Here is a 115,343-nt window from a genome sequence, read left to right as displayed (position 1 = left end):
CCTCGATGAAGGGTTTGCCCTGGGTCCAGAGGATGCCTTTTAGCGTTGCGCCCCACATGAGCGGGATGGTATAGAAGAGCAGGCCGAGGAGGGCGAGCCAGAAATGGGTGCCGATGGCGATCTGTGGGGCTTCCCGGCCGGTGAGGCGCGGGACGAGGGCATAGGTGGAGGCCCAGAGGAAGAACGTGATGATCCCGTACATCGTGAGGTGCGAGTGGGCGACGGTGAAGTCGGTGAAGTGCCAGATGAGGTTGGTGGATCGGAATGCTTCGGCGGTGCCCTGCATGGAGCCGGTGAAATAGAAAATGATGCCGACGAGGAAGAAGGGGAGCGTATAGCTGTTCCCGACACTGGACCACGAGCCATTGATGGTGAGCAGGAAGTTGGTGGCGCCGGCGGTGACGGGGATGATCATTCCCACACTGCCAATGATGGCGACGGTCTGGAGCCACCAGGGGATGGAGGAGAAGATGAAGTGGTGAGAGCCGATCACGGTATAGAATAATATCTGGGACCAGAAGGCGAGTATGCCGAGGCTGTAGGAGTAGATTGGCTTGTTGAGCTGTTGGGGGAGGAAGTAATAGACGATGCCGAGGGTGAAGAACATGAACCACATGCCGACGCCCATGTGCATATAATAGCCCTGGACGATAGTTTCGCCGAGGCCGTCCTGCCACCAGGGGAGGTAGGCGATGAAGACGATGACCAGGACGAAGATGATGGCGGAGATGATATACCAGCTGGAGATATAGATGGCTTCGGTGGTTCTTTTCGCAACGGTATTCAGGAAATTTTGAAGGGTGATGATGAGGCCGATGGCGAAGAGGGCCATGACCGGCCAGGTATATTCGCGGTATTCGCCGCCGGCGTTGTTGATGCCGGCCATGAGGCACAGGGTGCCGAGAAGAACGGATGCATTGATGAGGCCCAGGGTCCACCAGCCTTTTTTGAGGCTGTAAATGGAGGTATTGCTGACCCTTGGGATGATATAATAGCCGAGACCGAGCATACCGAGGGAGGCCCAGCCCCAGAAAACCATATTGGTATGGGCGGGGCGGAGGCGGCCGAAGCTGAGCCAGGAGACATGGTCGGCGTCGGGGGCGACGAATTTTATCCCGATGTATTCGCCGATGGAGGTGCCGAGGAGGAGCCAGCCGGCGGCGCAGGAGAGGTAGGCAAGGATGAGCTTTGCGAGCCTGGGGTCGATGGGGGGGCGTTTTTCGGCGCGCTTTTTTACGGGTGCGACGGCAATGGCGCTTTCGGTGTCGATATTGTGAAGAAGCCCTTTGTTGTCTTCCGGTTTGGCGTCTCCGGAGAGGGAGTTGGGTTGCAGTGTGAAATCGAGGGCGTGGAGTCTTTTTTCGAGGGCATTCTCAGCGGCGTCCGGTTCGAGCGAGCCGAGATAGGAATCGAGCTGCTGTTCGTCGGATTGGTCGCGGGCCTGGCGATATTGCCGGGTGATGCGGGTGATCCTGACGCCCATGAAGAAGATGGTGAAGAGGATGGGCAGGAGGATCAATATGATGAGGATGAGGATGCCGGGTTGGGAGAAGAGGGTTGATCTTGTAACGGGGGCATCGGTTTGTGCGGAGGTGGTTTGTGAGAGGAGGGTGGACAGGAGGATCAATAAGATCGCCGGAATTTTGGGGTTGACGGGCGGCTGAGCGGCGGGATGGCGGCTGTCGATGAGCTCGTGGAGCTTGTTCTCATCGAGGTTGCTGAGGTATTCTTCGAGGCGTTGTTGGTCGAAGGTTTTCTTCTTATTTGCGGTGAGGTGTTTTATCTCTTTGGTTTTGCCCAGGAGGTAAAGGGCTGCGCATAGGAGAATGAGCAGCAGGAGCATCAGGATGAGACTGAGGCCGGGGATGGAGTGGAGTGAGAAGAAGGGCATAATACAATATTTAAGGGTCTTTTTATCTTTTATTGATTGCATTGCGCTTTTGCCTCGGTCGCCTGGTTGCTGTTTTTTACCTGGCTTCGGGTGACGTGGCTTGCGGCGGGAGTACGGCCGTGGTGGCTTTACCGCTTGAGGAAGAGGCGATTCCTGTCGAGCTGGGTGCTGAATTCGCCCACGCTTGTGTGTTGCAACAAGTGGGAAAGATCGTCGCGGATCTTTTTGAATTCATGGTGCAGCGGACAGGGCTTTGCTTCCGAGCACTGCTTGAGACCAAGGGCGCAGCCGGTAAAGATGTCATCCCCGTCGACTATGCGGACGATGTCTGCCAAAGACGCATTCAATGAGCGGTCGTCGAGATAGAAGCCGCCGGAGGGTCCTTTTTGCGATTGGATCACTCCCTTGCGGCTAAGGTCCTGCAGGATCTTGGCGACGAAATGTTCGGGGGAGTCGATGCCTTTGGCGATCTCCCTGATCCCGACCCTGGCGCCGTCCTTCGACTTCTGGGCGACGAACATAACGGCCCGGATGGCGTATTCGCAGGCTTTTGAGAACATAGTTTGCTTTTGCGGTACGAAGGTAGGCCTTTTGCCGAATAAAAGAGATTTTTATCTTTTATTGTGGGGAATACGCGATCGGCTGTTTTGTAGGATAAAGTTACTGTGAGGGGTTGGACGAGGCAATGTCATAGTTCCCGCATTTATGGTGTTTTTTCAGCTTTAATCTGCAGGAAGATCTTTCCGGAGATCAACTCACCTGCAGAACGATCTTTCCGAATTTGCCGGCGGTGAAGGCCATTTCGAAGGCTTTTTTCGCTTGTTCGAGTGGAAGTACGGTGCCGACGACTGCCTTTACATGGCCTTTATCGATCAGCTTGCCGAGTTCGACCAGTTGCCCGCGGTTGGATTTTACGATGAAGAAGACCCCGCGAACGCCGAGTTCGGGAGCGGGTTGTTCGATGGATTCGCCGGCAATGGAGACAAGGACGCCGCCGCGTTTGAGCAGGGGCCAGGAGTGTTGTTGCGTGTCGCCGCCGAGGCTGTCGAGGACGACGTCGAGATCGGCTGCGTGGTCTTCGAAGCGTTGTTTGGTATAGTCGATGACTTCGTCGGCGCCGAGGCTTTTGACGAGTTCGATGTTGCGGGGGTGGGCGGTGGTGATGACGTGGGCGCCGATGAAGCGGGCCAGCTGGATGGCGAAGGTGCCGACGCCGCCGGCGCCACCATGGATGAGTATGCGCTGGCCTTTCTTCAGATGGGCGTGATCGAAGAGGGCCTGCCAGGCGGTGAGGCCGGAGAGCGGGACAGATGCGGCCTGGATCGCGTCCAGGGTTGTTGGTTTTGGCGCGAGGTCGGCGGCGCTGACGGCGATGTATTCGGCGGCGGTGCCGTTGCGGAAGAAGGAGGTGAGGGCGTATACGGGGGCGCCGGGGGTGAGATTGACTACATCGGGGTTTGCGGCGACATCAGGGGCGAAGGCCTCGATGATACCGCAGAGTTCGTGACCGGGGATGCTGGGGGTACGGCTGTTGCCGTGCTCATCGGTATAGGTGGGACCCCAGTCGAGCTCGTTGCGGGTGGTGCCGGAGGCCAGGACGCGGACGAGGGCGTCACCGGGTTGGAGGGTTGGCATTGGGGCGTCTTCGAAGACGACTTGTTCCGGACCGCCGGGTGCGTGGAGGCGAATGGCTTTCATGCGTTGCTTTTTTTGTGTTCTGCAAAAATAGCTCCCGTGGGGGGAATGGAGAATGTCGGGGTTATGGAGGTTATTGCGCGGATGACGGATGGGGGAACCGTAGTTGCGTCGGTCCAGGGGATATAGCCGGCGGCGAGACCGCTGGAATAGTCGGTGAAGCCGTTGTTGTCGATGACGAGGCCGGGGTGGGTCTTAACTATCCAACGGACATAGCCTAAGGCGGGTGCGGACTTTTTAGCGGGTGACGGATTTGCCGGTTCCCAGCCATTCGAGACCGTCTTCAAAGAGCCGGTTCTGGATGGGGGAACTGAGATTTTTGTCGCCGTGTCCCATATTCACGTATAACATCTTGTAACGGGTGTTGGTCCAGCAGACCGGGATGTCCCCGCCGCGGATGGTATCTTTCTTCCCGAGCGGATAGTTGGCAGGGTCGAGGGTGATCAGGACGCGGATGTCCTTATTATCGCGGGGATCGGGTTTCCAGCCATACCACTCGTTCAACGGGGCGACAAAACGGGCAGGCAGGCGATGGGTGGCCGGGTGCCTGTTGTCATCGACGATGAGCTTCACAGGAAGTGGCGGCCAGGCATTGTTATAAAAGACGGCATCGCCGAAGAAATGAACGAACCAGGGCCAGTGGGTTGTGCGGTCATTGTAGCCGGACACATGGAAGCCGAACCAGGCGCCGCCGTGCTCCATGTAGTTTTCGAAGGCTTTGCGTTGCGATTCGGCGTGGGGGAAATCATTCAGCCAAAGGACCACCTGGTAGCTTTTTAGTGCTTCATTGCAATTCTCCCAGTTGGAGGTGGTGTCGAAGGCGAAGTTCTTTTTGGCGGCGAGCTCTGCGTAGAAACGGATGGCGTCATAGGCGAAGTCGACGTGGTCGCTTTCTACCGTATTTGAGTAGAAGGCGAGGACGTGGTAGCGAGGATGTGCAGGCGTGGCGGGCCGGACAGTGGAGTCGGCGGGCTGGAGAGCCGATGCCGGGTAAGGGGGGGTCTGGGCGGCCCAGGAAATCGCATTGGCGAATAGATGTTTGTACACGGTGTCGTCGAACAGGATGGGGTCATGGCCCATGAAGATGTATATGTTCCGGGCTTTGACCTTTTCATTGGACCAAATTACCGGGTGATCCCCCATTTTGATGGTAGTATCGGGGGAATAGGTGGATTCATCGACATTGGCGAGCACATGTACGTTGGGCCGCGGGCTTTTATCATAGGTGTACCATTCCTCCTTTTGCACGACGAAGCTGTCGGGGAGGTCCTGGAAAACGGGGTGTGTACGGTCTTCGATGCGGACGGTGGCTTTTGCGAAGCGGGCGATATAGCTCTTCCAGCGGATGCCGCCCATGAAATCATGGAACCAGGGCCACATCTGTGTATTGTCGAATTCGCCCAGCAGTGTGGCATGGTGGAAGCCGACCCAACCGCCCCTACCCTCTTCGATATATTTTTTGAATGCCGCCTGGGCGGTGGGCTTCCAGCCATAGGGAACGAAGTCGAGCTGGATGATGAGCTGGTAGTTGGCCAGGAGTTGGTCCGTGATGCTGTCGGTGTGAGTGAGACAGTCGATGGCGAAATTGCTGTCGGCGGCTTGTTGCCGGAGCCAGTTGCGGGCGCGCCAGGAATATTTCACATGCCAGCCACCATTCTCATACAAAACCAGGGCGCGAAAACGGGGGCGATGGACCTGGCGGTCAACTTCATCCAGGGTTTGGGTCATGGCGGAGTCGAGACCGGTGAAAAGCCGGCGATCGTCACGATGCCAGGGGTGGCCCTGGCGATAGTCCCACCAGCGGTATTCGATCTTTGTGAATTCAGAACTGGTGCCGATGTTTATGGGTTTCTCATAGTAATGATCGGTGCGAAAGGTGTAACGGCCATCGGTGACGCCGATGTTGAAGTCGTAGCTGATCTGGTAATGATGGCCGGAGTCGTTGGTTGGGATATCGAGCGATCCTTTTCCGAGGATGGTCCCGGTGGCGGGATCGGCCGTGGTGATGGTGAATTGTGGCTTGGTGAGGGCGCGTTTGAGGCGGAGGAATAGTTCGGGTTGCGGGACGACGGGGGTGTTGAGGACGTAGTGGCGATCATAACTGACGCGGCGGTCGCTGAGCGGCAGGGAGACGGTGGCGGGTCCGGAGGAGGCAGCCCAGCGGATGGCATCCCGAAGCATGCTCCCGTAGGCGGGATCATGCAGGAGCTCGGGGGAATGGCCGGGGCTGATATAGATCATCCGGCGAAAGCGTTGGTTGGTCCATATAACGGGATGATCGCCCATCGGTTTGTTCTGATGGTAGGTGGATTCATCGACGGAAGCCAGAACATGGACATCGGGGTTGTCGCGGACGCTTTTGTCCCATTCGTACCATTCATCGGGGATATCGATCCGGGCGGGGAGGTGGCGGGTAACGGGGTGCGACCGGTCGTCCACAATCATCGTTGCATGTTGGTAGGCCGGATGTGGGGAATAAATGACATTACCCATCATGTTCTCGAACCACTGCCAGTACCTGTCTTTGGGATGGAACTGATGGCCGGTGAGGCCGGCGGCATGGATGCCGACGAAGCCGTTGCCTTTTTCCACGAATTCCTGCAGAGCGTCCTGCTGGGCATAGGACATGTCGAAGGGCGCCAGCTGGAGCATGACAAAGACCTGGTAGCGGCTGAGGTTGACCGGGTTGATTTGGCTGGTGTCGTCGGTGAAGTCCAGTTGGAAGGACTCTTCGGCGGCCATTTGTTGAAAAAAAGGCCGGGCGGCGGCCATCATTTTCATGTGGTCACTGGCCCTGGAGGCCACTACCAGGACACGAAAGGATTGGGCGCCCGCGCCGGCTTGACATAGAACTAACAGGATTATTATCGAAAGCTTCTTGAGATGTGTTGTGAACATAGGCTCAGCAGGTTAGTATATAATCAGTGGGGAGTTACCGATCGGTGCAAATATCCGGCTGCGCCGCGGGATGGGCAATTTGTTTGGCCCTACATTAACACTACATCGGGTACTTTTCGATAACTTGTCCCTTCAATGAAGCGAATTTGGTTGCTTGCGGTGTTTGTTACCAGGTTTGTAACGGCGTGGTGTCAATCGGCGATCGGGATACCGTCTATCCGGAGCTTTACGTCTGCGGACTATCACGCCTCGATCGAGGCCTGGGATATCGGGCAGGACCGGCGGGGAATGCTTTATTTCGCGAACAACGATGGACTGCTGACCTTCGACGGCAGCTACTGGAAGACCTATCCCCTACCTAATAAAGTGACGATCAAATCCCTGGCCATCGATGCCAAGGGGTGGGTCTTTGTTGGGGGAACCGATGAGATCGGGTATTTCTCGCCGGGCGACCGGGGTATCCTCACCTACCATTCCTTAAAGGAGCGGTTACCGAAGGTGGCCCGGCAATTTGCGGATGTCTGGGACATCGTGATCGCGGGGGAGGCGATATTCTTCCGGACGAACGAATCGATCATCGAGTGGGCGGATGGCAAGATGCGAAATTTTGACGCACCCCGGGCCTGGCAGACAATGACGCTGGTGGGATCGGAGCTGTATGCGGCGGACAAGGCGAACGGACTATATATTTTTCGTGGGGGAAACTGGGAGCGGCTTTGTGACGGGGCTTCGATGCATATCACCGGCGTCGTTGACTATAAAAAGGATACCCTATTGGTGACCACGCAGAAGAACGGTCTGTTTCTGCTGAGCGGTAAGCATCTTATCCCCAAACGGACTGCGATCGACGGGTTGTTGAAGGACAACCTCCTCAATGGGGGCAGGAAGTTGGGTGAGGACCGGTATGCTTTGGGGACGGTGACCGGTGGGGTGCTGATCGTCGACGGCAACGGGAATATGATCGAGCGGTTCTCTACGGGAGAAGGGTTACCCGATAATAATGTGCAGTCGATGCTCACCGACTCCGAAGGCAATCTCTGGCTGGGTTTGCAGAACGGGATCGCGCTGGTGCATTATGCCACATCGGTGCGGCTGATCAAGCCGGTTCGGGATAACCAGCTGGTGGGCAATACGGTACGGGTGTTCCGGGACCGGCTGTATGTGGGCACATCCAATGGGCTTTATAGTTTGGCGCTGGACCCGGCGGTGGCCGACATGAGCACGCTGAAGGGCCAGTTTACGGAGGTGGAGAATACGAAGGGGCAGGTGTGGGGGTTGCAGGAAGTGGGAGACGATCTGCTGGTGGGGCACCAGGATGGGGTTTCAGTGGTACGGGGGGATAAGGCCACGGCGTTGCCGCCGGGGATGGGAGTTTGGGGTTTTTTACCGGTGGGCGGTGCATCGGGAGCCGGCGTCGCGCGGGACGAGGTGATCGCGGCGACCTATACGGGGCTGGTGCGGATGACCGATAGTGGTGGGCAGTGGGGGGAGCGGGGTAAGATCAACGGGCTCTATGAATCGCTGCCGGTGTTTGCCTATGATGGGCGCGGGACTGTTTGGGCCAGCCATCCTTATCGCGGCGTATTTCGGAATCCGTTGCCGGGGCCGTTCAAACATTATGGTGTGGCGGAGGGTCTGCCTTCGTTGCGTAATAATTATATCGTCGCCTGGCGGGACAAGATCCTTGCGGCGACGGAAAAGGGCGTGTATGAATATGATGCGGCGGCCGACCGGTTTGTAATGTCGGGAGTGCTCCGGCCGATATTCGGGGATACCAGTGTGGAATATCTTCGCCCCGACCGGGAAGGGAACCTTTGGTTTGTGAGCGATCAGCGGGTGGGGGTTGTCGACTTTGGCAAGCCCTCGGCGTCGGCGTCCTATTCGGTGGTTTATTTCCCGGGGCTGAAGGGGCAGACCGTAAAGGGATTCACGATGATATATCCATATGATAAGGCGAATGTATTCATCGGATCGAATAACGGCGTCTTCCATCTCAACTATAGCCGGTATCTGCAATCGGCGGGGAAAGTGCGGGTGTTGCTGGGATCGGTGGAAGCAATTGCGGAACGGGATAGCCTGCTGTTTGGGGGATATGAGAGTGTTGATGTAAAAAGGGTACGGCTGCCCAACCGGTGGAGCTCTTTTCATTTCGAGTATGCTTCACCGATGTTTACGCAGGCCAACGCGATCGAGTACAGCTATCAACTTGAGGGATTCGATCGCGACTGGTCGGACTGGTCATCCAAGCCCGAGAAGGACTATACCAATTTGTCACCCGGGGAATACCGGTTCCGCGTCCGGGCTCGGGATAACCTGGGCAATGTGTCCGAGGCGGCGGTATTTCCTTTTGCAGTGAACCCGGCCTGGTACCAGACCGGTTGGGCGTACCTGGGTTACCTGTTGCTGGCGGTGGGGGTATTCTGGCTGATCCGGCGCCGGCAGGAGCGGAGACTGTTGGTGCATCAAAAGAAATACGAGGAGGAACAGGAACGGCGGAATTACCTGCATAGTCTTGAGCTGGACCGGAAGGAGAAGGGTTTGATCGCCCTGCAGAATGCCAAGCTGGAGGGAGAGTTGCAGTGGAAGAACAAAGAGCTGGCGACGGCGACCATGCATCTTGTCGAACGGGGCGGTATCCTGTCGTCTATCAAGGAAGAGCTGACGGTGGTGATCAAGCGGTTGAACAACCCCGGTCTGACCCATGCCTTCAAGCCGGTGTTCCGGATGATCAGCGATACCGAAAAGAGAGATGAGGACTGGAACCGGTTCTCGGTGCATTTTGACGAGGTGCATAATAACTTCCTGGCTACGTTGAAAACGAAATATCCTCAGTTGAGTTCCACAGATTTGAAACTATGTGCTTACCTGCGATTGAACCTGAGTTCCAAGGAGATCGCGCAACTGCTCAATATCTCGCTGAAGGGCGTCGAGGTGAGCCGGTACCGGCTCAGGAAAAAGCTGGGTCTGGCGACGGAGACGAACCTTAACGATTTTCTAGGAAAAATTTCCTAGAATAATTTTTGATACTAGGAAAAGTTTCCTACCTTAGGATCATGAAAGCCGATAAATCAAGGTCCATGCCTTCTTCTTCGTCTTCGGAGAGACCGGAGCCTACGAGGTCGGAGCTGGAGATCCTGCAGGTGTTGTGGCAGTATGGGCCCAACACGGTGCGTTTTGTCAACGAGCGGTTGAACGAGGACAAGCGGGAGGTGCAGTATGCTTCGACGCTGAAGCTGATGCAGATCATGGTCGAAAAGGGGTTGTTGTTGCGGGATGAGAGCCAGGTGAAACATGTCTACAGCCCTGCTTCCGAGGAGTACAAGACGAAGACTTTGCTGTTGGATCGTTTTGTGGATTCGCTCTTTAACGGCAGTGTGAGCAGTCTCATGCTGCATTTGCTGGACAATAAGAAAACATCGCAATCCGAGCTCGATGCGATCCGCGAGCTGTTGGAAAAGTCGAAGAAGGATAAAAAATAAATCAATTCAATATGGAAAAGACGGTTCTTTCCATTGGTCTGATTGCGCTGGTCGCGGTCGGGCCGAGGGTTCTCGCGCAATCAAGCGGCCATAGCTTCAGCGCGCTTACTATCAATATCCATGATGACGGCCATGGGCGGACGATCAAGGCTGAGGCCACGGATGAGAACGGGAATGTCTATGTTATGAAAGAGGTGGATGACAAGGTTGTCGAGTTCAGCATCAATGGGAAGGCGATTGCGAAGGAGAACTTCAGCAATTATGTCGAGCTTTTTGACCGGATAGACGATTGTGCGGATGCACCTCCGGTGCCGCCGGTCCCGCCGATCCCTCCTATCCCTCCTATTCCTCCTATTCCTGCTATGGCGGCTGTTGCTCCGGTTCCGCCGGTGCCCCCTGTGCCGCCCGTTCCACCTGTCCCACCTGTGCCGCCGATGTCCGACTATTATATCCGGCATATCATCCGCGATCTGCGTCGCGACAATATCATCACGGATACCGATCCGTTGAAGTTTACGCTGAATAACGAGGGATTTAGCGTAAACGGCGAGAAGCAGCCGGAAGTGGTGTTTAAACGCTACAAGGCGAAATATCTCGATCGCCCGACGGATCATTTTATCTATGAGCATCGGGGCGGTTCGACGCATACCGAGATCTCGACGAATAAGAAGGCGCCGGAGGAGATCTGATGTGGATGAAGGTGCTGTAAGGCGGGTAACTATTGTTTAAAGAGACGACCCATATAGGGGCTATCGAAGATGAGCTTACGCAACTGCCCAGGATCGATGGCCCCTTGTTTTGCGTAGATGATCTTCCCACCGGGTTCCACGAGCAGGCTGTAGGGTAAGGCACCCTGCCATTTGGGATCGATGGTCTCCATTAATTTGTATTTATCGTCACCGCTGTAGATATAGTTCGGGGAAGAGCATTCCTGGCCCTGGAGAAATTTCAGTGCTTTGGGACGGGCGGCGCTGTCGTCGGTGCTGATGCTGACGAGTTCGAAGCCGCGGTCGCGGTACATCCGGTTGAGAGTCACCAGCTGCGGGTATTCCTGGACACAGGGCGTGCACCAGGTGGCCCAGAGGTTGATCAGACGAAGCTTTTTGGTGTTGTTGCTTACTAGATTTTTAATTCCTGCGTTGCCGATCGTGTCGAGGTGAACGGGTTCATGTGCCCAGGTGATGGCCGCTTTCTCGGTCCAGTTACTCTTTTCGATCCACTTGATGCTGCAGCCGAAAGTCTTTGTAACGGCGACCGGGGGTTCCTTGCCGGCAAGCAGGGCGTCGATGGCATTGCGGGCGTCGAAGCTGTGCGGTGTCTTTGCGGGGTTCTCCTGGTCGTCGAAGCGGCCGTTGTAGCGCAGACGACGCTGCTGGTCGAAGATGAAAATATGCGGGGTGGAAATGGGACCATATTGTTTGGAGGCCGTTTCGGTCTCGCCATCGTACAGGTAAGGAAAGTTATATGCGGCGTCCTTTGCGCGCTTTTTCATGTCGTCGAAGCCGTCGCCGACATCGCTGTAGCCCAGCTCATCGATGCGCAGCGCAGCGGGGGCGTTGGGGCTGATGGCTACCACGCGGAGGTCTTTTGCGGCGTAGTCATTTACAAGATTGACCAGGCGTCGCTCATAGGCCTGGGAGGTCGGGCAATGATTGCACATGAAAACGACGAGGAGGACTTTTGCGTCATTGAAGTCTTTTAGGGTGTAGTTCTTGCCGTCTGTGGCGGGGAGATTGAAGTCGGGTGCGGGGGCGCCGATGGCGAGTGTCGGGTGATCGTTGATGTGTTCGGCGTCGATGGTGGTTGCAAGCCGTTGCAGCGGCTGGCCTGCGGCGATGGCGAGAAGGTACCAGGCGTCATGGGGGAGCCATTGTTCGGCCCAGCGCCAATCGTTGTCCTTGCCGGTCATTGCATAGGAGAGGTTGAAATCGATATCGTCTTCGTTCCCGAGTCCGCTGGTGATGCCGTTGACGATGCCGCCGGGGGCGTTTGTGTATTCGAAGGTGCCGAAGAATGCGTAGGCTGGGTTGTTATGCCCGGTGCCCTGGAGCATACTGGCGTTATAGGGATTCAGTCCCAATATCCAATTGAGCTGATCGAGGGAAAAGGTTTCCAAAGAGTCGACCAAACGGGGATCGCCGGCGAATAGCGGTATGGCGAGGCGGGCGGCGGCGGCCATGGAGCCGAGGCGGGCGTCTTCGCCCTGCCACCAGGGAGAGGCTTCGCTGCCATGGGGAAAGAAGAAGCTGCTGCGCCGGTGGCCGAGGGTATCCTGTACCAGCTGGCGGCTATAGCCGAAGGGGTTGTTGACCTCGTGAGTGATGGCGAGCTCGTGTTCCAGCGACCGGTGGACGGCGGCTTTGATGGCCGTCTGGGTCGCGCCGGTGGCGTAAGGATAATAATACAGCAGGCTTACCACGGGCAGGCCGGCATCGGATGGATGAAAGAAGGGGCGGTCGACGTTATCGGCGCGCCAGTAGCCGGTGTATTTATTCCAGGAGGTGAGGCGGCTTGTGAGACGGTTGGCGCGTTTTTCGGCGGCCTCGCGGTACTTGTCCGCGCGGGTGGCTTTGTAAAGTTCGGTCGCGGCAGCGAGGGCGCAATAGTCATCGACGATGTTCTCTTTTCCATCGTTGGTCATGGAGGCGTTGTTGCTGTCGAGGAAGGCGAAGGCGTCTTCTGCGGACTTCAGATATCGGGCGTTGGAGAATTCGCCGGGGATCCCGGTCATGGAAGCCATGGCCAGCGCGGCGATGGCCATACCCCCACCCGACCGGAAGCTGGATTGGTAGCTTCGCCAGGTATCGGCGTTATTTTCTCCGCCCCAGGATGAATCCTTTGACACTTTGATGCGATAGCTTTTTTGTTCGGGTGAGATGACGCGGTCCTTCGCTGCCTTGGCGGCTCCGGGGGCGCCGATGGAGCGATAGAAAGATCCGCCTGGCGCCTGGAGGCGGACGAGGTAGTCGGCGCCATAGTTCGCTTCATCCGCGATCCGGCGGAGGAACTGGCGGTAGTCGGTGCCGGTACGGTTGGTTAGCAGCTCCTGCGTTTTCAAAAGGCTGTAGAGTACCATGGGTACTTGTTGCGGATTGAAGTAGGATGAGAAGGAAAGATGTGATAGATGGATGCCATAGTCGCCGGTGGCATCATACCAGCCGCCGTGGAGATCGAGGGTATCTTTTGTGGGGGCTGCGGGGTTGTGGGCGGCGGCGGGCAGCGGCAGGTGGCTGTCGGCCTGGTCGATGAGGCCGGCGGAGCGCTGGCCTTTGAAGTAATAGAGGATATCGGAGAGCGTAAATTTCTCGAGCACGTTCCTACCGATGGCGAACGGGTATGAGGTGACGGCCTGACCGGCGATGGTGGCGGTGACGCGATAGACTCCCGGCTTTTTGATGGTGCTGAAGTCGACGGTGTAGTATTGCCAGTTCTTCCATTTTGCGACCGGGCCGCTGTAGACGGGTTTGCCGGTGTAGACCAGTTTGCCGGTGCTGTCATCGATAAGCTTGAATGAGGCGATCGATTCGCGGGTGTTGGTTTGGATGATGGCGCGTTTTGCTTTGGTTTGTTCGTAGCCGACCTGGTTGACGAGGATGCGAGGCGATTGGGCCCGGAGGAAGCATGGGAAAAACAGGATGATTGTGAGAAGTGATCGCATACCTTATTTTATTGGCAGTTTGTAAAGAGATTGGTGGCCGGTGAGGTAGAGGGTGGTTTTATCGATGGTGAGGCCGGTGGGGCGTTCGGGAGTTTTCAGGGTATTGATCAGCCGGCCTTGAGGGTCGTAAACATAGATTTCTCCATCCCCAATATAGACTTTTCCGGCGGCATCTGTGGCTGAGGCGAACTCGCCGCGTTGGGCGAAGTATTTTAGATTGCTCAGATATCCTTTGCTATCGACGTCCGTTACGACGGTGCGCTTGTCGTATTCGTCGGTGGTATAGACCGGGGCGCCGGGTTTTGCTTCGGTGAGGGCGGTGCTGCGGGCGAGGTCATAGACGACGGGGATGATAGTGACACCGTCGGGAGCGACGAAACATTGTTGTGGTCGCTGGACGGTGATCGTATTGAAGTCGTGGTAGTCGCGCCAGCGATGGGCCGGGTAGAGGGCGTGGTCGACGGGGTCGATGCTGCCCATCGCTTGTGTGGGGAGGAGGTGGATAGTTTCGTCGGGGTTGTCCGGGTCGATGCTATAGGCCCAGGTGGCGAAGCCGGAGTTACCCCAGCCGCTGAAAGAGGTGCCTGCGGCATCGGGTGGGTTGGTGAAGGTTTCGCCGGTGCCTGGTTTCGGGACATATTTAAATACGACGAGGAGGTTGTCTTTTTTGTCGCAGGCGAGGGAGAGCGGTTGCCAGGGATAGTCGGCGAGCAGGGTTGTCTGGCGGGTGGCGGGGGAGTACTTATAGATGCGGCGGAGCCGGGAGTCGCAGAAGTAGATGTTGCCTTTGCTGTCGTGGCAGGGGGATTGGGCGAATTCGAAGCCGGTGGATAATTTTTGATCTTCGACCGGAGTCTTCGACTCCGTTGCTATGAAGAGGCGGGCGAATTCCCAGGGGCGGACGGTGGTGTTGGTGTTGACGTCGTAGAGCGGATCGGTGGTGGTGTAGATGATCTGGCTGTAGTTGTGGACGTTCAGGAATTCGAGGTCGTGGCCGCCCCAGCGGCGAATAGACCAGGGATAGGGTTTGTTGACCCGGATGACGCGGAATAGGTAGAGATTGGCGAAGGTCATGTCGTGGCAGTCCTCAAGCTCCATGGGCTGGCATTCGGTGGATTCGCGGCTTTCTTCTTCCAGTTGCAGCGCATATACTTTCCAGTTGGCGACGTCGTTGAAGCGGACCTCGTTGCGGACATGGTGTTCGACGGAGAGCGCGTAGATACGACCGGGCGTGGCCGTATGAGAGAAATAGGCTCCGGCGGTAGCGTAGGTATTTGCCGTCCAGATGTCTTTAAACGTTCCGCCACCCCCATTTGTCACCCAGAGGCTCCAGTATTGGGTGTCCCAGTCGCGTTCGGATTGCCGGCGGGCCGTGTCGGCGGTGTTGGGACGGGGGATACCGCCGTGACCGCCGATAAATTTTACGTCGTTGATATACGAACGTTCCCCCGACTGCCATTTACAGGCTACCGCGCGGGGGTTGCCGGCGTTGGTGTTGAGACCGATGCCGGTGAGGATATTCGTGCCGCCTTGCGGGGATTCGAGGACGGGTTGTGGCCCGCCGAAACCACTGAAAGCCGCGGTGTTGTCGGCGATGAGGAATTGGGTGGCGAAGGGGTGAAAGCCGATGAGAACGGTTGTGGGTTTGAGGTGGATCGGCTGGGTGAGGCGGTACCAGCCTTGTGGGACGTAGACGACGTCGTGGGTGTCGATCGCATGTTGGATCGCTTTTGTGTCATCGGACACGCCATCCCCCATGGCGCCAAGGGCCCGGAGATTTGCCCAGGAGGCCATGTCGGGGAAGGCGGGGATGTCCGAAGGGGTAACGGTAGGCATGACAGATACGGACCGGAGATCTTTTGTCGTGTTGTAGATTGGATCGGAAGACCAGCCATCGAGCTGGAGTCCGTCGGTAAAGCTTTTGACGATATAGATCAGCGAAGGGGCGGTGGTCCGGCGGTGGGTGAGGCGCCCTTCGGTCAATACGGGGGTGTTGCGGCAGGCGATGTTGCGGAGGTTTACCTGGCTGAAGGCGTTGTCTTCGTTGCTGATACGGATCGCGGTTTCTTTTATGTCCTCGAAGCGCCCGTCTTCCATAAAGAGCTTTTCGTGGTAGTTGGAGTCGATGTCGACCACGACCGGGACCTTTTTGGCCTGCAGGCGGATGAGGACCAGGCCAGCTTCGCGGGTGCGGATGGCGGCGCGGCGCTGTCCTTCGAACCAGGAGTCGACGATGGCGCAGGGCCAGCCGGGACTTGGCTTCGTGGTGAAGATGCCATAGTCGCCGCCGAAGAAGCGGACGTCCTCCATTTCATTGCCTACGTCGAAGAGTCCGGCCCGGCCGTTACCCGCGTCGATGTCGACATGGGAGATATAGCTGTGCTGGGCGAAGTGCGTTCGGAGGGCGATGGCGGCGGGGTTTCCGTCGCCGATCTTCAGGTTGATATTCGACAGGGCGCTGTAGAAGGTGGAGGCCCCGGCGTCACGGACGGGCTGGCCGGGATCGGAGAGGTTGCTGACGAACCAGAAGAGGTACCGACCCTGGCCTTTGTCCCCGGGGTCCGCGGACTGGAAGCCGGGGGAATTGGGGGCGAGGACAATCAGGGGCCGGGTCTTGCCGTAACCGATCAATCGGATCGCGGTGGGAATATATATGGTCTTCGAGAGGCGGTAAGTGCCTTCGGGGATGAAGATGACGCCGAAATTATCGCGGGTCTTGAGCGTGCGGATGGCTTGCTGGAGGGCGTCCGAGATGTCGGTGCGGCCGTCGGCGGTTATCTTATAATTGTCGGGGGTGAAGTAGAGGGCGTGGGGGTCTTCCGGGCGGAGTCGGAAGATGGAGGCGCCGGGGGGCGGGGTAGCGCAAGCGATCGCGGGGGTGATAAGGGTGACCAGGGTGAGCCTGCGGAAGAATTTCATAAAGGTAAGGTACGGGATGTGGCCGTCCAGCGGTGCCGGACGGCCCCTACTTTACCACTACAGCGGAGAAAAACGGGGAAAAGGGAGGGTTTTGAGGCTCAATAGTGGTAAGATTGCAATATGAGAAAGTTCCTGATTGTCAGTCATGGGGAGTTTGCCGGGGGGATGCGGTCGGCGTTGGAGCTGATCACCGGGGCTGTTTCCGGGGTGGTCGTGCTGCAAGCGTATGTGGAAGAGAACCGGTCAGTGGAGTCAGCCCTTGCAAGATTGTTGGGGGCTGGAGAGGAATGGATCGTGTTCACTGACCTGTTGGGGGGAAGCATTACGAATCAAGTGGTGAGGATGGCGGCGGAACTGGGGGTGATGCAGTCGGTTCATATCGTGGCGGGCATGAACCTGCCGCTGGTGATCGAGGTCATTATGGCCGATCCGGAGAGGCCGGCGCAAGAGGTGCTGGCCGAGGCGATCGGGATGGCGCGGGACCAGATAGTCTACGTCAACCAACTTATCCGTAATAATAATGATTAAACTGTTACGTATCGATGACCGCCTTGTCCATGGGCAAGTGGCTTTTACCTGGACGCCGGCGTTGGGAGCAGATTGTCTTTTTGTCGCGAACGACCGGGTGGCCAGGGATGAATTCCTGCGGATGACCCTGGGTCTTGCCAAGCCGGCGGGGGCCAGGCTATTGATCAAATCGATCGCGGATTCGGTTACCTATTTAAACGATCCGAAGAACAAGGGACAGCAACTGTTGGTGTTGGTGGATTCGGTCAAGGATGCGCATGCATTGGCCGTGGGAGTTGAGGAGATCCGGACGATAAATTTTGGCGGTATCCGGTTAAAAGCGGGTGCGAAGGCCGTGTCGAAGGCGATCGCTCTGACAGAACCCGATATCGTGTTGATCCGGGAACTGCTGGCGAAGGGTCTCGAGCTCGAGGCGCGGCAGGTGCCTACGGATAAGAAGCAACCTATAGAAAATCTACTCTGACGTGCTGAGCTATCTACTTATTACCTTGATCATCTTCTTTGGGCATTCGGAGGATCTGTTGGGGACCACCCTCCTCAGCCGGCCATTGGTGTTGGCCCCGCTTGTCGGCTGGGCCCTGGGCGACTGGCAGCAGGGCGTCGTCATCGGCGCTTCGCTGGAGCTGATCTTCATGGGAAATATTAAGGTAGGCGCGGCCATTCCGCCGGACGTCGTTACAGGAGGAGTGCTTGGGACAGCGTTTGCGATGCTGTCCCATAAAGGAGTGGGTATTGCGCTGGCGCTGGCCATTCCCATTTCCATCCTGGCGGAGATGCTGCTGAGTGCGTTGTTTGTGACCCGGAGCGTGTTCAATAAGACTTTTGTGCGGTATGCGGCCGAGGGTAATTGGCGAGGTGTGCAGCGGCTGCATGTCCTTTCCGGCTTTGTCAAGCCGGTGCTGATGGCGCTGGTTGGTTTTCTTGCCTTACGGCTCGGGGCGGGGGTGATGAAGAATTTCCTTGACACGATTCCATCCTGGGTGAATACGGGGCTGCAGGTGGCGGGGAATCTGCTGCCGGCGCTCGGCTTTGCCTTGTTGATGAATTTGTTGTTTCATAAGCGGGTGGCGCCCTACTTCTTTTTGGGATTTTTGCTGGCGGCGTATTTGAAGATGCCGGTGATTGCCATTGGGGGGTTGGGGGTGATCATTGCGTTTTTAGTGACGCAGGATCGGGCGCCTTCGGCTCCGGATGAGGATTCGGAGGAGGAAGAAGCGGATCGGGCGCCGGCTGGGGCTAATGATTTGGCGCCGCCTCAGCCGGCGCTGGCTAAACGGGATCTGCGACGGATCTTCTGGCGGAGCATGCTGTTGGAGGCCAATTTCAATTTCGAGACCTGGCAGAATACGGGCTTTGCCTTTGCTTTGCTGCCGGTGCTGAAGAAGTTCTATTCCACAAAGGAATCGATGGCGGCGGCGTTGCAACGCCATCTGCAATTATTCAATACGAGCACCTATGGGAGTACGCTGATACTTGGCCTGACGGCGGCGATGGAAGAACAGAACAGCCGGGATGCGGAGTTTGATGCGGAATCGATCAATTCGGTGAAGCTTGGGTTGATGGGACCGTTGGCGGGAGTTTTCGACTCGCTGTTCTGGGGAACGTTGAAGGTGATCGCCGCGGGTGTCGGGACCTCGCTGGCGTTGAAAGGGAATGTGATGGGAGTCGTGTTGTTTATTTTACTCTTTAATGTGCCGCATTTGTTGTTGCGGTATCAGTTAACGTTTATAGGTTATAAAACGGGGACGCGTTTCCTTATGCAATTGTCGAAGAACAACGTCATGGACCGGCTCAAGAACGGCGCGGCTATCCTGGGATTGATGGTTGTGGGGGCGATGCCCGCCACGCTGATGAGCATTCATACGCCTTTGTCTTTTGGTGAGGGAGCAGGGTTACAAGGGGTTTTGGACCAGATCGTGCCGGCGTTGTTGCCGTTGGGTCTGACCTTTCTCACCTATTATTTTCTCCGGCGGGGTGTCAAGACGACGGCATTGTTGCTGGGGCTGCTGGTGGTTGGATTTTTGGGAAGTATCTTACATTGGATCATATGACACGAGGCGCAAGCCGACTGCATAACACCATTGAAAATAATTTGCTCGTTATGAACGGGATCGGTGTTTCATCGGGTATTGCGATCGGCAGGGCTTTTTGGCTGCGGCCGCGAACGGCGCGGGTAAGCGGGATCGTGCTTGCCGATGCGGCTACGGTCGAGGCCGAGAGGGGAAAGTATCGGGCCGCGGTGTCTTCTTCGATAGCGGAGTTGGAGGGGATGATGACGAAGGCCAGTTCGGATGAGGCCGCCATCCTGGAGGTGCAGGTGGAGCTATTGCAGGACCCGGCCTGGGAGGAGGAAGTGTTTCGGCGGATCGGCGAGGAGTTGATGCCCGCGCGGGATGCGGTATTGCTGACGATGGAGCAGTTTGCCGGGATGTTCGAGAACATGGATGACGACTATCTGCGGGCGCGGGCCGCGGATGTGAAGGATATGGGTTGGCGGTTGTTTCAGCGGCTGGCCGGATTTCCGGCGGGGCGGCAATTGCCGGATGGGGAAGGTTGGATCGTCCTTGCGGAGGATCTCAGTCCTTCCGATACGATGGGACTGGATGGCTCGCGGGTAGCAGGATTTGTTACGCAGGCCGGTGGAAAGACCTCGCATGCGGCCATCGTCGCCCGGATCCGGAGTCTGCCGGCGGTTGTGGGTGTCGGAAAGGCGCTGGCGTCGATTGTCGATGGGGATGACCTGGTGATGGATGGCGAGACGGGGAGTGTGCTGGTGAATCCTTCGGCGAGCCTTGTTGCGCAGTACCGGCGGAAGCAGGAAAAGCATTGGCAGCGACAGGAACAACTGCGTTTGCTGAAAGATCGTGAGGCGGTGACCCGTGAGGGCGTCAGGGTGCATTTGCAAGCCAATATTGCCACGGCGGAAGATATGGAGCAGGCGATTGATTTTGGCGCGGAGGGGGTAGGGTTGTTGCGGACGGAACTGTTGTTTCTTGACCGGGACGGTCTGCCTACGGAGGAAGAACAATTTCTCTTTTATAAGAATGTGCTGTTGCGCAGCGCCGGCAGGGCGGTGACCATCCGGACCCTGGACATCGGTGGGGACAAGCCCCTGCCCTACCTTGGTCTGCCGAGGGAGGAAAATCCTTTTTTGGGTTACCGGGCGATTCGTATCTGCCTGGACCGGACGGATCTTTTCCTGACGCAGATACGGGCGATCCTGAGGGCGAGCGTCTTTGGCTCTGCCCGGATGATGTTCCCGATGATCGGCAGTGTGGAAGAGTTACGGGCAGCAAAGGCCATTGTGGCTGAAGCGCGTTTGAGTTTGGCGGCGGAGGGGGTTGCGTTTGCTGCGGATCTGCCGGTAGGAGTGATGATCGAGATCCCGTCGGCGGCGTTGACGGCCGATGTGCTGGCACAAGAAGCCGATTTTTTCAGCATCGGGACCAATGATCTTTGTCAATATACCCTTGCCGTAGACCGGATGAATGAAAAGATCGCCTCCCTGTATGATCCTTTTCACCCCGCGGTGTTGCGGCTGATCCGGATGGTAATCGAAGAGGGAGCCCGGGCCGGCATCCCCGTGGGTATGTGCGGGGAGATGGCCGGGGATCTGCGGGCGACCGAGCTGCTGGTTGGCATGGGCTTACGGGAATTTTCGATGGTCGCCTCATCGATACCGGCGGTAAAAGAAATTATCATTCGATTATGATCATAAAAGAATACCTGATTTTAGCGCCGGAGGGCATGCATGCGCGGCCGGCTACGGCAATGGTCAAACTGGCGAAACAATTTCAAACGGTGGTGCAGTTGAAGAAAGGCGAGAAGAAGGTAAAGCTGAACAGCCTGCTGAATATCCTTTCGCTGGGGATCAAGGGTGGCGAGGCTGTGGTGCTTGAATTCGAGGGAGTGGATGAAGCGGCTGCTGCCGGCGCTTTTGATACTTTTTTTGCGAACAATCTAAAAGACTGGTAATATGAAAATCACTATTTGTGACAGTGAACATTCCTTCGATATAGCGGCCGCCTGGCGGATCATCGGGCAGATGCTGGCCAAGCCGGATGCGGTGATCGGGCTGTCGACGGGTCAGACGACGATGAATATGCATGGTGTCGTTGCCGAGATCTATAAGCGGTATCCCTTTGATGTATCGAGGGTGACGTTATTCAATGTCGATGAGTTGACCAACCTGCAACGGGAGTATTCGGGTAGCTGTTATTCGATGATCTATGATCAGCTGGCGGGGCCCTTGGGGATACCTGCTGCCAATTTTATCATGCCGCCGACGCTTTCGGATGATTTTGTACGGGAGGCCCGGTTGTTCGAGGAGCGACTGGCTGCGCGAGGTGGGGCCGATCTACAGATGTTGGGAATCGGTTGGAACGGACATATTGGGATCAATCAGCCGGGGACACCGTTCGAGAGTGAGACCTGGGTATCACCGATGGATCCCGTTTTTGAAGAGAAGGTGCGGCGGGAAACGGGCGTTGCGGCCGATCATGAATTGGGAGGATTGACGCGGGGGATCAAGAATATCATGCAGACCCGGAGGATCGTGCTTATTGCGAAGGGTAAACATAAGGCCTCTATTATTGAGCAGGCTGTTCTCGGGCCGGTGACGACGGATATTCCGGCGTCGGTGGTTCAGCTGCATCCCAACTGCGAGATCCTGTTGGATGCCGCAGCCGGGGAGCTGATCAGGGAAAGGGCCAGGGAGAGGGGTTTTGATTGGTAGGGTTTGGGGGCTATCTAAGAATGTAAAAGGCGAAAGTTACCAACATGCCTAATAGGAAGGCGATGATGACGCCGGGTACGGAGAGATGATTCTCTTTTAGCATCTTTTTCATGGTTATGTAAAGGCAAGGCCTGTGCCATCGCATAATTAATTGATTATCAATTTCGATCTAGACCCCAGGGTTCCCATATTTGGAAGGTTTTTTCCTTTAGCGGGAGGCTGTTGTGGGGGAGGCCATGGCGGTGATGGCCGCGAGGAACCAGGCGGCGTGGGGGAGCCATTGCTCGGTCCATCGCCATTCGTTACCATCATCCTCTTCCCTAAAGTCGATGCCGCTGCCTTCGCCGTGATCTTTACCGCCGGTGATGCCGTTGGAGATGCCGCCGCGCTGGGAGCCGTGGCCATAGTTGGAGTGCATATAGGGGACGTTGTTTTGGCCCCAGCCGTACATGAAACAGATGGAGTAAGGGTTGCAGCCGAGGATCCAGGAGTATTGGCGGGCGGCGAAGGTGATCAATGAATCGTTGTTGTGCAGCTTGTTGCCGAGGAGGGCGGCGGTGGCCAGGGAGCCGAGGCGGGCATTTTCACCCTGCCACCACCAACCGGTCTCGTTGTCGTGGGGGATGAAGAAGCCATCTTTTACTTCATTTTTGTATAGGAAACTCTGGCGCGCGTAACCGAAAGGGTTGGCCGTTTCGTTTGTGACGCGGAGATTATAGGCAAGGGCCTTGTTGATGGTTTTTGTTGCGGCTTCGCGGTTTGCCGTCTCCTGTTCCTTGTCGAGATATCGGATAAGAGCGACGATGGGGAGGCCTGCATCGGCGGCATGCCAGAAAGGGCGGCGATTGTCGTCGGAGATGAAATAGCCGGCATCGGTCATACGGGCGTTGAGCTTACCGGCGCGGAGGCAGGCCTGGTCGCGGTAGTAAGCGCTGTCAGTGGCGATCCAGAGTTCGGTTGCGGCCATGAGGGCGCAGTAGTCATCGATAATATTTTCCTTTCCATCATCATCGTATTTTGTGTTGTTGACCACCAGGTGGGCATAGGCTCTTTTAGCGGCGTCGAGGTATTGTTCCGAGGTGTAGTCGCCGTCTTTGTGCCAGCGGGAGATGCGGGCAAGTGCGGCGATGGCCATGCCGCCGCCTTCGCGGAAGGCGCATTGATATTCGTCCGTCGTGACGCTGTTGGCGCGGAGGCCTACGACGCGGCGGGCTTCGGGGTCCTTTTTGAAATAGGAGAAGATGGTCATGTAAAAATATCCTTCCGGCGAAAGGGAACGCGTGATATAGTCCGCGCCCCAAAGGGCTTCGCTGGTGAGGGAGTCTGTGAGATGCCACTCTTTTAATTGGTCTTTCAGCGTTTCGCCGGTGTTGACGAGGCTCCAGGTGACGAGGGGGATCTGTTGGGGAGACATGAAATTGGCATAGGCCAGATGCGAGAAGTATTTACTGACGTCGCCGGAGGCGTCGCACCATCCGCCGTGGAGGTCGACCCGTTTGTCGCTGCCGAAGAGGAGAAGGTGCTTGTCGGCTTCGAGCTCGGCGGGGGTGTTGGCGCGTTGCTGGTTATAATAATGGATGATGCTGCCGATCAGGGGGCGGGCCCAGTCGGCGCCGCCGATGGTGAATTCGGCGGAGGTGGCGTTATTGGCTTTGAGGCGATAGGCGCCGGGAGTTTTGAATGCGGAGAAGTCGGCGGGGTAGAACTGTTTGGCTTGCGTCCAATCGCTGATGGATTGGGCATCGCCCAGGTTACCGGTGTACACGGTTTTGCCATTGGGGTCGATGAGCGAGAATGTTTTTGCGAGCGGCGCGGCGCTGGTGACTACGGCGATCTTTGGTGCGTTGGGTGGGAAGATGGCCTGGTTGACATCGATCGATGTTGTGGATTGTGATTCGACGGTGGACCTGGGGCGATCTTCCGGCTTTGCACCGAAATTTTTATTGGGGAAATCGCCCATGTAGAGAACGAGTGTGGAACCGGCCTTGATATCCTTGTAATCGATGAAAGAATGGGTGTATGGTTTGCCGTTGAGCGTGGCTTTTTGAATGTAGATGTTCTTTTTGCCGAAGTTGACGGTCTGCATCGTGAAGTGTTTGCCCTGGCCGCCGCTTACTTCGAGCACGGCCTTGCGTACCAGTGGCGTGCCGAAGACGAAGACGCCGTTGGCCGGATTGACGGGATAGAATCCGAGGGCGGACATGACGTACCAGGCGCTCATCTGGCCGGCGTCGTCGTTCCCACAGAGACCATCATTCTTTGCGGTGTAGAACTCATCGGTGATATGTTTGATCTTTTCCGCCGTTTTCCAGGGATACCCGGCGAAATTATACAGATAGGCGATGTGGTGATTGGGTTCATTCCCCTGGGCATACATCCCGATGAGACCGGAAATGTCCGGCGAGGCCTGGCTGCCCATCGACTGGCTGACGACGAAGAGACTGTCCAGCTTGGTGACGAAGGGTTTGTCTCCACCCATCATGCTGATGAGCTTTTCGACGTCCTGGGGTACGAGCCAGGTATATTGCCAGGCATTGCCTTCGGTGTAGTCGCCCCATTCGTGGATCGACTGGAAGGGATTGAAGGGCTCGCGGTAGTTGCCATCGGCGAGCACGGGCCGCATGAATTTCGTGGCCGGGTCGAAATAGCGGGTGAAGTATTCTCCACGTTTCGCATAGTACTGCGCGTCTGCGCTGCGGCCCATCTTTGCGGCCACCTGGGCGATGCACCAGTCGTCGATGGCGTATTCCAGCGCCTTGGAGACGGACTCTCTTTCCTTGTCGGCGGGGATATAGCCTTCTTCCTTGAGATATTTTACCCCGTAGTCATCCCGGGTGGAAGAGGCCTTCATTGCTTCGAGCGCAAGATTGGCGTCGAAGCCGTGATAGCCTTTTAAATAGGCGTCAGCGATGATGGGGACGGCGCTGTAGCCGACCATGCAATCCGTTTCACGACCCTGCAGGTGCCAGATGGGTAATTTACCCTGCTGTACATAGATGGCGAGCATGGTGTTGACGATATCGTTGACGCGCTCGGGATGGATGAGGGTCATCAGGGGATTCAGGGTGCGATAAGTGTCCCAGAGGGAGAAGATCGTATAGTTGTTATAGGGTGCGTGTTCGATGACCTTCCCGTCCGTGCCCCGATAGGTGCTGTCGTGGTCGTTATACAAAGCTGGGGCGATCATCGAGTGATAGAGGGCGGTGTAAAAGACCTTGCGTTGGATGGAGTCGGCTGCCTCGATGTCGATCTTATGGAGAGCCTGTTGCCATTTCTTATTGCCCTGTCGGACGATGGCTTCGAAGTTCCAATTGGGGATCTCGGCGTTGATGTTGGCGAGGGCGTTCTCGCCGCTGACATTGGAGACGCCAACCTTCAGCATGGCGGTACCCGGGTTGTTTTTAAAGGAGATGAGGCCCTTGACGGTATCGGCTTCGAGCGTGAGGTCTTTTATTTCCGTATTACCGTTGATGAGTGTGAAGCTGGTCAGCGGGAAGCTGGTGCGGATGGCGAAGTAGATGCGGCGATCCTTTGCCCATTGTGAGCTGTTGCGCCAGCCGATGAGGGTGCTGTCGTTGAGCTTGAGCAGGTGGGCTTTCACTTTTGGGTGTTGCCAGCCGGCGTCGAAGTTGCCTTGCAGGAGATCGATAATAATATGCGCGGGGCGGCCCTTTGGAAAGCGGTAGCGGTGGAAGGCGACGCGTTCGGTGGCGGTGAGTTCGACGTTGACCTTATGATCCTTCAACCAGAGGGAGTAGTAGGCGGGGCGGGCGATCTCGTTCCTGTGGTCGTAGTGGGAGGCATAGCCTTTTGATGGGTCGTTTTGCGTGCCTACGTCGGTGCGGACGGCGCCGGTGTAGGGCATGATGAGGATGTCACCGAGATCCGGGATGCCGGTGCCGTTGAGATGATTCTGGGCGAAGCCTTTTACGACGCTGTCGCTATAGTGATAGCCGGAGCACCAGTCCCAGCCTTTGTTGATGTTCATAGGTCCGGGTTGAACGGCGCCGAAGGGGACGCTGGCGCCGAGGAAGACGTGACCGTGGCCGCCGGTGCCGATATAAGGATCGACATAGGAGAGTGGGGCGGGTTCTTTGGCGGCTGTGGGTTGGGCGGCTAACGAAGTGCTGATCAGGCAGGCGAGGACTGTGACGGTTAGCCTCGAGAGATGGGTGCTCGGTTTCATATGATAAAGATAGCTTACTTTGCGGGATCAAATTTTTGACAATCTCATGCTAAAACAAGCCATTCTATTTAGCGCTACGCTTGCCGTGCTTGGTGGCGCCCGGGCCCAGTGGGTCGATGCTGTTCATGATCCCGTCGACTTTGTCAACCCTTTGATGGGCACGCAGTCGACCTATGCGATCTCTACTGGGAATACCTACCCATCGATCGCGTTGCCATGGGGAATGAATTTCTGGACGCCGCAGACGGGCAGGAATGGAGATGGCTGGCAATACACTTATACGGCCGATAAGATCAGGGGGTTCAAACAGACGCATCAGCCTTCGCCGTGGATGAATGATTTTGGGGAGTTCAGTCTTATGCCGGTGAACGGCAACGAGTTCAGGGAGGAGAAACGCGCGAGCTGGTTCTCGCATAAGGCGGAAGTGGTGAAGCCTTATTACTACAGCGTCTATCTTGCCGATCATGATGTGACGACGGAGATGACGCCTACCGAACGGGCGGTCCGTTTCCGGTTTACTTTTCCGAAAACAGACAGTGCTCATATCGTGATCGATGCCTATAACAAGGGATCGTATATCAAGATCATCCCGGGTGAAAATAAGATCGTAGGGTACACGACGCGTAACAGCGGGGGCGTGGCGGCGAATTTCCGGAATTATTTCGTCATTGTGTTCGATCAGCCGTTTACTTCGAGGCGGGCGTGGAAAGACAGCACGCTGACCGATTCTTTGGAGCTGACCGATCCGCATGTCGGGGCCTTCGTCGGGTTTGACGCGGCGCGCCGGGGGACGGTGATCAATGCAAAGGTGGCCTCTTCCTTTATCAGCCTGGAACAGGCCGAGCGAAACCTGGCCACCGAGATCGGCAGCGATGATTTTGCAACAGTAGAGGCAAAGGGCCGGGCCGTCTGGAACAAGACGCTCGCCCGGGTTTCGGTCGAAGGCGGCACCATCGACCAGGTCCGGACGTTCTATTCCTGTCTTTACCGGATGCTTTTTTTCCCGATGCGGCTATATGAAAAGGATGCCAGCGGACGAATCGTGCATTATAGCCCGTATAATGGAAAGGTGGAACCGGGGTATATGTTCTCGGGGACGGGTTTCTGGGACACTTTCCGGGCGTTGTATCCTTTCCTGAACCTTATGTACCCGTCGATCAACAAGGAAATGCAGGAAGGACTTGTGAATGATTTTAAAGAGGGTGGCTGGTTGCCGGAGTGGTCCGATCCCGGTTACCGGGACGTGATGATCGGCAACAACTCCGCTTCTGTCGTCGCGGATGCCTATCTCAAGGGGTTACGCGGTTATGATATCAATACTTTGTGGCAGGCGTTAGTGAAGGATGCCAGCGCCGAGGGACCCGATGCGGCCGGCCGGAAGGGTGTCGGCTACTATAACAGTCTTGGATATGTGCCTTACGATGTGCATATCAACGAGAATGCGGCCCGGACGCTGGAATATGCCTATGACGATTTTTGTATCTACCGTCTCGGCAAGGCGCTTGGCCGTCCCGCTTCGGAACTGGAACCGTATGCCCGGCGATCGCAGAATTACAGGAATCTTTTTGATCCCTCGCACAAGCTGATGCGGGGAAGGAACCAGGATGGAAGCTTTGCCACGCCTTTTAGTCCGTTCAAGTGGGGGGATGCCTTTACGGAAGGCAACAGTTGGCATTACAGCTGGAGCGTTTTTCACGATGTGCAGGGGCTGATTGACCTGATGGGCGGGAAGAAAGAGTTTGTGAAGATGCTGGACAGTGTGTTTGTGATGCCGCCCGTTTTCGATGACAGTTATTATGGAGAGGTGATCCACGAGATCCGGGAGATGCAGATCGCGGGCATGGGGCAGTATGCGCATGGGAACCAGCCCATCCAGCATATGTTGTATTTGTATGACTATGCCGGTGAACCCTGGAAGGGGCAGTATTGGATCCGCGAGGCTATGCGCAAGCTGTACCAGGCTACGCCGGATGGGTACTGCGGTGATGAGGATAACGGTCAAACCTCGGCCTGGTATGTGTTCTCGGCGTTGGGATTTTATTCCGTCTGTCCGGGGACCGATCAGTATGTGCTCGGGACTCCGCTTTTCCGAAAGGCGGTGCTGCACCTGGAGAATGGGAAGGACTTTGTCATCAGTGCACCGAATAACAGTGCGGCGAACTTGTATGTGCAGTCGGCCCTGTTGAATGGGCAGGCTTATACGCGAAATTTTCTTTTGCATTCGGAGATGATGAAGGGTGGGCAGTTTACGCTGAATATGGGGGCGTCGCCGAATACCACGAAGGGGGTGAATGCGGCGGATGCGCCGTATTCTTTTTCGACGGATAAGATGAAGTAGGTGAGCGGCGATCACTTGTTGCGCGGGACCCGGACGGGGCGGCTGCATGAGATGGAGGGATTTTCGAAATAGCGGCTACAGGCCATGCCGAAGGCGGTGGTGCCGGGCCTGTTCCAGTTCCCGTTGTTTTTCCACTACGGCATCGTGTTGATTCGAAAGTCGGAGCAGGAGATCGCGGGTTGCGGTGTGATCCGGGTTGGGATTTTCGAGGAGCGCCTTTTCGCCCGGTTTCAGTTCCCACCGTTGTTGCCGGGCCATTTCGGGGATGGATTTGTCGAGACCGCAACGCCGGATGATGGATTCTGCGGTGTAATCTTTGCCCAGCTCGGTATCCCGGTAAATATTCATCGTGTTGAAATCTGCAAAGAACATCCCGGGACAGTCCGTCGGAGCTGCGTGACGGGTGGGTCGTCGGGTGAAGGCGGGGATAATAACGGATGTTCGATGGTTGCGGGCCATCTCCTGCCGGAATTTTCCCAGGTTGCGGGCATTTATGAGATCGTAGTCGATGCTGGTGCGCATCGAGTCGCGGTCCGATTCTCTTATAAGGGTCCGGTTAAGCCGGTATTTTTCTTCGAGGGCGTCCAAGGTTGCGAATATATAAAAGTCGCTGGCTTTTATCGGGGCGCCGAGCTTTTTACCTTCTTCGTCGATCATTCGGTAATACAGTCCCCGATTCCGGTACATTATTCCATCGGTGCTGCCGCGATCGGCACGGACGTTGTAGAGGCTAAGGATGGCGTTGTAGGTTTCAAATGAGGTGAACCGATAGTTGTCCAATACGTATGTGATTACCATCTCGATACCGGTACGGGTGGGAATTTCGCCATACTTCAGGCTTGGCACGTAGTCACGGCGGGAAAGGTACATCCGCCCGGTGGGCGCCATTACGGGCCTCAGGCGATGTGCCCTCTCGATGACGCTGCATATCTTCATCAGGCTTCGTGGGGCCCGAAGGTCGTTGGAGATGCGGCTGCCGTCGGGGCGGATGTTGGTCGAAATGATATGCATATGTGGGTGTCCTGCGTCTTTATGGCGGTAGACCAGCCAGGGCTGGTCGCCGAAGCCGATCGCCTTCATGAAGTCTTTGGCGATGGCGGTCATCTGTTTGTCGCTGAGGTTATCGTCCGGGTGGAAGTTGACGGAGGCATGCAGGATCTTTTTCGCCGATCGTTCGTTGAGCACGGTGAGGCGGCTGAACCGCTGTTGTTTGTCGCGCAGGGTCAGGTCCTCCTTCTCCTGCCAGAAATTACGGGCATCGAGAAGGTCGGCTTGTTTGGCCTCAACCTTTTGCTCGTTGTAGACGAGTGGGGACCGAATACTCCTTGCGCTGTTTACTTCTGCGTACATGCGTCTGCTATCTTGCGGATCGATGACTTAATGTCTTCGATCTCCCCAAGAAGCGTGCCGTTGACAGCCGGTTCGGCCCTCTCTGCCAATTCGTCGAGCCTGTTCTTGATCCCAATTAATTGCTGGAGGGTATCTTCCTTTGCCTCGTCACGGACTTTGACCGTTACGGGCTTAGCGGTCAGCACTTTTTTTACATACTCGGTCAGGCTCCGGCACGTGGACTGATGCTGATGGTTGTAGACCTCCTGAAGTTCTTCTGCGGACAGGCGGATAGAGAGAAAGCGCTTTGCTTCTTTATTCGACATAGGTCGTGGATTTGGTTCAATGACTAATATTTCAGACAATCGGGCTTTGTTTATTAATAGACAATAAAATTAAGTTTGTGTTGTAGAAGAAACTGTTAAAACCGCGCTCGAAGAGATTAAAATTGGATGAAAAAGACAGACCCCTATGTTGCGAGGAATTTTTGACTGTTGGAAATGGGCTATCGACGACGGGGTTGGGTGCGTCGAAAAATGCTGTTTTTTAAATATTTATGATTATTTTGAGGCATGATTGGGACCATCCGTCATCGGGTTCACCAACTAAAGACTAACCTTCGTCTGATGAGGACAATTCGCCTCATCTGGTCGATCTCGAAGAAATGGACTACGCTTACCCTGGTGTCGATCGTTGCGGAGAGCGGACTCTACCTTCTATTACTTTATATTTTCAAGCGACTTATCAATGAAGTGACCAAGGCCACCCCTTTTGACGATGAGAAAGTCCGGCGGGTGGTGTGGTATCTTGTCGTCATCACGGCGGGGACTGTGATCTATGTCACTGTAAAGGCGTTGGCGACCCTTGCTATCGAGAACCAGGCGCAGCGGGTAAAGGAAAGCATTGATGAGAAGATCCATGAATGTGCGGTGAACCTCGACCTGGCCTTTTATGAGAGCCCGGCTTATTTCGACACGATGAAACGGGCCAAGGATGCGGGTCCGGAGGCTCCTAACAATGTGGTCCTCAATCTCGCCGACATCGCCAAGAATTGCCTGACCTTGTTGGCGATCGGCTCCATTCTCATTTCGATCAGCTGGTTGTTACTGCCGTTGCTGGCGTTGTTCGTAGCGCCGACCCTGTTGGTGCGTATCCGTTATGCCGAGCAAATGTATGAGTGGCGGAGAAAGCAGACGCCGGTGGAGCGGCAGGCAGCCTATCTGAGCAGTCTTATAACCGAGGACGGTCCAGCCAAAGAGATACGTGGATATGGGCTCGGAACCCATATCCGTGCAATTTATAGCCAAATCCGTGTCAAATTGATGGGTGAACGTTTACAGATGACCCGTCGCAATACGTTCAAGGAGCTTCTGACGAACATCATGGCGACGCTTGGATTGTTTGCCTGTATCGCGTATTTGTGCTTCAGCATGATCAAAGGGCGAATGAGCGTGGGGGATATGTCGCTGTTCTTAATTGTGTTCCCGCAATCCTTTGGGGTCCTGCAGCTGATGTCGACGGGGATCTCGGGTCTCTATCAGAACAACATATTCATCAACAATCTTTTCGAGATGTTCGACCTGCGGGCGACACTGAAGGAGCCGGAGAATCCATTGCCGGTGCCTAAGTCCGAGTCGGTCGACCTGGTGGTAGAGAACGTGAGCTTTACCTATCCGCATTCACGCGAGCCGGCGCTGCGGAATGTCTCGCTTCGGGTTCCGCCGGGCAAGATCATTGCGATAGTTGGGTTGAACGGCGCGGGTAAGACAACGTTGATCAAGCTGTTATGCCGGCTTTACGATCCAACGGAGGGGTGTATCCGCATGGGCGGGACGGATATCCGCCGGTTCCGCAGCGCCGAATACCGGAAGCATATCAGCGCGGTATTCCAGGATTTTGGACGGTTCAACGTCACTGCGGCGGAGAACATTCGCTGGGGGGACATTGACGGTGCGGACCGGGCCGTTTCCGACATCGAGGAGGCGGCGCGGAAGTCGGGAGCCCATGATTATATCCGAAAATTCCCCGAGGGTTACGAGACGATGATGGGCCGGATCTTCGAAAATGGCCGGGAGGTGAGTATCGGCCAATGGCAGAAGCTGGCGATTGCCAGGGCTTTTTATAGCAACAGCCGGTTCGTCATCTTTGACGAAGCAACGAGCGCACTCGATGCGGTGTCGGAAGAGGAGTTGTTCCAGTCGTTCCGGCAGCGGATCGGCAGCCGGGCTGCGCTGATAATCAGTCACAGGCTGACGGCGGTTCGGCATGCGGATGATATATACGTGATGGGTGATGGGCGGGTTCAGCAGCATGGGACGCATGAAGAGCTTGTGGCAATGGGTGGTACGTATTCGAAATTATTTTTAAAGAAACCATTTGTTTCGGATGGCTCCTAGTATTGCGATAATATCGACCTGTATCGAGGAATGGGGCGGCAGTGAAGAGCTATGGGGAAGGAGCATACCGATCCTGCAGGCCGCGGGTCTTGGGATCGTGGTGTATAAGGATCGGATCAACCGCCAGCATCCGCGGTGGGCGGCGCTTGCCCGATCGGGCGTGAGGATGTTCGATCTGCAGACTCCCAAGTGGAAGTTCTTTGCCCGGAAGGCGTTGCTGCGGATGCGGAAACGATATTGGTACGAGAGCAGTGAACTGCGGCGGGCTTTTACTCATCGTTTGTCAGCTGATCGCCCAGCACTCGTGGTGATTGCCCAGGGCATCAATTTCGACGGCCTCAACTATGCGCAGGATTGCATCGCCGCGGGAATCCCCTTTGTCGTGATCTGTCAGAAGGCGGTCGACTTTTATTGGCCGCAGCCGGACCAGCGGCCGGGGATGATCAAGGCGCTTACGGAGGCTCGGAAATGTTTTTTTGTATCGCGGCATAACCAGGCGCTTACGGAGGAACAATTCGGCATCCGACTAAGGAATGCCCAGGTGGTGTTCAACCCGGTGGACCGGGGTGTGGGACCTGTCCCCTATCCGGCCGATCGCAGTGCTTACCGGCTGGCCTGTATCGGGAGATTGTTTGTGCTTGACAAGGGGCAGGATATCCTTATCCGGCTGCTGGCGCGGCCCAAATGGCGGGACCGGCCCGTGGAGCTTACCTTTATCGGCACCGGTGTGGATCGGGAAGGATTGGCAGCGATGGCGCGCATGTATGGACTGACAAATGTGCATTTTGCCGGTCAGCTTGCCGATGTGCGGGCGAGCTGGCGGAACTTTCATGCGTTGGCTTTGCCTTCGCGTAGCGAGGGTTTGCCCCTGGTGGTATTGGAAGCCATGGCGGCGGGTCGCGTGGTGATCACGACGACGGCGGGGGGAAGTCAGGAGGTGATTGTCGACGGCGTGACCGGGTTTATTGGAGATACCGGTACCGAGTCGTTCGACGGGGCGCTGGAGCGGGCCTGGCAGCGACGGGATGAATGGGAGGCGATGGGATTGGCCGCCTGCCGGGATCTGCCGAACCGGCTGCCGGATGTGGCAGCGGAGGCTGAGTTCGCGAAGGTTTTAATCTCGATAGTACATGAGTGATCCTGAATATACGGTAAGCGTGATCATTCCCACCTACAACCGGGCGAAGCTGGTCGGCAGGGCGATCGAAAGTGCGTTGGGGCAGACCTATCCTTATAAGCAGATCATCGTTGTCGACGATGGCTCTACGGATGACACCGCCGACGTGGTAAAAGGCTATCCGGGGGTGGAATATGTCTACCGGCCCAACGGCGGGCAGGCCGCGGCCCGAACCACGGGTCTTGGGTTTGCGAAGGGGAGTGTCATCGCATCGCTGGACAGCGATGATGTATGGGATCCGGTCTTTCTTGAAAGAGCTGTCGATGCGATAGCAACGTTTGGGCTGGATTTTGTGTTTATCAATTGGTATCAGGAGATGCCCGATGGGAGGATGATTGATTATTTTGCGGAATTCAAGTATTTGCGATGGTATTGGGCCAGCAGGACCGGGTCGCCGGTGCTGTTCTCGTATCCCGAGTTGCGAAGGTTGTACCTGGAATGTTGTCCTTCCCCCTCCTCTTCGGTTGTGATCCGGCGGGAATCCTTTGTAGGAGTCTGGAATGACCGGGTCCATGTCGCCGATGACTGGTGCCTGCTGTTGGATATTGTACTTTCAAAGGAGGCGAGAGGGGCGATGATCCGGGAGAAGCTGTGGACAAAGACGATCAACCAGGACAACATTTATGACGGCCGGGATCAATATGAGGTGCTGACGTTGATGTATGTGGAGGACACGCGGGAGATGCTGCGACGATATTCGCGGCGATTGACCGCGGAGGAAGTCGGTGTGCTGCAGGACCGGTGCATCGATCATTCGTTCCAGTTGATGAAGCTGAGCTTTATGATGAAGGCGCATTACGGACGTAGTGTATTGAAACTGGCGCAGGCTTTTTGGTTGAACCCGTTGCTTTTCGCTAAAATCGGCTGGAAGAAGCTTTTGAAATGAAAGCCATTAAGACAATAAGGGCCTCGGAGTGGTGGGGCTACAAGGTAGCTCCGCTGCTGGCGATCGGCTATGCCACGGCTATGAAGTCGGGGAAGAGTCTCGTGGAAGCGAGCCCTTACCTCCTTTATATTATGCTGGCGATGGCGCTTGGGGCTGCCTATGTGAGTGTGATCAATGACATTACGGATATGGAGGATGACCTGGCCATCGGGAAGAAGAACCGGATGGCGGGAGTGCGGCCATCGCGGCGATGGATCTTCCCGGCGGTGGCGTTGTTTTTGGGCGCGGCGTATACTGCCAGCTTTTTCCCGCATGTACTGATCATGGCGCTGGCGGTGATGCCGTGGATCGCGTTCAGCTGTTATTCGATCCCGCCGATCCGGCTGAAGAAAAGGGGCATCTGGGGCGTTCTTGCGGATGCATCGGGGGCCCATTTGTTCACCAGCCTGTTCGTGGTTGCCAGCGTGAGCCACTATATGGGGCAACCGATGGACTGGATCTGGTTTTCTGCGGTGGGTCTCTGGGCCTTGCTTTATGGGATGCGGGGGATCCTTTGGCATATGTTCTTCGACCGGGAGAATGATATTGCTTCGGGGACGCCGACCTATGCGACCGGGGTGGCCCCATCCCTGTTCCGCACGCGGGAGTGGGCGATCCTGGGGGTCGAGATGATCGCGTTGGGGGTCATGCTCTGGCGGATCGGCAAGCCCCTTCCGGTGGTATCTCTTATCTTCTATCTTTTGTTTGTGGCGGCGAGCTGGCGGAAGCTGGAGTTCCGCATCGTCGTGATCCTGATGCCGCCGGGATATCCCTATCCTTATCTTATCTTCCTGGCGGATTTTTACCAGGTGTTCCTTCCCCTTTCCTTATTGATGTGGGGGTCGTTGGCGTTTCGCAATGACTGGATCGTGTTGTTTGCGCACGTTGCGCTGTTCTGGTTTTCCATTTACCGGGTTTTGCGATTTGCATGGCATATCGCGAAGGCGCCGGGGCCGGAGGCGAGTCGCTCGTAGGGGCTTCGCGTGGGGTGGAGAATTGGAGGGGTTTGCCCTTGGCAGGGAGCTTGAGGCGGTGTGTCCTGTGGCGGGGAGCTGCTTTGCGGCACGTTCTGGTCGGTGGGCTTCCTTGGGGGTGGGCTTCCTGGCGGCACGTTCTGGTCGGCGGGCTTCCTTGCGGGTGGGCTTCCTGGCGGCTGAATGAGTGGCGGATGGGGTTTGTGTGACGGGTGGTTTGTGTGGCGGGTGGGATTTGTGCGACAGATGGAGGTTTTGCGACGGATGAGGTTTGTGTGGCGATTACTGCAGGAGATAGCCGACGAGTTCGAGGTTGGCTTTTGCTTCTCCATTGACCATATCCTGGTATTTAAGGCGAAGAAAGACCTTGCGACGGTTGGTTTCCGCTTCTGGCGGGGTCAGGCCCAGGTTGACCTCGACGACGCGGGCGGTGACGTGGCCGGTGGCGAGGCTTTGGGCGGCATCGGCTTTTTGGAGGCGCCAGGTATAGCCTTCCCATTGGCCATAGGGGCTAAGAGCTGTCGTGACGGTGCGGCCGGCGAGCGGGATCGTGTCGGCGGCGAACATGACGAAATTATTCTGAAGGTCGATCTGAAAATAATCCAGAAGGCGGATGTCGCCGTCGGTAGTGAATCGAAGGTAGCCGGCTTCGCGGGTGACGGTGACTTTTTGGGTGTCGATCGGGACGAGTTGCGGCGGAGCCTGCTCGAGGTTTTGAAGTCTTTTGTATTCCTCGGGGTTGATACCGAAGCGTTGGTTATAGGGAAGCGGTTTGCCGGCATAGGCGGCGCGGTATTGCTGGAACCAATCCCGGTTGGCGACGAGGGCATTGTTAAAGCGGACCAGGATGGATTGGATATCGGCGGGGATATCAGGTTGGACTATTTGATAGAGGAGGGAGGGATTGTGGAAGATGCTGTCGGCGAAGTGGATGGCCGAATCGGCGGCGGTGATCGGGTAAGGCTTTGATTGTGTGGGGGTTTGGTTTTGTGTGGTTTTTGCGGGGGTTGGTTTTGGGGTTGCGGCGGGCTTTGCGGTGGGTGTCTGTGCCGCGGCGGGCTTCTGCGCTGCGACGGTTCCGGGCAGGAGGGAGATGCCGAGGAGGGTGGCGACCAGGAGAAATAGCTTTGCCATATTTGGCAAAATAAGGTCAAAATTCCCTAATTTTGCCCTCCCATTGCCCAATAGTATAATGGTAGTACAGAAGATTCTGGATCTTTTAGTCTTGGTTCGAATCCAGGTTGGGCAACAAGTGACCCGCAACAAAGTTGCGGGTTTTGTTTTTCCGGGAGCGAGCCGAGCTTGCTCAGGTGGGCGGACGGGAAAAGGGAAAACCAGAGATCAATCATGGGTACCACCCTCAAATCGACACGAAGCAATCGGCAGTCCCAATAGGCTAACCATTCCAGGAACGTAATATTTTTCCCTTCTCGTCATCAATAGTAAGACACAAGATCAAGTGATTTCCAAAGAAAATCTTTGCCGTAGCAGGTTAAAACAATTCTCCAGGATTTAATTTTAGGAAATCCTGCCAGGGAATTCCGCTTTTCCCTACCAGCAACACTTTATCGGGGTTGAACGCCTTCTTAAACGCTGAAATTCCCGATGAAGATTGCGTCGTACCGCTTTTGATCTCAAGTCCAATAACCTTTCCTTTTTTTTCCAGGACGAAATCAACCTCTTCGTTTCTTTCGCGCCAATAAGAAACTACAAATCCTTCAACCAGCGAGTAATTTATCAAATGAGCTCCTATAGAGGATTCAACCAACCTGCCCCATTCTTCTGGCCTTATTTGTATTTCTTCGAACAGTTCTCCCCGTTGGGCACTGATCAATGCTGTATTGTGTACCTGAAATTTAGGGCTTGAAGATCTTTTATAAATTAAGTTACCGGAAAATTTCTCGATCCCTGCCAATAAGCCTGCCGTATTCAGCAAGTCAAGATAATGCGATAAAGTAGTCGTATTGCCGGCATCCTGCAACTGTCCGATCATCTTTGTATAAGAAAGTATTTGGCCGGAATAAAGACATCCCAATTCGAAAAGACGCTTCATCAAAGCAGGCTTGTCAATCCTGGTGAGCATGAGTATGTCTTTTGATATACTCGTTTCGATAAGGGCCTGCTGGACATATGCCTTCCATCGTTGTTCTTCAGCGATCAGCGGCGCTGATCCCGGATAGCCACCGAACCAGACATATTGATCGCTGGTCCAACCAAAAGCCTGCTCCATTTCCGATAGCGACCAATGTCCCATATAAGTTGTCTCAAACCTTCCTGCCAAAGATTCGGTAAGCCCTTGCTGCAATAATAAACGAGATGATCCCAGCAGGATTACCTTCAGTGTTCTTTTTGTGTGAGTATCGGTATCCCATAGTAGCTTTACAATTTCACTCCAATCCTTTATTTTCTGAATTTCATCGATCACCAATAGGAACTCTGAGGCCTTTTCCTGGTCCATTTTCAAGCGTGCTGTTTCCCATTGCTGCTCAAGCCAGCTTACGTTAGAAGCGGCGACAGCATCCGCGGAGGCAAAATAGCTAGGTAATTTGCATTTTTCTATTAGTTGATATACTAAGGTTGTTTTCCCAACCTGGCGTGGACCAACTAATACTTGAATAAATCTTCTTGGTTCAATAATTCTCTTCGTAAGAAGTTGCAAATGAGGGCGTTCAAACATATTCTACAAATTACTCAATACAATGAGTAAAAATACTCAAAATAGCGAACAATCTCAAATCTAACTAATTAATAGCTGACAAGACAAACCCACCAATAGAATATCAGTTGTCCTCCTCGCCGGCAATGGCTTCTTAGATGACCGTGTCGAAGTAGCAGTGGCCGTGCAGGTTAGATCGCCTACCTTTAATATCGATGAAACCATCTTCCTGTTGCCAGTTTGCCGGGTTCCATACAAAATGATGACCTACCATCAGGGCAATACCGGCCAGCCTGCGTATCAAAAGCGGACAATTTCATTATCACTCTTTTACACAAATGTCTGATAAGCAGTGGCCTGATAAACCGGCATTCTTTTAGCGATCCGAAGGACCAATAAGCCGGTTATGTTCAAAAACTATATCAAGATCGCATGGCGTAATCTCGTCAAAGACAGCCAGTTTACCTTTCTCAATGTAGTGGGCCTGTCGACAGGTCTGGCCTGTACTCTGCTGATCTATTTATGGGTGAGCGATGAATGGAAAATGGACCGTGGCAATAAAAAGGACGGCCAGCTTTACCAGGTCATGGAAAATCGCAAGCAGGCTTCGGGCATCTGGACCGCGCAAACCACTTCAGGACTGATGGCCGATGCCCTGGCCAATGATATGCCGGAAGTACAATACGCAGTCAATACCGCCAGCGAGAATAATGTAATATTATCTGCCAATAATGAAAAAAATATCCGTGCCGATGGCCTGTATGCCGGCAAGGATCTTTTCAAGGTCTTTTCTTACGACCTGCTTCAGGGAGACTCGAACCAAGTCTTGATGGGGAGAAATTCCATTGCCCTTTCGGATGACATGGCCATCCGTCTGTTCGGTAGCACGGTGGATGTGATCGGCAAGTCCGTTGAATTACAGCACGAACCGCATCCCTATACCGTAACCGGGATCTTTCGAAAACCGGACAACCATTCTTCCGAACAATTCGATTTCCTGCTGACTGATGATCTATTGAAGGATAAGGAACCTGGATTCCAGGATTGGGGTTCGACATTCCCCCATACCTATGTGATCCTACGACCAGGCGTTTCCGTAACAGCCTTTAATCAAAAGCTCGCAAACTATCTCAAAAGGAAGACCAACAACGAGATCCTTTACCGTACCCCGTTCATTGCCAAGTTCTCGGAAGCTTATCTCTACGGTCGCTATGAAGATGGCAAACAGGTCGGCGGTCGAATCGAGTATGTCCGCTTGTTTTCTATTATTGCCGGGGTCATCCTGCTGATCGCCTGTATCAATTTTATGAACCTTTCCACCGCTAAAGCGGCGGGCAGGGCCAAGGAAGTTGGCATCAAGAAAGTGGTCGGCGCCGGTAGGTTTACGCTGGTGTTGCAATATTTCGGCGAATCGCTGCTCATGGCTTTTGCTTCGTTGCTGGTTGCCATTTTGCTCGTTGCGCTTGTATTGCCGGCTTTCAACGGGATCACTGACAAACAATTGACACTGAATCATCCGGGTTTGGGTTTGATCTTGTGGACAGTGGTGATCCTGCTTGTTACGGGACTACTGGCCGGGAGTTATCCTGCCTTGTATCTGTCCGGCTTCAGGCCCGCCATGGTCCTCAAGGGCAAGGTCAAGACCGCTACCAGCGAACTTTTTGTGCGCAAGGGTTTGGTGGTATTTCAATTCTCCCTTTCGGTGATCCTCATTATATCCGTGATGGTGGTGTACCGGCAGATCCATTTTATTCAAACCAGGAAGCTGGGTTATGATCGTGACAATGTCCTTGCTTTTTATAAGGAAGGAAAATTATCGGACCCGCTACAACAGGAAAGCTTTTTGAATGCCGTCCGGAATATCCCGGGTGTCGCGCAGGCTTCCTGCATCGGGCATTCCCTGACCGGGCATAGCGGTGGAACACATGGCGTGGTATGGGCCGGGAAAGACCCCAACGACAGGACAGAATTCGAGATCATGAACGTCGATTACAATTTCCAGGATGTGCTCAATATTGCCATGAAGGAAGGACGCCCCTATTCCCAGGAGTATTTGGCAGACACCAATAAGATCATTTTCAATGAAGCCGCCGTCAAATTCATGGGTATGACCAGGCCTATCGGTCAAAAAGTTACCATCTGGGGTAAGGACCTCGAGATCGTCGGGGTTATGAAGGATTTTAATTTTCAATCGCTGCATGATAAGATCAAGCCACTTTTCGCCAGGCTGAATCCGAAGGATGCCTACCGCTTCATGCTGAAGATCAAACCCGGTAAGGAGACCGCTGCCATCGACCAGTTAAAGCAACTGTACGGGCAGTACAATCCCGGCTTCCCGCTTACTGCCAGTTTCCTCGATGAGAGCTATCAGCGCTTATACGCAGCTGAAAAACGGGTATCCGTCCTTTCCCGTTGTTTTGCCGGTCTGGCCATCTTGATTTCTTGTCTGGGACTGTTTGGTCTGGCTGCCTTTAACATCCAGCGCCGCAGCCGGGAGATCGGTATCCGCAAAGTGCTCGGTGCATCGGTAAGCGGAGTAGTCCTGCTACTTTCCAGGGACTATCTGAAACTGATCGGCTTTTCCATGTTGATCGCCTTCCCGGTGGCCTGGTGGATGACCGGGAATTGGCTGGAATCTTTTGTCTATCATATCCAGCGCGGTTGGGGCATATTCCTGCTGGCCGGATTCCTGGTAATCCTGCTGACTTTTCTTACCATCAGTTTCCAATCGGTCAAGGCTGCATTGGTCAATCCTTCCAGGAGTCTGAAATCGGAATAATCTTTGCACCCAAAAGCAGAAGGGTTCGACGCGGAGGCAGACGTGTACAATAAAGAGAGGCGGCTATCCATTTTTTTCCAATCGGGGACCTATCGGGTCCGATGCTCGTTTCTGCACGATCGCTGTATCGAAACCGAACATCATGTCTCCCACAGGCCGTGACAGAAAAGTGGTCTTCAAGACTTTATATACCCGGCACTCTTTTGGATAATCCAAATGAACATGTTCAAAAACTATCTCAAGATTGCCTTACGCAGCCTTAGGAAAAGCAAAGGTTTTACGGCGCTCAACATCATCGGTCTCGCTACCGGCCTGGGGGTCTGCCTGCTGATCGTCCTGTACGTCACCGACGAGCTCAGCTACGACCGCTACAACGTCAACGCCGACCGCATCTATCGGATCGATGAGGATATCTACCTCAATAATACCAAGTACGACGCTGTCACCACCTCCAAATTTTTCGGTCCCACGCTCGTCGCTTCCTATCCGAAGATCCAGCAGATGGTGCGGTTCCGCAACCCGGGCGACCAGCTGGTGAGAAAAGGAAACGACCATGTGCTCGAACATCGCTTCGTTTTCGCCGACTCGACGATCTTCAAGGTCTTCACTTTGCCCATGATCGCCGGCGACCCCAATACCGCCCTTAACAACCCTCATTCCATCGTGATCGATGAAAGCGCCGCCCGCCGCTATTTCAACAACACCGATGTCGTCGGCCGCACGCTGGAGGTAGGTACAGACAATATACCCCTCCAAATCACCGGGGTCATCCGGGATATGCCGGAACAGTCCCAATTCCATTTCAGCTTCATTCGCCCCATGCGCGAAGCCTACAACTTCAATGACCCCAGTGACAACGACTGGGTAAGTAATCCTTATTATACTTATATCCTTGCCCAACCGGGCACCACGCGAGCGGAGGTCCAGAAGGATGTAGATGAAGTCGTCAACCTCCATATCGGCCCGGCCCTCCAGGGAATGTTCCACGTTTCGGGCGCCGATCTCGAGAAAGCGGGTAATCATTTCCGGTGCCGCATCTTCCCCCTCACCGAGGTGCACCTCCATTCCAATAAGTCTGGTGAGCTCGAAGCAAACAGCAATATTCAGTATGTATATATTTTTTCCGTCATCGCAGTACTCATCGTCGTGATCGCCTGCGTCAATTTCATGAACCTCACCACCGCCCGCTCGGCGAACCGTGCCAGGGAGGTGGGTATCCGCAAGGTCGCCGGCTCGACAAAAGGGCACCTCATCCTCCAGTTCCTCACCGAGTCCATCCTGCTCAGCGTCTTCTCCCTCGTCCTCGCCCTTGGCATTGCTGTCCTGCTGCTGCCGATGTTCAATCAGCTTGCCGGCAAATCGCTCCATTCCGACATGCTCTTCAGCGGCCGGTTCCTGCCCGTCCTCCTCCTCCTGGTGTTGGTGATCGGTTGTCTCGCCGGCAGCTACCCCGCCTTCTACCTTTCCTCCTTCCAGCCGATCCAGGTATTGAAAGGAAAGATAGCCGCAGGCTTTAAGAGCAGTTGGCTTCGTAGCAGCCTGGTGGTGTTTCAATTTTTTATTTCCATTGGCCTCATCGTCAGTACCCTCGTCATCTATCGCCAGCTGCATTATATTCGAAATAAGGAAGTCGGCTTTAATCGGGACCAGGTACTCGTTATCCATGATACCTGGTCGCTCGGCCGGGAGGGCACGACCCATCTTCGCAAGAACCTGCTCACCCTTGCCGGGGTCACCGATGCAACCGTCACCCCCGACATCCCTACCGTCGGCGGCGATCAGTACTGGCAAGAAGGCTGGTTCCGGGAGGCCTCGCTGGACGCCAGGAAATCGATCCTCATGACCACGCTGAGGGTCGACGGCCATTATGTTCCCACCCTCGGCATGCAGATCGTCAAAGGCCGCAACATCGACCTCGCGCAATTTCCTACCGACTCCACCGCCATCCTCCTCAATGAAGCCGCCGTAGCGACGCTCGGTGTGAAGGACCCGCTCAATCTGATCCTCTACAATCATGATGATCTGTACAATACAATCACCTATCATGTCGTCGGCGTCGTAAAGGATTTCAACTACAACTCCATGCATGACAAGATCCATCCCCTTGTTATGGTGGTCAATACGTATAACTGGAGCACCATGGCCGTCCGCCTCCACACGAATGACGTCTTCGGTCTCATCCGGCAGGTGGAAAGTGCCTTCCATTCCGTTAAGCAAGGAGTGCCTTTCAGCTACACCTTCATGGATAACGACTTTGATAAATTGTATCACGCCGAACAGCAGACCGGCCGGATCTTCATCACGTTCGCGGTCTTCGCCATCCTCATTGCCTGCCTCGGTCTCTTCGGCCTCGTCACCTATGCCGCTGAACAACGCACCAAGGAGATCGGGATCCGCAAGGTCCTTGGCGCCCGCGTCACCAGCATCGTCGGTCTGCTCAGCAGGGACTTCACGATGCTTGTCGGGATCGCTGCGCTCATCGCTTTCCCCGCCGCGTGGTGGGCCATGTACAAGTGGCTGGAGACGTTTGCCTATCGTACGGAGATCGGCTGGTGGATCTTCCTCGTGGCCGGCGCCGTCGCCCTCGTCATTGCCCTGTTGACGGTGAGTGTTCAGGCCATCCGCGCGGCCCTCGCTAACCCCATAAAATCCCTCCGCAGCGAATAATCGGCGTCGTCCTGCAATAAATCGAAAACTTAGACGTTGAGCTGGTCATGAGAAAGCTAATTGCCGGCCTCATGGCCTTATCCCTCGCCTCCTTTTCTCTATCTGCTATTGCCCAGGATTCCATTCCTTATCTTACGGGAACGGTCCACCTATCGATCGAAAAGGGCACCATGGATTGCGACCTCACTTTAAGGGGTTATCCCTTTATCAGCGACTATCTGATCCGGATCAATTCCGGGATGAACATCCTCTATTTCAGGAGTGTGCAGCCGGATTTCAAGATCTATTACGATCGTTCCTCGAACGATTCCACCAGCACCGACGAAACCAACGGGTACTATTTTGGCGCGGATCCGAAGCAGGGCGGCAAATTCCTGCCAAAGGCCATCCGCTTCCGGTATACGGGTAAGTTCCCGGTAGTAACGGATACGGCTATGTCGGGGGAAGTGTCTGTTGAGGATTGGCGGGGAAACATCGCCTTTAATGGCTATTCCGTGCGGGCTGACGGTCTTCAGAGCTGTTGGTACCCGGTGCTCTACGATATTAAGATGAAAAAACGGTATGAGCGGGTCAGATATGATCTGGATGTGGACTGTCCGGATTGCCGGGTGATCTATGTTAACGGGACGGCGCCGGTTTCCGGGACGCATGCCCACCTGCACAGCGATGTTCCCCGGGAGATGTTTATGTATGCGGGAGACTTCCCGGTGGTGAATTCGCAGGGTACGTTCTTCCTCAACGCGGGTCTGGATGAGACCCATCTACGGAGCTTCACGAAGATGACGAATGATATCAAACATTTTTATGAATCCCATTTGAAAATACCTTTTACGGATACGATCACCTATATCCAGGCAACGCCGACGGCGCCAGATCATGCGTGGGCATTCGTAGCCTTTCCCAGCATCGTCAATGTCGGCTTCGGGAAATATGCCCTCAACAGCTATGCCGATCCCCAGGGGAACAGCTGGTTGATCTCGACCCTATCGCACGAGCTGGGCCATTTCTATTTTGGGACGTCCCGTTATTTCAACACCGATTTTTCGCCAGTACTTGGCGAGGGGTTGGCAGAATTCCTGTCTCTGAACGTGTCGCGGACCCTACTGCCGGACAGTATCTATAAAAAGAGGATCGCTCAGAAGGTGAAGGCGATGAAGGATTTCAAACCTCTTCCATTCACCCGTATCCGGACAGAAAGGGACTTTCATAACCGGGAATTGTATGTCTACTATTTCGCTCCCTTTGTCTATATGGCCATCCAGAAGGAGATCGGCGAGAAGGCCACCTGGGAGTGGATGCAACAGTTGCTGAAGATGCCCGGCGACTTTACGAACTATACTTTCCTGGAAACCACGCTTAGCAAGGCTCTTGGCAATCCCGGCCGGCTGGCTGAGCTAAAGGCCAACTATTTCGATTCCGACGAGGCATTGGGCAACGCGCTAAAGGAACTTGGCTATTAGCGCTCCTGTCAGGGAAATTTTCCGTAATTTATTGGTAAGGCGGCGATGCCGCGGGCTAAACCATAAACACCATGATACTGAATTATCTAAAGACTGCTCTACGGAACATGCGGCGGAACCGGCTTGCGACGGGATTGAACTGGATGGGATTGGGGGTGGCGTTTGCGGCGATCATTTTGATCTTTTTGTGGGTGGAGGATGAGTTGGGGTATGACAAATTCACGCCGGGGGCGGAAAGGATCTTCCGATTGGTGGGGAAGGTGGGGCCGGGGGCGGGGTCGGGATTGCAGGAGGCGGTGGGGACGGCGATGGTGCCGACGGCGTTTGCGGCGGCAATCGGGCGGGCGGTGCCGGAGGTGCGGCGGGTGACACATCTTTATGATGCGCAGAAGCTGATGACGGTGGGGACGCGGAAGTTCGAGGAGAAACGGATCTTTTGCGTGGATACGAATTTCCTGGAGATCTTTAATTATCCGCTGCTGAGGGGTAATAAGACGATGGTGCTGAGGGAGCCCAATAGCGTGTTGCTGACGGAGACCACGGCAAAGAAATATTTCGGGAATGTGGACGCGGCGATGGGGCAACGCATCTTTGATGAAAATGACAGCTTGACTCTGGAGGTGGCGGGCGTGTTGTGGGATGTACCGGCTCAATCGCACCTGCAGTTCGACCTGCTGCTGCCGGAGAGGATGGGGAACAGCGGCATCGATCCGACGCAGACCTGGCGGTATTTCGACTGCCGCACTTATCTGCAGCTCGGGGATGAAGTGGAGCCGGATGTGGCGACCTTGCGGAAGATCGAACAGCGCCTGAAGGATATCCGGGATAAAAATATCGTCAATACTCCCGCTGTGCCCGCCTCTTGGACGCTGCAGGCGCTGCCGGATATCCACTTGCGGTCGAATCTAAAGAACGATCTGGATGGTCAGGGCAATATCCAATCTGTCCGATTGTTTTCGCTGATCGCGCTGTTCATCCTTGCCATTGCCTGTATCAACTTCATGAATCTGTCGACGGCCATGGCGAGCAAGAGGGCCAAAGAGGTGGGCCTGCGTAAAACGATCGGGGCCTTACGGAGACAGCTGATCGCGCAATTCCTGGGCGAATCGATCCTGCTTGCCCTGCTTTCCCAGGTGCTGGCGCTGACGCTTGTCGCCCTGGCATTGCCTTTTTTCAACGAGCTTTCGGGCAAATCGATCTCCTTGCCCTTGCTGAATGGCTGGTTCCTGCTGAAGGTGATCGGGATCGCGCTGGCCGCGGGTCTGCTGGCGGGGTGCTACCCGGCCTTTTATCTTTCGGCGTCCAATGCGGTGCAGGTGTTGAAGGGGGCCAGGGTCGTGAAGGGATCGCTGCTGCGCAACGGGCTGGTGGTCCTGCAGTTTGCCCTCTCGGTGATCCTGATCATCTGCACGATCATTATTTATGACCAGCTGCAATTCCTGCATAACCGCGACATCGGGTTCGACAAGAACAACCTGTTGTATTTCCGAATTGCCGAGCTGGCGCAACCCGGTGACGGCGGGGCTGCCCTCAAGTTGGAGCTGCGGCAGAACCCGGCGATCGCCGATGTCAGCTGTAGCTGGCAGCTGCCGGACAATATGGGCGCGAGCACCCCTTTGCGATGGCGTGGCATGGATAACAAGACCCTGGTACTTGCCGTCCGTACCGGTGGCGATGATCGTTATGCCAGCACGCTGGGTCTGAAGATGGTCGCGGGCCGATATTATTCGCCTACGGACGGAAGAGATCGTTACGTGATCAATGAGAAGGCGGCCCGGGCGATGGGTGTGGACGCTTCAGCGGCGATCGGGAAGCTAATCACCCTCAACGATCTCGAGGGTCCGGTCATCGGCGTGGTAAAGGACTTCAATTTCCGGCCTGCGAACCAGCCGATCGGGCCGTTGGTGATCAAACACGATTCGAATGATGATATTATTTTAGTGAGGACCAAACCGGGAACTACGAGGCAGACGCTGGCGGCCATTCAAAGCGGGTTTGCGAGATATTATGGCAATGCGCCGTTCTCCTATGGCTTTGTCGACCAGGACCTGGACCGGCTCTACCGCGCCGAGGCACGGATGGGGTTTCTGTTCACTATTTTTTCGGCGCTGTCGATCCTCATCTGCTGCCTGGGGCTTTTTGGATTGGCGACCTTTGCGACCCAGCGGAGGGCGAAGGAGATCGGTGTGCGGAAGGTGCTGGGTGCGGGCGAGGCAGGGATCGTGGCCTTGCTGGCCAGGGAATTTTTGGTCCTTGTGGGGTTATCGCTACTGATCGCTTTCCCGGTTGCGGGATGGGCGATGGACAGGTGGCTGGAGGGTTTTGCCTATAAGGTGACTATCAGTGGGTGGGTCTTTGCTGCGGCGGGAGCCATGGCCCTGTCGATCGCCTTTGTAACGGTGAGCTATCAGACGATCAAGACGGCCATGGTCAATCCCGTGCAGTCGCTTCGAAGTGAATAACTATTACATCTTGTGCACACGGCCGGAGCCGGCGGAGGTGATATTGACGGCGGTAGCGTTGCCGGTGTAGTTGACGCTGCCCGAGCCGGCGATATGAGCTGAGAGGGACTTGTTGATCTCCATCCGGATGTCACCAGAACCGGCGATGCTGATCTCGGCGCCGTTGACCTTCAGATCCGGCGCCTTGAGGTTGCCGGAGCCGGCGATGGAAATGTTGGAATTTTCGGCCTTGCCGCGGAGATCGATATTGCCCGAGCCGGCGATGCTGACCGTTAAATCGTCGGCCTCGACAACGGCAGTGATGTTACCGGAGCCGCCTACGCTGACCTTTACCTTTTCTCCTTTTACAGTGCCCTCTACATCGATGGAGCCGGAGCCGCCAAGGCCTACGGACGAAAGCGCTTTGGCGCTGACATAGACGTCGACCCGGCCAATGTGTTCGTGTCTCCGTTCATACTCTTTGTAGAAGCGGATTTTGAGCACCCCGTCTTCGACGACGGTTTCGATCTTCTGGAGATCCGCGGCGTCTCCACTGAGCCGGAGGCTTTCGGTGCCGTCGATCTTTGCGTGTACGTTAAAGGAGCCCCCGGTGCTTATTCCATGATAGCCGGAGACGGAGCGGTTTTGTTCGGACTGGGCGAAGGTCTTGCCGACTACGCCGGCTATCAGGAACAGGGCCAGAGCGGCCATTTTTAGCGTTTTCATGCGTTGATTCTTTTTTGTTGAACGTTTATTTTCTTAAAAGGTTACTCTAAAGTCGGGAGAGCGGCAGCTTTTGTTGCACGCGCCAAAAAAATGGCCCCCGAATTACCGGGGGCCGAGCGCGTGGAATCAGGGATAAGGAAATTTATTGCTTTCGGAAGATCATTTTTGTGCTTTGGACGGGCAGGCCGTCGATGATCAGCGAGCAGATGTAGACGCCCGAAACGCCGAAACCATGATTGAAAACCACCTGGTTGAGGCCTTTCTGGAGATGGACCGGGATGCGTTCGACCAACCGGCCATCCAGGCTGCTGATTTGCAGGCAACACCGGTCGGCATAGGCGTCGGTGCCGGAGGAGATGGCGATCATCGTGGCCTCGTCGAAGGGGTTGGGACGGTTGGGCATCAGGCGGATGCCCTGGTCGCCCGGATCGCCGGCCGCGGGATGGGTGCTATCCGGCTGCAGGTCGAGGATGAACAAACCGGTAGACAAGATATATTCCGTGGAGAACTGGCTCTCCGTACCGTTGGCGTCCATGGCCGCGGCGCTGACATAAAACGTGGTATTGCTCGCGTACGGCACCTTCAGCACGGCGGATGACGCCCCTGTAACGGTATAGACCGTATCCCAGTCGTTTGTCGCCGAACGGACGGCAACCCGATAGGCGGGGCTGTTCGCGGGGTTGAACATCACCTTGATCGTATTGGCGGACCAGAGGGTACCCATCATCGATATGGTGTCCGGTCCTAGGGCGACCATGGCCATCGAGTTGCCATTGACGAGCGCGTTGCGGGCGAGATAATTCGTATTGACATAGATCGAGTCGATGGTATGTGTGGAGCTGTTGTAGTGTCCCAGGCTGTCGCGGACGTTGTGTTGGCGGTCGGAATAGCCTGAGCCATTGCTGCCGTTGCCGTCCTCGTTGGCCTGCGTGAAACGGACGGCGGTGTAGCCAATCTTTGTAAAGGCCTGGTGATCGCCGCCGCGACCCGTACGATCCTCGGGTTCCATCACCTGGATATTGGTGGGAACGGCGACCTGGCTGAGCAGCTGCTCTTTATACTCCAGCTTTATATAGCGGGCCCATTGTTTGTCCGGGGAGTTGAAATCTCCCAACGAAAAGATGCGCAGGTCGGTGCTGTCGATGTCTCCATAGAAGGGACAGCTCGGGGCGGAGGCCGTATGGCCACAGAACACGCCGCCCGATACGTCATTGTTATTGACGGCCTTTATCAGCACATTGTTGTTCGAAAGATAGTTCGCCAGGGCTTTGGCCCCTATGAGCCCCTGTTCTTCGCCGGTGTTGACGGAGAAGAGGATCGTATTCCGGAAGGTGTACTTGCTCATGACGCGGGCCAGCTCGAGGACCAGCGCGGTGCCGGTGGCGTTATCACCGATACCGGGGGCGCTTCCGGTGACATCGCAGTTGCTGACATTCCGGCTATCCATATGCGCCTCGACGATGATGAGCGACTTGTTGGCCGTCTGACTGCCGGGCAGCACGGCAATCACATCGGCGTGCTTGTTGATGGAACTGGTGCTGCCGCAACCTGCGCCGGAGGGGTTGTAAGTAAAGGTGAGATAGGCCGATTTGAGGCGGTCGTCGTTGGCGGCGCTGTATTGCTGGAACTTGCTCAGGACCCAACGCCTCGCCGCACCGATCCCAAAGGAGCTGGAACTGGTGTCGGAGAATGTGTTGCGGTTCTGGAAGCTATTGAGCATGATCAAATAGGCTTTTAGGGAGTCCGGTGAGATGTCATTCAGCAATCCTGTCGAAATCACGGCGGGATCGGTGATGACGGTCGCAGCCTGATAATCCGAGGGCGTATAATTCCCCAGGATGATCTTGTTGACCTCGTTTGAGGTAACGGCTTCCCCGGATTGTGCGTAGGCGCCACCTGCCCACGCAAGCGTGAGGAGGAGGGCCGGCAAATAGGTTTTCATAGTTACCGATTGTTAAAAGCCTTTCTTACAAAGACCTGATCGACGAGCACGATCTGAACCAGGTAGACAGAGGCCGGCAGTGAGGACAATCCCTCGAGCGTAAAGGTGTTGACACCTCTGATGCCTTCATATTGTCCCTGCTGGACGAGCACTCCCTTGCTGTCCAGCAGCCTGATGGAGACACGCTGCGTCCCGATGAGGCTGAGACGGACCGTCAGCTGATCCCGGAAGGGGTTCGGCGCGACGTCCATGACCGCGTTCACGAGGGAAGAGGCAATGGTCACCACATTGCTGTAGGCGAGATTGCCGCTCCCGTCTGTCCATTCCAAACGGTAGTTATTAGGGGTATTAGGGATCGGACTTTCGTCCGTGAATGAATGATTGACGCTTGTGCCGTTGCCCGTGCCCGGAACGTTGCCGATGTTCTGGTACGTAAGGCCGTCGACCGAACGCTGGATCTTGAAGCGGGTAGCGGCGGTTTCGTCGAGCGATGTCCAGGTGAGCAGGTTGCCCTGGCCGGTGGCCTTGCCTGTAAAGGTGCCGAGCGACTGGGCGAGGACGACGGACATATTGATGGTATAGGTCGCCGGGGTCGGGTCCTGTTTGCCCGCGGCGTCGACATACGCATATTGGAACGACGTGCTCAGGGTATTCACCGTTGTGAATTTCATCTGCAGGAGCGTGGGATCATAATTCGTGATCTTATATCCGTTGCCGAGCAGCGAACCATTATAATACAACTGTTCGTTGCTGGGTATGGTGGTGATGACGACGGTTTTGCCGCTGCCCATCGATCCGTCTTCGGGGTCGGAGCCCGTGAGCGGGCCGGGGCTGGATACGCTACCGGAGCCGTTGAGGGGCAGGAACGAGTTGAGCACGGGCGTGCCGATGGTATAATACTGATCGAATGAATTGGGTATCTGTTCGATGCCGAAGTCGATACCGGTCACCGAGGAAGTGCCCGAGGTGAAGGTTTCGATCAGCGGAGAGGTGTTGGTCCAGGTGGACGGGATCTGCGCCGTGGGCACGGGGCTTCCGACGGTGCCGGGCGAGGTGGTGATGTAGACCTCCATGCCGACCGCGTTGACGGGGCAGTTGACGAGCGTATAGGTGCCGTCGGCCGCCACGGTGGTGGTGGAGAGGACGTTCCCCGTGATGGGGTCCACGAGGTTGGCATAAAGCGTATTGCCGGCGTTTGTCGGAGCCTCGCCGTTGGTGCGGATGTTGGTAAAGCCGCCGTTGGCGCTGCCGTCGGCATCATCCCATACGGTACCCGATACGGTGATACACTGAAGGGTCAGCATCTGGGTGGTGTCGAGGGTGATCCCCCAGGCCCAGGTGTTGAGCAGGCGGGCGTTACCGTAGTCGTTACACTGCAGGTTATCATGGTTGTTGTATGTTCCACTATAGCTGACGGAGTCGGCAGGGGTCTGGTTGGTAATGTTCCCGTTCCCATTCCAGGCGCGACCATAGGTGACCGCACCGCCGCCCGGCCATACCGGCCTGACGCCGACGACCGAGTTGTCATAACCGATACCGCTACTATTGTTATTGTTGCTGGAGCCGGTGGTACAGTTACCCATACTTGTCAAACCTGCGTCATTCCAGTACAGGATCGCATTCGACTGCACGGCGGCGGCAGGAGCATATCCATCGACTCGGAAGCCGTTGACGTTTAGCTCCACATCATAGAAGGGGATATTGATACGGCCTTTCCGATAGGAGAAAATGATCGGGAAGGTAGTATTGGCAGGTACGACGTTGCCCAGACCATCCTTACCATCCCAGACATAGGTGCGGATGGCGGCAGGTTGGTTGATGAGTTCGATGAAGCGGTCGGCGGTGTTGTTCTGGAAACCGGGGACCCCGTTGAGATCGAAAAGCAGGTAATAGTCCCCGGGTTGTGGCGCCTTGAACCGGATGTTATACGGCCCGGGGGGACAGCCCGAGATGACGGGCGCCAGCAATATCGGCGCGCTCGGGATCACACAGGCCGGATAGACGTTGGGATCCGGTGGGTTGAGAAATACATCGAAACCGCCGGTTAGGTAGGGGGAGACAAGGTTTTGCAGATTGATCGAATTCCGGTCGACCAGCCAGTTGCCGTTATTGATACAGCCGAAGCTGTTAAAGGCGATGATATAGGAAAGGGGCATGAATCCGCTGGCGTTGGTAAGCGGCGGGGAAGGGAACGATACCTTGACGGTTACCGAGTCGGGCGTATAGCCATAGAAGGCGGCATTGGTCGAGGTAGCGGGGTCCTGGATATCGTTCTTGGCCGGGTTGTAAACGGAAAAAGCCCACTCGTTACAGTGGACGCGACCGGCAACCGGAATCGAATTTTGGGCGACCGTGATGTCGAAGTATTTGGCCAGCATGGACTCGCCGCCGCTGATGTGGGTGACGCCGCCGTCCGTACTTCGATAGAAGGAAACATAATAGTCCCCGTTCATCGTGGGGGTGAAGGAAAGGGGGAGATACCCGTTGGTGGGGACGCCGGCGATTTGCGGTCCCCTGATCGCGTTGACATAGCCGTTGACTCCGCCGATAAATCCGGGGGTACCGACCGTAGAAGGAAGATTGACCGTCTGAACGAGCGTGCCCGTGGGGTCATAGATGTTCATATAAACGTCGGAATAGGTCCCTGTGCTGGGCGTGCCGGAAGGAGAAAGCGGTTCCCAGTTGAACCCATAATAGAAAACCTCCGTATTAAAATCGGCAATATGTATCTGGATATGATTGTCGAGGGGAGCGCCCAGGTAGCTACCGACGCTACCCAGGGGGAAGCTGGAGGTGGTGGAGACGATCAGACCCGTCCCATTCGTGGTATTTGGCATGACCTGCTTTGTCCCCTCGGCGCGGATGCCGTCAGGCTTTATCAGGCAGCACAATAATGCCAGGATAAGGAATAGGGTGTACAAAGGTTTCATAAGGATGGATTAAAAAGATGAATGCAAGCTAGACAAGAAAAGGATCAAGTCCAATCGTACAAACACAGCCTCGATTACAGGAAAATACGTTCTTGGGACGAACAAAATGACCAACAAGGACTTATGAATTAGACAAATTCAAAATTCCGCCAGATTCGACACAAAATAATTTTCCACATTAAGGGAAAACTTTATCTGAGATAAGTAAATGATTGTCAACCAATATGAGCCAGGCAGGTTTCGAGTCCGGTCTCCCAGGCGGGAATGGTCAGTTGATACGTGTTACGAATAAGTGTTTTGTCCAGGAGGGAGTAATGGGGTCTTTTGGCGGGGGTGGGGAACTGGCTGCTGGGGATGGGATTTACGGTGCAGGTGCTACCGATGCGCTCGCGGATGGCGAGGGCGAACTGGTACCAGGTGATGCGGCCTTCGTTGCTGTAATGATAGATGCCGGGGGCAAAGTGGGGATGAGTAACGATCTGCAGGATGGCGGCGGCCAGGTCGGCGGCATAGGTTGGGGAGCCCAATTGGTCGTCGACGACGTTGATCGCGGGGCGTTCTTTCATGAGCCGGATCATGGTCTTTACGAAGTTGTTGCCGAATTCGGAGTAGACCCAGGCGGTGCGGATGACGACCGTGGCGCCGGGGTTGTTCTCCATGGCTTTTTGTTCGCCGGCCAGTTTCGATGCGCCATAGACGTTGATGGGGCAGGTGGGGTCGGTTTCTTTGAGCGGGACGGCGGAGTTGCCGTCGAAGACATAGTCGGTGGAGATATGGATCAGCTTTGCATCGTGCTTTTTGCAGGCGGCGGCGAGGTAGCCGGGGGCGTCGCCGTTGATGCGGAATGCGGCGGCTTTATCGGATTCGGCTTTGTCGACTGCGGTGTAGGCGGCGCAGTTGATGCACCAGGCGGGTCGATGGGTAGCGAAGAAGGCGTTGACCTGTTGTTCGTCCTCGATGGGGAGCGTGCTACGATCGGTGAAGACGTAATTGTAGGCTGGGTGTCTTGCGGCGAGCATTTGGAGTTCGCGGCCGAGCTGGCCGTTGCCGCCGGTGACGAGGATGGTGATCTTAGCCATGGTATTCAAAATTGTTCCGGCATTGAGCGAAGGAGGGCAGCTCGAGGTCTTTGGAGGAGACGATGGCCTTTCCTGCGGGGACTTTCCAGTCGATGGCGAGTTGTGGGTCGTCGAAGCGGATGCCGCCTTCGCTTTCCTTGCTGTAGAGCCCATCGCATTTATAGGCGAGCTGAGCCGTTTCGCTGAGTACGGAGAAGCCATGGGCGAAGCCGCGGGGGATGAGGAGCTGTAGTTTGTTCTCCGCAGAGAGTTCCACGGCCACAGATTTTCCGAAGGTAGGTGAGCCTTTGCGGATGTCGACGGCTACGTCGAGAACCGTGCCTTCCAGTACGCGGACCAATTTGGTCTGGGCGTGGGGGTCCAGCTGGTAGTGCAGGCCGCGGATGACCCCGTATTTTGAGAAGGACTGGTTGTCCTGGACGAAGTGCATGTCCAGGCCCTGCTTTTGGAAGGTCTGCTCATTATAGGATTCGTAGAACCAGCCCCGTTCGTCCTTGTATACGGCGGGTTCAAAGATGATCAGTCCCGGGATGTCGGTCGTTTTGAAGGGCATCCTTTATCGTTTGTGATATTGTTCGTCGTAATATTTCCTATAATCTCCGGAGGTGACTTGTTTCACCCAGTCCTGGTGGCCGAGGTACCAGTCGACCGTCCTTTCCAGGCCTTCTTCGAACTGGAGGGAGGGTTTCCAGCCCAGTTCCTTATTGAGCTTTGTCGCGTCGATCGCATAGCGATGATCGTGGCCGGGGCGGTCGGTGACGTAGGTGATCAATTTCGCCGATTCTCCGGGGGAGCGTCCGAGCTTTTTATCCATGACGCTGCAGAGGAGGTTGACGATATCGATGTTCTTCCATTCGTTGAAGCCGCCGATATTGTATTTCTCCCCTACCCTGCCCTTGTGGAAGATGGTGTCGATGGCGCGAGCGTGGTCGTCGACGAAGAGCCAGTCGCGGACGTTATCCCCTTTGCCGTACACCGGCAGGGGTTTGTTGTTGAGGATATTGTTGATCATCAGCGGGATCAACTTCTCCGGGAAGTGATTGCTGCCATAGTTGTTGCTACAGTTGGAAAGGATGACCGGCAGGCCATAGGTATGATGCCAGGCCATTACGAAATGATCGGAGGAAGCCTTTGACGCGCTGTACGGGGAACGCGGGTCGTAGGGCGTCTCTTCCGTGAAGAAGCCGGTGTCGCCGAGCGAGCCGTAGACCTCGTCGGTGGACACGTGATAGAACAGTTTGCCGGTATAGTTACCTTTCCAGGCATTGCCGGCGATGTGGAGGAGGTTGGCGGTGCCGAGTACGTTGGTGCGAACGAAGGCCAGGGGATCCATTATGGACCGGTCGACATGGCTTTCGGCGGCCAAATGGATGACGGCATCGAACTTATACCTGACGAAAAGCTCCTGTATGCGTGGGCCGTCGATGATATCCGCCTTTTCGAATACGTAGTTGGGGGCGGACTCGATGTCTTTCAAGTTCCCGAGGTTTCCAGCATAGGTGAGGGCATCGCCGTTGACGATGCGGTACTGCGGGTATTTCGTAACGAACAGCCGCACTACGTGTGAGCCGATGAAACCGGCGCCGCCGGTAATTAGAATTGTCTTGCTTTCGTTTACCATTACAGACTCCAGTATTTTCTGTTATTGATCCGGTTCTTATAGGTGCCCTTAAGATCGGCGATGAGGGCGCCATCGCGGGTGATGGCTGTAAAATAAGCGTCATCCAGGTCCTTGTACTGGACGTGGGGGACGGTGATGATGACGGCGTCGTAGTTGGCGTTTACCTTTCGGCAGAGATAGAGGCCGTATTCTTCATGGACTTCATCTTCCATTGCATAGGGGTCTTCGATATCGACGGCGATATTGAAGGCCAGCAGTTCCTTCACGGTGTCGACGATCCGGGAGTTTCGGATATCGCTGACGTTCTCCTTGAACGTAACGCCTTTTACGAGCACGCGGGGCTCGTTGGAAACGCGCAGGACATGGGTGATGATCTTGCGGGCGACATAGCGGGCCATGTCGTCGTTGATATAACGGGAAGAGGCGATGACCTTTGACTCGTAGCCCAGTGCCGCCGCCTTGTAGGTAAGGTAGTAGGGATCGATACCGATACAGTGACCGCCTACCAGGCCTGGCTGGAATTTAAGGAAGTTCCATTTCGTCCCGGCGGCTTCGATGACGTCGTAGGTGTTGATCCCCATGCGGTCGAAAATGAGGGACAGCTCGTTCATGAGGGCGATATTGAGGTCACGTTGGGTGTTCTCGATGATCTTGCTGGCTTCGGCCACCTTGATGGAGGGGGCGGGGTGGACGCCGGCGTCGACGACGAGGCGGTATGTTTTTGCAATCTCGTCGAGGGCCACGGGGGTGTTGCCGGAAACGACCTTTATGACTGTGCGAAGGGTGTGTTTTTTGTCACCCGGGTTAATCCGTTCGGGGCTATAGCCGAGGCTGAAATCGCCGTTGGCGAGTTTCAGGTCGGAATTCTTTTCCAGGATGGGCAGGCAATCCTCTTCGGTGCAGCCCGGGTAGGTGGTGGATTCGTATACGACGTAGTCGCCTTTCTTGAGCACTTTTCCAACGGTGGTGGAGGCGCCGACGAGCGGTTTCAGATCGGGTACGTTGTATTTGTCGACGGGAGTGGGTACGGCGATGATGAAGAACCGGGCTTCTTTCAAGACCTCCATATCGTCGGTGAAGACGATGTCACGGTCCTTGAAATCAGAGGCATCGACCTCTTTGCTGGGGTCGATGCTGTTGCGCATCATATCGATGCGCCGGGCGTTGATGTCGAAGCCGATGACGGAAATTTTTCGGGCGAATTCGAGTGCGATGGGGAGTCCAACATACCCCAGGCCGATGACGGCGAGTTTTGCTTTTTTGGCCAGTAGCTCTTCGTAGATCTTGACTTCGTTCATAATAGTTTAGTTAACAGAGTAGCATTAGTTCCTGCTGACAAATTCCTTAGGTTGTTTTGTCCATTCTTCCGGCGGGAGGGATTTGAAGTAATCATAGGTGATGCGGAGGCCTTCCTTGCGTTCGACCCGGGGTTCCCAGCCGAGGATCTCCTTTGCGCGGGAGATATCGGGCCGGCGTTGCTTGGGGTCGTCGACGGGGAGCGGCTTGTGTACGATCTTCTGTTTGGAGCCGGTGAGGGAGATGACCTCTTCGGCGAATTGCTTCAGGGTGATCTCCGACGGGTTACCGATATTGACGGGCAGGTGATAGTCGCTGAGGAGGAGGCGGTAGATGCCTTCGACGAGGTCATCGACATAGCAGAAGGAGCGGGTTTGGCTGCCGTCGCCGAAGACGGTCAGGTCTTCGCCGCGGAGGGCCTGGCCGATGAAGGCGGGCAGGGCGCGGCCGTCGTTGAGCCGCATTCTCGGGCCGTAGGTATTGAAGATGCGGACGATGCGGGTCTCCAGGCCATGGAAATTATGATAGGCCATGGTCATGGCTTCCTGGAAGCGTTTGGCTTCGTCATAGACGCCGCGGGGTCCGACGGGGTTCACATTGCCCCAGTATTCTTCGGTTTGGGGATGGACGAGCGGGTCGCCGTAGATCTCCGAGGTGGAGGCCACGAGGATGCGTGCCCGTTTGGATTTGGCGAGGCCGAGACAGTTATGGGTACCCAGGGAGCCTACTTTGAGGGTCTGGATGGGTATCTTGAGGTAGTCGATGGGGCTTGCGGGGGACGCGAAGTGCAGGATGTATCGCAGTTCGCCGGGAACGTGGATGAATTTGCTCACATCGTGGTGATAGAATTCGAACGCTTCCAGCCTGAAGAGGTGTTCGATGTTGCGAAGGTCGCCGGTGATGAGGTTGTCCATCCCGATCACGTGATAGCCTTCCTTTATGAACCGGTCGCAAAGGTGGGACCCGAGGAAGCCTGCTGCGCCGGTGATCAATACACGCTGTTTAGCCATGTGCGGTTGAATTAGTGCTTTTTATTTTTTTTCCGGTACGGCCGGCGCGCGGCCGATGCTTTCATAGTAGAAACCGAGTTCCCGGATGGCGGCGATGTCGAACAGGTTGCGGCCGTCGAAGATGACCTTGTTCTTCAGGCTGGTGACGATCTTCAGGAAGTTCGGGGTCCGAAATTCGTTCCATTCGGTAGCGATGATCAGGGCGTCGGCTCTCTCCAGGGCCTCGTATTGGTTTTCCGCGTAGGTGACCTTGTCGCCGATGAGCTGTTTGACGTTGTTCATGGCTTCGGGGTCGAATACGGAGACGGTGGCGCCTTCTTTAACGAGGGCGTCGATGATATACAGCGCCGGGGCTTCGCGGATATCGTCGGTGTTGGGTTTGAAGGCCAGGCCCCAGAGTGCGAAGTGGCGGCCTTTGATATTGTCCTTGAAATATTTTTTGATCTTGGGAATCAGGTGGAGCTTCTGTCTTTCGTTGACGTCCATGACAGCGTTGAGGATCTGGAAGTCATAGCTTACTTCCTGCGAGGATTTTACCAGCGCCTGTACGTCCTTGGGGAAGCAGGAGCCGCCGTAGCCGATGCCGGGGAAGAGGAAGCGTCTGCCGATGCGTTCGTCGCTGCCGATGCCGCGGCGTACCATGTCTACGTCGGCGCCGAGGCGTTCGCAGAGGAGGGCCACTTCGTTCATGAAGGTGATCTTGGTGGCGAGGAAGGAGTTGGCGGCGTATTTCGTGAGTTCGGCGGAGCGTTCGTCCATGAAGATGATGGGGTTGCCCTGGCGGACGAAAGGAAGATAGAGATCGTTCATTACCTTGCGGGCGCGGTCGGAGGAGGCGCCGATGACGACACGGTCGGGTTTCATGAAATCGTCGACGGCGACGCCTTCCCGGAGGAACTCGGGGTTGGAGACGACGTCGAATTCGCCGGCGTAGTTTTTTTTGACGGCGGCGTGTACCTTTTCGGCGGTGCCGACGGGTACGGTGCTTTTATCGACGATGACCTTATAGTCTTTGAGGATCTTGCCGAGATGGTCGGCGACGCCGAGAATGTATTTGAGATCGGCGGACCCGTCCTCACCGGGAGGAGTGGGCAGGGCCAGGAAGATGATCTCGGCGTCTTTGATGCCTTCTTCGAGGCTGGTGGTGAACTTCAGGCGTTCTTCCTTCAGGTTGCGGAGGAAGAGCTTTTCGAGTCCGGGTTCATAGATGGTGATCTGGCCGTTGGTGAGCTTCTCTACTTTTTTCGTGTCAATGTCCACGCAGCAAACGTCATTTCCCGTTTCCGCGAAACAGGTACCTGTAACGAGTCCTACATAACCGGTGCCGATCACAGCGATTTTCATAAAGATCCTTTTTTCTGGTTTTTGTTTACTGTTTCGGCTAAAAATTAAGGAAAGGTAATTTTTAGCCTCAAATCCGCTAATATTTGTGCCCTTCAGGCACGAACCGGACTACGTCCGGTTCAAGTATTCGAGAACTGCGTCGCTTATCGCGTGCAGTTGTTCGTCGTCCAATTCTGTGTGCATGGGAAGGGAGATGACCCGTTCCGTCAGCCAATCGGTGGTTTCGAGGTGGTAGTCAGCCCCACCGAAGCCGGCAAACATCTGCTGGCGGTGGGCGGGTACGGGATAGTAGATCATCGACGGGATATTGCGGCCGGCAAGGAACTCATTGAGTCCGTTGCGGTCGACCCCTTCGAGGACCAGGGTATACTGGTGGAAGACATGATGGCTATACGAAGCCCGGTGGGGCGTCTTTATCTTCGGGTGGGCGCCAAAAGCCTGATCATAATGATCGGCGGCCGCCCTTCTGGCGGCGATGTATTCGTCCAACCTTTTCAGCTTTACGTTCAACACGGCTGCCTGGATGGAATCGAGGCGGCTGTTGCAGCCGACCAGGTCATGATAATAACGCCGGCTTTGCCCGTGGTTCGCAATCATTTTTAACCGGTTGGCTAACGCATCATCATCGGTGAATATTGCTCCGCCGTCGCCGTAACAGCCCAAATTTTTTGATGGGAAGAAGGAGGTACAGCCGATGTGGCCGATGGACCCCGTCTTTTTCACCGTGCCGTCGGGGAAGCGGTAATGACTGCCGATGGCCTGGGCGTTATCCTCGATGACGGAGAGGTTATGGCGGCGGGCGATGTCCATTATCTCCTGCATGGGCGCCGACTGCCCATAGAGGTGGACGGGGATGATAGCGCGGGTTCGGGGGGTGATCGCCGCTTCGATGGCGGCCGGATCGAGACAGAAAGTCCTGGGGTCGACCTCTACGAATACGGGTCTCAGTTTGAGAAGGGCAACGACTTCGGTTGTGGCGATGAATGTAAAAGACGGTGTGATCACTTCATCCCCGGGTTGCAAATCGAGTGCCATCATGGCGATCTGGAGGGCGTCGGTGCCGTTGGCGCAGGGGATGACGTGTTTGGAGCCTGTATAAAGGGAGAGGGCATTTGCCAGCTCTGTTACGGCCTTACCATTGATAAAGGCGGCATTATCGATCACCTCCTGTATCGCCGAATCCACTTCACTCTTTATTTTTGTATATTGCTGCTTCAGGTCAACCATTTGGATGGGTCGCATAGATATAATTATAGTCCTTGGGGGCACGAAACTACCACAAAATTGTGGTTTATCCAATGCTACCAATGGGTAGTTCGGCAAGCGTAATATGAGTATTATCTTTTATCATGTTTTTCTACTATTGTACAGAACAGGCGTTCGGCTGATCTCCCCCTGGAACAGGAAAGCGAAGCTTTGGATGGAGGGAAGGAAAGGGCTTTTTGAGCGGATGAGGGCGGAGCTGGCGGCGGCGGGCCAGGCGGGTCCGGTGATCTGGATGCATTGCGCCTCGCTTGGTGAGTTCGAGCAGGGGCGGCCGGTGTTGGAAGAATTGCGCCGGCGGTCGCCGGGTTGCCGGATCGTGCTTAGCTTTTTTTCGCCCTCGGGGTATACTACCCGAAAAGACTACAAGGGCGCCGACCATATTTTCTATTTGCCGCTGGATAGTCCGGGGAATGCCCGGCAGTTCGTCGACCTGGTGAAGCCGGATATCGTGCTTTGGGTGAAATATGACTACTGGTATTACTTCCTGGCGGAGTTAAAAAAGCGGGGTATCCCGACGCTGCTGATCTCGGGGATCTTCCGGGAGGATCAACCTTTCTTCAAGTGGTATGGGCGGTTGCACCGGTACATGCTGGAATGTTTTACGCATCTTTTCGTACAGACGGATATGTCGCGGTTGCTGTTGCGGCGGCTGCGGCTGACGGAGAATGTGAGTGTCAGTGGGGACACGCGATTTGACCGGGTGATAGAGATTGCCGAGGGTGGTGAGCCGTTGCCATTGATCGAGGGCTTTTGCGCCGGGCGGCCGGTTATCGTAGCGGGTTCGACCTGGGAGGAGGATGAGGAGGAATTGGATCATTTTGCCAATACGCATCCGGACCTGCGATTTATTGTGGCGCCTCATGAGATCAGCGAGGCGCGGTTGCAGGAGGTGGAGAGATTGTTCCGGCATTCGATACGATATTCTGTGCTGGCGCGGGGTGGTGCTGTTCCGTCGCGTGGGCAGAGTGCGTGGCCGGAGGCGAATGTGCTGATCATCGATAATATCGGGATGTTGAGCCGGTTATACCGGTATGCTACGATCACGTATATCGGCGGGGGTTTTGGCGATGACGGGGTGCACAATGTGTTGGAGGCGGCGGTATATAGCAAGCCGGTGGTGTTCGGTCCGGTGATCGAGAAATATATCGAGGCGGTGGAGCTGACGGAGTGCGGCGGCGGGCTGATCATCGATAGTGCGCTGGAGGCGGAAAAGGTGTTTAACCGGTTGTTGCAGAATGCTGAAGAGCTCAAGGAGACCGGTGAGGCCTCGGGACGGTATGTGCATTCGAAAAAGGGGGCGACGCTGAAAATCGTGTCCTACATTTACGAGAAGCGTCTTTTGACCAGCTGATAGAAGTGGCGGGTGGTTTCGCGGTTCTCGTCCCAGCCCAATTTCACCTTCAGCTCTCTTTCCATCCAGTATTCGGCTTCCGGCAGGATGCGGAATCCATTGATTGTCTTGATACTACGCTCGTACATGACCTCATCGCCGCGAAAGAGCTGGTTGATGAAGACATAGCGGTCGTTGACGCCGATTGCCTTTTTAAGGTCGCGTACGGGGGTATCATTGAGGGCCGATTTGAGATCGGCCACTTCCGATTTCAGCTTGTCGTTGAGGGAGGTCGACGCCAGTCCGATGACATCATTTACTTCGCGGGAGCGTTGGGAGAGGGTGAACCGGTCTGTTGGCTTGTCCGCCAATGGATTAAACGGCCATTGACCGCGGTCGAGCGGCTTTTCGAGGGTGGCGGTCGCCGGGGCTTCCTGGGCGGCTATTGGGGCCGGCACGGAAGGTTGGACTGCGGGCGCCGGGGCCGGCGTCGTCGGCGGCATGTAGCGGGTATCCTCTTCGGATACAGGGACCGGCGGGGCGCCATTTACGTTGTTATTCCGTTGGTTGGCAGGCTCTTTCTTGGGTTCAGCGGGAACTTGGCCATTCTGCTGTCCGGCATACATTTTGGTGGCGGATGGCATCATAACCGTTATTTTTGTCGGCATTACCCGAACAGGCTGAGGTTGACTTGCGAGTTGTTGAAGCTCGGCTTCGAGGAGGTGCACGGTTTCGAGCATCTGGGCGGGTTCGGCCTTTCGGTCGGACTGCTCTTTCAGTTGAGTGATCAGTTCTTTAAGTCGTTCCATGGTACAAAAGCTAAACGCACTTTAAGGGTTAGTAGAAAGACCTATATAAAACCTATATAAAGTTATAACAAATTCCGAACCTAATTCATACACCTAATCTATGTTCATAGAACCCCATCTGTTGGGTGAGCGCCGAGGCTGGATCGAAGTCATATGCGGATCGATGTTTTCTGGTAAGACAGAAGAGCTGATCAGGCGGCTAAAGCGTGCTAAAATTGCCAATCTGAAAGTCGAGATCTTCAAACCTGCGATGGATACCCGCTATCATGAGCAGCATATCGTATCGCATGATGAGAACGCGATCCAATCTACTCCAATCGAAAATTCGCAGACTATCCTATTATTGGCGGGGGATGTCGATGTCATCGGCATCGACGAGGCCCAGTTCTTTGACGATCAATTACCGGAAGTCTGCGACCAGCTTGCAGTCAGGGGCATCCGGGTGATCGTCGCCGGTCTCGATATGGACTATTTGGCTAAACCTTTTGGTCAGATGCCTTACCTGCTGGCTAAAGCTGAATACATAACCAAGTTGCATGCCATTTGTGTCAAATGTGGAAATATTGCGAACTATTCCTTCCGAAAGGCAAGCAAACAGGGTCAGTTCCTGCTGGGTGAAGGGGATTTATATGAACCGAGATGCCGGCATTGTTATTATAGTCTGCCTTGAAATTAACATTCCATTATGAAAATAATTAATTTGTTAAAAAAGGACCTGTTGCTCGAAATTCGCCAACAGTATACTTTCTATGGCATCTTATTATATGTGACGGCGACCATTTTCGTGCTTTATTTATCGATGGGTCAGCCGGAGGGCCCGGTATGGAAGGGGCTTTTTTGGATGATCCAGCTGTTCATTTGCGTCAATGCGGTTGCCAAGAGCTTTTTGCAGGAGGGGCGGGGCCGGCTGTTGTATTTCTATTCGATCGCGGGCGCGAGGGATTTCATCCTGGCGAAGCTGGTGTTCAATGCCCTGTTGATGATGTTGATGAGTGGGGTAAGCCTGGTCCTGTTCCTGTTCATGCTGGGTGACCCTATGGGACATGAGGGTTATTTTGTGTTGATCACCTGTCTTGGCGGAGTGAGCCTGAGCCTGGTGTTTACTTTTCTTTCGGCGCTGGCGGCGCGGGCGCAACAGGGGGCGGCGCTGATGGCGATCCTCGGTTTTCCGCTGGTGATCCCGCAGCTGATGCTGTTGAACCGGATCTCGACGATTGCCTTCGAGGATGTGCTGCAGGGGGGACTTGGGTGGATGCTTGGGATTATGGCCGGGCTGGACATCCTGCTCGTGGTGCTGGCTATTATACTTTTTCCTTTTTTATGGAAGGATTAGCGGCTATAGCCTACCTTTGCCCCTCCAAGAAGAATTTATGCTTCGTCAGACCTGGTGGAAAATATTGTGCGTTCTATTATTAGCCTATACGGTCATCGCGGGTTTCCTGGGCGCTGTTCCTGCCAAGCCGATCGTGAATGAGACGATCCGCAATCTCTACTTCCATGTCGCCATGTGGATGGCCATGATGGTCTTTCTCTCCGTTTCGGTTGTGTATGCTATTCTCTATCTGCGTAAGCCGAATCATGCCTATGATGTCTATTCGCTGGAATACGCGAAGGTGGGGATCGTTTTCGGGACGCTGGGGATCATCACGGGCAGTGAGTGGGCGGGGTTTACCTGGGGAGCGTTCTGGAGCAACGATCCGAAGCAGTTGGGTGCGGTGATCGCGATGCTGATCTATTATGCCTACCTGGTGTTCCGAAACGGGATACCGGACATCGATAAGCGGGCGCGGCTTGGGGCGGTGTACAATATTTTTGCGTTTGCGATGTTATTCCCTACGATCTGGATCCTTCCGAGGATGGTGGAGAGCCTGCACCCCGGGGGGATGGGTGGAAATCCTGCCTTTAACGATCTCGATCCGCGGATGGCGATGGTTTGGGTTTGCGGAGCGATACCGGGGTGGACCCTGCTTGGCGTATGGATCGCGACCCTGCGGATCCGGCTGGCCCTGCTGACGGAAAAAAAATATTCTAATTCCTGAGAATGCATACGAAATTTCGAACGCTGCTGATCCTGTTGTTTTGTTGGGTGCTGGCGCTGCCGGTGATGGCGCAGGCCGATACGACCCGGAAAGTTGAAATGGCCGATGGACTTCGGGCTAACGGGAAGATCTATGTTGTGGTGATGGTGCTGGTGACGATACTGGCCGGGGTATTGTTTTATATGGTAAGGCTGGACCGCAAGATCGGCAAGCTGGAGAAGGAACTTAAATAGAGTAGGCACACACATGGGACCGGTTTGGTCCATTTTTTTTATAAAGCAAGCCAAATGGAATACAAATTTTTTGAAGCCGTAGAGAAAAGCTTTGACAAAGCAGCAGCTTTTACCAATTGGGATCCCGGCATCCTTGAGCAGATCAAACAATGTAATGCGGTGTACCGGATGTTCTTCCCCGTGAAGATCGGGGATAAGATAGAGGTCATCAAGGCCTACCGGGTGCAGCACTCGCATCATAAGACCCCTTGTAAGGGAGGTATCCGATTTGCACCATCAGTAAACCTCGACGAGGTGATGGCGCTGGCGGCGTTGATGACCTTCAAGTGCGCTATCGTGAATGTGCCTTTTGGCGGCGCCAAGGGTGGGATCAGCATCGATCCGAAGAAGTATACGCCATATGAGCTGGAGAAGATCACGCGGCGCTACACGTCCGAGCTGATCAAGAAGAATTTCATCGGGCCGGGTACCGATGTTCCTGCGCCCGACTATGGTACGGGTGAGCGCGAGATGGCCTGGATCCTCGACACTTATATGAGCATGCGTCCCGGGGAGATCGATGCGCTGGGTTGTGTCACGGGTAAGCCGGTGACACAGGGCGGGGTCCGGGGACGGCGTGAGGCGACGGGTCTTGGGGTCTTCTACGGCATCCGCGAGGTCTGTAATATGGAGGACATCATGAAGAAGCAGGGCTTAAAGCCCGGGGTGGAAGGGAAGACGGTAGTGGTGCAGGGTCTTGGCAATGTCGGCTATCATGCCGCCAAGTTCTTCCGCGAAGGTGGGGCCAAGGTCATTGCGCTGGCCGAGTTCGAGGGTGCGATCATGAACCCTGCGGGCTTGAATGAGGAAGAAGTGTTCCAGCATAGAAAGAAGACCGGCAGCATTCTGAACTTTCCAGGGGCGACGAATCTGGCCAATTCGGGGGATGCGCTGGAACTGGAGTGTGATATCCTGATCCCGGCGGCGCTCGAGAATGTGATCAACGGGAAGAATGCTCCGAAGGTGAAAGCGAAAGTGATCGGGGAGGCTGCCAATGGTCCGCTGACGCCGGAGGCTGATGAGATCTTTGCGAAGAGGGGTATCCTTGTCGTACCGGATATGTATCTGAATGCGGGCGGGGTTACGGTGTCGTACTTCGAGTGGCTGAAAAACCTGAGCCATGTGCGTTACGGCCGGATGGACAAGCGGTTCACGGAGAATATGAATATGCATATCCTGAACCAGATCGAGGGGTTGACGGGCAAGAAGGTGTCGCAGAAGGAGAAGGAGTTCATCGGGCATGGGGCCGATGAGGTGGACCTGGTGTACAGCGGGTTGGAGGATACGATGATCCTGGCTACGAGGGAGATCATGGATGCGTGGAAGGCTAATCCGAGTATTCCGGATATGCGGACGGCGGCGTATGTGGTGGCGATCAATAAGGTCGGTACGAGTTATGCGGAGCTGGGTATCTTTCCGTAGACGGACATTCTGCGTATCGAAAGCGGACACAGGCGCCTTCGGCGCGTTATGTTAGAGATTGGCCATCAGCGGATTGGAATATGGCATTGTGCTTGGGGCCTATGTTCGCATGATCCTCAACTTCATTAAAATCACCTTCCGGAATCTCTGGAAGAACAGGAGCTACAGTTTCCTGAATATATTCGGCCTCGCAATAGGTATCGCCTGTGCGGGGCTGATCTTTTTATGGGTGGAAGACGAGCTGAGCTTTGATCAGTCGCTTTCCAAGAAGGACAGGTTGTATTATCTGCCGACCAACCAGACCTATGAAGGGAAGGTTCGTACTTTCTCTGCCACGCCGGGTCCGCTGGGACCGGCGCTTGCCCGGGAGATCCCGGGTATCGAGAAGACGTGCCGGGTGCGTAACTGGCAGTCCCTGTTCACCGTTGGGGACAAGGCGATCTATGAGAATGGAGGATGGGCGGATTCGACGGTGTTCGAGCTGTTCGATCTTTCGTTTGTGGAAGGAAACGCCAGGACTGCCTTCGCCGATCCCGCCAATATCGTTATTACGGATAAAGTAGCCCGCCAGTTCTTTGGACGGGGGAAGGCGCTCGGAAAATTGATCAAGCTGGATAACGAGAAGGAATATCGGGTGTCGGGTATTGTGCAGGATATGCCGGTGAATACTACCTGGCGATTCGACTGGATCGCATCTTACCAGCGCAGCTATAACGATCACAAGGCGGAGGGATGGATGGACAACTGGGGCACGAACTTCGCGAACACATTCGTGCTGCTTTCGCCGGGCGCCGATGTCGGGCGGATCGGAAAGGAGCTTTATTCTTTTATTCAAAGTAAGCAAAAGGGCGCCGGCGCGAGGCCCTGGCTATACAGTGCCAGGGACTGGCATTTGAGGGATCATTTCGAAGACGGAAAGATCACCGGTGGACGTATCGAATACGTACGGATGTTCGTGGTGATCGCGTGGATCATCCTGCTGATCGCTTGTATCAACTTTATGAACCTGGCCACGGCCCGAAGCGACAAGCGGGCGAAGGAAGTGGGGGTCCGGAAGGTGATGGGCGCTGAGCGGCGCGGGCTTATCGGGCAATTCATCGGTGAGGCAATTGTAATGGCACTGTTATCCGTGATCATCGGGGTCATCCTGATCAGCCTTGTGATGCCCGCCTTTGCGCTGCTGATCGGCAAGCCGCTGGAACTGGGACTAATGAAGCCGTTGCATATCGGCGTCCTTGCGGCGATCGCGCTGGTTTGCGGGCTTGTGGCCGGAAGCTACCCGGCCTTATACCTGTCGGCCTTTAGCCCGGCTTTTGTTCTCAAGGGGATCAGGACCCGGGGCGGTGGGGCGGCTATTATCCGGAAAGGATTGGTGGTCGCACAGTTCACCATTGCCGTTGCGCTGATCATCTCCACGATCGTTATTTACCAGCAGATCGAACATATCCGCAACCGCGACATTGGATACAACCAAAACCATCTTATCGTTTGCGGGGCGAAGGGGGAGATCCACCAACATTTCAATAAAATCCGGCAGGACCTCCTCAATACCGGAGTGATCGAGAATGCCGGGCTCAACAGCTTCAATACTCTCTGGATCGGCAATAACGGATCGGGCGCCAAATGGGAGGGGAAGGATGCCAGTGCGGATCTGCTGATCTCCTACCGTACCGTCACCCCGGGATTTTTGGCGACGGCGGGAATGCGCCTGGCGGAAGGCAGGGATTTCCGGTCCGACAAGCCGGAAGCCGACAGCATGCATATTCTTATAACGGAAAGCTTTGCGAAGGCGATGGGGAAGGGCAGCGCGATCGGCAAGCGGATCTGGTTTGATAATAATCCGCCCTTTCTCGTTGTCGGGGTCGTAAAGGATTTTGTATTTGGCGATATGTATGGAAAGGCCGAGCCGGTGATGTTCTTTTGCTCATACAATGATAATCCCGATGCGCGATTCCTTTATGTACGGATAAAGCAGGATGTCCCGGCGGAGGTTGCGGTTGCCAGGATGCAGGTCGTGCTGAAAAAAGATAACCCGGCGTATCCCGTCGATTATAGTTTTGTGAGCGATGATTTCAATTCCATATTCAAGAGTGAGACCCTGATGGGGCAGCTATCGAAAGTATTTGCCGCGCTGGCCATTCTTATCTCGTGCCTGGGGCTCTTTGGGCTTTCGGCCTATATGGCCGAACGGCGGGTGAAGGAGATCGGTATCCGGAAGGTGTTGGGCGCGAGTGTGACAGGGTTGACGGGGTTGTTGTCGAAGGAGTTCCTGCAACTGGTGGGATTGTCGGCCCTGATCGCGTTTCCGCTGGCCTGGTTTTCGATGGATCATTGGTTGCGGCAGTTTGCCTACCGCATTGGGATCGAGTGGTGGATCTTTGTGGCGGCGGGGTTATCGGCATTGATCATTGCCTTGTTGACGATAAGTTTCCAGTCGGTGCGCGCGGCGATGATGAATCCGGCGCGATCATTGCGGAGCGAGTGAGTATGAACAACAGTACTACCCGGTTTAGCGACCGGGTCGAAGATTATGTCAAATACCGGCCGCATTATCCGGCGGCCATTCTTTCCCATTTAGCAACTATTTATGGATTCGATGCCGGCTGGGCCGTGGCGGATATCGGATCAGGGACGGGCATTTCTACGGAGCTGTTCCTACGTAACGGGAATCGTGTCTATGCAGTGGAGCCTAATCGCGAGATGCGTTTGAAGGCGGAGGAGCTGCTGGGCGGTTACCCCGGTTTTGTTTCCGTCGACGGGACGGCGGAGGCTACGGGTCTGCCAGGGGGAGTGGCGCGATTGATAGTCGCGGGCCAGGCCTTTCACTGGTTCGACCCGGTGAAGACGAGGCGGGAGTTGGTCCGCATAGGCGTGCCGGGTGCGGTTACTGCGCTGGTGTGGAATGAGCGGATGACGGAGAGTGATTTTGAAAAGGAATATGAGGACCTGATCTCGCGGTATGCGGGGGAGTACCGGACGGTGAATCATCGCAATATAGATGATCTGGCGGTCGGCGCTTTTTTTGCTCCTGCGACAGTGAGGTTGGACCATTTCGACAATGAGCAGCTGTTTGACCTGCCGGGATTGACCGGGAGGTTGTTGTCTTCCTCCTATGTTCCGAAGGACAATGCAGAGATGATGCGGGCGCTGGCCGCTTTGTTCGGGCGGCATGCCCGGGACGGGAAGGTCAGGGTGGGATATGACACGAAGTTGTATACGGGGCTACTCTGAATAAGCCGGGAGGGAGGCGATGTCCTCGAAATCGGTCAGGCCTTTGATGAAGGCGTGGCATTCTTCCCCGTTTGTAATGACGAGATATTTTATCGGGATGGCCATGTTATAGCGAAGCACCTGCCAAAGGACGCGGGTGTCGAGCTTTTCTTCCATGGCCTTACATTCGACCAGCATCCAGGGTTGGGCGGCCTTGTCAAAGACGAGGAGGTCGAAGCGTTTGTTCAGTTCGCCGAGCTTCATGCGACGTTCGACGGCCATATAGGAGGCGGGATAATTCTTTATCTGCAGGAGGTATTGAATGAAGTTCTGGCGCACCCATTCTTCAGGGGTAAGCCGGACCCATTGCTTTCGCAGTTCGTCCCAAATCTCCTCTTTCTTCTTCTCGGGTTCGCGTATTTTAAAGGGGTAGGAAGGATAGTAGATTTTAATCATAGGCCAAAACTATTTGCTAAATTTACGAAATGAAGACCAAAGAAGAGATCGTAAATAACTGGCTGCCACGCTACACGGGTGAAAAATTAGAGAATTTCGGTGAATATATCCTGTTGACCAACTTCGATAATTATGTGCAGCTGTTCGCCGAATGGCATGGGATACCGGTGATCGGGGAGCATAAACCGATGCAATGCGCCACGGCCGGGGACATTACCATCATCAATTTCGGGATGGGCAGCCCCGGGGCGGCGACGATCATGGACCTGTTGACGGCGATCCATCCGAAGGCGGCGTTGTTTCTTGGGAAGTGTGGGGGTCTGAAGAAGCGGAACAAGCTGGGGGACCTGATCCTGCCGATCGCGGCTATCCGGGGCGAGGGCACCAGCAACGACTATTTCCCGCCCGAGGTGCCTGCTCTGCCGGCCTTTGCGTTGCAGAAGGCGATCTCGACGACGATCCGGGATTATTCGGTGGATTACTGGACGGGGACGGTCTATACGACGAACAGAAGGATCTGGGAGCATGACGAAGTTTTTAAGGAATACTTACAGAAGATACGGGCCTATGCGATCGATATGGAGACGGCGACGATATTTTCGGTTGGGTTCTATAACAAGATCCCGACCGGAGCGCTGTTGCTGGTGAGTGATCAGCCGATGATCCCCGAGGGGGTCAAGACGGCGGAGAGCGATCTGAAGATCACGTCCGAATTTGTGGAGCGGCATATCAAGATCGGGATCGATTCCTTGAAGCAGCTGATCAATAACGGGCTTACGGTGAGACATCTAAGATTTTAGCCATGTCGGTGTTGTTATCCATTGAACATTTGGGGATCGGCTTTGCCACGGCCGAGGGGATGATGCCCGGCGTCGAAGACCTAAGCTTCGAGGTTCGCCGGGGGGAGATCGTTGCGCTGGTCGGAGAGTCGGGGTCGGGAAAATCGATCACTTCGCTTTCCGTCCTGGGGCTGCTGCCTTCGCCGCCTGCGCGGTATCTCTCGGGCAATATTTTTTTTACGGGCAGGGATGAGCGGACCGTGGACCTCTTGGCGTTAGGGGCCGAAGAGTTGCGGGCTATCCGGGGGGCGGAGGCGGCGATGATCTTCCAGGAGCCGATGACTTCGCTCAATCCTGTCTTTACCTGTGGCGACCAGGTGGCAGAAGCGATCCGGGTGCACCGGAAGGTTTCGGTGGCCGAGGCCAGGGAGGAGGCGATCGCCCTTTTCGAACGGGTGCGGCTACCCGACCCGGTGGCGATGTATGACCGGTGGCCGAATCAGCTGAGCGGGGGGCAGAAGCAGCGGGTGATGATCGCGATGGCGATGAGCAGCCGGCCTTCGTTGTTGATCTGCGACGAGCCGACGACGGCATTGGATGTGACGGTGCAGAAGACCATTCTCGAGCTGATCCGGCAATTGCAGGAGACGGAGGATATGGGTGTCATTTTTATCACGCACGATCTTGGGGTGGTGGCGGAGATCGCGGACCGGGCGGTGGTGCTTTATAAGGGAAAAATCGTCGAGCAGGGGCCAGTGCGGGAATTGTTCCGGGCTCCCCGGCATCCTTATACGAAGGGGCTTTTGAATTGCCGGCCGGCGTTGCATGTGAAAGGCGAGCGGTTGCCGGTGGTGAGTGATTATTTGGAGGGACGGGAGCCTTTGGCTTCCGTCGAGGTGATGCCTGTGAGAGTTGGGTTGGGCGAGGTGCTGATGCGGGTGGAGGATCTCAGGGTTTGGTATCCTGCGAAGAAGACTTTTTTGGGTAAGGTGTTGAAGTATAATAAGGCGGTGGATGGGGTGAGTTTCGAGGTGTATAAGGGAGAGACGCTTGGGTTGGTGGGTGAGTCGGGTTGTGGCAAGACGACCTTAGGCCGGGCGTTGCTGCGGTTGGTGGAGCCGACGGACGGGCGAATCTTTTTTGAAGGCCGGGCGCTGGGCGAGCTTTCGGCCGCGGATATGAAAGGATTGAGGAGCAGGATGCAGCTGATCTTCCAGGACCCCTACTCTTCCCTGAACCCGAGGCTGACGATCGGCGCGGCGATCGCGGAGGCGATGAAGGTGCATGGGATGGGGGCTTCGGACGGCGAGCGGCGGCAGATGGTGATCGAGCTGCTGGAGAAGGTGAGCCTCAGGGCGGGCCATTATGACCGGTGGCCGCACGAGTTCTCCGGCGGGCAGCGGCAGCGGATAGTTATCGCGCGGGCGCTGGCCCTGAAGCCGGCGTTCATTGTCGCCGACGAGTCGGTGTCGGCGCTGGATGTGAGCGTGCAGGCGCAGGTGCTGAACCTGCTGAACGATCTGAAAAAGGAATTCGGGTTTACGGTTGTCTTTATCTCCCACGATCTTTCGGTGATCCGGTATATCAGCGATCGCATCCTTGTCATGAATAAGGGGCGGATAGAAGAGGCGGGTGACGCCGAGGAGGTTTATCAACATCCCCGGAGTGAGTATACGCGGAAGCTTATCGACGCAATCCCTAATCTTCATCAGGCTGGCTGACGCGATACTCGCTATCCTGGAAAAAGGATGCCGCGCTTTTGCGGCGGGCCAACAGGAGCTTCCGCCATTGTTCGGAACATTGATCGACCGGCGATATACCTGCTTTCAGTTTTTTGGAGGTGAGGACCGCCAGCGAGGCGTCGGCACTGAGATCCTTATGGCCGGAGGGCTGGATGCCGCTGAGCCCGATCTGCCATTCATCATCCTTGTTGATCTTGTATTGGAAGAAGTAGACCCAGCCTTTTGCCGATTTGAATTGGGCAGGCTGTTTGTCCACCAGCCGGATAGCGGCGAATTCGTTGTTGCCGTGGCTTGCGACGAGCAGGCTGCGGGCCATGTCTTCCTGGGTCCGGTAACGACGGGGAAACCGGTCGAGGCAATCGATGGAGCTAAGGCCCTGGTAGAGTGCGCTGCGTGAGGCGTCGGCCGCGGCCAAAGCCATGAGCGTCGAGTCGGCGACGGGTCGGTGGTGACGCAGTAACAGGAGGCTGGTGCTGAGGCGCAGTTGGGGGTCGCGGCTTGTCAGCAGCCGGTCGAAGTAGCGGGGGATCGCCGCGTTCTTGTCAAAGAAGGGCAGGAGCAGGATCGCATAGTCGTCGAGCTCGTTGCCGGTCGCTTCGTCGTTATCGGAATCGGCATTATCGTCGTTCTCGTCTTCTTTTTTTTGCAGGCGCCGTTCGTCTTTGCTTTCCTGTTTTTTCCATTGGATCTTCGCGTCGAACCAGATCTGGCTGAACCAGGGTTCGTAGTCGGAGGCTTTGCAATAGTTGCTGTCGACGAGGCTGGCGAGCAGGGATTGAATGTTGGCCTTATAATCGTCGACGGTGGAAAGTTTCAACAGATCGGGGAAAAGGGTGCGGGCGAGGGCCAGGGAGTCACCGATGTCCCGAAAGAGACTGGTATATTCCGAGGCGTTATCGAAGACGGGCGGGTCTTCGATCATGAGCTGCTTCAGCAGTTGGTAGGCCGCGGCGGTCCGGTGATGGGCGAGGGCCTTCAGCACGGCGTTTTGCAACAGGCTGGTGTCGCCGGCCCGTTCGAAGATGTGTTTCAATCCGGCCACGACGCCTGGTGTTGCGGCGGAGTCGTTGATATATCCCAGTTCGTTGATCAGTTTTGTCTTTGTATCGAAATAGTCTTTGCCGTTATAGGGCAGGTGATGGATGGCATCGAGGAGGCGGGGAACGCCGGCGGGTCCGAAATAGACGTTCGGGATGGCTTCCTTTGCGCGTTTGGCGAGGAGAGAATCCTTGCTGTTGAAGTCGCGGAAGAACGCATCCAGTTTGCTGTCGAAGACCGAAACGGGGGCGGGCTGAACGACGGGCCGGAAAGTGGAGAAGAAGCGGGTAGTAAATTCGCTGGGCGGCATCAGGGAGTCCGAGAGCGAGACGATGCGAAATAGGTGATTGCCTTTCAGGAAGATCCACATGGCAATTTGCCGGGTGGTGTTGGTATCGGTCAGGATATAGTGGTAGCCGGCTTCATCGCCGTCGGTGTACGCTTGCCTTTTGCCGATGACCAGGTCACGGCGGAGGCGTTTTTCATTGGTCTCCTCGAGCCAGAAGGAAGCGCTGTCTTTGGGGTAGTAATATTTGGGGAAGGATTCGACGGATACGTAGACTGCTTCACCGGTAGAGTCGTCCTGGAAGAGGGCCGTCTTTGCGCGGGGCCAGTAGCTGTTGTAGTCCGGCAGGGAGTTGAGGAATTCCTCGCTGCTGGCCCTTTCGATGATGCCGCGCATGCCGGTGTCGATATCCGGCACCATGGGCGTGGTGACGCTGATGTGGGTGAAGGTATCGACATAGTTGCGGAAGCCGGGATAGCGGTAGGGGGTAAAGGCAAAGGAGTTGAAGAAGTTGTTGAATGACCGGGTGCGGCTGCGGCTATGGGCCGCCAGCAGGTAGTAGTCGGCGCCATGGAGGATGAAGCGGGCGCGAAGGAAGGAGCCGTCCTTTTCCTGGTAGACGGCTTCGAGGCCGGCGTGGCCGGCAATTGCGACGGGCTTGCGGGAGAGGATCCGTTCGATGAAGTCCGAGTTGCGGAAGCTTTCTTCCATGAGCGCGAGGTCAGCGGTGTCCTCTTCCATGAACCGGTAGTTCTGCACCGTCTTCTTCCAAAGGAGGAACGCGTCGCCGTTGGTGGTGTCGGTAGCCTCGTATTCCCAGCGGGTGATCCCGTCGGTAGTGGCGGTGTTGCGGTTCCGAACGGGGGTGCGGGGGAAGGCGATGCTGAAGCCGCCGCGGACCGGCTCAAAATTGGTCCAGCCGGCGGCGAGGCCGTGGCGGAGCTGGATGGAGCCAAAGAACTGGTCGGCCTCGGCGCCTTCGACGTAGCCGTTTGTACCGCTCATTTTGAACACCCATACTTCGGACATCGTGACGAGAATATTGTAGCGCTGAATATCCCCGCGGCGGGTGCGGGCGGTGATATCGAAGCCCTTGTAGCCGCTGCGGGTGATGGGAGTCTTTTTCAGGATCTTTCCCGGGATATTCTCGTAGAGGAGGCTATCGACCTTCTTCAGCACGGTCTCGTCCTTTTGGCCGAGGAAGCTGCTGTGAGTCTTTACCCGGCCGATGATATAATATGCGCCGTTGCCCATGTCGGCATATTGCCAGGAGTCGGGGGAGCGGCTCTCGTTGCGGCGGTAGAGCTTACCGGGCAGTTGGACGGAGAAGTCGCCGTCCTCGGAGGTGAACGTGGAGAAGGTGACCGGAACTTTTATCTTATCGATGTCGTCGCGGCGGGTGGCGTCACGGTCGGGCATGACGACCGGGCGTAGCGTGTAGCCTTTCCTGCGAAGGAGTTCGATGACCCCGCGTTTACCGGGGAGATGGGCGGCGCCCACTCCGACAAAAAGAGAGTGGTGATGTATGATGCTGTCGATGGAGGCTGCCTGGATCTCGTTGCGGCGGTAGAGGAATTTCTCCATGTAGGCTTCGGAGGGTTCCATGAGCCGTTCGAGGGAGTCGAGGAGGTCGAGATCCCCTTTTCGGTAAGCCTCCTGGGTCTTGCGCTCGATCTCGAAGGCCGATTCGCCGTCGGTGTCCGGCGCCTTTTTCTTGCGATCCTTCATCATGTCCTGGGTGGCCTCCATGACGAGGCGTTCGGTTTGGAAGTAATTCTCGACGCCGGTGGCCTGTTTGCCCAGCTTTTTGCCTGTCTGGTAAATATAGAGATCGAGGTAGGTATCTTCTTCGAAATCGGCCTGGGTGCGGAACGTTCTGTAAAGCAAGCCGTTGATGACGGTGGGTTCTTCGCTGAGCGCGGATTTGAGGCGGTCCTCATAGCGTTCGAGCTGGAAGGACCGTTCGTTGACGCCGTCGGCGGGTGCGCCCTGGGTGTAGAAGCGGAGGTTGGACTGGAGATTTTCGAAGCGGAAGAGCTGGTCCTGCCAGAGCTGGGGGTCGAGCTCGAGGGCTACGACGTCGGCGTTGCGAATATCGAGGTAGAAGGAGTCGCTGAGGTGAAAGACCAGCTTGCTGCTGACATGCATGGTCCCGAAGAGATAGGATGGTTTTTTGAGACCATTCCCGGTGATCTCCCAGAGGAGGGCGGGGTATTTCTTGTCCGGCCTGCGTTGTGCCGGTGACGCTATTGCGAGGAGAAGGAGAAGAACGGTTGCCTGCGCACAAAACCTGAGGGGGGTAGAGCTCATGTATAAGGGGAGTTATTCTAATACCGATACGATACAATATGCACAAAAGACGCCAATTCCCCTAAATTATTTTATTTGGAAAGGGGTCTTTTTTGTTGTACCTTCGCCCGCTTGGAAATTTCATGATAGCAGACCGGTACCGTAAGACCTGGTTTGTGCAGATAAGGCTCTAAAGTTACCCTCCCCCTGATATCATGTGAGAAGAGAAATATTAAAAATCAACATTCCACATGAAGCTTTCACAGTTTAAGTTTGATCTTCCCTTAAACCTTATTGCCCAGCACCCTGCGAAAAAAAGAGAGGATAGCCGAATGATGGTGGTCCACCGTAAGACCGGCCAGATCGAGAACAAGCATTTCCGGGACATCCTCGACTATTTCGACGATAAAGATGTATTTGTAGTCAACAATACCAAGGTTTTTCCGGCCCGGATGTATGGCCGCAAGGAAAAGACCGGCGCCAAGATCGAAGTTTTCCTCCTCCGCGAATTGAACAAGCCCAACCGTCTTTGGGACGTGATCGTCGATCCGGCGCGGAAGATCCGTGTGGGAAACAAGCTGTATTTTGGCGACAATGACGAGCTGGTAGCGGAGGTGATCGACAACACGACGAGCCGGGGCCGGACGATCCGGTTCCTGTGGGATGGGAATGACGAGGAGTTCCGCCAGGTGTTGGAGATCCTTGGGGAGACGCCGCTGCCGAAATATATCAAGCGCAAGCCCGACGAAGAAGACAAGGAGCGATACCAGACGGTATACGCCAAGCATGAGGGGGCTGTTGCGGCGCCGACGGCGGGGTTGCATTTTAGCAAAGAGCTTATCAAGCGTTTGGAGATCAAAGGGGTGCGGTTTAGCGAGATCACGTTGCATACGGGTCTTGGCACGTTTCGCCCGATCGAGGTGGAGGATCTTAGCAAGCACAAGATGGATGCCGAGTATTACCGGATCGAAGAGGATGCGTGTAAGATCGTGAACAAGGCGCGGCTGGGTGGTCATCGCATTTGTTCGATCGGGACGACGACGATGCGGGCGATCGAGTCCTCTTTTACGGCTGAAAAATTACTGAAGCCTTCGGAAGGCTGGACGAATACCTTTATCCATCCGCCTTACCAGTTCAATATTGCCGATGCGCTGGTCACCAATTTCCATTTGCCGAAGACGAGCCTGCTGATCATGGTTTGCGCGTTTGCGGGGTATGACCTGGCGATGGATGCGTATAAAAAGGCGATAAAAGATAAATATCGGTTCTTCAGTTATGGAGATGCCATGTTGATATTGTAAATTTAAACCGGCCTAACGGCCGGTTTTTTTATGCGCCTACTTTTTCTACTACTATTGCCTTTTATGGCTACTGCACAACAAGAGATGCCTTTGTACGGGTCCGACCCGATCCCCAATTCGAGGAATGCGGCGAATGCCGAGACGGTGGATTCCAGCGGGAACCCGGTGCGTTATTCGTACAGCAAAGTGAGCCGCCCTACCCTAACGGTTTGGCAACCTCCGGCGGGGAAGCGAACGGGGACGGCCGTTATTGTTGTTCCCGGGGGCGGGTATGTGCACCTGGCCATGACCCATGAGGGGACGGATGTGGCGGCGTGGTTGAACAGTCTTGGCATCACGGCTTTTGTGTTGAAGTACCGGTTACCCAGCGACGAAACGATGGTGGACAAGACCATCGGGCCGTTGCAGGATGCGCAGCGGGCGATCCAGGTGGTGCGTCAGCGGGCGGCGGAATGGGGGGTGAGACCGGGCTGTATTGGCATCCTGGGCTTTTCGGCCGGCGGGCATTTGGCTTCGACGGCTGAAACACATTTTATGACGCCGGTGATCGCCAACCCGGCGGGTGTTTCCTTGCGGCCGGACTTTGCGGTGTTGCTTTACCCGGTGATCAGCTTTGACGACAGCACGGGGCATCGGGGAAGCCGGGATAATCTCATTGGTCAGCATCCTTCGGCTGCGCTTATTCAGAAATACTCGAACCAGCTGCAGGTGACGGATCAGACGCCGCCGACCTTTCTTGTGCATGCGGAAGATGATAAGACGGTGCCTGTTGTCAACAGCATTTATTTCTATGAGGCTTTGCTGCGGCATCATGTGCCGGCGGAAATGCATCTTTATCCCACCGGCGGGCATGGGTTTGGGCTATGGAATCATACGACGAAGGACCAGTGGCCGGACCGGTTGAAGAATTGGTTGGCTACGGGAGGGTGGCTGTAGGGCTGGGGCTTCGCCGGCGAAGCCCAACAGGGCTAATAATTGTCCTTCGGACGAGCCTCCTCCGTCGACTCAATGAAGACCCGGGTAGCGGGGATCCGGAGGTGGAGGGAAGTAGTCTAGCGGCAGCAGGTTGCCTATCTTTTCGGACTGGCCCCAGCGCCCGGTGGTCAGCAGTTCTTTTCCGGGGTAATAATTTCCATTCTCTTCGATGGTGACGGGTTGAGCGCCGAGCAGGCGAATGCCCGATACATAGAAGCTGTCGGTGCGGCTGCTTACGCCGTAGGTGACGAGCAATGTCCCATCAAAATTGAGATCCAGCGCCGGGCTACCGGCATGCGGAGAGGTCAGCGAGTCGGGTGAAACGGCGATCCGCCGCTGGATCATATTGGGTTGGCGGAGTACTTCCCAGAAATGATACAGGGTATCCATCGGGAACAGGCCGGGTTTCTGGAAATCGGGGCGATAGATCTCCTTTACCCGCATCTTTTCGATGTTGGGCACGGTCAGCTCGCGTTGGATCAGGAAGCTTTCATGGAGTGTATGACCGGCATAGAGGCTGCGGATGAAATGCATGAGCGAACCGCGATAGGTCGTTTTCCGGCTGAGCTGCCATTCCTGTTGACGGTCCTTGTTCTTCGCTTCCTGCTCGTGGAACAGTGGATAGCCTTGCCAGGTGGTGATCTTGTTGTTAAAGTCGGCGACGAACTCTTCCAGCCTGTACTCGAGGGTGTAGCCCAGGGCGTCGTTGGCGATCTGCAAGGGCTCGGTAGCGGTTACGCTCAGCCGGTTGCCCCGTTTGTAAAAATGGAACCGCAGGACTTCCCGGTTGAGGATCTCGCAGGAGGAGGCGTTTGCGCCGGTGCCGATAAAGTTCTCGCGGAAGAATTTCCCGTATTTTCCCCAGCCTCTTTTTTCGTAGGGTTCGACCGTGATGGTTGTCAGTTCGGTCGCGTCCTGGTGAAGACGGATGTTGATCGGGGGTGTTTGTTCGCGGCCGTTGATCCGGCGGATCACGGTTGTGTAGCCGATAGCGGAGATGACCAACTCGTAGTTTCCTGCCGGGATGACAAGGCGGAAGGTACCGTCTTTATTGGTGACTGCACCTTTTGAGGTGTTGTTTAGGTATACGCTTACGGCCGCGAGCGGCCGGCCGGTGATACTGTCGGTCACCGTGCCGGTGAGTTGCGCCTGGGCTTCGCCCAGGCTGGTAAATGAGATGATGAGAATAAGCAACCACTTCACACCATGAATGTAGGGATTATTCTAATCCGAACAGTCCTTTGTTGAGCAGCTGCAGCGTCTCCGTCTTATATGCGGAGGGGATGAGCAGGGATACGTTGTGTTTGCTGCCGCCGTAGCTGACCATGCGGATCGGCACGGTGGTGAGCGCAGTGAACAGCTTGCTCAGCAGATCGGGCGTGGTGGCAAGCTCGTTACCCACGATGGATACGATGGAATGGTTCTCTTCCACTTCGATGCTGCCGAAGGGTTCGAGCTCGCGGACGATGGCCTTCAGCTCGGTAGAGCTTTCGATTGTGAGGGATACCGCCACCTCGGAGGTGGTGATCATATCGATAGGGGTGCGATATTTTTCAAAGACTTCGAATATCTTTCGCAGGAAGCCGTAGGCCAGGAGCATGCGGCTGCTGCGGATGTTGATCGCGATGATGCCATCCTTGGCGGCGATGGCTTTTACGCCGGCGGAGCCGGCCTCTTCGGTGATCAGCGTGCCCTTTGCTTCCGGCTGCATGGTATTGAGCAGGCGAACGGGGATCTTATAGAATTGGGCGGGCCAGATGGAGGCAGGGTGAAGGATCTTGGCGCCGAAGTACGCCAGTTCGGCGGCTTCTTCGAAGCTAAGCTGTTCGATGGCGACGGTTTTTTTGACGACGCGGGGGTCGTTGTTGTGCATGCCGTCGATATCGGTCCAGATCTCGCAGACGCTGGCGTTGATCGCCGCGGCGATGAGGGAGGCGCTGTAATCGCTGCCGCCGCGTTTGAGGTTGTCGACCTCGCCGCGGGCGTTGCGGCAGATGTACCCCTGGGTAATGAAGAGTTTTTTATCCTTATGCTGGCGGAGCAGGTTTTCGAGACGGCTTTTGATCGTATTGATCTGAGGTTCGTCGTGTGCGTCGATGCTCATGAATTCCAGAGCCGGCAGCAGGAAGTGGTCGATGCCGTTCTCTTCGCAGAAGATGGAGAACAGTTTGGTGGACAGGAGTTCGCCCTGCGCCAAAATATCCTTGCTGAGCGCTTCGCTGAAGGAGATCTTCAGGATGATCGTGAGGAATTCGAAGTGTTCGGCGATGATGGACCTTGCCTTTTTCAGTGAGGCGTCCTTTTTTACGAGATCCTTTATGAAGGTTTGATAGTGTGCTTCGAGCTTGTCGATGAGTTCCTTTGCCTTTTCCCGCTGGCCGGAGGAGATGGCGTTGCCGATCTCGACGAGGGAGTTGGTGGTGCCGCTGAGGGCGCTGAGGACGACGATCTTTGGTTCGTTGTCGGCTGTGATGAGTTCACTGACCTGACGCATTCTTTCGGGCTTGCCTACGGAGGTGCCCCCGAATTTCATAATTTTCATCTATCTCTTACTTTGCTTTGGGACCGCAAAGATACGGGCCGTCGCGTTAGAAATTTTCGAAAATAGAGGCTACGCCGAGTTTTTCGGCGAGGCCTATGAGATCGTTCACTACGGCCGGGAGGAGCGGGATGCCGGTTGCGCGGCGTTCGGCTTCCATTTCGCGTTCGGGGTCGCCTGGGATGAGGACGCGTTGCTGGCCGGGCACGGGAGTGGCGCTGCGGAAGCGGCGGATCCATTTATCCATATCGAGTTTGAATTCATCGGCGGGGCGGAAGGCGTCGACGCGCATGGCGCCGAAGAAGTGGCCGATGCCTTTGCCGGGCATGCCGGTGGGCATGGGAACATAGGCTGGGAAGGGGGGCACCCAGGGGCCGTAGTTGGCGCCGCTGAGGACGGCGGAGAAGATGTCGACGATGGCTCCGAGGGCGTAGCCTTTGTGGCTGCCGTGGTCGCGGTCGCCGCCGAGGGGAAGGAGGGCGCCGCCGGACTTCAGCTCATGGGGATTGGTGGAGGGCCGGCCATTTTTGTCCTGTATCCAGCCGAGGGGGGCTTCTTCGCTCTTGCGCTGGAGGATCTCCAGTTTGCCGTTGGCCGCGGTGGTCGTGGCCAGGTCGGCGACGAAGGGGGGTTCCTCCCCTGCCGGAATGGCGACGCAGATGGGGTTGGTGCCAAGGAGGCGTTCGAGCGAGAAGGTGGGAGCTACCAGGGCGCTGGCGTTGGTCATGGCGACGCCGATCATCTCTTTCTTCACCGCCTGCAGGGCATGATAGCCGGCGATGCCGAAGTGATTCGAGTTCTGGACGCTTACCCAGCCGGTGCCTACCTGTGCCGCCTTTTCGATGGCGATCTGCATGGCGAATGGCGCCACGACGAGGCCGAGACCGCTATCTCCATCGACGACGGCCGTCGAGGGCGTCTCGTGAACGATGCGCAGCTGCGGGCGAGGGTTGGCCCGTCCTGCTTCCTTCAGGCGGACATAGCCGATGAGCCGTGCGACGCCGTGCGAGTCGATGCCGCGGAGGTCGGCGCTAAGCAGGGCTATGGCAGCGGTCTGTGCGTCGGTGTCCGGGCAGCCGATGGCTTTGAAGATATCGATGGTGAATTTCAGCAGCTGATCATAGGGGATGACTGTTTCTTTTGGGTTCATGGGGCTAAGATACGATCTTCATCGCGGCCGGGTCCCAGCGGATGGGGTTGCCGTCGAAATAGCTCTGGTTGGCCAACAGGCAAGGCGCCGCAGCGCGGAAGCCAAATATGGGGTCTTCGACAATGGGCTTGCCCGTGCGAACGGCATCGAAGAAATGCGTATGATGGTCGAGGTCTTCATTATAATTATCGGGAAGCTTGTAAACGGTGGGCGGTTTTGACGTGGCTTCACGTTGTGCGGCGGACCAGCGGGTATTGTATTGCTTCATCAACTGGTCCTGCATGGCCTTTGGATAAGTTTCCAGGGCGTCCCAGCCGCCGATGCCCGGTGCTTCGGACATTTTGTGATGATGGATGGTGAATCCGTTGTCCGTCATTTCGAGCACTCCTTCGGAGCCGATGAACCGGAGGCTGCCCGTCTCGCCGAGGCCGCTCACGAAGTTGCATTGTAGGACCACCTGGAAGGCGGGATGTGCGGGGGTATCGGGGTAGGACATCAGCGCCGTCATCACGTCGGGGACGTCGCGGCCGTCCTTCCAGTAGCAGAGCTGCCCTGAGGAAACCACTTTATCCGGTCCGTTGGACCCCGTGATAAAGTGAATGCCGGACAGGAGGTGGACGAAGAGATCGCCGGCCATGCCGGTTCCGAAGGCGCGGTAGTTGCGCCACCAGAAGAACTTTTTGGGGTCCCAGGGTTCGGCGGGTTTACCTTTTATATAACGTTGCCAGTCGACGGTTTCCGGTGAGGCGTCTGCCGGCTGGGTATATTCCCAGGCGCCGAGGGCGTTCTGGCGGTTCCAGGTGGCTTCGATGCAGTTCAGCTGACCGATCTCCCCGGCTTTGTAGAGTTCTTTCGCCTTTGCATAGGCCACGCTGCTGACGCGCTGGCTGCCGATCTGCATGGGTCTGCCCGAGGACTTGTGGGTCGCGATGAGGGGCAGGCCTTCTTCGATCCGGTGGACCATCGGTTTTTCGCAGTATACCGCCTTGCCTTTTGCGAGGGCTTCGGTGGCGATGCGGGCGTGCCAGTTATCGCTGGTGGCGATAATGACCGCGTCGATATCCTTGCGGTCGAGGATCTGCCGGTAGTCGCGGGTGGTGAAGAGGTCCTTTCCGTACCGTTCTTTTGCCCTTTCCAGGCGCCCGGTGTAGAGGTCGCAGGCGGCGACCAACTTTACGCCGGGTACCTGGAGGGCGGTATTGACGTCATTGTAACCCATGATCCCCATGCCGATACCGGCGATACGTACGGTATCGGCGGGTCCGGAGTGGCGGGTGACCTCGAGGAGGTGTTCTTCCTGGTGGGTCTTTTCGGCAGCGGTTGTGGGTATATTTCCCGCGGAGAGCAGCAGGGAGGCCCCTCCCAGCTGTCTAATAAATTGACGACGGGTCTTGCTCCGGTTCATATGGCAATTATTTGACATTAAAGCTTACTGACCTGTTCGTTATAAAATTTGATCGTTTGGAGGACATCGGGGACATTGTTATACCAGTTGTCTTCCCTCTCGATAGAGAACATACCCTTGAAATGCTGACGTTTGAGTTCCTCGAAGATCGGAGTAAATTTTATCACCCCCGTACCCACGATCCGGTCAGCAGCCTTGACATTCCCTGCCGAGTCAACGTCCTTTAAGTGAACGCCAAAGACATGTCCTTCGAGCTTTTTCAAGCATTCGACGGGGTCGAGGCCGTTGCGTACCCAATGTCCGATGTCTGCGCAGGAACCGATATGGGGGTGGCCTTTCGCGGCTGCGAGGACGGAATCGGGGTGCCAGTAGGGGTTCGGGCGGGGATGGTCGTGGATCGCGACGTTGATGCCGTAGATGCCTGCGAGGCTGTCGACGCCGTCCCACTGGTTCTTAAGGGGTTCAGCGGTGATATAGCTGAGACCGAACTCTTTGGCCAGATCGAAGTACTGCTTCCACTCAGCGATGGTGTTGGGCTGGATGACGCCCATTGCTACTATCTGTATACCCTTGGATTGAAGGAGTTTTTTCAACTCCGCCCTGCTTGCCGCCGACATCCGGATGCCGAATGTGTCTTTCATGTCACCACCGAGGGGCTGGCCGGGAAATGCTTCTATATATTTTAATCCTGTACTGTCGACCTTGTCGAGGGCTTTTACAAAGGGGCCGGCGACGTGGAAGGTCCACATCTGGACGCCGAGTTTCCAGTCCTTTGTGACGTTTGCGGCGGAGGAGTCGCCGGCGTAGGAGGAATCTTTTTTTGTCGTGTCCCCGTTGCCGGTAGAATTACCACAGCCGGCGAGGCCAAATGCGGCTGAAATACAGAGCAGGCAGGCAAAGAGCGATGATCTCATGTTTAGTCTATTTTTTTGGTCAGGAAAATAAAGTACTGAAATTAAGCGTTTTTGCTCATCCAAACTTTGCTAAAGTACGGACAACTGTGTAGCACATGTATGCGTTTATCATTAAATTTGCGGATACAGAGTCAACATTTCTTCACTACAAAACAACTTCTTATGAGAAGGCTTCTCACCATTCTCTGCTGTCTCACCCTGCTGATCGGGCAGGTAGCGGCACAAAATCACACTATTTCAGGAACGGTAACAGATGCGAACGGGCTTCCGGTGGCGGGTGCTACGGTGGCGGTCAAGGGAACGAATCGCGGGACCAGCACGGCCAGTGACGGTACGTTCTCGGTGACGGTGCCCGGCACGGCCAAGACGCTGATAATTTCTGCGGTGAACTACACTACGCAGGAAGTTGACATTGCCGGCAAGACCACGGTTGGGACCGTCGCTTTAAAGCCTGGCACCCAGAGCCTTAATGAAGTTGTCGTGGTCGCTTACGGAACGCAGAAGAAGACCAACGTCACGGGCGCCGTCGCCACGGTCAGCGGCAATCTCGTGGCCGATAAGCCGTTCACGTCGGTGGACAAGGAATTACAGGGCAGTGTTGCCGGTTTGCAGGCGAGCTCCACATCGGGGGCCCCGGGTTCTGCCACGGATATCCGTATCCGGGGTATCGGGTCGATCAATGCCAGCGCATCGCCGCTGTGGGTGATTGACGGGGCGATTGCGCAGACGGGTGATCTGACAATCAATACGACCACGGCCAATCCGCTGAGCACGCTGAACCCCGACGATATCGAGAGCATTACGGTATTAAAGGATGCCGTCTCCACAGCGCCTTATGGCAGCCGTGGGGCCAATGGGGTCATCCTGGTGCAGACGAAGAAAGGCAAGGCCGGGAAGAGCAAGATCAATGTGGTAGCCGAAGTCGGTCAGAACAGCAGGGCCTTTAATCCTTCCAACAAACCTTTGACGGGACCGCAGTATACGCAGGTGTTGAGAGAGTCGATCATCAACGGGGGATATGCGACGGACAACGCCGGTGCGGACGCGCTGATCGTCAACCCGAACTTCCTTGGATTTCCTGCCGACTATACCAAGACCAATACCAACTGGTTCGATGTGGTGAGCCAGAAGGGCAACCAGTCGCAGGTGAACCTGAACCTGAGCGGCGGCAACGATAAGACCACCATCTATGCTTCGGCGGGCTATTTCAACCAGAAGGGCACCTCGATCGCTTCCGACTTCAAGCGGTTCAGCGGTGCGCTTGCGGTGACGCACAAGGCCAGCGACCGGTTTACGATGTCGGCCAATATCAATGCCAGTAACACTTCCCAGAATACGCCGGCGAATGGCGGCGCCTTTGCCAATCCAGTGTTGGCCAGCTTTTTCCTGATGCCCTGGTATTCGCCGGTCAATTCCGACGGATCCTACCGGTATGGAGACAAAGACGCAACGGGTGAGTTTGGACAGAACAGTGGCATATTCAACCCGCTGGTACAGGCGGCCTACAATTTCAACCAGGCTCAGCAGACCTCGGTGCGGGGCAATGCAACGGGCGAGCTGCGCATCCTGGACAACCTGAAGTTTACGACCCGGTTTGCCGGTGACTATGTTGCGGTACAGGAAGACCAATACCGTAACCCCTTCTATGGGGACGGCTTTGCCAACGGAGGGGACGCTTCTTCCAACTATACCCGCACCTTTGCCTATACCTGGAGTAATTTTGCCGACTGGAAACAGAAGGTCAATACGGACGGGGACGCCTATTTCGATCTGAAGGCGGGGGTGGAAGCCTATGACCGGAAGTACTACCAGATCCAGGCGTATGGGAAGAACTTTCCGCAAACGCTGTCGCTGAAATATCTCGCCAATACGTCCACCCCGGTGACGGCTTACGCGTTGCCGGATGAGTCCGCGGTCTTTTCGGAATTCGGCATCGCCGACTTCAACTACAAGGACCGGTATGTGGTGAGCGGCAGTTTTCGTCGCGATGAGTCTTCGGTATTTGGCGCCGATCACCGATGGGGAACCTTCTACTCCATCGGCGGCAGCTGGAATATCAATGAAGAGGATTTTATGAAGAACCAGAACCTGTTCAACCTGTTGAAGCTGCGGACCTCCTTTGGCCAGACGGGTAACTCCAACGGGTTCCCTACCGGTACGGCGCTGACCACATACGGCAGCAGCTACTCGTATGGGGGCGTCACTTATGGCGGCAACTATGCCGGTCAACCTGGTCTTGTGCCCAACAACGTGGGTAACCCCGAGCTGACCTGGGAGAAGAACCAGGCCTTGAATATCGGCCTTGATTTCGCCCTGCTGAAGAACCGCATCGATGGGACGATCGAATATTATCACCGGGAAACGACCAGCCTGCTGGCGCCGGTGCCTTTCTCGCTGACCAGCGGTTTCAGCAGCCAGAACGAGAATATCGGCAGCGTGGTGAATAAGGGTATCGAAGTCACGCTCAGCGGCCGGCCGGTGGTCACGAAAGACTTCAGCTGGCTGATCTCCTTTAACATTGCACATAATGTCAACCGCGTGAAGTCGCTGTACCAGGGTAAGCCGATCCCCAGCGGGAATTTCGAATACACGGTGGGACATGATCTGCAGGAGTTCTACCTGCAGCAGTGGGCCGGGGTAAATACCCAGACGGGTGCACCGCAATGGTATACCGACGGCACGAAGAAGACCGTCACGGGGGACTATGACAGCGCCGGGCTGGCGTTGAACCATTCCGCCTCGCCTTCGGTCTATGGCGGGTTGTCGAACACCTTTACGTACAAGCAGCTCAGCCTCGACTTCCAGTTCAACTATAATTTTGGGAACTATATTTTCGATAACTGGTATTATTACCTGAACAGCGACGGCCAGTTCCTCGGTGGCTTCAACCAATTCAGCAATGAGCTGAATGCCTGGAAGAAACCGGGTGACAAGACCGATGTGCCACAGCTGATCATCGGCGGCAACAACAACTCGAACCAGGTTTCCACCCGCTGGCTGTACAAGGGCAATTATATCCGTCTCCGGAATATCCAGCTCAGCTATAACCTGCCGACGGATGCCGTCAAGAAAATGCACCTGGGCAGCCTGAGCATCTATATCCGGGGCACGAACCTGCTGACCTTCGCTACGGACAAGACCCTGCCGTTTGATCCCGAGTCGGGTATCAACAGTACGGCCAACCTGGAGGTGCTGATCCCGAAGACGATTGCCGGTGGTATCAAGATCGGATTCTAAGAGAATAAATTCCTAAAAAAAGAAAATTACCAATATGAATACCTCATCTCTCTATAAACCTCTCCTGATCGTCCTTGCGGCGGGTACGGTCCTGGGAAGCTGCTCCAAGTCCTTTGTAGATAAGACGCCGTTGGACAAGATCACGACGGATACATCGCTGTTGCTCAACTCGGCCAGTGCGTTGCAGAGCGCGCTGAACGGAACCTATGCGGAGATCCGGAATGTCGATCAGTTTGGCCGGGATTGGCCGGTTATCGGCGACCTGATGGCCGACAATACGTTCCTGGAGTCGCGGAACTCGGGGCGTTACATTCCGCAATGGGGGTATACCGTTCCGATCACCGACCAGGTTCCGCAAGATATGTGGGCGGAGTCGTATACCGGCATCCTCCGGTGCAATCAAATCATCGATGCGAAGGTCACGGGCGCCGACGATATCAAGGCGCAGGCCTATGCCCTTCGTGGGTTGTTATACTTTAAAATGGTCACGACCTGGGGAAAGAACTATACGACGGACCAAAATTCCTTTGGCGTTCCGCTGGTGATCCACTATGATGTTACGGCTGAGCCTCAGCGCGCGACTGTCGGAGCCGTGTATACCCAGATCGTCAGCGATCTTAAGGCAGCCTTTGCCTCGGGGCCCGATTACAGCAGCTCCATTACGATCAGCAAGTATGCGGCCGAGGCGTTGCTGGCCCGGGTCTATCTCTATATGGGGCAATATTCCGATGCGCTGGCGGCGGCCAATGACGTGATCAACAACGGCCCGTTCAGCCTGGTCTCCTATAGCGGCTTCCTTGGTTATTGGGCCAACCCGGCGCCGAACACGGATGCGACAGAGACGATTTTCGAAGTGGACGCCGATGCTGTGAACAACAATGGTTTTGACGATCTGGGCGGTATTTATATCAATGGATACCAGGACATCTATGCTTCGATAGACCTGGTAAGCCTCTATTCGGCCAGCGATGTCAGGGGAGCGCTGCTTGTTGCAGGAAAGACGAAGAGCGGAGCAAGCGCCTATCTCGTCAACAAGTATCCGAATGCCCAGAGAAACGATCGGGACAACATCAAGGTCATCCGGCTTTCGGAGGTGTACCTGATCGCTGCGGAATCTGCGGCGCGGCTGGGGCAGAATACCGATGCGCAGGACTTTGTGAATACGGTTGCCGAAACGCGGGATCCGGGTTTCACGGGTTATACTTCAACGGATGCCGCGCTGGTCAGCGATATTGCTACGGAGCGGAGGAAGGAACTGGCCTTCGAAGGGGACCGGTTGTTCGATATGAACCGGCTGAATCTTGATATTGTACGGGTTTCGAATCCCGGCGCATCCGCCAATGGGGATGCGTTGACGATCGACAAAGCTGATCCGCTGCGGCTTGCGCCGATCCCGCAGCAGGAGATCTTGCGGAACCCGAATATTGCGAAGCAGCAGAATCCTGGGTATTGAGGGCTCAGGGCTCCTATGGCAAATTTGTCGCCCCTCGCCCACAATGATTTATGCTTGCGTCCGAAGGGGCCCGTCCCTTCGGAACAACCCGGCGCCGGGGAACATTTTCGAATAACTTTACAAAAGCCGCTCATCAGAGCGGCTTTTGTATTTTTGGTGAATGAAGTATTTGTGGTTGATGCTGCTTTGCGCGGCGGGTTTGGCTACGGTGGCGCAGACGCGGCGGGAGGATATTTATACGGATTTTGTGTTGTACAACAAGCGGGTGGCGCTGGAGAAGGATCTGCGGGAGAGGGTGGTTGCGAAGCATTTTGCGGCGGCCCTGGACAGCAATACGGAGGATGGCTACCTGTCGGCGTGCTGGGCGGTGGAGCAGTTCCTTTTTGACGGACCGGATGTGCGGCGGGGTTTTGAGCAGATGTTTACCGGTTATGACGGGCTTTCCTACGATACCAAGCGGGCTTTCCTGGAGGCGGTTTATGCTGTAGGGCGGGACCGGTACCGGCGGGAGATGGACTCTTTGCTGTCGCGGGAGGAAGATGCGCGGCTTTTTGCGCTTTGCGCGGTGTATCTGCACCGGGTGGACACCGGGGTGGAGAATGCCAATGCCTTGAAGATCCGGATGGTGGAGCGGTTTCCGGGCTTTGATACGATACCGGTGTTGCGGGAGCTGCAGGGATATTTGAGCTTTCGGCGGCCTGCGTTGCCGGCGGTGGGGGAGCTTTTTGCGTGGGAACGGGAGATGGGTGTCAAGACGATCTATTCTTTTCAGCGTTGGGACCGGGACTACCCGGGGTTAGCGATCGTGCAGAATGCGGATGGGAGCTTTGTGCGGGACGGGGATGGGAGGTTGGAGGTGTTTGAGCAGCTGGCGCGGTCGGGGCCGGGGTTGCCGTATTTTTTGACGAATGGGAATACGCCGCAGGGGGTGTATAGGATCACGGGGACGGACGTATCGAAGACAAACTATATTGGTCCCACGCCCAACTTGCAGTTATTGTTGCCTTGTGAGGGAAGGGTGGATACGCTCGAGCGGTACCGGGTCTTGCTACCGCCGGGGTGGCGGGACTATGCTCCGATGATGGAGGCCTGGGAGGCGGGGGCTATCGGGCGGACGGAGATCATTGCGCATGGGACGACGATGGACCCGGAGTATTTTGCCGGCCGGCCCTGGTATCCCTTGACACCCACTATGGGATGCTTGTGTGCCAAGGAGTTATGGAATGTGACGACGGGTCATCCGTTGGTGAGTGAGCAGAATAACCTGGTGAATGCGTTTTTGGGGACGCCGGGGAGGCAGGGATTGCTGATGGTGATCAACCTGGATGATCGGCGGAAGGCGGTGAGCCGGGAGGAGGTGGAGGCGCTGGTGCGGGTAGATGAGAAGGCGGTGCGAGCAGGGGGTGACAAGAAAAACCCCCGGCTTTTGACCGGGGGTGGGAAGAATCTTAGAAAGGAAGATCGTCGATCGGTTCGGTGATATCGCTTGCCGATGGTACCCGGGAAGCGCCCTGGGAGGGGGCATATCCTTCGGAGCCACCGCCGGAATAGCCGCCGCCGCCGCCTTCGGAGCCTCTGCTGCCCAGCAGCTGTACGGAGAGTACGCGGAGGGTGAGGGAGACGCCGGTGGTGCCGTCATTCTTGGGGTAGGTTCTTACTTCGGGAGTACCTTCTGCGTATACCTGGGTGCCCTTTTTGAGATAGGGGGCGATGCCCGTCCTGTCCGTCCAATATGCACATTCCACCCAAATCGTTTTATCTTTCTGATTGCCCTGGGCATCGCGGAATTTCTCGGTGTGCGCCACGTTGAAATTGATCACGTTCTTTCCATTCACCGTATTGGTGACACAGTCCTTACCCAGGTTGCCGATTACTTGGAGCTTTATCATAATATTTATTTTTGCGTGAAGGGCAATTTACATTATTTCTCTATGGGCAGACGGAAAGTTTTCCAAAAGTTGTTAACCGGTTGACGGCGGTGCGGGGGAGCCAACGGCTCACCGGGGGGTACCGGTGGCAGCGGGGAGGTACCAACGGCTCAATCGGGGTGAGTGGTAGCCCTGGGATGCGGGGGTTTAGTTAACTTTACTCTATACATGAGGAAGTTTGGAATAATAGGATTGCTGTTGCTTGCCATAGCGGGCCGGTGTTGGGCCGGCATGGGTGATGCGCGTCAACGCGCCGTCGACAGCCTGCTTCACAAGGCGTTGTCGGACATGAGGACGAAACATTACGGGCAGGTGGATACGGTAGAGCATTACGCCGATGTGGCCCTGAGGGAAAGCCGGGCAATCGGTTATCCGCATGGCATTGCCCTGTCGCTTGCCTGTCAGGCCTTTGCTGCGAATATGGGGCGCAACGACTTTCCGCAGGCGGAGCAACTTGCGCGCGAATCGCTGGCCTGGTTCGATCAGACGGATGACAAGCATGGGGTGACGGTAGCGCATTATGTATTGGGGTTCGCGCTGTTTGCCCAGAGTCATTTCGACGAGGCCAACCGGCACTACGACCTGGCAAGGGAATATGCCCGTAAGCAGGGCAACCGGACGGAGGAACTCTTTATGATGTCGCTGATGGGTGAGGCTTACCGGGAGAGCGGCGACTATGAAAAAGCGTTCCGGATCCTGCGGACCTGTGCGGAGATGGCTGAGGCCGGGCATATGAGTACAATGGCGCAGTCCCAGTACCTGACGCTGGCGGGCATGTTCGTGCAGATAGAGGATTTTCCCGACGCGCTCCGCTATTTCCAGCTTGGCTATGGGAATAAACGACCCGAAGTGATCGATCCCTGGGACCTGTCGGTCTATGCGTTACTGCTGACGCATCTTGGGAAGTATGACAGCGCACTCTATTATTTCGGCAAGTTCGACAGTGCGCGACTACCGCCGACGCTCCTGCGCACCTACCTGGCCAGCAAAGGCGAATATTATTTATTCCGCGAAGAATATGCCACTGCCCTGCCCTATTTCCAGAAGAGCCTCAGCTACCAGCGGCAGATGAATGACAATAACCAGATCATGCGCTGTCTGCAGGATATCGCGAGGACCTATTATGGGCTGAAACAGGACGCTGCTGCCTTCCGGTATGCCCGGGAGGGGTTGCTCCTGGCCGAGAAGAGCAAGGCCCGGCAGAATGTCCGGGACGGCTACCGGCAGTTGTACCTGCTGTATGACCGGGAAGGGAAGACAGACAGTGCCTATTCCTATTATAAACGATATAATGTTTTAAAGGATAGCGTGCTCAGCGATTGGACCAAGGGAGAGTTCGCGTCCTTTGGTTATGAGCAGAAGATCAAGCTGCTGAACAAAGAGAATGAGCTGCAGGATGTCTGTCTGCGCGAGGAAATGCTGACGAAGAACCTGCTGCTGGCGGGTATTCTCGTATTGCTGCTACTGGGAGGCGTCTATATCTGGATCGTCCGGCTGAAGCGGCGCAACGAGGAGCATCGCCGGAAACGCGCCGAAGACGAGCTTGAGATCCAGCGATTGGAGGGCGAGCGGTCAAAGGCGGCGTTGCGGCAACGCGCCAAGGAGCTGGAGGTACAGGCCTTGCGGTCGCAGATGAATCCGCATTTCATTTTCAACTGTCTCAATGCCATCAACCGGTTCATCCTGGGGCATGAGACCGAAGCGGCGTCGGATTACCTGACGAAGTTCTCCCGGCTGATGCGGATGATCATGAACCATTCGCGTCACAGTACGATCACGCTTGCCGAAGAGATCGAGATGCTGCAGCTGTACCTGGAGATGGAGCGGTTGCGATTCAAGGATGCCTTCGATTATCGAATCGATGTGGAGGAGGACCTGGACACCGAGGAGGTGCGGATGCCGCCGCTGCTGATCCAGCCCTTTGTCGAGAATGCCGTCTGGCACGGGTTGATGCATAAGGAGGAGCGGGGATCGCTGCTGATCCGGCTGCGGGTGCAGGGCGATGTGCTGACCTGTATCGTCCGGGACAATGGGATCGGCCGGAAGCGGGCGGGGGTGTTGAGGAGCAAGTCTGCCGAGAAGCACAAGTCAATGGGGATGCAGATCACGGCCGAGCGGATGGACCTGTTGGCGGGTCCGGGCGAAGCAAAGCCATTCCTGCAGATCGAGGACCTCTATGATGAAACGGGAGCGCCGGCGGGAACGCAGGTGACCCTGACGATAAAGTTAAATACTACCACAGGCGAGTCTGTGGCAGCCAAAGTATAACCATGATAAAGGCCATCATCGTCGACGACGAGCCCTACTGTTGCGAAGCGCTTTCGATCCTGCTGGACCGGTATTGTCCGCAGGTGGAAGTGGCCGGCGTCTATCACTCCGGTGCACAGGCGCTGGAGCCGATCAGGGAGCAGAAGCCTCATCTGCTATTCCTCGATATCGAGATGCCCCGGATGAATGGATTTGAGCTGCTGGAGAAGATCAAGAGCCTGAATTTCGAACTGATCTTTACGACCAGCTATGATCAGTATGCGATAAAGGCGATCCGTTTCAGCGCGCTCGACTACTTGTTGAAGCCGATCGATCGCGAAGAGCTGCAATTGTCCATCCAGAAAGTGGAGCAGCGGTTGCAGGCGCCTTTGCCGCAGCAGTTCGATGTATTGTTCCAGCGGCTGCAGAACCCTTCGAGTCTTTTTACCAAGATCGCGATCCCGACGATGGAGGGATTGCAGATGGTGGCGGTGGATCATATCGTGCATTGTGTTTCGGACAGTAACTATACGATCCTGACGCTGAAGGACCGGCAGAAGGTTGTGGCGTCGAGGACGCTGAAGGAGATCGAGGAGTTGCTGGAGGATTATCATTTCCTGCGGGTGCATCATTCCAACCTCGTGAATCTAAACGAGGTAACCAAGTATATTAAAGGCGAGGGCGGGTACCTGGTCATGTCGGACGGATCGTCGATCAATGTTTCGCGCAGCCGGAAAGAGGGATTGTTAAAGAAATTACAACCCAACCGGAGCTGACTCCAACGGCTCACTCAAACTGTGCAATTGATTCCCTTTTTAGTCATGTACGGGTTTTGGCTGGCGTTGCCGGCGATGGCGGATTAGCTTTGTTTCATAAATTAAACGGTAAAAAACCTAAGTTATGAATAAGCTAATCGGAACATTGCTGGCGGGGATATTGGTTCTTGCTCAGCAGGGCACTCAGGCACAGGTGTCTGATCATGCCACCTTGATGAATGTACACTCCCTGGGTGTGGAATCTGCGGCTATAAAGGCTTCGCGGGATTTTTGGCAGCGCGTTGGCGACCAGAAGAACGAACAATGGTATAAGGCCGGGACGGGCTATGATGCCGAGTATACGGACGGGCCGGTGAAGGCGATGTACCGCTATGACAAAAAGGGTCACTGGGTGTACAGTATCCTGACGTATGGCGAGAACCGGCTGCCGGAGGATGTCCGGGGGCTGGTGAAGGGCAGCTATTACGACTTCGACATCACCTGGGTAAAGGAGGTAAATGAGGCGCAAAACACTGTGTACGTGGTACATATGGAAGATGCTAATCATTGGAAGGAAGTGGCTGTGCAGGATGGAGAGATGCGGATGTTGAAGGAATTCTCTAAATAGTCATTTTAAGTGTAAATTTGCGGTTTGGTTTAATACAAAAAGTAACCGAACCGCAAATTTGTTTGATGATTGGCCTTCGGCCGACGGACCTGTGGTCCGTCCAGTTGCGGTTTGGCTTTTTTGTCAAACCGTTTTTTTATGAGTAAGAATGGAAAGGTTTTGGTGGCGATGAGCGGCGGTATCGACAGTACCGTGACGGCGCTGATGTTACATGACCAGGGGTATGAAGTGGTGGGTATCACCATGAAGACCTGGGACTATGCCAGTGCGGGTGCATCGAAAAAGGAGACGGGTTGTTGTAATCTCGACAGCTTCAATGACGCGCGGATGGCTGCGGTGCAGCATGGGTTCCCGCATTTTGTGCTGGATATCCGGGAGGAGTTTGGCGACTTTGTGATCGAGAATTTTGTGGATGAGTATCTCGCCGGGCGGACGCCCAACCCCTGTGTACTTTGTAATACGCATATCAAGTGGCGGGCGTTGCTCAAGCGGGCCGATGCCATGGGTTGTGACTTTATTGCAACCGGTCACTACGGCATCGTGCGTCAGCATACGAATGGGCGGTATACGATCGCGCGTGGGGTGGACGAGACGAAGGACCAGAGCTATGTGCTGTGGGGTTTACAGCAGGACCTGCTGAGCAGGACCTTGTTGCCGCTTGGGCCTTACCGGAAGACGGAGATCCGGCAGAAGGCGCTTGACTATGGGTATCCGGAGTTGGCGAAGAAGGCGGAAAGTTATGAGATATGCTTTGTGCCGGATAACGATTACCGGGGGTTTTTGAAGCGTCGCGTGGATGGATTGGAAGCGCGGGTCGCGGGCGGCAATTTTGTCGACAAGCACGGGAAGATCCTGGGGCAGCATAAGGGATATCCTTTTTACACCATCGGGCAGCGGAAGGGGTTGGAAGTGACGTTTGGCAAGCCGGTGTATGTGACGGCGATAGAGCCGGAAACAAATACGGTCGTCCTTGGAGATGAGGAGGACCTTGACCGGCAGCAAATGTTTGTGGGAAAGGTCAACTGGATGAAATATGATGGGGTGACGCCCGGGATGGAGGCGATGACGAAGATCCGGTATAAGGACAAGGGTACTCTGAGCAACCTGTATCCCGAGGGAGAAGGGGTGCGGGTGGAGTTTTATGAGATGGCGAAGAGTATTGCTCCGGGTCAGAGTGCGGTCTTTTACGAGGGGGATGAGGTGATTGGAGGGGGCATTATCCAACGTGGCGCCCAAGGTGCGCGCAACTTACAATAAATAGGCCTTGCGGGCGTTGTTATTGGAATATGAACCGTCGTCCGGTTATTATCTTACTGCTTGTGGTTGCCCTGTTCAGCTGCAAGAAAACCATACACTATCCTGCGGTCGCACCGGCCGACTATTTTATTCCGCTAAGGGTCGGGCAGTATGCGACGTACCGGCTGGACTCCCTCAACTTTTACTATTATGGTCAGCTGGACACCGTTACCTCCTATCTTGCCAAGGATTCCGTGGAGAGCAGCTTTATCGATGGCGTGGGTAATACGGCCTGGCTCGTTACGCGGTATATGAGCGATACCACGGGGAGCAGCTGGGTTCCCAGTCAGACCTACACCGTCACCCCTTCTCAGCAGCGGGTGGAGATGACGGAGGATAACCTGCGGTTCGTCAAACTGGCATTTCCTATTGCCCAGGGATTCAGCTGGAGCGGCAACAGCTACCTGCCTTATGGCCCCTACCAGGACTTCTTCGATTTCAGTGACGACGCCCACCTGACGCTTGGCAACTGGAACTATACCTATCAATCGGTGAACAAGCCCTATTCGCTTGGGACCCAAAGCTTTGACAGTACGGTCACTGTCCTGCAGGAGAACGACTCCATCAACGTACCGATCGTCGATGTGAATTCCTTTGCTTCGAGGACGTACTGGATCGAAACCTATGCCAAGCATATCGGGCTGATCTACCGCCACACCGAGATGTGGGAATACCAGCCGCCGACGCCCGATGGAACGCAATCGGGATATAAGATCGGGTTCCAGCTAACGATGCGGCTGGTGGATCATAATTAGTCTTCTTTGCGCCTTCCTTAATTCTTTTGTGTGGACAGCTTTGAGGCCGGCAGCTTTTCGGCCGTGGGCATTACCTGCGTGTACAGGTCGGCCGCAGCCTTTGTCGGGTCTCCCTGGAAAACCCAGGTGACATGTGTCAGATATTTATTGAACGCGCGGTTCACGTCATCGACGGATACTTTTTTCAGATCTTCATTGAGGGTGATCGCCCGGCGCCAGTTGTTGTGCAGGACCTCATTGGCGGCCAATGCGGAGGCCTGAGCGCCGTTAGTCTCCTGCCGGTAGTAGGTGCCGGTCAGATAGGTGGTCTTCATATTCTTCACTTCTTCGGCGGTAAAACCTTGTTTTTTTGTCTTTTCTATCAATGCTTTGAGCACGGCGGCGTACTTGTTGGGGTCCGTGGTCGAGACGGAGATATTGAAGCTGGGAGAAAGGCCGCCGTCGAACCAGGTAGCGGGGGCATAGGACAGGCCGTTATTGGTGCGCACTTCGAGGAAGTGGCGGTCGTAGAAGATGCGTGCGGCGAGGGAGAAGGCGTTAAAGTCGGCCGTGCCGGGCAGCGGAGCCGGGGTCAGGCCCTGGATATAGTTGGTGGCCAGGGCTTTCTTCTCGGCTTTAAAAGAATTGTGGGTGGGGTCGAATCGTTCTCTTTTCAGGGTGAACGGCGCGCCGGCGGGGATTGCCGCGAGCAGGGCGCCGACCTTTTGCTCGAGTTCGGATCGATCGATCTCGCCGACGACGACGATGAGCATTCTCGACCGGGTAAGGATCGAACGATAGTAGGCCTTTGTTTCGGCGACGTTCAATTTGGTAACGGTGGCTTCCGTACCCTCGGGGGATTTGGCGTAGTCGCGGCCGGCAAAAGCCGTCTCATGGGCCAGCTTGTCGATGGAATAGTCCGGCTGTGAGGCCTGGGCCTTGAGGATGTTGATGGCATCCTGGTGGATGCGCTGGAATTCTTTTTCGTCGAAAAGCGGGTTGGTGAGCGCATCGACGTAGAGGGGCCAGACCGTTTGAAAATCGCTGCGGATGCAGTTCATAGTGAGGCTGGAATAATCGCGGCCGGCGTCGCTGGACATCTGGGCGCTGACCTTGTCCAGTTTGTCCTTGAAGCTGTTCTTGCTGTCTTTCGTGGTGCCGCATTCGACGAGGGCATTCATGGCCAGGCTTTCAATACCGGCTTTATCGGCCGGATAATTCTGGACGCCGCCTTTGATCAGGGTCTTGATCTCGACGATCTCGTTGCCGCTGGGCTGGACGATGACCTTTACCCCCTGGATGGTCATATCATAGGGAGCTTTTTTCGATTGAGCGAAGGTGGGGAGGGAAAGAAGCGCCGATGCCAGCAGGGGCAGGGTCTTTGTATAGAAAGCGAGAGGTTGCATGTTGCAGCGGTTTACAATTAGAGATTAGGTTTGAAATTCTCGGAAGCCTTTGTGGCCTTGTTCATTTCGGGGTTGATGATCATCCCGGCGACATAGGGTTTCCCGATGACATAGGTGGAGAGATACCGCTTTATATCCGCGCGGGTGACCTTCATACAATTGTTGATATAGTCCGTTCCATAGTCGAGTGAGGCGCTGGTCCAGTAGAAGGTGAGCTGGTGGGGGAGATCGGACGGCTTTTCATTGTTGCGAATATCGTTGCGGCGCATGATCTGCTTGGCGTCCTGGAGCTGTTCGTCGGTGAAATAGTCGTCATCGGCCCACATTTTTATCTGGCGGAGGATCTCGTCGTTGCATTCCTTGAGCTTATTGGGATTGGGGACCACGAATATGTTGATGGGGCCGACATAGCGGGAGGTGGTATAGCCGACCTGGGCGGCGGTTGCCAGGCCTTTGTCGGTGAGGGCTTGTTGCCATTTGGAAGAGTTCATCCCGAGGATGGTGGAGAAGACGTCGGCGGCGACCGTTGCTGCCGAATCGTTCCTATAGTCGGGTCCCTGCCACCAGTACATCTCATAGGGTGTCTGGGCGATGGAGGATTCCTTTACGAAGTACTGGGTAGCGGCCAGGGGGGTGAACTCGGGGATGGGATATTTTACGAACGGGTCGAAGCCGCTGCTGGCCCAGTCGCCGAAGATCGCCTTTGCCATGCCGAAGGCGGCCTCGTGATGGATATCACCACAGATGACGAGGATGGAGTTGTTGGGATAATAATATTTGTCCTTGATGACCATCATCTTTTCGGGAGTGGCGGTGTTGATGACCTCGTGGATGCCGATGGGCATTTTGCGGGTGATGAGGTCACCCCAGAGTTTTTTCTGGCATTCGTACCAGATCTGGAAGCCCGGATCGCTTTCGGCGCGTTGGAATTCACCGTCTACGACCGGCCGTTCTTTCGCCATGTCCTCTTGCCGGTAGACGGGAAAGCGGATGGCGGCATTGATGAATTTCAGGCCGGCTTCGAGGCTGTCATGGTCGAAGGTGAAGAAATAGTTGACCCGTTCGACGCCCGTGGTGCCATTCCATATGGCGCCCAGTTCCTGTGTTCTTTTCAGCAGTTTTTCCTGCGAGGGGTAATCCTTGTTGGCCTTAAAGAACATGTGTTCGAACAGGTGGGACAGGCCACTGTATTCGGGGCCTTCGGTGTAGGCGCCGTTCCTGACGGCGATCTCGATAGTGGCGAGGGGCACCTTGGGTTTCTCGATGGCGACGACTTCGAGGCCGTTGTCCAGCTTTTCCCAGAAGTAGCCTTCGGGGAGGCGGGGTTGGGCGATGGTCGCGATGGAGAGAAAGAGGGATGGGAGGAGTGCTAGTTTTGGGTGCATAGAACGTAGGTTATATAGCGGAAATTAGCAAAATGAGCCGAACAATCCTTACAATTTTGATAAGCGGGAAGCGAAGAGGGTATCAGCGCGGTGGGGATAGCCGATGAGATTTTCTGTCCTTTCGGGTTGGAGGTTGAAGGCTTCTTGCAGGAAGGTGACCATTTCTTCGTTCTCCTTTTTGAAGACGGAGCAGGTGCAGTAAACGAGCGTAGCGCCGGGGGCGAGGCGGGAGGCGATGTTGGTGAGGATCTTGCGCTGGGTGATTGGGTAGTTGTTGATCTTTCGGGGGTCGAAGAAGAAGAGGTCTTCGGGGGTTCGGCCCCAGGTGCCGCTGCCGGTGCAGGGGACGTCGGCGAGGACGAGATGGGCGACGGGGAGTGACTTTGGGTGTTCCTGGGTGAGATCGGCGATGAAGGCGTGGTATTTTTTGATCCCTGCGGCGGCGAAGCGGGTGCGGAGGTTGTTCAAGATGGATTCGCGGATGTCGGAGACTGTGAGATCCATGTCGGGGTAGAGGTCATGAGCGAGGATGGATTTGCCGCCGCTTGCGGCGCAGGCGTCCCAGAAGGTGTGGGGCGTTGGTTGCGATTGGAGGAATTCGGCGACTTTTTGGGAGCTGAGGTCCTGGATGACGACTTCTTTGTCGGGGGTGAGGTGGTCTTCGACTTTGAAGCCATTGGGGAGGCGCATGGCTGCGGGGGGGATGAATTCGGTTTGCCCGGTTTCGGCGAGCTTTGATCTGACGGCGGTTTCCTGGCCGGGGCGGATGCGGAGGAAGAGGTCGGGTTGGCGGAGGAAGGAGAGGCAGAAGGCTTTATGATCGATTGCCGGTGAGAGCTCGTCTTTCCAGGGGAAGATGTCGGTTACGTTGATATCGGTTTTTGGGAGCTTCTCCTGCAGTGGGTTTGTGATCGCCGCGTTGTATTCCTGGTTGAAATGGGCGAGGAATTCGGTGGGTTGGTTTGTGCAGAGGAAGAGGCCGGTGATGAGGCGGTCTTTTACGCTTTGATGGGCGGCGGCGTGGCCAAGGCGATAGAAGCTGTAGACGAGGGTGGACAGCTGTTTACGGTCGCGCGAACCCATTTGTTTATTTGCGCGGAAATAGTCTTTCAGCCAGGTATGCAGGGGGATGTCACCCCGGTAGGTGTCGATGATCTGGGTGGCGTACCTAAGCTGGTTTTCGTATTTCACTACTATAGTTCGAGCAGGGCCTTCACGGGGTCTTTGCCGAAGAGGAGCTGGTCGGGATTTTCGAGGAGTTCCTTGATCCTGACGAGGAAGCTGACGGATTCGCGGCCGTCGATGATGCGGTGGTCATAGGAGACGGCCAGGTACATCATGGGGCGGACGACGATCTGACCGCCCGCGACGACGGCCCGTTCTTCGATCTTGTGCATTCCGAGGATGGCGGATTGGGGGATGTTGATGATGGGGGTGGACATCAGGCTGCCGAAGACACCGCCATTGGTGATGGTAAAGGTACCGCCCTGCATCTCTTCCATGGAGAGCTTGTTGTCGCGGGCCTTGGTGGCGAGTTCGACGACCTTCTTTTCGATATCGGCCATGCTGAGGCTTTCGGCGTTGCGGATGACCGGGACGACGAGGCCTTTGGGGGCGGACACGGCGATGGAGATGTCGCAATAGTCGTGATAAACGAGCTCGTCGCCATCGATATAGGCGTTGACGGCGGGCCATTCCTGCAGGGCATAGCAGGTAGCCTTTGTGAAGAAGCTCATGAAGCCGAGGTTGACCCCGTGCTTTTCTTTGAATTTGTCCTTATATTTTGTGCGGAGGGCCATGATGGCGCTCATGTCCACCTCGTTGAAGGTGGTGAGCATGGCCGTGGTGTTCTTTGCTTCGACGAGGCGGCGGGAGACGGTCTTGCGGAGATTGCTCATCTTCTCGCGGCGGTCGTTGCGGGTGAAGAGTTCCTTGCCGATGGCGCGGCCGGGGTGGGCCAGGGCTTCGAGGACATCGTTCTTGAGGATCTTGCCGCCGGTGCCGGTGGGGGTTATGCTGCCAGCATCGATCTTTTTGTCGGTGATGATGGCGGCGGCAACGGGGGTTGCCTTGATATCGTTGGATATTGCGGTTACGGGTGCTTGTGTTGCGGCGGGTTGGGCGGCGCCGTTGTTTGCGGGGGCGGGGGCAGCGGCGGGCTTTTCCGCGGGGGCTGCCTGGCCTTCGGGGCGGGCTGCGGTCTCGTCGATCCGGGCGACGACGTCGCCGATCTTGAGGGTATCGCCTTCCTTGCCTACGGTTTTAAGGGTGCCGGCCTTTTCGGCGTTGACTTCGAAGGTTGCTTTTTCGCTTTCGAGTTCTGCTATGACTTCGTCTCGTTCGACATACTGACCTTCCTGTTTGAGCCATTTTACGAGGGTTACTTCGTTGATGGATTCGCCTACTGCCGGGACTTTTATATCAATCATTTTTCAAAATTACACTTTTCTTTTCTTACTGGTTGTGAACCTGCGGTTCACCGTTTGTGAAGCGTTAATGTTGGGCCTTCGGCCATAGGGCCTGTGGCCCTATATGGTGAACGCCGTTTCTATGATCTCGGCCTGCTCCTGTGCGTGGACCTTGGAGTAACCGGTGGCTGTTGCGGCGCTGGGCTGGCGGCTGATGACTCCGTAGTTGATGCTTTTGAGGTTCATCTGGAGGAAGGAGGCGGCGCCCATGTTGAGCGGCTCTTCCTGGACCCAGAACCAGGTAGCAGCCTGGCTATATTTCTTGTACAGATGCTCCAGTTGCAGCGCCGGCAGTGGGTAGAGTTGTTCGAGCCGGACGATGGCCACGTCCTTGCGGTTGTCCTTCAGCTGGCGTTCGGCCAGATCGAAGTAGACTTTACCGCTGCAGAAGAGGACCTTCTTTACATCGTGGGCATTTTCGACGAAAGAATCGTCGATAACCTCTTTGAAGCCGCCGGTGGTGAATTCCGCCATTTTGGAATAGGTGCCGGGATGGCGAAGATTGGCCTTGGGCGAGAAGTTGATCAACGGCTTCCGGAAGGGCCAGGTAAGCTGGCGGCGGAAGGCGTGGAAGAGGTTAGCGGAGGTGGTGATATCGGTGACTACGATATTGTTCTCTGCGCAAAGCAGGAGGAAGCGTTCCATGCGGGCGCTGCTGTGTTCGGGCCCCTGGCCTTCGTAGCCGTGGGGCAGGAGCATTGTCACGCCGTTCATGCGCTGCCATTTCGTTTCGGCCGCGGCGACGAACTGATCGATGATGATCTGGGCGCCGTTGCTGAAGTCGCCGAACTGGGCCTCCCAGAGGACGAGGGCATTGGGGTTGGCCAGGGCGTAGCCGTATTCGAAGCCCAGAACGGCGTATTCGCTGAGCAAGGAATTGTAGATGCGGAACTCGCCTTTTGCATCGGGCAGGCGGCTGAGCCGGTTGTACAGTTCATCGGTGTTCTCGTCGCGGAGGACGGCGTGGCGATGAGAGAAGGTGCCGCGCTGGACATCCTGGCCGCTCATGCGGACATCCTTGCCTTCCAGCAGGAGGCTGCCATAGGCGAGCAGCTCGCCGGTGGCCCAGTCGACCTTACCTTCGTCGTTGAAGAGCTTACTCTTGTCCTGCAACAGCTTCTCCACCTTGCGTAGGGGTTTGAAGGATTCGGGCCAGGACATGATGGCGTCGAAAATCTTTTTAAAGTCGGCTTCACTGATGCCGGTAGCCGGGGACTGGTCAAAATCTTCGTTTTTTGCTTTGCGGAGGCTTTGCCAGGCGATCTCAGGCTGTTGGTATTTATAAGGCAGGGGATTCTGCTTTACTTCGTCGAGGCGTTCCTGCAGATCGGCCCAGAATTTCTTCTCCATTTCCTTTGCGAGATCTTTCGCATCGGCCTCTCCGTGATCGATGAGGTATTGGGTATAGACCTCCCGGGGATTGGGGTGTTGATCGATCAGCGCATAGAGATGGGGTTGGGTGAACTTGGGGTCGTCGCCTTCGTTGTGGCCATGGCGGCGGTAGCAGACCATGTCGATGAAGACGTCGGAGTTGAACTCCTGCCGGTAGCGGGTGGCGATATCGGCGCATTTGACGACGGCTTCGGCATCGTCGCCGTTGACGTGGAATACCGGGGCCTGGATGGCGGCGGCGAGCGAGGTGCAGTAGTCGGAGCTACGGGCGTCATCGAAATCGGTGGTGAAGCCGATCTGGTTGTTGATGACGAAGTGCATGGTGCCGCCGGTATAATAGCCTTTGAGATTGCTCATCTGGAGGACTTCATAGACGACGCCCTGGCCGGCGATGGAGGCGTCCCCATGGATTAGGATGGGGAGCATCTTGTCGTAATCGCTCTGGTAGAGGATATCGGCCTTTGCGCGTGCGAAGCCTTCGACGACGGGGTCGACGGTTTCGAGATGCGAGGGATTGGGCATGAGCTTGAGGTAGACCGTTTTGTCGGTATCGGTCTGTACTACGCTGCCATAACCCATGTGATATTTTACGTCGCCGCTGCCCATGGTCTGGTCGGGTTTGGCGGTGCCTTCAAATTCGCTGAAGATCTGCTCATAGGTCTTGCCCATGATATTGGCCAGTACGTTGAGGCGGCCGCGATGGGCCATGCCGATGACCACTTCCTGTACGGAGTTGGCGGCGGCGGTATTGATGATGGTGTCGAGGGCCGCGATAGTCGCTTCACCGCCTTCGAGGGAGAATCGCTTCTGCCCGATGTATTTGGTGTGGAGGAATTTCTCGAACATGACGCCCTGGTTGAGCTTTTCGAGGATGCGTCTTTTCTTTTGCAACGGGAGGGGGTTGAGAAATTTCTTCTCCATCTCGTTGGTGATCCAGTCGATCTTTTTCTGGTCGCTGATGTATTTGAATTCGATGCCGACGTGACCGGCATAGGTCTTTTGGATATGGGTCAGGATATTGCGGAGGGTGGTGGTGCCCAGGCCGATGAGGTTGCCGGCGAAGAAGCTTTTGTCGAGATCTTCCTCGGTGAAGCCGTAGAAGGGCAGGTCGACATTGGCGCCGCGATCCTTACGGGGACGGATGGGGTTGGTTTTTGCCAGCAGGTGGCCTTTATTGCGATAGCCGAGAATGAGGCGGTAAGCGCCGAGCTCTTTTTTCCAATCGACGCCGTCGGCTGTGGTGTAGGCTTTTGTGGCGGTACCGTTGACGGAGCCATTGGAAGCGGCGCCGTTTGCCGTGGCTTTGCCCTGGGTGACGGCGAAATCGAAACCTTCAAAAAATTTCCTGAATTCCGGGTCCACTGTTTCGGGGTTCTTCACATAATCCTGGTAGAGACCCTCGATGTAACTGGGGTGAGAGTTGGTGATAAATGAAAAGTCCTTCATAGAAAGATGCTGTTATGGCGATCGGGTCAAGCCCGGTCGAAAATCGGCCTACAAATATCGTTCAAAAATAGTTGCCAAAGGCCATGATTTTGATGGATTATGGTAATATTTTGCTAAGAAAAGCACACATTTATTTGGCAAATCCCGTGTGGCGGCTTACCTTTGCCGTCCGCAAGTAAAAAATCGAGTTCATGGCAAATCACAAGGCAACCAAAAAAGATGTAAGGCAAGCCGAAAAGCGCAGGGATCGCAACCGGTACAATGGTAAAACCACCCGTAATGCGATTCGTGATCTGAGGGCGATCAAGGAGCAGAAGGAAGCAGGGGAGAAGATGCCTGATGTTGCGTCCATGATCGACAAGTTGGCCAAGAAGGGCGTTATTCACAAGAATAAGGCTGCCAATCTGAAGAGCAAGCTGGCCAAGAAGGTGAATGCTCTTGCCGCCGCGAAATAATTCGTTGTAAAATAGTTTGTTGACAAAAGATCGTCCAAGGACGGTCTTTTGTTATTTTGCGCCCTATGAGAAGATTACTCCCGCTGATGTTCCCGCTTTTTGCGGTTGCACAGGGTCCCCAAACGCCATTTGAGCGAAGCGGCGGAACACAGACTGCCACTTATTCCGAATGCATCGCCTTTTATCAACAGCTGGACAAGCTCTCCCCTGCCCTCTCGATCCGGGTGATGGGGATGAGTGATGCCGGCTATCCCTACCACCTGGTGCTTTATTCCAATGACGGCACCGCTGACCCGGCGATCTGGCACCGGAAGCATAAAGCGGTGATCCTCATTAACAATGGTATCCACCCCGGGGAGCCTGATGGGATTGACGCCAGCATGTTGCTGTTGCGGGACCTGGTAGCGGGGAAGGTAAAGCTGCCGGATAACGTGGCGTTGGCCGTGATCCCGCTGTATAACATCGGGGGTGCGCTGAACCGGGGTTCTTTTTCGCGGGTGAACCAGAACGGGCCTGTTGCCTATGGTTTCCGGGGGAATGCGCAGAACCTGGACCTGAACCGGGATTTTACCAAGAGCGACAGTCGTAATGCGAGAAGCTTCGCAGCCATTTTCCACTGGGTGGACCCGGTTCTTCAAATCGATAACCATGTGAGTGATGGTGCTGACTATCAATACACTATGACCTTGCTGGCGACTCAGTGGAACAAACTCGGGGGTGAATTGGGAACCTATTTGCATGACGTTTTCCAGCCCGAGCTGTTTGCCATTATGGAGAAGAGGGGCTGGCCGATGACGCCCTATGTGGATTTTGAAGAGGGTAATCCGGACCGGGGCTGGGAAGGATTCTACGACGAGCCGCGGTATTCGAGCGGATATGCGGCGTTGTTCCATACGATGGCCTTTATGCCGGAGACGCATATGCTAAAACCTTTTAACGACCGGGTGCGGTCGACTTACGCCCTGCTACAAACGATGATCGGGTCCGTGTCGGCTCATGCTGATGAGCTGCTGGCGCACCGGGCCCATGACATTGCGGCCGACCGGGACAGCGCCCGGCTTCCGCTGGACTGGAAGGTGGATACCACGCGGTGGGACGAACTGAATTTTCGGGGTTACCTGGCGGTTGAAAAAACCAGCGGGGTAACGGGGCTGCCGAGGCTATCCTACGATCACCGGCAGCCTTACGAGAAAAAGGTGCGGTTCTACGACTGTTTTGCGAGTGATGCTGCGGTCTCCGTGCCCGAGGCCTACCTTATCCCGCAAGGTTGGAATGATGTCATCGAATTGCTTCAGTTGAATGGGGTGAGGATGCGGCGGCTTGGCGCCGATTCGACGGTGGATGTGGAAGTTTATCATATTGCCGGGTATACCTCCGGGGGGCGGGCTTATGAGAAGCATCATAAGAATACGGCGATCCGGGTGACGGCGTCGCGGGATACGGTGCGGCTGCGCCGCGGTGACTACCTGATCCCGACGGACCAGGATGCGAGGCGGTTCCTGGTGGAGATGCTGGAGCCTACGGGTGAGGACTCCTATTTTGCGTGGAATTTCTTTGATGCCATCCTGCAGCAGAAGGAGGGATACAGTGCTTACCGGTGGGAGGATGTGGCCGAGCAGTGGTTAACCGATCATCCGGCACTACGGGAGGAGCTGGAGGCGAAGCGGAAGGCGGACCCGGCGTTTGCGAAGGATGCTCGGCAGCAGCTGAATTTTGTGTACCGGCATTCGCCGTATTATGAGCCGGAGCATATGAGATACCCCGTGTATAGAATAACAAAGGGGCGTTAAAAGCGCCCCTTTTTGTATATTTTATCTTAATATCTTCTGTCCCGATCGCCGCCGCCGCGATAGCCACCGCGGTCTCCGCCACCTCCACGGTCGCCGCGATCTCCCCGATCGCCACCACCACCATATCCACCGCTGCCGCCCCGATCGCCGCCGCCGTAGCCGCCACTGCCGCCCCGATCACCACCTCCACGGTATCCTCCTCCGCCGCCGCCACCGCGGTAACCGCCGCCTCCACCGCCGCCACGATATCCACCACCGCCGCCGCCGCCGCGATAGCCGCCGCCACCTCCGCGGTCGCCCCGATCACCACGATCGCCGCCGCCACGATTTTGTTCATCGGCCTCTTTTACGGCCATCTTCTTTCCGCGGATGGACGCGTTATCCAAGGTCTCGATCGCGCCTTTGGCTTCTGTTTCATCGGGCATATCTACAAACCCGAAGCCTTTGCTCTTCCCAGTCTCCCTATCCATCACCACTTTCGCAAAATTCACCGTGCCATATAACTCAAACATTTCTTTCAGGTCGACATCATCGAAATCGGAGGGAAGACCTGCTACAAAAAGCTTCATGCTATAGATTTAAAGAGTAAAATTACAAAGATAAAATCTATATATTCTATTTTACCTGACAATTAGTTCCGCAAAATCCAGGACCGACTTTTGGATAGTAAAAACACGGCGTGAATCTCCTAATCCCTGAAGTAGATCTCCTGATAAAAATAAAGGTTTACACGAACATTCCCTAACAATAAATCGACGAATAGCCTTTTACCCATAGCAGGCAGGAAAAGCAACCTCTTAAGCCAGGCGGGAGGGAGCGGGGGCGTGGGATTTGCAGCTGTTTAAATAGTAGTTCCAACCATTTGGCTGGTAAACGGCAAATTTTGACGACTTATGGCAACAGAAATAAAACGCATCCCCGTCGGGGATCAGATGGAAGCGGTAACGATCATTAACCGGCTTAGCCAGCAGTACGATATGCAGCCGGACACGACGCGGCATCAGCTGCATGTGGCCAATGAGCAATATGCGGCTTATTATGATGCGGAGGAGCAGGTGGTGAAGCTGGAGGTGATCCATCCGGGGGTGACGAAGGAGGAGATCGAGGAGTTTTTGATGGGGTTTCCGCCGTTCTTCTGACAAATGGCGGCGGCGGTGGGGATTGCTGCAATGCTTTTTTGAGGACCTTCGAGCGGGCCCTCAGGAACAATCGTTTTAAAAGGGCGGGTCCGCCCAGGGCGGACCCGCTTCTGAGGGTTATTGCGTCACGCGGATGGTTCCGGCGCCGTTGTAGCTGTGATATTCGCCATTGTACATTGCGTCGGCGCTGACGGGCCCCATGTGATAGATACCGGGGGAGACGGCGCGGACGGCATAGTAGTAGGTTTGGCGCATGGATTGGAGGTCGACGAAGAGGTTGATGCGATCGTCGCGGACGTCGAGTGCGGTGGGGGTGCGGTCGTCCTTTATCCAGTCCATGCCGGGAAGTTCTTTTGTGCGGGGGTTCTCGATCTCGAAGCCGGCGGGGAGCATGTCGGTGATGACGATGTTGTCGACGTCGGTGCTGAAGGTGCGTTCGAGGGTGAGCTGTACGATGATGAGGTCATTTTGTTTGAACGTGTTGCCGGTGAGGGGGCGGCCGTAGCGGTCGAAGAACCGTTTGCGGACCCGCAGGAAATTATCTTCTTCCTTATAGGCGCCGGATGCGCTGATTCCTTCCACTTCCCAGAAATAATAGAGTTTGCCCTGGCCGTGGGTGGCGATGTCGACGCGAGGTTGGCCGTTGTGGGCGGGGGCGAGTTGTCTTGTCGTGAATTTTACCGGGTTGCCCGTCATCGAGCCGATGACGCGGCCGTCGACCCGAATGTCGCCGGTGGCGGTGGAGCCGGCGTCCTTGTGGGCGATCTTGCCAAGGGCCAGGAAGCTGAAGGCGATCTCCTGGGTGCTCCACCAGGAACGTTGTTTCAACTTGTCGACGACGTGCTTCTGCATGACAGGAATCTGCGGGTTGCCGGGATCGACGTCCACCAATACGTCGAGGGCGATGGATTCGTCGCGGATATCGGAGTAGAAGCTGCCGCCCGTCTGGGGGAGGGATTCCTCGCCCGCAAACTGAGCGGGCAGGAATTCGCGAAAGCTTTTTTTGTCGCCCGCGAGGGAATAGGCCGCGGCAAGCAGGTATTTACAGTCGAGGCTGAGCTGGGAGGGGGCTGTCTTGTAATAATTCATGGTACTGACATTCGGCTGGCCTGCCAGGGCGAGGACATAGAGACCATAGATCATTTCCTTTGGAACGATGCGTCTTTCCTGATCGCGGTTATAGTGATATACAACAGTTTCCCGGTGTTTCACGCGGCTATTGATATACCCGAGCATGGTGCTGATCAATCCTTTGTCGACATCGAAGCCCGCCTTTTGGGCTTCGAGCAGGAAATGGGCTGAGTAGACGGTAGCCCACCAGTTCTCCGTGTCTTCGTTGTCCCAGAGAGTGACGGCGCCGTTATACAGTTGCCGCATTTTTATCTTGCGTATCGCCTCGAGGATATTGTAATTGGCGGAGGAACGCTGGGATCTGTTGACGTTCGGTCCCTGCACCAGGTCGGCGAGGTCGCTAAAGTACAGTTGCGGGAAGGCGGCGGATACCGTTTGTTCGGTACAGCCATAGGGGTATTCGACGAGCCAGTTGAGATATTTGCCGAATTCTGCGGCAGGTGAGCGGCTGACCACGAGGTTGTAATCTATCGAAGAGGGAATGAAGTCACCGGTGGCCAGGGTTATCGCCTGGGTGCTGCCGCCGGCGATCGCGCCGGCGCCCGTCAGCTTCTGCAGCGGTGCGGAGGGCCGGATACCGACCTCGGTTTCATCGGTAAAGCGTTCGTTCATACTGTTCACGTCCACGATGACTTTGCCGGTGCCGATGGCGGGGGATGCGACGATCTGGAAGGTAGCCCGGCCTTCGTTGCCGGCGGGGATGCTAAGGGATTGCTGGTCGTCGCCGATGGTGCGGAGGGCGCCGCTGAGCTTCAGCTTTGCCGTCGCGCTCGCGGAACTGCCGGTAGTATTGGTGATGGTCACCGGCATGGTTACGGTGTCGCCGGGGCTCATGAAGCGGGGCAGGGCCGAGCTAAGCACGATGGGATCGGCGACCGTGATCGCGGACTCCTTTGATCCGAAGCGATCGTCCTTGCAGGCTACCGCCATGAGGCGTACCTGGCCGGAGAACTGGGGGATATCGAATTCGAATTCCGCTTCCCCGCTGCTGTTGGCGGTGGCGATCCCACTCCAATAAGAAACGATCTTTATTCTTTTCGCCGGCATGGGGTTCACCCGCTTCTTCATATCGGTTTCGCCGTCGCCGCCGGTGCTGCTGAGCGTGGGTTTGACTTCGGGGAAGAGAAGCGGATAGAGATCGTAGCCGCTTACTTCGAGGGCTCTTTTTGCATAGAAGTGGGTGTATGGGTCGGGGGTTGTGAAGTCCGTCACCTGCAGGACGCCGTTGTCCACCGCGGCGAGGGTGACCTGGCTACCGGGGATAGCCTTGACCCGCACCCGTTGATGGGTATGGCTACGAACTTTTTCCTGCGCGAGGATCTCGACGGGGATGTGCCGGTCCTTCGCTTCCACTTTTACCGATTGATAACCATGTGCAACGGTCAGCGGGATGTCGGAGACCTCATGGGGTTTTATCAGGGTGGCCGTAATATACACGTTGGGGACTGCATCCGCCGTCAGCGGCAACTGGAGCGAGGCGGTACGTTTGTCGACATCCACATATTTATAGGAGATGACCTTGTCGGTCTCCATGGTCACCAGCATGCGGCCGCTGAACGGAGTCTTGAAGAAGGCTGTGACGGTTTCCCCGGTATAGTAGCCGGGCTTTTCGACGGTGATATCGACATGTCCTTCGTTATTGACCTCGAAAGAATTGTTATCGCCGCCCCAGGCGCCAAAGCTGTAGAAGTGGCGGCTGACGTAGGTGTTTGCGCCGGGGATGGAGACGCGGACCTCATAATGGCCGGGGCTACGGGGTGTGAAGTCATAGTGGGTGTTCTCTCCGCCGACGTTGATGGCGCCCGCGGTGATCTGTTTGTCTTCCTGTTGTGACTCATACCGGAAATAGTTGCCGCTTTTTTTAAGGACGGTGCGGTATTCGTGTTTGATGACCTCGACTCGGGCGTTCGCCGAGGCGAGGACCTTTTCGTTTTTATCCAGTGCGATGAGCGGGAACTGAACGGTCTGGTTCAGCGGATAGAAGTAATATCCGTCGTCGGCTAACCCCAGAAAAACGGATTGTGTATAAATATCGATCGAGCTGCTGCGGCTGACCGGCCGGCCGGTCTCATCGAAGACGGTAGTATAGACGGTAGCCTGCAGGAGGCCGATATTCCTGAAGAAATCCGGGACGGAATATTTTTCCGTCGCATTACCCTGGTCGTCGGTTTTGCCTTCCTGCACTGCCTTGTCGAAAGAGGTCGAGTTCTGAGCCGAGAGACTGAAATCGTAGTTGCGGTGATCTTTGGGTTTGAAATCCCGCTGTTTCACCTGGATCTCGCATTCGTAGTTACGATTGGCTGCAGGCGGGCCAAAGAAGTTGACGGCATGGATGTCGATCCTGGCTTCACCGCCGGTGGTGAGGAAGGGTTTGTCGAGCTTCGCGGTGACCTTGATACGGTCCGGGACGAATTCTTCGATGCGGAAGGGCTGGGTAGTCAGCAGGACGTCGTTGGAGGTATAGACTTCGAGAGAATAGCTGCCGGTGATGGCCGAAACGGGGATGTCAACGTCGCCGGCAATGGCGCCCTGGCCATTGAGGGTCTTGCGGAAAGTCTTCATCTCCTTGCCGTTGGGCAGGAGGAATTTCAATTTGACCGGCAGCTCACCGGGGGATTTCCAGTTGCGATCGCGGACGATCAGGGCGAAGTTGACTTTTTCGCCGGGACGATAGATATCGCGTTCGGGGTAAACGAAGGCATCGAGTCCGGAGGGATTGCTATGCCGGCCGCCGACCTCGAAACGGGAGGTGTTGACGCGGGTGGTATTGAACGGCAGATAGTTGAAATCATCGGGGGACTTTGCGATGATCATGGCCGGTTTGAAGCCGGCCAGTTCTTTGCGGGTATAGGTGATCTCGGCCACGCCGTCGGCGCTGGTGGTGCCCATACCGAGGAGTTGGTTGTTGTTTCCGTAGGCGAGGACGTTGACACCAGGGAGGGCGTTGGAAGTTTTTATGGAATTGGCGAATACGATGATCTTTTCCTGGCCTTCCTTTGCGATGAGGCCGATATCGGAGAGAGAGACGAACCGTTTGTCGCTGACATAGTAGTTCTTCAGGGACCGGATCATCACATGATAGATGCCCTTGAATTCGGGGAGTTTGTCGGCGATGCTCAGGTTCAGGAGGCGACCGCCGCCGCTGCCTGACCTGGGAAGGGTGCGGGTATCCACTTCCTGTGTGTAGACAACATCCCCAAAGGTGAAGTCGTCGCTGGTGCGGCTGGTATATCCATCGTCGCCTCCTTCTTCGTCGCCTTCGGTATCCATGACCACGCGCCGGGCTTCAGCGGGATCGGCCGGATCGTAGTCATAATGGGCTGCGGCGAGAAGGTTGTTCTCATAGACCTTGCTAACCACGACCTGGACGCGGGGGACATTGATGATCTTTACTTCGATGTTCTGTGCTCCTTTGCCGGAAAGGTAGACCCCTTTATTATTGGCAAAGCTGATGGAAGGCGCCAGCTCACCGAAGGTGATGTTTGAGCTGAACTCTTCATGAAGGGTTCCGCCGATCCGGCCGCGGAGGCCTTTGGCGAGGGTGAGCGTATAGGATTTTTCCTGATCGAAATTATCGCTGCGTATCGTGAAGCCGTCGTCCGTTGCCGTTGCGGTGAATTTTATTGCGGGGTTGAGGGTGATGGCCGAAGCGAGGCCTTGCTCCATCAGCTGCTGGCTGGTATGGACGTGAATGGTGCCGGTACTGCCGTCGTGATCCGTTGTCACCTCGCCGATAGCCAGGACATACGGCGAGGGAATGACTGAGGAGGACTCGATCTTCTCTTTCAGGCCAGTGGCGCCGCCTTCGGGGACGAGGCCGGCATCTACCGTCAATTTTATGTCGAAATCCTTGTCCTGCGGCTTCAGGCCGGTGAGCCGGAGGGCGATGCGATCGGATGGGGAAAGGGTTTGCAGGGCGTAGGTCAGGGGCTGTCCGTCCAGTTGGATGGCCAGCCGATCTTTCAGGGAATTGGGGTTAACGGGGTAGTTGAACTGCAATTCCATCTGCGGCACCGCGGTGGTGCTGGATTCGTCGAGCTGTACCCAGGTGGCGCCCGTGCCTTCCAGTTTCAGGTCGGGGGTATGGAAGACGAGGTCCTCGCCTGTCTTTATCCGGCCGAATTTGCTATACTGGAGGAGATCGCTTTTCAATTTCGCGTGGAAGATCGTGGCGGGAGCCATGGGTTGGGCCGGCGAGAAGACCAGCTCGTCGGGATGTTCCCAGCGGAAGCGGCCGGGTATCTTTGGTTCGAAGGACACGTATTGAGTGGAGTCCCAGCGGTTGAGCAGGGAATCGTTGACCAGGGGCTGATCGAAGCGGAAGGTGAGATTGTCCAGCGGGTGTACTTCGTCCCTGGCGTTGGTGTAGTCCAGGCTGACAGTGCTTCGGTTACAGGCTGAGATTATGAACAGGGTGAAAAGAGCGGTCGTTAGGAGGGGCGTAAAGCCCGATCGGTGGCGCATAAGGGGGGCGATAAGAGTTAAGGTGATAACGCTTTTAAAGGCAATGTTAATATACGAAAGGCAATAAAATAAATTGCTGGATTTCCTTGGGAAGGGCTTAGGAAAGACAGAATTTAGTGTGAAAAGCTAGGGGGGAATGGTTGGGGTGTGCATGTGCAGGCATTAAATGCCTGCGTGAATTTACAATAACGAAACGCGCTTTTGCAAGCGCGGCTATGATAAGACTTTGTTAATTACTATTTATGCGTCGGCTGAAGATCACCGGCATTTCTGTGGCGGTGTTGTTTTTGTTGTTCCTGTTGCTAAACCGGATCTTCCCTTTACCGGACCGGATCGAATATTCCACGATCATTACCGACGATAAGGGGGAGGTGATGCATGCTTTTCTCACCCATGACCAGCAATGGCGGATGAAGACGGAGCTGGCGGAGATCTCGCCGCTGCTGAGGAAGACGATAGTGGAAAAGGAGGACAAGTATTTTTACTATCACCCGGGGATCAACCCGGTTGCGATGCTCCGGGCGCTTGGCCGGAACGTGGTGAATAGGAGACGTACGTCCGGCGCGTCGACCATTACGATGCAGGTGGCGCGGGCGTTGGAGCCAAAGAGGCGGACGTATTGGGGAAAGATGCGGGAGATGTTCCGGGCGTTACAGCTGGAATGGAAATATTCGAAGGACGAGATCCTGCAAATGTATCTCAACCAGGTGCCATACGGCGGGAATATCCAGGGGGTGAAGGCTGCGTCGGTGCTTTATTTCAAGAAAAACCCCGATCATCTTTCGCTGGCCGAGATCACGGCTCTATCGATCATTCCCAACCGGCCCACATCGCTGGTGATGGGGAAAAATAATGACCGGATCGTCGAAGAACGAAATAGATGGCTGCGGCGCTGGGCAAAGGAAAAGGTGTTTACGGACAAAGAGATCTCGGATGCGCTGGCCGAACCGCTGACGGCGACCAGGGGGGCGGTACCGGGATTTGTTCCGCAGCTTGCATTGAAGTTGAAGAAGAGGGGGGGCCCCATCGTTCATAGCACGATCCAGCTGAACATGCAGCTCAAGCTGGAGAAGCTGGTCAAGGATTATTCGCGGACGCTGGCGTTGAAGAATATCCGCAACGCCGCGGTGATCGTCCTTGACAATGTCACGCACCGGGTGGTGAGCTATGTGGGCAGCGCAGATTTCCGCGATGCCACGGATGGCGGACAGGTAAATGGGGCGGCGGCGATCCGGCAGCCGGGAAGTACGTTGAAACCTTTATTATATGGGCTTTGTATCGACGAGGGGCTGCTGACGCCGAAACGGGTGATCACGGATGTGCCGGTGAACTACGATGGGTATGCACCGGAGAATTACGACCGAAGATTCAATGGGTATGTGACGATGGAGTATGCGCTGGAGCATTCGCTGAACATTCCTGCCGTGAAGAGTCTGAAGGCGCTTGGCAAGGACAGGCTGATCCGGAAGCTGACGGATTGCGATTTCCGGCAGGTGGACAAGGACAGGCGGAAGCTTGGGTTGTCGATGATCCTGGGCGGGTGTGGGGCGACGCTGGAGGAGCTGACCGGTCTCTATTCCATCTTTGCCAACGACGGGAAGTATGTGCGGCCGCTCTACGTGTCGACGGACAGCGTTGGGAAGGGCGTGAGGGTGCTGAGTCCTGCAGCGGCCTTTATGATCAATGAA

The 115,343-nt window shown here is 55.7% G+C and carries 80 protein-coding genes and 1 tRNA gene (2 of these 81 only partly in view); 43 read left to right on the top strand and 38 right to left on the bottom strand.

The annotated features are described in order from the left end of the window. From VHE34_RS29900 to VHE34_RS29880, 5 genes are all read right to left on the bottom strand, one after another. Positions 1–1,891: the 5' portion of a cbb3-type cytochrome c oxidase subunit I gene (locus VHE34_RS29900; RefSeq protein WP_325595025.1), read on the bottom strand. The gene continues 182 nt to the left of window position 1, outside the view; only the first 1,891 of its 2,073 coding nucleotides appear in the window; it begins with the start codon at positions 1,889–1,891; the stop codon falls past the left edge of the window. 128 nt (positions 1,892–2,019) lie between these two features. Next, positions 2,020–2,451: an Rrf2 family transcriptional regulator gene (locus tag VHE34_RS29895; protein WP_325595023.1), complete on the bottom strand. Its 432-nt coding sequence runs from the start codon at positions 2,449–2,451 to the stop codon at positions 2,020–2,022. A 190-nt stretch (positions 2,452–2,641) separates the two neighbouring features. After that, positions 2,642–3,589: an NADP-dependent oxidoreductase gene (locus tag VHE34_RS29890; RefSeq protein WP_325595021.1), complete on the bottom strand. Its 948-nt coding sequence runs from the start codon at positions 3,587–3,589 to the stop codon at positions 2,642–2,644. Continuing rightward, entirely contained in the window at positions 3,586–3,873 is a 288-nt protein-coding gene (locus VHE34_RS29885; protein ID WP_325595019.1) for a hypothetical protein, read from the bottom strand. The genes VHE34_RS29890 and VHE34_RS29885 overlap by 4 nt, the downstream gene beginning before the upstream one ends. Further along, positions 3,824–6,484: a ThuA domain-containing protein gene (locus VHE34_RS29880; protein ID WP_325595017.1), complete on the bottom strand. Its 2,661-nt coding sequence runs from the start codon at positions 6,482–6,484 to the stop codon at positions 3,824–3,826. Before VHE34_RS29880 ends, VHE34_RS29885 begins: the two co-directional genes overlap by 50 nt. A gap of 135 nt (positions 6,485–6,619) precedes the next feature. Here VHE34_RS29880 and VHE34_RS29875 point away from each other — a divergent pair, with 135 nt between their 5' ends. The 3 genes from VHE34_RS29875 to VHE34_RS29865 all read left to right on the top strand — a co-directional run bounded on the left by VHE34_RS29875 (position 6,620) and on the right by VHE34_RS29865 (position 10,652). After that, on the top strand, positions 6,620–9,496 hold the full coding sequence (locus VHE34_RS29875; protein WP_325595015.1) for a triple tyrosine motif-containing protein: 2,877 nt from the start codon (positions 6,620–6,622) through the stop codon (positions 9,494–9,496). Between the two features lie 65 nt (positions 9,497–9,561). Next, entirely contained in the window at positions 9,562–9,963 is a 402-nt protein-coding gene (locus VHE34_RS29870; protein ID WP_325595013.1) for a BlaI/MecI/CopY family transcriptional regulator, read from the top strand. An 11-nt stretch (positions 9,964–9,974) separates the two neighbouring features. Further along, positions 9,975–10,652: a hypothetical protein gene (locus VHE34_RS29865; RefSeq protein ID WP_325595011.1), complete on the top strand. Its 678-nt coding sequence runs from the start codon at positions 9,975–9,977 to the stop codon at positions 10,650–10,652. A gap of 29 nt (positions 10,653–10,681) precedes the next feature. Here the strand turns inward: VHE34_RS29865 and VHE34_RS29860 are convergent, their stop codons facing one another. Both VHE34_RS29860 and VHE34_RS29855 read right to left on the bottom strand, forming a co-directional pair. Then, positions 10,682–13,621, bottom strand: coding sequence for a redoxin domain-containing protein (locus VHE34_RS29860; RefSeq protein ID WP_325595009.1), 2,940 nt, complete (start codon positions 13,619–13,621; stop codon positions 10,682–10,684). Positions 13,622–13,624: 3 nt separating this feature from the next. After that, positions 13,625–16,540 (bottom strand): glycosyl hydrolase family 28-related protein, encoded by a 2,916-nt coding sequence (locus tag VHE34_RS29855; protein WP_325595007.1) that lies wholly within the window; start codon positions 16,538–16,540, stop codon positions 13,625–13,627. Between the two features lie 120 nt (positions 16,541–16,660). Here VHE34_RS29855 and VHE34_RS29850 point away from each other — a divergent pair, with 120 nt between their 5' ends. The 6 genes from VHE34_RS29850 to VHE34_RS29825 are packed head-to-tail and all read left to right on the top strand — an operon-like array spanning position 16,661 to position 21,803. Next, the gene (locus VHE34_RS29850; protein ID WP_325595005.1) at positions 16,661–17,068 is read left to right on the top strand and encodes a hypothetical protein; all 408 of its coding nucleotides are present in this window, start codon (positions 16,661–16,663) and stop codon (positions 17,066–17,068) included. Then, positions 17,061–17,531, top strand: coding sequence for a PTS sugar transporter subunit IIB (locus VHE34_RS29845; protein WP_325595002.1), 471 nt, complete (start codon positions 17,061–17,063; stop codon positions 17,529–17,531). Before VHE34_RS29850 ends, VHE34_RS29845 begins: the two co-directional genes overlap by 8 nt. Before the next feature lies 1 nt (position 17,532). After that, positions 17,533–19,119 (top strand): PTS system mannose/fructose/sorbose family transporter subunit IID, encoded by a 1,587-nt coding sequence (locus tag VHE34_RS29840; RefSeq protein WP_325595000.1) that lies wholly within the window; start codon positions 17,533–17,535, stop codon positions 19,117–19,119. Between the two features lie 50 nt (positions 19,120–19,169). After that, the gene (ptsP, locus tag VHE34_RS29835; RefSeq protein ID WP_325594998.1) at positions 19,170–20,780 is read left to right on the top strand and encodes a phosphoenolpyruvate--protein phosphotransferase; all 1,611 of its coding nucleotides are present in this window, start codon (positions 19,170–19,172) and stop codon (positions 20,778–20,780) included. Beyond that, positions 20,777–21,043, top strand: coding sequence for an HPr family phosphocarrier protein (locus tag VHE34_RS29830; RefSeq protein ID WP_325594996.1), 267 nt, complete (start codon positions 20,777–20,779; stop codon positions 21,041–21,043). The genes ptsP and VHE34_RS29830 overlap by 4 nt, the downstream gene beginning before the upstream one ends. Position 21,044: 1 nt before the next feature. Continuing rightward, on the top strand, positions 21,045–21,803 hold the full coding sequence (locus VHE34_RS29825; protein WP_325594994.1) for a glucosamine-6-phosphate deaminase: 759 nt from the start codon (positions 21,045–21,047) through the stop codon (positions 21,801–21,803). Positions 21,804–22,011: 208 nt separating this feature from the next. Here the strand turns inward: VHE34_RS29825 and VHE34_RS29820 are convergent, their stop codons facing one another. Then, the gene (locus tag VHE34_RS29820) at positions 22,012–25,989 is read right to left on the bottom strand and encodes a GH92 family glycosyl hydrolase (RefSeq protein WP_325594992.1); all 3,978 of its coding nucleotides are present in this window, start codon (positions 25,987–25,989) and stop codon (positions 22,012–22,014) included. A 46-nt stretch (positions 25,990–26,035) separates the two neighbouring features. On the opposite strand from VHE34_RS29820, the gene VHE34_RS29815 reads away from it, so the two are divergent. Next, positions 26,036–28,327 carry a GH92 family glycosyl hydrolase gene (locus VHE34_RS29815; protein ID WP_325594990.1) on the top strand — a complete coding sequence of 764 codons (2,292 nt, stop codon included), beginning with the start codon at positions 26,036–26,038 and terminating at the stop codon, positions 28,325–28,327. Between the two features lie 75 nt (positions 28,328–28,402). Here the strand turns inward: VHE34_RS29815 and VHE34_RS29810 are convergent, their stop codons facing one another. Together VHE34_RS29810 and VHE34_RS29805 are read right to left on the bottom strand one after the other, a co-directional pair. Next, the gene (locus VHE34_RS29810; RefSeq protein WP_325594988.1) at positions 28,403–29,677 is read right to left on the bottom strand and encodes a relaxase/mobilization nuclease domain-containing protein; all 1,275 of its coding nucleotides are present in this window, start codon (positions 29,675–29,677) and stop codon (positions 28,403–28,405) included. After that, positions 29,662–29,982, bottom strand: a complete 321-nt coding sequence (locus tag VHE34_RS29805; protein WP_325594986.1) for a hypothetical protein — start codon at positions 29,980–29,982, stop codon at positions 29,662–29,664. The genes VHE34_RS29810 and VHE34_RS29805 overlap by 16 nt, the downstream gene beginning before the upstream one ends. Before the next feature lie 300 nt (positions 29,983–30,282). On the opposite strand from VHE34_RS29805, the gene VHE34_RS29800 reads away from it, so the two are divergent. The 4 genes from VHE34_RS29800 to VHE34_RS29785 are packed head-to-tail and all read left to right on the top strand — an operon-like array spanning position 30,283 to position 35,128. Continuing rightward, on the top strand, positions 30,283–32,052 hold the full coding sequence (locus VHE34_RS29800; protein ID WP_325594984.1) for an ABC transporter ATP-binding protein: 1,770 nt from the start codon (positions 30,283–30,285) through the stop codon (positions 32,050–32,052). Beyond that, complete coding sequence (locus tag VHE34_RS29795) at positions 32,042–33,190, top strand: glycosyltransferase (RefSeq protein WP_325594982.1); 1,149 nt, start codon at positions 32,042–32,044, stop codon at positions 33,188–33,190. The genes VHE34_RS29800 and VHE34_RS29795 overlap by 11 nt, the downstream gene beginning before the upstream one ends. After that, complete coding sequence (locus VHE34_RS29790; RefSeq protein ID WP_325594980.1) at positions 33,183–34,115, top strand: glycosyltransferase family 2 protein; 933 nt, start codon at positions 33,183–33,185, stop codon at positions 34,113–34,115. The genes VHE34_RS29795 and VHE34_RS29790 overlap by 8 nt, the downstream gene beginning before the upstream one ends. Next, the gene (locus VHE34_RS29785; protein ID WP_325594978.1) at positions 34,112–35,128 is read left to right on the top strand and encodes a UbiA family prenyltransferase; all 1,017 of its coding nucleotides are present in this window, start codon (positions 34,112–34,114) and stop codon (positions 35,126–35,128) included. The genes VHE34_RS29790 and VHE34_RS29785 overlap by 4 nt, the downstream gene beginning before the upstream one ends. 282 nt (positions 35,129–35,410) lie before the next feature. Here the strand turns inward: VHE34_RS29785 and VHE34_RS29780 are convergent, their stop codons facing one another. Next, positions 35,411–36,262 carry a hypothetical protein gene (locus tag VHE34_RS29780; RefSeq protein ID WP_325594976.1) on the bottom strand — a complete coding sequence of 284 codons (852 nt, stop codon included), beginning with the start codon at positions 36,260–36,262 and terminating at the stop codon, positions 35,411–35,413. A gap of 44 nt (positions 36,263–36,306) precedes the next feature. Here VHE34_RS29780 and VHE34_RS29775 point away from each other — a divergent pair. Next, positions 36,307–36,377 (top strand) — tRNA-Gln (locus tag VHE34_RS29775). 243 nt (positions 36,378–36,620) lie between these two features. Here VHE34_RS29775 and VHE34_RS29770 read toward each other — a convergent pair. Further along, the gene (locus tag VHE34_RS29770; protein ID WP_325594974.1) at positions 36,621–37,805 is read right to left on the bottom strand and encodes an ATP-binding protein; all 1,185 of its coding nucleotides are present in this window, start codon (positions 37,803–37,805) and stop codon (positions 36,621–36,623) included. Between the two features lie 385 nt (positions 37,806–38,190). Between VHE34_RS29770 and VHE34_RS29765 the strand changes: the two genes are divergently transcribed. From VHE34_RS29765 to VHE34_RS29750, 4 genes are all read left to right on the top strand, one after another. After that, complete coding sequence (locus VHE34_RS29765) at positions 38,191–40,563, top strand: ABC transporter permease (RefSeq protein WP_325594972.1); 2,373 nt, start codon at positions 38,191–38,193, stop codon at positions 40,561–40,563. Between the two features lie 222 nt (positions 40,564–40,785). Beyond that, a complete protein-coding gene (locus VHE34_RS29760; RefSeq protein ID WP_325594970.1) occupies positions 40,786–43,230 on the top strand; it encodes an ABC transporter permease in 2,445 nt (814 codons plus the stop codon). Positions 43,231–43,277: 47 nt separating this feature from the next. Next, positions 43,278–44,690, top strand: coding sequence for a hypothetical protein (locus tag VHE34_RS29755; protein WP_325594968.1), 1,413 nt, complete (start codon positions 43,278–43,280; stop codon positions 44,688–44,690). A 71-nt stretch (positions 44,691–44,761) separates the two neighbouring features. Next, on the top strand, positions 44,762–47,152 hold the full coding sequence (locus tag VHE34_RS29750; protein ID WP_325594966.1) for an ABC transporter permease: 2,391 nt from the start codon (positions 44,762–44,764) through the stop codon (positions 47,150–47,152). A 3-nt stretch (positions 47,153–47,155) separates the two neighbouring features. Here the strand turns inward: VHE34_RS29750 and VHE34_RS29745 are convergent, their stop codons facing one another. The 10 genes from VHE34_RS29745 to VHE34_RS29700 all read right to left on the bottom strand — a co-directional run bounded on the left by VHE34_RS29745 (position 47,156) and on the right by VHE34_RS29700 (position 60,321). Continuing rightward, the gene (locus VHE34_RS29745; RefSeq protein WP_325594964.1) at positions 47,156–47,857 is read right to left on the bottom strand and encodes a head GIN domain-containing protein; all 702 of its coding nucleotides are present in this window, start codon (positions 47,855–47,857) and stop codon (positions 47,156–47,158) included. Between the two features lie 142 nt (positions 47,858–47,999). Beyond that, on the bottom strand, positions 48,000–49,799 hold the full coding sequence (locus tag VHE34_RS29740; RefSeq protein WP_325594962.1) for a M28 family peptidase: 1,800 nt from the start codon (positions 49,797–49,799) through the stop codon (positions 48,000–48,002). A gap of 2 nt (positions 49,800–49,801) precedes the next feature. Continuing rightward, positions 49,802–52,729 (bottom strand): hypothetical protein, encoded by a 2,928-nt coding sequence (locus VHE34_RS29735; protein WP_325594960.1) that lies wholly within the window; start codon positions 52,727–52,729, stop codon positions 49,802–49,804. A 215-nt stretch (positions 52,730–52,944) separates the two neighbouring features. Continuing rightward, positions 52,945–53,808, bottom strand: coding sequence for a dTDP-4-dehydrorhamnose reductase (rfbD, locus tag VHE34_RS29730; RefSeq protein WP_325594958.1), 864 nt, complete (start codon positions 53,806–53,808; stop codon positions 52,945–52,947). After that, the gene (gene rfbC, locus VHE34_RS29725) at positions 53,801–54,361 is read right to left on the bottom strand and encodes a dTDP-4-dehydrorhamnose 3,5-epimerase (protein WP_325594956.1); all 561 of its coding nucleotides are present in this window, start codon (positions 54,359–54,361) and stop codon (positions 53,801–53,803) included. The genes rfbD and rfbC overlap by 8 nt, the downstream gene beginning before the upstream one ends. Positions 54,362–54,364: 3 nt before the next feature. Further along, the gene (gene rfbB / locus VHE34_RS29720; RefSeq protein ID WP_325594954.1) at positions 54,365–55,429 is read right to left on the bottom strand and encodes a dTDP-glucose 4,6-dehydratase; all 1,065 of its coding nucleotides are present in this window, start codon (positions 55,427–55,429) and stop codon (positions 54,365–54,367) included. Continuing rightward, entirely contained in the window at positions 55,429–56,727 is a 1,299-nt protein-coding gene (locus VHE34_RS29715; protein ID WP_325594952.1) for a nucleotide sugar dehydrogenase, read from the bottom strand. Before VHE34_RS29715 ends, rfbB begins: the two co-directional genes overlap by 1 nt. A gap of 24 nt (positions 56,728–56,751) precedes the next feature. Continuing rightward, the gene (locus VHE34_RS29710; protein ID WP_325594950.1) at positions 56,752–57,735 is read right to left on the bottom strand and encodes a UDP-glucuronic acid decarboxylase family protein; all 984 of its coding nucleotides are present in this window, start codon (positions 57,733–57,735) and stop codon (positions 56,752–56,754) included. A gap of 21 nt (positions 57,736–57,756) precedes the next feature. Further along, positions 57,757–59,079 (bottom strand): UDP-glucose/GDP-mannose dehydrogenase family protein, encoded by a 1,323-nt coding sequence (locus VHE34_RS29705; protein ID WP_325594948.1) that lies wholly within the window; start codon positions 59,077–59,079, stop codon positions 57,757–57,759. A 108-nt stretch (positions 59,080–59,187) separates the two neighbouring features. Continuing rightward, positions 59,188–60,321 (bottom strand): DegT/DnrJ/EryC1/StrS family aminotransferase, encoded by a 1,134-nt coding sequence (locus tag VHE34_RS29700; RefSeq protein ID WP_325594946.1) that lies wholly within the window; start codon positions 60,319–60,321, stop codon positions 59,188–59,190. A gap of 88 nt (positions 60,322–60,409) precedes the next feature. Between VHE34_RS29700 and VHE34_RS29695 the strand changes: the two genes are divergently transcribed. Then, complete coding sequence (locus tag VHE34_RS29695; protein WP_325594942.1) at positions 60,410–61,696, top strand: 3-deoxy-D-manno-octulosonic acid transferase; 1,287 nt, start codon at positions 60,410–60,412, stop codon at positions 61,694–61,696. Here VHE34_RS29695 and VHE34_RS29690 read toward each other — a convergent pair. After that, positions 61,669–62,484, bottom strand: a complete 816-nt coding sequence (locus VHE34_RS29690) for a hypothetical protein (RefSeq protein WP_325594940.1) — start codon at positions 62,482–62,484, stop codon at positions 61,669–61,671. The genes VHE34_RS29695 and VHE34_RS29690 overlap by 28 nt on opposite strands. A 100-nt stretch (positions 62,485–62,584) precedes the next feature. On the opposite strand from VHE34_RS29690, the gene VHE34_RS29685 reads away from it, so the two are divergent. The 7 genes from VHE34_RS29685 to VHE34_RS29655 are packed head-to-tail and all read left to right on the top strand — an operon-like array spanning position 62,585 to position 69,448. Beyond that, positions 62,585–63,154 carry a thymidine kinase gene (locus VHE34_RS29685; protein ID WP_325594938.1) on the top strand — a complete coding sequence of 190 codons (570 nt, stop codon included), beginning with the start codon at positions 62,585–62,587 and terminating at the stop codon, positions 63,152–63,154. A 15-nt stretch (positions 63,155–63,169) separates the two neighbouring features. After that, the gene (locus tag VHE34_RS29680) at positions 63,170–63,817 is read left to right on the top strand and encodes a heme exporter protein CcmB (protein WP_325594936.1); all 648 of its coding nucleotides are present in this window, start codon (positions 63,170–63,172) and stop codon (positions 63,815–63,817) included. Then, positions 63,711–64,523 carry a cytochrome c biogenesis protein CcsA gene (ccsA, locus tag VHE34_RS29675; protein WP_325594934.1) on the top strand — a complete coding sequence of 271 codons (813 nt, stop codon included), beginning with the start codon at positions 63,711–63,713 and terminating at the stop codon, positions 64,521–64,523. The genes VHE34_RS29680 and ccsA overlap by 107 nt, the downstream gene beginning before the upstream one ends. A gap of 2 nt (positions 64,524–64,525) precedes the next feature. Continuing rightward, on the top strand, positions 64,526–64,756 hold the full coding sequence (locus VHE34_RS29670; protein WP_325594932.1) for a CcmD family protein: 231 nt from the start codon (positions 64,526–64,528) through the stop codon (positions 64,754–64,756). A 54-nt stretch (positions 64,757–64,810) separates the two neighbouring features. Beyond that, positions 64,811–66,217, top strand: coding sequence for a Glu/Leu/Phe/Val dehydrogenase (locus VHE34_RS29665; RefSeq protein ID WP_325594930.1), 1,407 nt, complete (start codon positions 64,811–64,813; stop codon positions 66,215–66,217). 58 nt (positions 66,218–66,275) lie between these two features. Next, complete coding sequence (locus tag VHE34_RS29660) at positions 66,276–68,702, top strand: ABC transporter permease (protein ID WP_325594928.1); 2,427 nt, start codon at positions 66,276–66,278, stop codon at positions 68,700–68,702. A gap of 2 nt (positions 68,703–68,704) precedes the next feature. Next, positions 68,705–69,448 carry a class I SAM-dependent methyltransferase gene (locus VHE34_RS29655; protein WP_325594926.1) on the top strand — a complete coding sequence of 248 codons (744 nt, stop codon included), beginning with the start codon at positions 68,705–68,707 and terminating at the stop codon, positions 69,446–69,448. On the opposite strand, the gene VHE34_RS29650 is transcribed toward VHE34_RS29655, so the two are convergent. Continuing rightward, positions 69,440–69,883, bottom strand: a complete 444-nt coding sequence (locus VHE34_RS29650; RefSeq protein ID WP_325594924.1) for a type I restriction enzyme HsdR N-terminal domain-containing protein — start codon at positions 69,881–69,883, stop codon at positions 69,440–69,442. The genes VHE34_RS29655 and VHE34_RS29650 overlap by 9 nt on opposite strands. Before the next feature lie 29 nt (positions 69,884–69,912). Between VHE34_RS29650 and VHE34_RS29645 the strand changes: the two genes are divergently transcribed. Together VHE34_RS29645 and VHE34_RS29640 are read left to right on the top strand one after the other, a co-directional pair. Continuing rightward, positions 69,913–70,683, top strand: coding sequence for an AMP nucleosidase (locus VHE34_RS29645; protein WP_325594922.1), 771 nt, complete (start codon positions 69,913–69,915; stop codon positions 70,681–70,683). 2 nt (positions 70,684–70,685) lie between these two features. Then, entirely contained in the window at positions 70,686–72,383 is a 1,698-nt protein-coding gene (locus VHE34_RS29640; protein WP_325594920.1) for an ABC transporter ATP-binding protein, read from the top strand. Here the strand turns inward: VHE34_RS29640 and VHE34_RS29635 are convergent. Then, complete coding sequence (locus VHE34_RS29635) at positions 72,361–76,038, bottom strand: TraB/GumN family protein (protein ID WP_325594918.1); 3,678 nt, start codon at positions 76,036–76,038, stop codon at positions 72,361–72,363. The two genes, VHE34_RS29640 and VHE34_RS29635, sit on opposite strands and share 23 nt — an antisense overlap. Positions 76,039–76,268: 230 nt before the next feature. On the opposite strand from VHE34_RS29635, the gene queA reads away from it, so the two are divergent. Further along, positions 76,269–77,318, top strand: coding sequence for a tRNA preQ1(34) S-adenosylmethionine ribosyltransferase-isomerase QueA (gene queA, locus VHE34_RS29630; protein WP_325594916.1), 1,050 nt, complete (start codon positions 76,269–76,271; stop codon positions 77,316–77,318). A 63-nt stretch (positions 77,319–77,381) separates the two neighbouring features. Next, positions 77,382–78,254: an alpha/beta hydrolase gene (locus VHE34_RS29625; RefSeq protein WP_325594914.1), complete on the top strand. Its 873-nt coding sequence runs from the start codon at positions 77,382–77,384 to the stop codon at positions 78,252–78,254. Positions 78,255–78,323: 69 nt separating this feature from the next. Here VHE34_RS29625 and VHE34_RS29620 read toward each other — a convergent pair whose 3' ends face one another. From VHE34_RS29620 to VHE34_RS29600, 5 genes are read right to left on the bottom strand one after another with little or no spacing between them, the layout of a single operon-like run. Then, positions 78,324–79,496 carry a carboxypeptidase-like regulatory domain-containing protein gene (locus VHE34_RS29620; protein WP_325594912.1) on the bottom strand — a complete coding sequence of 391 codons (1,173 nt, stop codon included), beginning with the start codon at positions 79,494–79,496 and terminating at the stop codon, positions 78,324–78,326. Positions 79,497–79,512: 16 nt separating this feature from the next. Next, positions 79,513–80,826: an aspartate kinase gene (locus VHE34_RS29615; protein WP_325594910.1), complete on the bottom strand. Its 1,314-nt coding sequence runs from the start codon at positions 80,824–80,826 to the stop codon at positions 79,513–79,515. A 55-nt stretch (positions 80,827–80,881) separates the two neighbouring features. Then, on the bottom strand, positions 80,882–81,982 hold the full coding sequence (locus VHE34_RS29610; RefSeq protein ID WP_325594908.1) for an Ldh family oxidoreductase: 1,101 nt from the start codon (positions 81,980–81,982) through the stop codon (positions 80,882–80,884). A gap of 4 nt (positions 81,983–81,986) precedes the next feature. After that, positions 81,987–83,387, bottom strand: coding sequence for a Gfo/Idh/MocA family oxidoreductase (locus VHE34_RS29605; protein WP_325594906.1), 1,401 nt, complete (start codon positions 83,385–83,387; stop codon positions 81,987–81,989). A 17-nt stretch (positions 83,388–83,404) separates the two neighbouring features. Next, positions 83,405–84,301 (bottom strand): sugar phosphate isomerase/epimerase, encoded by an 897-nt coding sequence (locus tag VHE34_RS29600; protein ID WP_325594904.1) that lies wholly within the window; start codon positions 84,299–84,301, stop codon positions 83,405–83,407. A 162-nt stretch (positions 84,302–84,463) separates the two neighbouring features. On the opposite strand from VHE34_RS29600, the gene VHE34_RS29595 reads away from it, so the two are divergent. The 3 genes from VHE34_RS29595 to VHE34_RS29585 all read left to right on the top strand — a co-directional run bounded on the left by VHE34_RS29595 (position 84,464) and on the right by VHE34_RS29585 (position 90,471). After that, positions 84,464–87,538 carry a TonB-dependent receptor gene (locus tag VHE34_RS29595; RefSeq protein ID WP_325594902.1) on the top strand — a complete coding sequence of 1,025 codons (3,075 nt, stop codon included), beginning with the start codon at positions 84,464–84,466 and terminating at the stop codon, positions 87,536–87,538. A 34-nt stretch (positions 87,539–87,572) separates the two neighbouring features. After that, complete coding sequence (locus tag VHE34_RS29590) at positions 87,573–88,991, top strand: RagB/SusD family nutrient uptake outer membrane protein (protein ID WP_325594900.1); 1,419 nt, start codon at positions 87,573–87,575, stop codon at positions 88,989–88,991. Positions 88,992–89,151: 160 nt separating this feature from the next. Continuing rightward, on the top strand, positions 89,152–90,471 hold the full coding sequence (locus VHE34_RS29585) for a hypothetical protein (RefSeq protein WP_325594898.1): 1,320 nt from the start codon (positions 89,152–89,154) through the stop codon (positions 90,469–90,471). Here the strand turns inward: VHE34_RS29585 and VHE34_RS29580 are convergent. Further along, positions 90,440–90,880, bottom strand: coding sequence for a single-stranded DNA-binding protein (locus VHE34_RS29580; RefSeq protein ID WP_325594896.1), 441 nt, complete (start codon positions 90,878–90,880; stop codon positions 90,440–90,442). The two genes, VHE34_RS29585 and VHE34_RS29580, sit on opposite strands and share 32 nt — an antisense overlap. Before the next feature lie 207 nt (positions 90,881–91,087). On the opposite strand from VHE34_RS29580, the gene VHE34_RS29575 reads away from it, so the two are divergent. From VHE34_RS29575 to VHE34_RS29555, 5 genes are all read left to right on the top strand, one after another. Then, positions 91,088–93,187, top strand: a complete 2,100-nt coding sequence (locus VHE34_RS29575; protein ID WP_325594894.1) for a tetratricopeptide repeat-containing sensor histidine kinase — start codon at positions 91,088–91,090, stop codon at positions 93,185–93,187. Between the two features lie 2 nt (positions 93,188–93,189). Continuing rightward, positions 93,190–93,942: a LytTR family DNA-binding domain-containing protein gene (locus VHE34_RS29570; protein ID WP_325594892.1), complete on the top strand. Its 753-nt coding sequence runs from the start codon at positions 93,190–93,192 to the stop codon at positions 93,940–93,942. 124 nt (positions 93,943–94,066) lie between these two features. After that, positions 94,067–94,549: a hypothetical protein gene (locus VHE34_RS29565; protein WP_325594890.1), complete on the top strand. Its 483-nt coding sequence runs from the start codon at positions 94,067–94,069 to the stop codon at positions 94,547–94,549. A gap of 138 nt (positions 94,550–94,687) precedes the next feature. Continuing rightward, on the top strand, positions 94,688–95,806 hold the full coding sequence (gene mnmA, locus VHE34_RS29560) for a tRNA 2-thiouridine(34) synthase MnmA (RefSeq protein ID WP_325594888.1): 1,119 nt from the start codon (positions 94,688–94,690) through the stop codon (positions 95,804–95,806). A gap of 29 nt (positions 95,807–95,835) precedes the next feature. Next, on the top strand, positions 95,836–96,600 hold the full coding sequence (locus VHE34_RS29555; protein ID WP_325594886.1) for a hypothetical protein: 765 nt from the start codon (positions 95,836–95,838) through the stop codon (positions 96,598–96,600). A gap of 17 nt (positions 96,601–96,617) precedes the next feature. On the opposite strand, the gene VHE34_RS29550 is transcribed toward VHE34_RS29555, so the two are convergent. From VHE34_RS29550 to VHE34_RS29530, 5 genes are all read right to left on the bottom strand, one after another. Further along, a complete protein-coding gene (locus tag VHE34_RS29550) occupies positions 96,618–97,985 on the bottom strand; it encodes a pitrilysin family protein (protein ID WP_325594884.1) in 1,368 nt (455 codons plus the stop codon). 17 nt (positions 97,986–98,002) lie between these two features. Then, complete coding sequence (locus VHE34_RS29545) at positions 98,003–99,370, bottom strand: pitrilysin family protein (protein ID WP_325594883.1); 1,368 nt, start codon at positions 99,368–99,370, stop codon at positions 98,003–98,005. 48 nt (positions 99,371–99,418) lie between these two features. After that, positions 99,419–100,561, bottom strand: coding sequence for an Fmu (Sun) domain-containing protein (locus tag VHE34_RS29540; RefSeq protein ID WP_325594881.1), 1,143 nt, complete (start codon positions 100,559–100,561; stop codon positions 99,419–99,421). A gap of 2 nt (positions 100,562–100,563) precedes the next feature. Then, a complete protein-coding gene (gene odhB / locus VHE34_RS29535; protein WP_325594879.1) occupies positions 100,564–101,799 on the bottom strand; it encodes a 2-oxoglutarate dehydrogenase complex dihydrolipoyllysine-residue succinyltransferase in 1,236 nt (411 codons plus the stop codon). A gap of 99 nt (positions 101,800–101,898) precedes the next feature. Then, positions 101,899–104,676, bottom strand: a complete 2,778-nt coding sequence (locus tag VHE34_RS29530; protein ID WP_325594877.1) for a 2-oxoglutarate dehydrogenase E1 component — start codon at positions 104,674–104,676, stop codon at positions 101,899–101,901. Between the two features lie 191 nt (positions 104,677–104,867). Here VHE34_RS29530 and rpsT point away from each other — a divergent pair, with 191 nt between their 5' ends. Further along, positions 104,868–105,131 carry a 30S ribosomal protein S20 gene (rpsT, locus tag VHE34_RS29525; RefSeq protein WP_325594875.1) on the top strand — a complete coding sequence of 88 codons (264 nt, stop codon included), beginning with the start codon at positions 104,868–104,870 and terminating at the stop codon, positions 105,129–105,131. A gap of 65 nt (positions 105,132–105,196) precedes the next feature. Continuing rightward, positions 105,197–106,921 (top strand): M14 family metallopeptidase, encoded by a 1,725-nt coding sequence (locus tag VHE34_RS29520; RefSeq protein WP_325594873.1) that lies wholly within the window; start codon positions 105,197–105,199, stop codon positions 106,919–106,921. Positions 106,922–106,947: 26 nt separating this feature from the next. On the opposite strand, the gene VHE34_RS29515 is transcribed toward VHE34_RS29520, so the two are convergent. Continuing rightward, positions 106,948–107,490: a hypothetical protein gene (locus tag VHE34_RS29515; RefSeq protein ID WP_325594871.1), complete on the bottom strand. Its 543-nt coding sequence runs from the start codon at positions 107,488–107,490 to the stop codon at positions 106,948–106,950. Positions 107,491–107,814: 324 nt separating this feature from the next. On the opposite strand from VHE34_RS29515, the gene VHE34_RS29510 reads away from it, so the two are divergent. Next, entirely contained in the window at positions 107,815–108,060 is a 246-nt protein-coding gene (locus tag VHE34_RS29510) for a hypothetical protein (protein ID WP_325594868.1), read from the top strand. Positions 108,061–108,177: 117 nt separating this feature from the next. Here VHE34_RS29510 and VHE34_RS29505 read toward each other — a convergent pair whose 3' ends face one another. Continuing rightward, a complete protein-coding gene (locus VHE34_RS29505; protein ID WP_325594866.1) occupies positions 108,178–113,655 on the bottom strand; it encodes an alpha-2-macroglobulin family protein in 5,478 nt (1,825 codons plus the stop codon). A 242-nt stretch (positions 113,656–113,897) separates the two neighbouring features. Between VHE34_RS29505 and pbpC the strand changes: the two genes are divergently transcribed. Further along, positions 113,898–115,343, top strand: partial view of a penicillin-binding protein 1C gene (pbpC, locus tag VHE34_RS29500; RefSeq protein ID WP_325594864.1) — the 5' portion only. It continues 846 nt past the right edge of the window; the window shows 1,446 of its 2,292 coding nt (coding positions 1–1,446); the start codon lies at positions 113,898–113,900; its stop codon lies beyond the right edge, outside the window.

Source organism: Puia sp., from assembly GCF_035546395.1.
In the GTDB taxonomy this organism is placed as follows: Bacteria; Bacteroidota; Bacteroidia; order Chitinophagales; family Chitinophagaceae; genus Puia.
This window is presented reverse-complemented; position numbering and strand designations above follow the sequence as displayed.

Bases quoted from the DNA above. Each gene is read 5' to 3' on its own strand.
- VHE34_RS29615 (WP_325594910.1), bottom strand. From the start codon at position 80,826: ATGAAATTCGGGGGCACCTCCGTAGGCAAGCCCGAAAGAATGCGTCAG.
- VHE34_RS29855 (WP_325595007.1), bottom strand. From the start codon at position 16,540: ATGAAATTCTTCCGCAGGCTCACCCTGGTCACCCTTATCACCCCCGCG.
- VHE34_RS29750 (WP_325594966.1), top strand. From the start codon at position 44,762: ATGATACTGAATTATCTAAAGACTGCTCTACGGAACATGCGGCGGAAC.
- VHE34_RS29850 (WP_325595005.1), top strand. From the start codon at position 16,661: ATGAGAAAGTTCCTGATTGTCAGTCATGGGGAGTTTGCCGGGGGGATG.
- ccsA (WP_325594934.1), top strand. From the start codon at position 63,711: ATGTGCTGCAGGGGGGACTTGGGTGGATGCTTGGGATTATGGCCGGGC.
- VHE34_RS29715 (WP_325594952.1), bottom strand. From the start codon at position 56,727: ATGAACGAAGTCAAGATCTACGAAGAGCTACTGGCCAAAAAAGCAAAA.
- VHE34_RS29650 (WP_325594924.1), bottom strand. From the start codon at position 69,883: ATGATTAAAATCTACTATCCTTCCTACCCCTTTAAAATACGCGAACCC.
- VHE34_RS29690 (WP_325594940.1), bottom strand. From the start codon at position 62,484: ATGGAACGACTTAAAGAACTGATCACTCAACTGAAAGAGCAGTCCGAC.
- VHE34_RS29710 (WP_325594950.1), bottom strand. From the start codon at position 57,735: ATGGCTAAACAGCGTGTATTGATCACCGGCGCAGCAGGCTTCCTCGGG.
- VHE34_RS29625 (WP_325594914.1), top strand. From the start codon at position 77,382: ATGGCTACTGCACAACAAGAGATGCCTTTGTACGGGTCCGACCCGATC.
- rpsT (WP_325594875.1), top strand. From the start codon at position 104,868: ATGGCAAATCACAAGGCAACCAAAAAAGATGTAAGGCAAGCCGAAAAG.
- ptsP (WP_325594998.1), top strand. From the start codon at position 19,170: ATGAACGGGATCGGTGTTTCATCGGGTATTGCGATCGGCAGGGCTTTT.
- VHE34_RS29555 (WP_325594886.1), top strand. From the start codon at position 95,836: ATGAACCGTCGTCCGGTTATTATCTTACTGCTTGTGGTTGCCCTGTTC.
- VHE34_RS29755 (WP_325594968.1), top strand. From the start codon at position 43,278: ATGAGAAAGCTAATTGCCGGCCTCATGGCCTTATCCCTCGCCTCCTTT.
- rfbD (WP_325594958.1), bottom strand. From the start codon at position 53,808: ATGGCTAAGATCACCATCCTCGTCACCGGCGGCAACGGCCAGCTCGGC.
- VHE34_RS29870 (WP_325595013.1), top strand. From the start codon at position 9,562: ATGCCTTCTTCTTCGTCTTCGGAGAGACCGGAGCCTACGAGGTCGGAG.
- VHE34_RS29700 (WP_325594946.1), bottom strand. From the start codon at position 60,321: ATGCGACCCATCCAAATGGTTGACCTGAAGCAGCAATATACAAAAATA.
- VHE34_RS29760 (WP_325594970.1), top strand. From the start codon at position 40,786: ATGTTCAAAAACTATCTCAAGATTGCCTTACGCAGCCTTAGGAAAAGC.
- VHE34_RS29820 (WP_325594992.1), bottom strand. From the start codon at position 25,989: ATGAAACCGAGCACCCATCTCTCGAGGCTAACCGTCACAGTCCTCGCC.
- queA (WP_325594916.1), top strand. From the start codon at position 76,269: ATGAAGCTTTCACAGTTTAAGTTTGATCTTCCCTTAAACCTTATTGCC.
- VHE34_RS29790 (WP_325594980.1), top strand. From the start codon at position 33,183: ATGAGTGATCCTGAATATACGGTAAGCGTGATCATTCCCACCTACAAC.
- VHE34_RS29645 (WP_325594922.1), top strand. From the start codon at position 69,913: ATGAAGACCAAAGAAGAGATCGTAAATAACTGGCTGCCACGCTACACG.
- VHE34_RS29780 (WP_325594976.1), bottom strand. From the start codon at position 36,262: ATGGCAAAGCTATTTCTCCTGGTCGCCACCCTCCTCGGCATCTCCCTC.
- VHE34_RS29830 (WP_325594996.1), top strand. From the start codon at position 20,777: ATGATCATAAAAGAATACCTGATTTTAGCGCCGGAGGGCATGCATGCG.
- VHE34_RS29575 (WP_325594894.1), top strand. From the start codon at position 91,088: ATGAGGAAGTTTGGAATAATAGGATTGCTGTTGCTTGCCATAGCGGGC.
- VHE34_RS29640 (WP_325594920.1), top strand. From the start codon at position 70,686: ATGTCGGTGTTGTTATCCATTGAACATTTGGGGATCGGCTTTGCCACG.
- VHE34_RS29600 (WP_325594904.1), bottom strand. From the start codon at position 84,301: ATGAGATCATCGCTCTTTGCCTGCCTGCTCTGTATTTCAGCCGCATTT.
- VHE34_RS29515 (WP_325594871.1), bottom strand. From the start codon at position 107,490: ATGAAGCTTTTTGTAGCAGGTCTTCCCTCCGATTTCGATGATGTCGAC.
- VHE34_RS29565 (WP_325594890.1), top strand. From the start codon at position 94,067: ATGAATAAGCTAATCGGAACATTGCTGGCGGGGATATTGGTTCTTGCT.
- VHE34_RS29545 (WP_325594883.1), bottom strand. From the start codon at position 99,370: ATGCACCCAAAACTAGCACTCCTCCCATCCCTCTTTCTCTCCATCGCG.
- VHE34_RS29610 (WP_325594908.1), bottom strand. From the start codon at position 81,982: ATGAACCCAAAAGAAACAGTCATCCCCTATGATCAGCTGCTGAAATTC.
- VHE34_RS29665 (WP_325594930.1), top strand. From the start codon at position 64,811: ATGGAATACAAATTTTTTGAAGCCGTAGAGAAAAGCTTTGACAAAGCA.
- VHE34_RS29705 (WP_325594948.1), bottom strand. From the start codon at position 59,079: ATGAAAATCGCTGTGATCGGCACCGGTTATGTAGGACTCGTTACAGGT.
- VHE34_RS29680 (WP_325594936.1), top strand. From the start codon at position 63,170: ATGAAAATAATTAATTTGTTAAAAAAGGACCTGTTGCTCGAAATTCGC.
- mnmA (WP_325594888.1), top strand. From the start codon at position 94,688: ATGAGTAAGAATGGAAAGGTTTTGGTGGCGATGAGCGGCGGTATCGAC.
- VHE34_RS29605 (WP_325594906.1), bottom strand. From the start codon at position 83,387: ATGAACCGGAGCAAGACCCGTCGTCAATTTATTAGACAGCTGGGAGGG.
- rfbC (WP_325594956.1), bottom strand. From the start codon at position 54,361: ATGCCCTTCAAAACGACCGACATCCCGGGACTGATCATCTTTGAACCC.
- VHE34_RS29570 (WP_325594892.1), top strand. From the start codon at position 93,190: ATGATAAAGGCCATCATCGTCGACGACGAGCCCTACTGTTGCGAAGCG.
- VHE34_RS29845 (WP_325595002.1), top strand. From the start codon at position 17,061: ATGATTAAACTGTTACGTATCGATGACCGCCTTGTCCATGGGCAAGTG.
- VHE34_RS29740 (WP_325594962.1), bottom strand. From the start codon at position 49,799: ATGAAAACCTATTTGCCGGCCCTCCTCCTCACGCTTGCGTGGGCAGGT.
- VHE34_RS29505 (WP_325594866.1), bottom strand. From the start codon at position 113,655: ATGCGCCACCGATCGGGCTTTACGCCCCTCCTAACGACCGCTCTTTTC.
- VHE34_RS29530 (WP_325594877.1), bottom strand. From the start codon at position 104,676: ATGAAGGACTTTTCATTTATCACCAACTCTCACCCCAGTTACATCGAG.
- VHE34_RS29585 (WP_325594898.1), top strand. From the start codon at position 89,152: ATGAAGTATTTGTGGTTGATGCTGCTTTGCGCGGCGGGTTTGGCTACG.
- VHE34_RS29805 (WP_325594986.1), bottom strand. From the start codon at position 29,982: ATGTCGAATAAAGAAGCAAAGCGCTTTCTCTCTATCCGCCTGTCCGCA.
- VHE34_RS29590 (WP_325594900.1), top strand. From the start codon at position 87,573: ATGAATACCTCATCTCTCTATAAACCTCTCCTGATCGTCCTTGCGGCG.
- VHE34_RS29745 (WP_325594964.1), bottom strand. From the start codon at position 47,857: ATGAAAACGCTAAAAATGGCCGCTCTGGCCCTGTTCCTGATAGCCGGC.
- VHE34_RS29695 (WP_325594942.1), top strand. From the start codon at position 60,410: ATGAGTATTATCTTTTATCATGTTTTTCTACTATTGTACAGAACAGGC.
- VHE34_RS29635 (WP_325594918.1), bottom strand. From the start codon at position 76,038: ATGAGCTCTACCCCCCTCAGGTTTTGTGCGCAGGCAACCGTTCTTCTC.
- rfbB (WP_325594954.1), bottom strand. From the start codon at position 55,429: ATGGTAAACGAAAGCAAGACAATTCTAATTACCGGCGGCGCCGGTTTC.
- VHE34_RS29895 (WP_325595023.1), bottom strand. From the start codon at position 2,451: ATGTTCTCAAAAGCCTGCGAATACGCCATCCGGGCCGTTATGTTCGTC.
- VHE34_RS29860 (WP_325595009.1), bottom strand. From the start codon at position 13,621: ATGCGATCACTTCTCACAATCATCCTGTTTTTCCCATGCTTCCTCCGG.
- VHE34_RS29580 (WP_325594896.1), bottom strand. From the start codon at position 90,880: ATGATAAAGCTCCAAGTAATCGGCAACCTGGGTAAGGACTGTGTCACC.
- VHE34_RS29520 (WP_325594873.1), top strand. From the start codon at position 105,197: ATGAGAAGATTACTCCCGCTGATGTTCCCGCTTTTTGCGGTTGCACAG.
- VHE34_RS29890 (WP_325595021.1), bottom strand. From the start codon at position 3,589: ATGAAAGCCATTCGCCTCCACGCACCCGGCGGTCCGGAACAAGTCGTC.
- VHE34_RS29810 (WP_325594988.1), bottom strand. From the start codon at position 29,677: ATGTACGCAGAAGTAAACAGCGCAAGGAGTATTCGGTCCCCACTCGTC.
- VHE34_RS29880 (WP_325595017.1), bottom strand. From the start codon at position 6,484: ATGTTCACAACACATCTCAAGAAGCTTTCGATAATAATCCTGTTAGTT.
- VHE34_RS29875 (WP_325595015.1), top strand. From the start codon at position 6,620: ATGAAGCGAATTTGGTTGCTTGCGGTGTTTGTTACCAGGTTTGTAACG.
- VHE34_RS29510 (WP_325594868.1), top strand. From the start codon at position 107,815: ATGGCAACAGAAATAAAACGCATCCCCGTCGGGGATCAGATGGAAGCG.
- odhB (WP_325594879.1), bottom strand. From the start codon at position 101,799: ATGATTGATATAAAAGTCCCGGCAGTAGGCGAATCCATCAACGAAGTA.
- VHE34_RS29550 (WP_325594884.1), bottom strand. From the start codon at position 97,985: ATGCAACCTCTCGCTTTCTATACAAAGACCCTGCCCCTGCTGGCATCG.
- VHE34_RS29670 (WP_325594932.1), top strand. From the start codon at position 64,526: ATGCATACGAAATTTCGAACGCTGCTGATCCTGTTGTTTTGTTGGGTG.
- VHE34_RS29735 (WP_325594960.1), bottom strand. From the start codon at position 52,729: ATGAAACCTTTGTACACCCTATTCCTTATCCTGGCATTATTGTGCTGC.
- VHE34_RS29800 (WP_325594984.1), top strand. From the start codon at position 30,283: ATGAGGACAATTCGCCTCATCTGGTCGATCTCGAAGAAATGGACTACG.
- VHE34_RS29865 (WP_325595011.1), top strand. From the start codon at position 9,975: ATGGAAAAGACGGTTCTTTCCATTGGTCTGATTGCGCTGGTCGCGGTC.
- VHE34_RS29770 (WP_325594974.1), bottom strand. From the start codon at position 37,805: ATGTTTGAACGCCCTCATTTGCAACTTCTTACGAAGAGAATTATTGAA.
- VHE34_RS29765 (WP_325594972.1), top strand. From the start codon at position 38,191: ATGTTCAAAAACTATATCAAGATCGCATGGCGTAATCTCGTCAAAGAC.
- VHE34_RS29685 (WP_325594938.1), top strand. From the start codon at position 62,585: ATGTTCATAGAACCCCATCTGTTGGGTGAGCGCCGAGGCTGGATCGAA.
- VHE34_RS29795 (WP_325594982.1), top strand. From the start codon at position 32,042: ATGGCTCCTAGTATTGCGATAATATCGACCTGTATCGAGGAATGGGGC.
- VHE34_RS29785 (WP_325594978.1), top strand. From the start codon at position 34,112: ATGAAAGCCATTAAGACAATAAGGGCCTCGGAGTGGTGGGGCTACAAG.
- VHE34_RS29595 (WP_325594902.1), top strand. From the start codon at position 84,464: ATGAGAAGGCTTCTCACCATTCTCTGCTGTCTCACCCTGCTGATCGGG.
- VHE34_RS29655 (WP_325594926.1), top strand. From the start codon at position 68,705: ATGAACAACAGTACTACCCGGTTTAGCGACCGGGTCGAAGATTATGTC.
- VHE34_RS29815 (WP_325594990.1), top strand. From the start codon at position 26,036: ATGCTAAAACAAGCCATTCTATTTAGCGCTACGCTTGCCGTGCTTGGT.
- VHE34_RS29825 (WP_325594994.1), top strand. From the start codon at position 21,045: ATGAAAATCACTATTTGTGACAGTGAACATTCCTTCGATATAGCGGCC.